This is a genomic window from Meishania litoralis, assembly GCF_042611095.1.
Classification (GTDB): Bacteria; Bacteroidota; Bacteroidia; order Flavobacteriales; family Flavobacteriaceae; genus Meishania; species Meishania litoralis.
The window spans coordinates 980,414-1,095,756 of the sequence record NZ_JBHFPV010000001.1; the positions used below are offsets into that span (position 1 = coordinate 980,414).

At 42.8% G+C, this 115,343-nt stretch carries 111 protein-coding genes and 2 tRNA genes (1 of these 113 cut by a window edge); 65 read left to right on the forward strand and 48 right to left on the reverse strand.

The features are described 5' to 3' along the window. The 6 genes from mgtE to serS form a co-directional block, all read right to left on the reverse strand. Positions 1–1,281: the 5' portion of a magnesium transporter gene (gene mgtE, locus ACEZ3G_RS04385; RefSeq protein ID WP_432424227.1), read on the reverse strand. Its footprint begins 72 nt before the window's first position; only the first 1,281 of its 1,353 coding nucleotides appear in the window; its start codon is at positions 1,279–1,281; its stop codon lies off the left edge, out of view. Continuing rightward, positions 1,268–2,137 (reverse strand): 16S rRNA (adenine(1518)-N(6)/adenine(1519)-N(6))-dimethyltransferase RsmA, encoded by an 870-nt coding sequence (gene rsmA, locus ACEZ3G_RS04390; RefSeq protein WP_432424228.1) that lies wholly within the window; start codon positions 2,135–2,137, stop codon positions 1,268–1,270. Before rsmA ends, mgtE begins: the two co-directional genes overlap by 14 nt. An 8-nt stretch (positions 2,138–2,145) precedes the next feature. Beyond that, on the reverse strand, positions 2,146–2,454 hold the full coding sequence (locus tag ACEZ3G_RS04395) for a gamma-glutamylcyclotransferase family protein (RefSeq protein WP_432424229.1): 309 nt from the start codon (positions 2,452–2,454) through the stop codon (positions 2,146–2,148). Beyond that, entirely contained in the window at positions 2,455–2,766 is a 312-nt protein-coding gene (locus tag ACEZ3G_RS04400; RefSeq protein WP_432424230.1) for a DUF4286 family protein, read from the reverse strand. Positions 2,767–2,867: 101 nt separating this feature from the next. After that, entirely contained in the window at positions 2,868–4,655 is a 1,788-nt protein-coding gene (locus ACEZ3G_RS04405; protein ID WP_432424231.1) for a tetratricopeptide repeat protein, read from the reverse strand. Between the two features lie 46 nt (positions 4,656–4,701). Next, entirely contained in the window at positions 4,702–5,973 is a 1,272-nt protein-coding gene (gene serS / locus ACEZ3G_RS04410; RefSeq protein ID WP_432424232.1) for a serine--tRNA ligase, read from the reverse strand. A gap of 86 nt (positions 5,974–6,059) precedes the next feature. On the opposite strand from serS, the gene ACEZ3G_RS04415 reads away from it, so the two are divergent. Beyond that, positions 6,060–6,440, forward strand: coding sequence for a VOC family protein (locus ACEZ3G_RS04415; RefSeq protein WP_432424233.1), 381 nt, complete (start codon positions 6,060–6,062; stop codon positions 6,438–6,440). A 4-nt stretch (positions 6,441–6,444) separates the two neighbouring features. On the opposite strand, the gene ACEZ3G_RS04420 is transcribed toward ACEZ3G_RS04415, so the two are convergent. Together ACEZ3G_RS04420 and ACEZ3G_RS04425 are read right to left on the reverse strand one after the other, a co-directional pair. Further along, entirely contained in the window at positions 6,445–7,761 is a 1,317-nt protein-coding gene (locus ACEZ3G_RS04420) for an HTTM domain-containing protein (RefSeq protein WP_432424234.1), read from the reverse strand. Further along, positions 7,761–8,690, reverse strand: coding sequence for a bifunctional riboflavin kinase/FAD synthetase (locus tag ACEZ3G_RS04425; protein WP_432424235.1), 930 nt, complete (start codon positions 8,688–8,690; stop codon positions 7,761–7,763). Before ACEZ3G_RS04425 ends, ACEZ3G_RS04420 begins: the two co-directional genes overlap by 1 nt. A 53-nt stretch (positions 8,691–8,743) precedes the next feature. Here ACEZ3G_RS04425 and ACEZ3G_RS04430 point away from each other — a divergent pair, with 53 nt between their 5' ends. Both ACEZ3G_RS04430 and ACEZ3G_RS04435 read left to right on the forward strand, forming a co-directional pair. Next, positions 8,744–12,511, forward strand: a complete 3,768-nt coding sequence (locus ACEZ3G_RS04430; RefSeq protein ID WP_432424236.1) for a reprolysin-like metallopeptidase — start codon at positions 8,744–8,746, stop codon at positions 12,509–12,511. After that, positions 12,508–13,188 carry a hypothetical protein gene (locus tag ACEZ3G_RS04435; protein WP_432424237.1) on the forward strand — a complete coding sequence of 227 codons (681 nt, stop codon included), beginning with the start codon at positions 12,508–12,510 and terminating at the stop codon, positions 13,186–13,188. The genes ACEZ3G_RS04430 and ACEZ3G_RS04435 overlap by 4 nt, the downstream gene beginning before the upstream one ends. Positions 13,189–13,195: 7 nt before the next feature. Here ACEZ3G_RS04435 and pth read toward each other — a convergent pair whose 3' ends face one another. The 3 genes from pth to ACEZ3G_RS04450 all read right to left on the reverse strand — a co-directional run bounded on the left by pth (position 13,196) and on the right by ACEZ3G_RS04450 (position 15,559). Further along, entirely contained in the window at positions 13,196–13,825 is a 630-nt protein-coding gene (gene pth, locus ACEZ3G_RS04440) for an aminoacyl-tRNA hydrolase (protein ID WP_432424238.1), read from the reverse strand. 87 nt (positions 13,826–13,912) lie between these two features. Continuing rightward, a complete protein-coding gene (locus ACEZ3G_RS04445) occupies positions 13,913–14,572 on the reverse strand; it encodes a 50S ribosomal protein L25/general stress protein Ctc (RefSeq protein ID WP_432424239.1) in 660 nt (219 codons plus the stop codon). A gap of 45 nt (positions 14,573–14,617) precedes the next feature. Next, complete coding sequence (locus ACEZ3G_RS04450) at positions 14,618–15,559, reverse strand: ribose-phosphate pyrophosphokinase (RefSeq protein ID WP_432424240.1); 942 nt, start codon at positions 15,557–15,559, stop codon at positions 14,618–14,620. Between the two features lie 151 nt (positions 15,560–15,710). On the opposite strand from ACEZ3G_RS04450, the gene ACEZ3G_RS04455 reads away from it, so the two are divergent. Continuing rightward, positions 15,711–15,791 (forward strand) — tRNA-Leu (locus ACEZ3G_RS04455). Positions 15,792–15,931: 140 nt separating this feature from the next. Here the strand turns inward: ACEZ3G_RS04455 and ACEZ3G_RS04460 are convergent. From ACEZ3G_RS04460 to ACEZ3G_RS04505, 10 genes are all read right to left on the reverse strand, one after another. Continuing rightward, a complete protein-coding gene (locus tag ACEZ3G_RS04460; RefSeq protein ID WP_432424241.1) occupies positions 15,932–16,588 on the reverse strand; it encodes a hypothetical protein in 657 nt (218 codons plus the stop codon). A gap of 11 nt (positions 16,589–16,599) precedes the next feature. Then, complete coding sequence (locus ACEZ3G_RS04465; RefSeq protein ID WP_432424242.1) at positions 16,600–17,043, reverse strand: hypothetical protein; 444 nt, start codon at positions 17,041–17,043, stop codon at positions 16,600–16,602. Between the two features lie 136 nt (positions 17,044–17,179). Then, a complete protein-coding gene (locus ACEZ3G_RS04470) occupies positions 17,180–17,617 on the reverse strand; it encodes an Hsp20/alpha crystallin family protein (RefSeq protein WP_432424243.1) in 438 nt (145 codons plus the stop codon). Positions 17,618–17,721: 104 nt separating this feature from the next. Beyond that, positions 17,722–18,153 carry a hypothetical protein gene (locus ACEZ3G_RS04475; RefSeq protein WP_432424244.1) on the reverse strand — a complete coding sequence of 144 codons (432 nt, stop codon included), beginning with the start codon at positions 18,151–18,153 and terminating at the stop codon, positions 17,722–17,724. Between the two features lie 74 nt (positions 18,154–18,227). Next, entirely contained in the window at positions 18,228–19,604 is a 1,377-nt protein-coding gene (locus ACEZ3G_RS04480) for an MBL fold metallo-hydrolase RNA specificity domain-containing protein (protein WP_432424245.1), read from the reverse strand. A gap of 19 nt (positions 19,605–19,623) precedes the next feature. Beyond that, the gene (locus tag ACEZ3G_RS04485; protein WP_432424246.1) at positions 19,624–20,466 is read right to left on the reverse strand and encodes an ATP cone domain-containing protein; all 843 of its coding nucleotides are present in this window, start codon (positions 20,464–20,466) and stop codon (positions 19,624–19,626) included. A gap of 5 nt (positions 20,467–20,471) precedes the next feature. Further along, complete coding sequence (locus ACEZ3G_RS04490) at positions 20,472–20,861, reverse strand: hypothetical protein (protein WP_432424247.1); 390 nt, start codon at positions 20,859–20,861, stop codon at positions 20,472–20,474. Positions 20,862–20,948: 87 nt separating this feature from the next. Next, positions 20,949–21,785, reverse strand: a complete 837-nt coding sequence (locus ACEZ3G_RS04495; RefSeq protein ID WP_432424248.1) for a universal stress protein — start codon at positions 21,783–21,785, stop codon at positions 20,949–20,951. A gap of 113 nt (positions 21,786–21,898) precedes the next feature. Then, on the reverse strand, positions 21,899–22,738 hold the full coding sequence (locus tag ACEZ3G_RS04500) for a universal stress protein (RefSeq protein ID WP_432424249.1): 840 nt from the start codon (positions 22,736–22,738) through the stop codon (positions 21,899–21,901). Positions 22,739–22,753: 15 nt separating this feature from the next. Continuing rightward, a complete protein-coding gene (locus ACEZ3G_RS04505) occupies positions 22,754–23,599 on the reverse strand; it encodes a universal stress protein (RefSeq protein WP_432424250.1) in 846 nt (281 codons plus the stop codon). 198 nt (positions 23,600–23,797) lie between these two features. On the opposite strand from ACEZ3G_RS04505, the gene ACEZ3G_RS04510 reads away from it, so the two are divergent. Both ACEZ3G_RS04510 and ACEZ3G_RS04515 read left to right on the forward strand, forming a co-directional pair. Continuing rightward, on the forward strand, positions 23,798–25,087 hold the full coding sequence (locus ACEZ3G_RS04510) for a serine hydrolase domain-containing protein (RefSeq protein ID WP_432424251.1): 1,290 nt from the start codon (positions 23,798–23,800) through the stop codon (positions 25,085–25,087). A gap of 85 nt (positions 25,088–25,172) precedes the next feature. Next, the gene (locus tag ACEZ3G_RS04515) at positions 25,173–25,781 is read left to right on the forward strand and encodes a hypothetical protein (RefSeq protein ID WP_432424252.1); all 609 of its coding nucleotides are present in this window, start codon (positions 25,173–25,175) and stop codon (positions 25,779–25,781) included. A gap of 5 nt (positions 25,782–25,786) precedes the next feature. On the opposite strand, the gene ACEZ3G_RS04520 is transcribed toward ACEZ3G_RS04515, so the two are convergent. After that, entirely contained in the window at positions 25,787–27,028 is a 1,242-nt protein-coding gene (locus ACEZ3G_RS04520; RefSeq protein ID WP_432424253.1) for an NAD(P)/FAD-dependent oxidoreductase, read from the reverse strand. 193 nt (positions 27,029–27,221) lie between these two features. On the opposite strand from ACEZ3G_RS04520, the gene ACEZ3G_RS04525 reads away from it, so the two are divergent. The 38 genes from ACEZ3G_RS04525 (at position 27,222) to ACEZ3G_RS04710 (ending at position 66,338) form a co-directional block, all read left to right on the forward strand. Continuing rightward, positions 27,222–28,757 carry an HAL/PAL/TAL family ammonia-lyase gene (locus ACEZ3G_RS04525; protein ID WP_432424254.1) on the forward strand — a complete coding sequence of 512 codons (1,536 nt, stop codon included), beginning with the start codon at positions 27,222–27,224 and terminating at the stop codon, positions 28,755–28,757. 2 nt (positions 28,758–28,759) lie between these two features. Further along, positions 28,760–29,887 (forward strand): WG repeat-containing protein, encoded by a 1,128-nt coding sequence (locus ACEZ3G_RS04530; protein ID WP_432424255.1) that lies wholly within the window; start codon positions 28,760–28,762, stop codon positions 29,885–29,887. A gap of 44 nt (positions 29,888–29,931) precedes the next feature. Next, positions 29,932–30,663 (forward strand): 3-oxoacyl-ACP reductase FabG, encoded by a 732-nt coding sequence (fabG, locus tag ACEZ3G_RS04535; protein ID WP_432425146.1) that lies wholly within the window; start codon positions 29,932–29,934, stop codon positions 30,661–30,663. Positions 30,664–30,707: 44 nt separating this feature from the next. Continuing rightward, positions 30,708–31,934 carry a beta-ketoacyl-[acyl-carrier-protein] synthase family protein gene (locus tag ACEZ3G_RS04540; protein ID WP_432424256.1) on the forward strand — a complete coding sequence of 409 codons (1,227 nt, stop codon included), beginning with the start codon at positions 30,708–30,710 and terminating at the stop codon, positions 31,932–31,934. A 103-nt stretch (positions 31,935–32,037) separates the two neighbouring features. Then, positions 32,038–32,280 carry a phosphopantetheine-binding protein gene (locus tag ACEZ3G_RS04545; RefSeq protein ID WP_432424257.1) on the forward strand — a complete coding sequence of 81 codons (243 nt, stop codon included), beginning with the start codon at positions 32,038–32,040 and terminating at the stop codon, positions 32,278–32,280. A 4-nt stretch (positions 32,281–32,284) separates the two neighbouring features. Next, positions 32,285–33,190, forward strand: a complete 906-nt coding sequence (locus tag ACEZ3G_RS04550) for an LpxL/LpxP family acyltransferase (protein ID WP_432424258.1) — start codon at positions 32,285–32,287, stop codon at positions 33,188–33,190. Continuing rightward, a complete protein-coding gene (locus ACEZ3G_RS04555) occupies positions 33,187–34,113 on the forward strand; it encodes a dialkylrecorsinol condensing enzyme DarA (protein WP_432424259.1) in 927 nt (308 codons plus the stop codon). The genes ACEZ3G_RS04550 and ACEZ3G_RS04555 overlap by 4 nt, the downstream gene beginning before the upstream one ends. Further along, entirely contained in the window at positions 34,113–35,246 is a 1,134-nt protein-coding gene (locus tag ACEZ3G_RS04560; RefSeq protein ID WP_432424260.1) for a beta-ketoacyl-ACP synthase III, read from the forward strand. Before ACEZ3G_RS04555 ends, ACEZ3G_RS04560 begins: the two co-directional genes overlap by 1 nt. After that, on the forward strand, positions 35,246–35,683 hold the full coding sequence (locus tag ACEZ3G_RS04565; protein WP_432424261.1) for a hypothetical protein: 438 nt from the start codon (positions 35,246–35,248) through the stop codon (positions 35,681–35,683). Before ACEZ3G_RS04560 ends, ACEZ3G_RS04565 begins: the two co-directional genes overlap by 1 nt. After that, positions 35,684–36,145, forward strand: a complete 462-nt coding sequence (locus ACEZ3G_RS04570; protein WP_432424262.1) for an ABC transporter permease — start codon at positions 35,684–35,686, stop codon at positions 36,143–36,145. A gap of 82 nt (positions 36,146–36,227) precedes the next feature. Next, a complete protein-coding gene (locus ACEZ3G_RS04575; protein WP_432424263.1) occupies positions 36,228–36,629 on the forward strand; it encodes a hypothetical protein in 402 nt (133 codons plus the stop codon). A gap of 3 nt (positions 36,630–36,632) precedes the next feature. Continuing rightward, complete coding sequence (locus ACEZ3G_RS04580; protein WP_432424264.1) at positions 36,633–37,628, forward strand: BtrH N-terminal domain-containing protein; 996 nt, start codon at positions 36,633–36,635, stop codon at positions 37,626–37,628. A 43-nt stretch (positions 37,629–37,671) separates the two neighbouring features. Then, positions 37,672–38,415 carry an ABC transporter ATP-binding protein gene (locus ACEZ3G_RS04585; RefSeq protein WP_432424265.1) on the forward strand — a complete coding sequence of 248 codons (744 nt, stop codon included), beginning with the start codon at positions 37,672–37,674 and terminating at the stop codon, positions 38,413–38,415. Continuing rightward, positions 38,408–39,676: an ABC transporter permease gene (locus ACEZ3G_RS04590; RefSeq protein ID WP_432424266.1), complete on the forward strand. Its 1,269-nt coding sequence runs from the start codon at positions 38,408–38,410 to the stop codon at positions 39,674–39,676. Before ACEZ3G_RS04585 ends, ACEZ3G_RS04590 begins: the two co-directional genes overlap by 8 nt. Continuing rightward, entirely contained in the window at positions 39,666–40,097 is a 432-nt protein-coding gene (locus ACEZ3G_RS04595) for an acyl-CoA thioesterase (RefSeq protein WP_432424267.1), read from the forward strand. Before ACEZ3G_RS04590 ends, ACEZ3G_RS04595 begins: the two co-directional genes overlap by 11 nt. Beyond that, positions 40,090–41,238: a beta-ketoacyl synthase N-terminal-like domain-containing protein gene (locus ACEZ3G_RS04600; protein WP_432424268.1), complete on the forward strand. Its 1,149-nt coding sequence runs from the start codon at positions 40,090–40,092 to the stop codon at positions 41,236–41,238. The genes ACEZ3G_RS04595 and ACEZ3G_RS04600 overlap by 8 nt, the downstream gene beginning before the upstream one ends. An 89-nt stretch (positions 41,239–41,327) precedes the next feature. Beyond that, complete coding sequence (locus ACEZ3G_RS04605) at positions 41,328–42,389, forward strand: methyltransferase (RefSeq protein ID WP_432424269.1); 1,062 nt, start codon at positions 41,328–41,330, stop codon at positions 42,387–42,389. Positions 42,390–42,443: 54 nt separating this feature from the next. After that, positions 42,444–43,010, forward strand: coding sequence for a 3-oxoacyl-ACP synthase (locus ACEZ3G_RS04610; protein WP_432424270.1), 567 nt, complete (start codon positions 42,444–42,446; stop codon positions 43,008–43,010). Continuing rightward, positions 43,007–43,264, forward strand: coding sequence for a phosphopantetheine-binding protein (locus tag ACEZ3G_RS04615; RefSeq protein WP_432424271.1), 258 nt, complete (start codon positions 43,007–43,009; stop codon positions 43,262–43,264). Before ACEZ3G_RS04610 ends, ACEZ3G_RS04615 begins: the two co-directional genes overlap by 4 nt. A 133-nt stretch (positions 43,265–43,397) precedes the next feature. Then, on the forward strand, positions 43,398–44,597 hold the full coding sequence (locus ACEZ3G_RS04620) for a beta-ketoacyl-[acyl-carrier-protein] synthase family protein (RefSeq protein WP_432424272.1): 1,200 nt from the start codon (positions 43,398–43,400) through the stop codon (positions 44,595–44,597). Further along, the gene (locus ACEZ3G_RS04625; protein ID WP_432424273.1) at positions 44,594–45,667 is read left to right on the forward strand and encodes a beta-ketoacyl synthase N-terminal-like domain-containing protein; all 1,074 of its coding nucleotides are present in this window, start codon (positions 44,594–44,596) and stop codon (positions 45,665–45,667) included. The genes ACEZ3G_RS04620 and ACEZ3G_RS04625 overlap by 4 nt, the downstream gene beginning before the upstream one ends. Next, positions 45,661–46,437 (forward strand): polysaccharide deacetylase family protein, encoded by a 777-nt coding sequence (locus ACEZ3G_RS04630; protein WP_432424274.1) that lies wholly within the window; start codon positions 45,661–45,663, stop codon positions 46,435–46,437. The genes ACEZ3G_RS04625 and ACEZ3G_RS04630 overlap by 7 nt, the downstream gene beginning before the upstream one ends. Beyond that, complete coding sequence (locus tag ACEZ3G_RS04635) at positions 46,430–47,047, forward strand: LolA family protein (RefSeq protein WP_432424275.1); 618 nt, start codon at positions 46,430–46,432, stop codon at positions 47,045–47,047. The genes ACEZ3G_RS04630 and ACEZ3G_RS04635 overlap by 8 nt, the downstream gene beginning before the upstream one ends. Before the next feature lie 58 nt (positions 47,048–47,105). Then, positions 47,106–47,636, forward strand: a complete 531-nt coding sequence (locus ACEZ3G_RS04640; RefSeq protein WP_432424276.1) for a hypothetical protein — start codon at positions 47,106–47,108, stop codon at positions 47,634–47,636. Then, positions 47,637–48,224 carry a porin family protein gene (locus ACEZ3G_RS04645; RefSeq protein WP_432424277.1) on the forward strand — a complete coding sequence of 196 codons (588 nt, stop codon included), beginning with the start codon at positions 47,637–47,639 and terminating at the stop codon, positions 48,222–48,224. A gap of 5 nt (positions 48,225–48,229) precedes the next feature. Further along, positions 48,230–48,598 carry a 3-hydroxyacyl-ACP dehydratase gene (locus ACEZ3G_RS04650; RefSeq protein ID WP_432424278.1) on the forward strand — a complete coding sequence of 123 codons (369 nt, stop codon included), beginning with the start codon at positions 48,230–48,232 and terminating at the stop codon, positions 48,596–48,598. Between the two features lie 4 nt (positions 48,599–48,602). After that, on the forward strand, positions 48,603–49,094 hold the full coding sequence (locus tag ACEZ3G_RS04655; RefSeq protein WP_432424279.1) for a hypothetical protein: 492 nt from the start codon (positions 48,603–48,605) through the stop codon (positions 49,092–49,094). A gap of 100 nt (positions 49,095–49,194) precedes the next feature. After that, complete coding sequence (locus ACEZ3G_RS04660) at positions 49,195–50,364, forward strand: DUF2062 domain-containing protein (RefSeq protein WP_432424280.1); 1,170 nt, start codon at positions 49,195–49,197, stop codon at positions 50,362–50,364. Next, a complete protein-coding gene (locus ACEZ3G_RS04665; RefSeq protein ID WP_432424281.1) occupies positions 50,357–54,049 on the forward strand; it encodes a 1-acyl-sn-glycerol-3-phosphate acyltransferase in 3,693 nt (1,230 codons plus the stop codon). The genes ACEZ3G_RS04660 and ACEZ3G_RS04665 overlap by 8 nt, the downstream gene beginning before the upstream one ends. After that, complete coding sequence (locus ACEZ3G_RS04670) at positions 54,033–55,580, forward strand: phytoene desaturase family protein (protein ID WP_432424282.1); 1,548 nt, start codon at positions 54,033–54,035, stop codon at positions 55,578–55,580. Before ACEZ3G_RS04665 ends, ACEZ3G_RS04670 begins: the two co-directional genes overlap by 17 nt. Positions 55,581–55,741: 161 nt before the next feature. Beyond that, positions 55,742–57,436 (forward strand): C45 family autoproteolytic acyltransferase/hydolase, encoded by a 1,695-nt coding sequence (locus ACEZ3G_RS04675; RefSeq protein ID WP_432425147.1) that lies wholly within the window; start codon positions 55,742–55,744, stop codon positions 57,434–57,436. Beyond that, complete coding sequence (locus ACEZ3G_RS04680; protein ID WP_432424283.1) at positions 57,433–58,725, forward strand: phenylacetate--CoA ligase family protein; 1,293 nt, start codon at positions 57,433–57,435, stop codon at positions 58,723–58,725. Before ACEZ3G_RS04675 ends, ACEZ3G_RS04680 begins: the two co-directional genes overlap by 4 nt. A gap of 90 nt (positions 58,726–58,815) precedes the next feature. Then, positions 58,816–60,369, forward strand: coding sequence for a M20/M25/M40 family metallo-hydrolase (locus tag ACEZ3G_RS04685; protein WP_432424284.1), 1,554 nt, complete (start codon positions 58,816–58,818; stop codon positions 60,367–60,369). Positions 60,370–60,378: 9 nt separating this feature from the next. Further along, positions 60,379–61,665, forward strand: a complete 1,287-nt coding sequence (locus ACEZ3G_RS04690; protein ID WP_432424285.1) for a Zn-dependent hydrolase — start codon at positions 60,379–60,381, stop codon at positions 61,663–61,665. Positions 61,666–61,693: 28 nt separating this feature from the next. After that, a complete protein-coding gene (locus ACEZ3G_RS04695; RefSeq protein ID WP_432424286.1) occupies positions 61,694–64,840 on the forward strand; it encodes a WD40/YVTN/BNR-like repeat-containing protein in 3,147 nt (1,048 codons plus the stop codon). A gap of 1 nt (position 64,841) precedes the next feature. Beyond that, entirely contained in the window at positions 64,842–65,414 is a 573-nt protein-coding gene (locus ACEZ3G_RS04700) for a pentapeptide repeat-containing protein (protein ID WP_432424287.1), read from the forward strand. A gap of 80 nt (positions 65,415–65,494) precedes the next feature. Beyond that, positions 65,495–65,986, forward strand: coding sequence for a DUF6265 family protein (locus ACEZ3G_RS04705; RefSeq protein ID WP_432424288.1), 492 nt, complete (start codon positions 65,495–65,497; stop codon positions 65,984–65,986). Next, positions 65,973–66,338 carry a hypothetical protein gene (locus ACEZ3G_RS04710; RefSeq protein ID WP_432424289.1) on the forward strand — a complete coding sequence of 122 codons (366 nt, stop codon included), beginning with the start codon at positions 65,973–65,975 and terminating at the stop codon, positions 66,336–66,338. The genes ACEZ3G_RS04705 and ACEZ3G_RS04710 overlap by 14 nt, the downstream gene beginning before the upstream one ends. A 127-nt stretch (positions 66,339–66,465) precedes the next feature. Here ACEZ3G_RS04710 and ACEZ3G_RS04715 read toward each other — a convergent pair whose 3' ends face one another. After that, on the reverse strand, positions 66,466–66,930 hold the full coding sequence (locus ACEZ3G_RS04715) for a CBS domain-containing protein (protein ID WP_432424290.1): 465 nt from the start codon (positions 66,928–66,930) through the stop codon (positions 66,466–66,468). A gap of 228 nt (positions 66,931–67,158) precedes the next feature. Between ACEZ3G_RS04715 and ACEZ3G_RS04720 the strand changes: the two genes are divergently transcribed. The 3 genes from ACEZ3G_RS04720 (at position 67,159) to ACEZ3G_RS04730 (ending at position 69,294) form a co-directional block, all read left to right on the forward strand. Continuing rightward, positions 67,159–67,962, forward strand: coding sequence for an NAD(P)H-binding protein (locus tag ACEZ3G_RS04720; protein ID WP_432425148.1), 804 nt, complete (start codon positions 67,159–67,161; stop codon positions 67,960–67,962). 121 nt (positions 67,963–68,083) lie between these two features. Continuing rightward, a complete protein-coding gene (locus tag ACEZ3G_RS04725) occupies positions 68,084–68,458 on the forward strand; it encodes a hypothetical protein (protein ID WP_432424291.1) in 375 nt (124 codons plus the stop codon). A gap of 131 nt (positions 68,459–68,589) precedes the next feature. Then, positions 68,590–69,294, forward strand: coding sequence for a hypothetical protein (locus ACEZ3G_RS04730; protein ID WP_432424292.1), 705 nt, complete (start codon positions 68,590–68,592; stop codon positions 69,292–69,294). Between the two features lie 92 nt (positions 69,295–69,386). Here ACEZ3G_RS04730 and ACEZ3G_RS04735 read toward each other — a convergent pair whose 3' ends face one another. Next, on the reverse strand, positions 69,387–69,881 hold the full coding sequence (locus ACEZ3G_RS04735; RefSeq protein WP_432424293.1) for a hypothetical protein: 495 nt from the start codon (positions 69,879–69,881) through the stop codon (positions 69,387–69,389). A 63-nt stretch (positions 69,882–69,944) separates the two neighbouring features. Here ACEZ3G_RS04735 and ACEZ3G_RS04740 point away from each other — a divergent pair, with 63 nt between their 5' ends. Further along, positions 69,945–70,883 (forward strand): NAD-dependent epimerase/dehydratase family protein, encoded by a 939-nt coding sequence (locus ACEZ3G_RS04740; RefSeq protein ID WP_432424294.1) that lies wholly within the window; start codon positions 69,945–69,947, stop codon positions 70,881–70,883. Between the two features lie 5 nt (positions 70,884–70,888). On the opposite strand, the gene rimK is transcribed toward ACEZ3G_RS04740, so the two are convergent. From rimK to ACEZ3G_RS04770, 6 genes are all read right to left on the reverse strand, one after another. Continuing rightward, positions 70,889–72,277 (reverse strand): 30S ribosomal protein S6--L-glutamate ligase, encoded by a 1,389-nt coding sequence (rimK, locus tag ACEZ3G_RS04745; RefSeq protein WP_432424295.1) that lies wholly within the window; start codon positions 72,275–72,277, stop codon positions 70,889–70,891. A 54-nt stretch (positions 72,278–72,331) separates the two neighbouring features. After that, positions 72,332–72,655, reverse strand: coding sequence for a hypothetical protein (locus ACEZ3G_RS04750; RefSeq protein WP_432424296.1), 324 nt, complete (start codon positions 72,653–72,655; stop codon positions 72,332–72,334). Between the two features lie 2 nt (positions 72,656–72,657). Next, positions 72,658–73,635, reverse strand: coding sequence for a deoxyhypusine synthase family protein (locus tag ACEZ3G_RS04755; RefSeq protein WP_432424297.1), 978 nt, complete (start codon positions 73,633–73,635; stop codon positions 72,658–72,660). Continuing rightward, positions 73,607–74,560: an agmatinase gene (gene speB / locus ACEZ3G_RS04760; RefSeq protein WP_432424298.1), complete on the reverse strand. Its 954-nt coding sequence runs from the start codon at positions 74,558–74,560 to the stop codon at positions 73,607–73,609. The genes ACEZ3G_RS04755 and speB overlap by 29 nt, the downstream gene beginning before the upstream one ends. A 24-nt stretch (positions 74,561–74,584) precedes the next feature. Further along, complete coding sequence (locus ACEZ3G_RS04765; protein ID WP_432424299.1) at positions 74,585–76,030, reverse strand: arginine decarboxylase; 1,446 nt, start codon at positions 76,028–76,030, stop codon at positions 74,585–74,587. Between the two features lie 72 nt (positions 76,031–76,102). Then, a complete protein-coding gene (locus tag ACEZ3G_RS04770) occupies positions 76,103–76,273 on the reverse strand; it encodes a hypothetical protein (protein ID WP_432424300.1) in 171 nt (56 codons plus the stop codon). A gap of 181 nt (positions 76,274–76,454) precedes the next feature. Here ACEZ3G_RS04770 and ACEZ3G_RS04775 point away from each other — a divergent pair, with 181 nt between their 5' ends. The 3 genes from ACEZ3G_RS04775 (at position 76,455) to ACEZ3G_RS04785 (ending at position 82,060) form a co-directional block, all read left to right on the forward strand. Continuing rightward, entirely contained in the window at positions 76,455–77,165 is a 711-nt protein-coding gene (locus tag ACEZ3G_RS04775; RefSeq protein ID WP_432424301.1) for a hypothetical protein, read from the forward strand. A gap of 256 nt (positions 77,166–77,421) precedes the next feature. Then, positions 77,422–81,378 (forward strand): hybrid sensor histidine kinase/response regulator transcription factor, encoded by a 3,957-nt coding sequence (locus ACEZ3G_RS04780; RefSeq protein ID WP_432424302.1) that lies wholly within the window; start codon positions 77,422–77,424, stop codon positions 81,376–81,378. A 145-nt stretch (positions 81,379–81,523) separates the two neighbouring features. Further along, positions 81,524–82,060 (forward strand): hypothetical protein, encoded by a 537-nt coding sequence (locus ACEZ3G_RS04785; protein WP_432424303.1) that lies wholly within the window; start codon positions 81,524–81,526, stop codon positions 82,058–82,060. Between the two features lie 161 nt (positions 82,061–82,221). Here ACEZ3G_RS04785 and ACEZ3G_RS04790 read toward each other — a convergent pair. Next, positions 82,222–82,293: transfer RNA gene (locus tag ACEZ3G_RS04790), tRNA-Arg, on the reverse strand. Positions 82,294–82,423: 130 nt separating this feature from the next. Between ACEZ3G_RS04790 and ACEZ3G_RS04795 the strand changes: the two genes are divergently transcribed. The 6 genes from ACEZ3G_RS04795 (at position 82,424) to ACEZ3G_RS04820 (ending at position 90,034) form a co-directional block, all read left to right on the forward strand. Further along, positions 82,424–84,274, forward strand: coding sequence for an FAD-dependent oxidoreductase (locus tag ACEZ3G_RS04795; RefSeq protein WP_432424304.1), 1,851 nt, complete (start codon positions 82,424–82,426; stop codon positions 84,272–84,274). Between the two features lie 159 nt (positions 84,275–84,433). Beyond that, positions 84,434–85,777 carry a Gfo/Idh/MocA family protein gene (locus tag ACEZ3G_RS04800; protein ID WP_432424305.1) on the forward strand — a complete coding sequence of 448 codons (1,344 nt, stop codon included), beginning with the start codon at positions 84,434–84,436 and terminating at the stop codon, positions 85,775–85,777. Then, complete coding sequence (locus tag ACEZ3G_RS04805) at positions 85,774–86,784, forward strand: Gfo/Idh/MocA family protein (protein WP_432424306.1); 1,011 nt, start codon at positions 85,774–85,776, stop codon at positions 86,782–86,784. Before ACEZ3G_RS04800 ends, ACEZ3G_RS04805 begins: the two co-directional genes overlap by 4 nt. Positions 86,785–86,792: 8 nt before the next feature. After that, on the forward strand, positions 86,793–88,004 hold the full coding sequence (nagA, locus tag ACEZ3G_RS04810) for an N-acetylglucosamine-6-phosphate deacetylase (RefSeq protein WP_432424307.1): 1,212 nt from the start codon (positions 86,793–86,795) through the stop codon (positions 88,002–88,004). After that, a complete protein-coding gene (locus ACEZ3G_RS04815) occupies positions 87,991–89,253 on the forward strand; it encodes an Nramp family divalent metal transporter (RefSeq protein WP_432424308.1) in 1,263 nt (420 codons plus the stop codon). The genes nagA and ACEZ3G_RS04815 overlap by 14 nt, the downstream gene beginning before the upstream one ends. A 16-nt stretch (positions 89,254–89,269) precedes the next feature. Beyond that, a complete protein-coding gene (locus ACEZ3G_RS04820) occupies positions 89,270–90,034 on the forward strand; it encodes a glucosamine-6-phosphate deaminase (RefSeq protein ID WP_432424309.1) in 765 nt (254 codons plus the stop codon). A gap of 27 nt (positions 90,035–90,061) precedes the next feature. On the opposite strand, the gene ACEZ3G_RS04825 is transcribed toward ACEZ3G_RS04820, so the two are convergent. Genes ACEZ3G_RS04825 through ACEZ3G_RS04845 form a run of 5 tightly spaced genes read right to left on the reverse strand, consistent with a single transcriptional unit; the run spans position 90,062 to position 94,256 of the window. Beyond that, complete coding sequence (locus ACEZ3G_RS04825; protein ID WP_432424310.1) at positions 90,062–90,886, reverse strand: alpha/beta hydrolase; 825 nt, start codon at positions 90,884–90,886, stop codon at positions 90,062–90,064. A gap of 55 nt (positions 90,887–90,941) precedes the next feature. Then, entirely contained in the window at positions 90,942–92,216 is a 1,275-nt protein-coding gene (locus ACEZ3G_RS04830) for a TRAP transporter large permease (RefSeq protein ID WP_432424311.1), read from the reverse strand. Then, positions 92,213–92,674 (reverse strand): TRAP transporter small permease, encoded by a 462-nt coding sequence (locus ACEZ3G_RS04835; protein ID WP_432424312.1) that lies wholly within the window; start codon positions 92,672–92,674, stop codon positions 92,213–92,215. Before ACEZ3G_RS04835 ends, ACEZ3G_RS04830 begins: the two co-directional genes overlap by 4 nt. Continuing rightward, the gene (locus ACEZ3G_RS04840) at positions 92,667–93,674 is read right to left on the reverse strand and encodes a TRAP transporter substrate-binding protein (RefSeq protein WP_432424313.1); all 1,008 of its coding nucleotides are present in this window, start codon (positions 93,672–93,674) and stop codon (positions 92,667–92,669) included. Before ACEZ3G_RS04840 ends, ACEZ3G_RS04835 begins: the two co-directional genes overlap by 8 nt. Before the next feature lie 3 nt (positions 93,675–93,677). Next, positions 93,678–94,256 (reverse strand): RidA family protein, encoded by a 579-nt coding sequence (locus ACEZ3G_RS04845; protein ID WP_432424314.1) that lies wholly within the window; start codon positions 94,254–94,256, stop codon positions 93,678–93,680. 486 nt (positions 94,257–94,742) lie between these two features. Between ACEZ3G_RS04845 and ACEZ3G_RS04850 the strand changes: the two genes are divergently transcribed. Beyond that, complete coding sequence (locus ACEZ3G_RS04850) at positions 94,743–95,609, forward strand: alpha/beta fold hydrolase (RefSeq protein ID WP_432424315.1); 867 nt, start codon at positions 94,743–94,745, stop codon at positions 95,607–95,609. Between the two features lie 120 nt (positions 95,610–95,729). Here the strand turns inward: ACEZ3G_RS04850 and ACEZ3G_RS04855 are convergent, their stop codons facing one another. From ACEZ3G_RS04855 to ACEZ3G_RS04880, 6 genes are all read right to left on the reverse strand, one after another. Beyond that, positions 95,730–96,968 carry an aminotransferase class V-fold PLP-dependent enzyme gene (locus ACEZ3G_RS04855; RefSeq protein WP_432424316.1) on the reverse strand — a complete coding sequence of 413 codons (1,239 nt, stop codon included), beginning with the start codon at positions 96,966–96,968 and terminating at the stop codon, positions 95,730–95,732. Between the two features lie 19 nt (positions 96,969–96,987). Continuing rightward, positions 96,988–97,464, reverse strand: a complete 477-nt coding sequence (locus tag ACEZ3G_RS04860; RefSeq protein ID WP_432424317.1) for a RidA family protein — start codon at positions 97,462–97,464, stop codon at positions 96,988–96,990. 22 nt (positions 97,465–97,486) lie between these two features. Further along, positions 97,487–98,404, reverse strand: a complete 918-nt coding sequence (locus ACEZ3G_RS04865) for an RraA family protein (protein ID WP_432424318.1) — start codon at positions 98,402–98,404, stop codon at positions 97,487–97,489. Positions 98,405–98,437: 33 nt separating this feature from the next. Further along, entirely contained in the window at positions 98,438–99,691 is a 1,254-nt protein-coding gene (locus ACEZ3G_RS04870; RefSeq protein WP_432424319.1) for an amidohydrolase/deacetylase family metallohydrolase, read from the reverse strand. Positions 99,692–99,710: 19 nt separating this feature from the next. Continuing rightward, positions 99,711–101,471, reverse strand: a complete 1,761-nt coding sequence (locus ACEZ3G_RS04875; protein ID WP_432424320.1) for a PQQ-dependent sugar dehydrogenase — start codon at positions 101,469–101,471, stop codon at positions 99,711–99,713. A gap of 169 nt (positions 101,472–101,640) precedes the next feature. Further along, entirely contained in the window at positions 101,641–102,303 is a 663-nt protein-coding gene (locus tag ACEZ3G_RS04880; protein WP_432424321.1) for a carbohydrate-binding family 9-like protein, read from the reverse strand. 190 nt (positions 102,304–102,493) lie between these two features. Here ACEZ3G_RS04880 and ACEZ3G_RS04885 point away from each other — a divergent pair, with 190 nt between their 5' ends. Then, positions 102,494–104,008, forward strand: coding sequence for a sulfatase-like hydrolase/transferase (locus tag ACEZ3G_RS04885; RefSeq protein WP_432424322.1), 1,515 nt, complete (start codon positions 102,494–102,496; stop codon positions 104,006–104,008). A gap of 13 nt (positions 104,009–104,021) precedes the next feature. Here ACEZ3G_RS04885 and ACEZ3G_RS04890 read toward each other — a convergent pair whose 3' ends face one another. The 3 genes from ACEZ3G_RS04890 to ACEZ3G_RS04900 all read right to left on the reverse strand — a co-directional run bounded on the left by ACEZ3G_RS04890 (position 104,022) and on the right by ACEZ3G_RS04900 (position 108,144). Continuing rightward, the gene (locus ACEZ3G_RS04890; protein WP_432424323.1) at positions 104,022–104,849 is read right to left on the reverse strand and encodes an amidohydrolase family protein; all 828 of its coding nucleotides are present in this window, start codon (positions 104,847–104,849) and stop codon (positions 104,022–104,024) included. 39 nt (positions 104,850–104,888) lie between these two features. Beyond that, a complete protein-coding gene (locus ACEZ3G_RS04895) occupies positions 104,889–106,541 on the reverse strand; it encodes a UxaA family hydrolase (protein ID WP_432424324.1) in 1,653 nt (550 codons plus the stop codon). Between the two features lie 112 nt (positions 106,542–106,653). Next, positions 106,654–108,144 (reverse strand): Gfo/Idh/MocA family protein, encoded by a 1,491-nt coding sequence (locus ACEZ3G_RS04900; RefSeq protein WP_432424325.1) that lies wholly within the window; start codon positions 108,142–108,144, stop codon positions 106,654–106,656. A 162-nt stretch (positions 108,145–108,306) separates the two neighbouring features. On the opposite strand from ACEZ3G_RS04900, the gene ACEZ3G_RS04905 reads away from it, so the two are divergent. From ACEZ3G_RS04905 to ACEZ3G_RS04920, 4 genes are all read left to right on the forward strand, one after another. Continuing rightward, positions 108,307–108,960: a 3-keto-disaccharide hydrolase gene (locus tag ACEZ3G_RS04905; RefSeq protein WP_432424326.1), complete on the forward strand. Its 654-nt coding sequence runs from the start codon at positions 108,307–108,309 to the stop codon at positions 108,958–108,960. 203 nt (positions 108,961–109,163) lie between these two features. Next, the gene (locus ACEZ3G_RS04910; RefSeq protein ID WP_432424327.1) at positions 109,164–109,688 is read left to right on the forward strand and encodes a hypothetical protein; all 525 of its coding nucleotides are present in this window, start codon (positions 109,164–109,166) and stop codon (positions 109,686–109,688) included. Between the two features lie 96 nt (positions 109,689–109,784). Next, complete coding sequence (mltG, locus tag ACEZ3G_RS04915) at positions 109,785–110,834, forward strand: endolytic transglycosylase MltG (RefSeq protein ID WP_432424328.1); 1,050 nt, start codon at positions 109,785–109,787, stop codon at positions 110,832–110,834. Positions 110,835–110,888: 54 nt separating this feature from the next. After that, the gene (locus ACEZ3G_RS04920; RefSeq protein WP_432424329.1) at positions 110,889–111,467 is read left to right on the forward strand and encodes an AbiV family abortive infection protein; all 579 of its coding nucleotides are present in this window, start codon (positions 110,889–110,891) and stop codon (positions 111,465–111,467) included. 40 nt (positions 111,468–111,507) lie between these two features. Here the strand turns inward: ACEZ3G_RS04920 and ACEZ3G_RS04925 are convergent, their stop codons facing one another. From ACEZ3G_RS04925 to ACEZ3G_RS04935, 3 genes are read right to left on the reverse strand one after another with little or no spacing between them, the layout of a single operon-like run. Beyond that, on the reverse strand, positions 111,508–112,263 hold the full coding sequence (locus tag ACEZ3G_RS04925) for a LytR/AlgR family response regulator transcription factor (protein ID WP_432424330.1): 756 nt from the start codon (positions 112,261–112,263) through the stop codon (positions 111,508–111,510). A 10-nt stretch (positions 112,264–112,273) separates the two neighbouring features. Next, the gene (locus ACEZ3G_RS04930) at positions 112,274–113,284 is read right to left on the reverse strand and encodes a sensor histidine kinase (protein WP_432424331.1); all 1,011 of its coding nucleotides are present in this window, start codon (positions 113,282–113,284) and stop codon (positions 112,274–112,276) included. 33 nt (positions 113,285–113,317) lie between these two features. Beyond that, the gene (locus ACEZ3G_RS04935) at positions 113,318–114,418 is read right to left on the reverse strand and encodes a serine hydrolase domain-containing protein (protein ID WP_432424332.1); all 1,101 of its coding nucleotides are present in this window, start codon (positions 114,416–114,418) and stop codon (positions 113,318–113,320) included. A gap of 277 nt (positions 114,419–114,695) precedes the next feature. On the opposite strand from ACEZ3G_RS04935, the gene ACEZ3G_RS04940 reads away from it, so the two are divergent. Beyond that, entirely contained in the window at positions 114,696–115,007 is a 312-nt protein-coding gene (locus tag ACEZ3G_RS04940; protein WP_432424333.1) for a hypothetical protein, read from the forward strand. Then, positions 115,004–115,309, forward strand: coding sequence for a type II toxin-antitoxin system RelE/ParE family toxin (locus ACEZ3G_RS04945; protein ID WP_432424334.1), 306 nt, complete (start codon positions 115,004–115,006; stop codon positions 115,307–115,309). Before ACEZ3G_RS04940 ends, ACEZ3G_RS04945 begins: the two co-directional genes overlap by 4 nt. Positions 115,310–115,343 lie beyond the last annotated feature (34 nt).

Here is a 115,343-nt window from a genome sequence, read left to right on the forward strand (position 1 = left end):
AAAGGGTCCTGTGGCAATGGCGGGGTCAATGCCTCTTTTATGAAGAAAGAGCGGGGTAAAAGTGCCTATAAATCCCGCTACGACAATTACGGCGATCAACGAAATCGATATGGCCAAAGCGGTCATGAAGCTGCCCTTCCAAATCCACGTGAATAGCAAAAGAAGCGCTGCCAAAATAAGGCCATTCAAAAGTGCCAACAGCATTTCTTTGATCAAGCGATCGCCAATACTGCCCTTTATATCATCGTTCGCCAACCCTTGCACGATAATCGCACTTGATTGCACGCCAACATTACCCGCCATGGCGGCAATCAGCGGGGTGAACAGAAAGAGTACCGTGTACTTTCTGAACATTTCTTCAAACCCGCCCATGATAACAGCTGCCGCGGCCCCTCCGAATAGCCCTAGAATAAGCCAAGGAAGACGAGCTCGGGTAAGGTCCCAAATACTATCATCGGCCTCGACACCTTGTGAAATACCCGCTGCCATTTGATAGTCCCTGTCGGCTTCCTCACGAATGACGTCGACGATGTCGTCTATCGTAATTCGGCCGACAAGCCTGCCAATTTCATCGACTACAGGAATTGCCTCTAAGTCGTACTTGCTCATAATCTTGGCCACCTCTTCAGGCTTCTCGTTCACATTGACCGAATCGACCTTCGGTATATAAACCTCACTGATATGGGTTTTCGTCGAGGTCGTCAAAAGGTCTTTTAATGAAAGTCTCCCTTTCAGCCTATCATCATTGTCCACTACATAAATGGAATGAACCCTTGTAACATCTTCGGCCTGGACACGCATTTCTTTCACGCATTTAAGAACATCCCAATTTTCGTTGACCTTGACCAACTCTTTGGCCATAAGTCCGCCTGCGGAGTTCTCATCGTAACGTAAAAGATCAACAATATCCTTGGCGTGTTCCTTATCCTCGATTTCCGAGATAACCTCTTGAACGATTTCCTTGGGCAACTCGGCGACAATGTCTGCTGCATCATCCGTGTCCAATTCTGCAAGTTCCCCGGCAATCTCCTTGGAGGACAAGTTGGCCAAGATGGCTTCACGAACATCTTCATCGACCTCGGTAAGCACGTCGGAAGTCTTGTCACTATCGAGTAACTTTATCAGATAGGTCGCCTTTTCGGTATTCAGCTCATCGATAATCTCGGCGACATCGGCAAAATGCACCTCATCCATGAGCGTCACCAAACTGGCGTCGCTCTGGTTTTCGATCAGCTGTTCGATTTCAGCCAAAAGCTCGTCTGTGAGTTTAAAGGGTGTCATTTGCTATTTTCTTCGCAAGGTCGATAAAATCTGACACTGGCAATTGTTCTGGGCGAAGGGCAAAGATAGCATCTTCTTTGAGATTTTGTGATAGCCCGAATGTTTTTAGGCTGTTGCGAAGGGTCTTTCGGCGTTGGTTGAACGCGGTTTTGACAACTTTGAAGAACAGGTTTTCGTCACAGTGCAATGTAAAATTTTCCTTTCTGACCAAATGGATAACACCCGATTCCACTTTAGGGGGAGGATCAAAAACGGTAGGCGGTACAGTGAACAAATACTCGGCATCGTAAAATGTTTGGACCAAAACCGAAAGAATGCCGTAAGTCTTGTTTCCCGATGCGGCGCAGATGCGTTGGGCCACTTCTTTTTGGAACATACCTGAAAATTCGGGTATCCGGCCTTTGAATTCCAACATCTTAAAAACGATCTGGGTAGAGATATTATAGGGAAAGTTGCCGGTAATGGCGAATTGGGCATTACCAAAAAGCGTTTTCAAGTCATATTTTAGAAAGTCGGCTTCAACGATCTTAAAACTGCCATTCGACTTTACGGCTTCAGGATGTTCCAGCAGAAAATTGTTTTCGAGGTAAGCAACGGACTCGGAGTCGAGATCCATGGCCACAAGGTCAATGTTTCTCTGCAATAGGTATTTGGTCAAGACACCCGTGCCCGGGCCGATTTCGATGACGCTCTTAAAGTCTTTTAACGAAAGGGTTTCAGAGATCTGTCGTGCAATTGACTCATCTTTCAAAAAGTGCTGGCCAAGGTGTTTTTTGGCCCTTACGGGTTGCTTTGCCCACTTTTCAGAACCCTCACTTGAAAAATTGCCGCTGGCTCGTTTTCGTTTTTTTGCCATACCCAAAGTTAAAGGTGTTTAGCAACATACAACCAAGCTTTTTTACCCGATTTTAATCCGACCCTAATTCTTTTATAAAAATCTCCCTCATAGTCATCCGCATTCGCCAAATCGGTTTCGGTAACCTCATATACCATTCCTGATATACGATGCGACGAATCTTTGGTCTTCAAAAGAGCCGGGTAGATTCCGTATGCCTTATTTGGTGATAGGACAAACCCCGTTACCTCATCAGGACAACCCGATAAGGTTTTTTGAAAAAGTACATTTTGCACGTCATGTTCCTGTAGCGTACCGTAAGAGAAAAGGTACTCCATTTAATGCTCGCTAATGATTTCAAGTTCTGTACGGAACGAAACAAATTTACCAGCGAAAAGACGTTGCGCATCTTCACGAAGTCTTGGTGCATCTTCACTATAATATTTGCCCAAGGTTTCCTTGTCTACCGTGGTGAACTGTACCGAATAGGTTATTCCGCCCATTTCTTCCTCAACCAGTACTTTACTCATTTTTGCACCGAGAAATTTTCCCGTTGCCAAAACATCGGGTATATGGATTTCTTGCATCCATTTCAGCCATTCATCATGGACTGATTCCTCTATGTTGGTAGTTACGTTGTATATGTACATTTTTAAGGTTTAAATTCAATTTCGAACTCAAATGCAAACAACAGGTTCAAATACGATTTTAGAATCCATTTTTGAATTTGTTCTTGAACTTGGGTCTGTCTTTAATTAATGGAATCTCCCCTGAGTATCCTGAAATTCTTACGCGCTTGTGGAAAATAATAACTATCCTGATAATTATAGATTATTTTTTCATAATGCGTTTTGGCCTTTTCGGGTTCGCCCAACACCTTGCGATAAAGTTCGGCCATGGCAAAATGGGCATCGTCGGCCAAAATGCCGTTACCGTAGAATTCCGTTATTTTTTGATAATTGAACAGGGCGGCCTCATAGTCCTTAGTACTTTCCAGCAGTTCGCCCTGCTTCAACAAGGTCTCGTCCTCGATTTTTTCGCCCTTGTGATTCTGCAAAATAACCTCTAGCTCATCGATGGCTTCCTTTGTTTTATTTTGGTAGGCCAATAAGTCTGCACGGGCGTATTTTTTTAAGGCCGTCTGTGTGGAATCTTCCAACGAATTGTCAGAAATCAATAGGCTCAATTGCATGGCGTCGTTGGCGATCAATTGAGAGGTCGAACTTCTCAATACTTTCAACTGGGTCAACGCCCAATCGAAGTCGCCTTTGTAAAAACTGGTCTGCGCCACTTTATAGCGCGCATTCTGGCCAAGTACATCATTTTTCAATTTTTTCTGTATCTGTGAAAAATAGATCAATGCCTCATTGAATTTTTTATCGTATACCAAGATGTCGCCCAAGGCCATTTTAATATAGGCCAACCCTCTTTGGTTTAAGGGCAGTTCCATACTATTCTTCAAAATCTCTATTGCGGGTTCGGGCGTATCTTTTTTAAAGGTCAAAAAATTGGCATAGGCCACTTGCAATTGCAATGTACGGCTCTTGTACCCATGGATCTGGACCAAATCTTCATACTTTTTCTCTATTTTGTCCAGAGAAGCCGCATCGAAATCCATCAAGTCGATATCGATCAAATTCAATTGGGCGTTGAGCTTGGCAACCTCATCTTTGCCATTTTCAACGATGAATTCATAGATTTCGGTCGCCGCCAGCACCTCGTTCTCTTTTAAGGCCAAATCGGCCAGCCCTTCCAGCCTTTGAACAGAATTGCCATCTGTACGTTTGAAAATGGCCTTTTCTTGTCGAAATGCACTTTCATATTGCTTCTGTTGCACAAAAAGCCAACTGAGAATGTCGTTCCATAATATGTTCGGGTTCCGCTGTGCGTTCTGCAGTAAAATACGTTTTAGCTTGACATTGTTCTCGTTTTCAGGGTCTGACGAAATAAAATCATCGATACTTCTGAGAATATTCGATTTTGAGACTTTGCCATCTACGATAAGTTTTAGGTATGCCTCGTACATTCTTGAGATATCGCCCTGTTCACCATAAATTCTGGCAATCTGATAATTATAATCCAACTCCGGATTTAATTCCATAGAACGCTTAAAGGCTTTTAGCGCATAATCGAGAAGGGCATATTTTTGAAATTTAAAGCCAAGCCCGTAACCAAAATTCGGATTCTCTTCAATTTTGGAAAGTGCCTTATCATAAAATTCATTGGCCTTACCTGGGGTATCCTGTAAAGTATAATTATACCCCAGTTCAACGAGCAACGTCGGATATGGATTACCTGTCCGTATTCTATCCATTAAGAAATTCTCGGCGTCCAAATAGCGCTCCAATTGTTGATAGCAGGCAACCAGCCCCTCGGCATAATCGGTACGCCTTGGGTCTTTTTCGACCAATTTTTCATAGAAGACGGCAGCCTTTTCAAACTCACCATCATTGAAATATTGTTTTGCCAAGAAATCATCTTGGGCCAAAGTGGACGATAGAAGTACGAGGTACGAAATAAAAAGTACAATGAACCGCATTGTCCAAAGATAACGTAGAATAGAAGATTTTGGTGTTAAGGTGGTCTTAATCGATCACATCGAATCCGCAATAGGGCACCAAAACCTTTGGAATCTTTATACCGTCGGCCGTCTGGTAATTTTCCAAAATGCCCGCCAATACTCTTGGAAGTGCCAAAGAGCTACCATTGAGCGTATGGGCCAATTGGCTTTTTCCATTTTTGTCTTTGTAGCGCAATTTTAAGCGATTGGCCTGATAGGTCTCGAAATTGGAAACCGAGCTTATTTCCAACCAACGGTCCTGAGCGGTGGAAAAAACTTCGAAGTCATAGGTCAAGGCCGAGGTAAAACCGAGGTCGCCCCCGCAAAGTCTTAGAATTCTATAGGGAAGTTCAAGTTCGCGGAGTATGTTTTTCACATGTTCAACCATACCGTCAAGGGCCTTATATGAGTTTGACGGATGTTCGACACGAACGATCTCGACCTTGTCGAACTGGTGCAGACGGTTGAGTCCGCGTACATGGGCCCCATAACTTCCGGCCTCGCGTCGAAAGCAAGGTGTGTAACCGGTATAACAGATCGGAAAATCTTTTTCGTTCAAAATTTCGTCGCGCAACAAATTGGTGACGGGTACTTCGGCCGTCGGAATCAGATAGAGATTGTCTTCGCCGATATGGTACATTTGGCCTTCCTTATCGGGCAACTGCCCGGTACCAAAGCCTGAAGCTTCGTTCACCAAATGCGGTACCTGCATCTCGGTATATCCGGCCTCAGTATTCCTATCCAAAAAATAAGCGATCAGGGCGCGCTGTAAACGTGCACCTTTGCCCTTGTAGACAGGAAAACCCGCCCCGGTAATTTTTACACCCAGTTCAAAATCGATAAGATCAAATTTTTTGGCCAGTTCCCAATGTGGCAGTGCATCGGTATTCAAGGTAGGTATGTCGCCTTCCCTAAAAACCTCCTCATTGTCTTCTTCCGTGTTTCCCGATGGCACAAGTTCGTGGGGCACATTCGGTATTTGGTACAACACATTTTGCAGGTCTTCGGCCGTGGTGTTCAACGTTTCCCCCAATTGCTTCGATTCTTCCTTTAGGGCACCCGTTTTTTCCTTTAAAATGTTCGCTTCGTCTTTTTTTCCGCTTTTGAACAATCCGCCTATTTCTTTTGACAATTTGTTGCTTTCCGCTAAAACGGTATCAAGACGTGCCTGGGTCGAACGCCTTTTTTCATCAAGCCTCAATACATTGTCCAACAATGGGGCCGCATCAATGTTCCGCTTTCCCAGCGCCTTGATGATTTCATCCTTATTATCACGAATGACCTGTAACTGTAACATTGGTATTTGTTATATGAAGGGCAAATTTAAGGTAATCCGATGATTTAAGGCTTATATTTATCCTTCACGTAGACAAAAAACCTCTTATGATCTTTGAACATTTTGCACTCAACGTAATGAATGTTGACCAAGTCGTTGCATGGTACATCGAAAATCTGGGACTAAAAGTTGCGGTCCGAGAAAATGAACCTCCTTTCATGACATTTTTGGCCGATTCTTCCGATCGCGTTATCATGGAATTATACCACAGGCCCGATGAGTCTATAACGGATTTTGCAAACCAACACCCGCTCACATTTCATGTGGCCTTTATTTCTGAAAATGCACAAGAAGATAGGGTTCGCTTAGAAAAACAAGGTGCTTCGTTTTTTGAGGAAGTCAAAAAAGAGGACGGCAGCCATTTGGTGATGCTTCGAGATCCCTGGGGCATGCCCTTGCAATTATGTCAACGAACGGTCAAGTTTTGAGTCGCTAATCCAATTTTGAGGGTAAAATCCATTCATTATGGCGAACATAACTCCAGGGGGTATTGGCCAAATCGACTTCTGGATCGATAAATTGTTCATAGGGCCTGCCATTGATACTTATCTTTGATTTTACATGAACCGCTATATTCTTGCCCTTTTCGGCATAATCTTTTTTTAACTTTTGGGCGAACTGCCAAATAAAATCAGGATAGGCCTGAAGTCTGCGCTTTTGCTTTTTTGTGACATAGGCATCTAGGTCGATATTGTAGGTTTCGCCGGTTTCGGAATCCGTGACCGTGAACTCGGTCACACCGCTTCTACTTCTCAACATCATTCGCCAGCTCAAACGATGGCCCTCTTCCGTCCATAATACATCGTCTTCAATAAAATGGTGCCTTATCGGTAATATGAACTGGATCAGAAAATAGCTCGCGCCCAACAAGATCGCCATGTTCTTATAGGGCGGAATCTTAACCTCGTTCGATATATAGGCTTCTTTCTTCTTCAAGAAAATCTTTCTTATGGTTTCGGGTTCAAAAAAGAACACCGTAAAGGCCAAGGAGAGATACGGGAATATACCTATTTGAAAGACTATCGAATTGAACAAATGAAAAAAGATAGAAGTGATGAAGGCGATTTTACGGGTCGGCTTCCAAAGGAGTGCGGGAACGATCAGAAGATCAAAGAGAATACCAAATGTACCGATTATCTTGTGTACCCAAGTTTCCTGCAAAAGCGGCCCTATCAGAGGGTAATCGGCCTTGTTCAACATCAGGATCTCTATGATACCGAAGTCGAGCCAGTCGCCATACAGCTTTGCTATCGATGCGAATGTATATACGATGAACAACTGAAGTACGATGATCCATTTGACGTAACTGAACATATAGTTTCGCTTCAACCTAGGTAGCTTTTTCGCATCGCTGGAATATGCCCGGTGGGCAGGAAAAAAACACATGAACAACGAAATCAAGATCAAGAGATAATAATGGTTGTTGTACGATGATTTCTGCATAAGGTATACACCTGTCCATAGTACGGTAAAGGCGATAATGCTGAAACGATATTTATAGCCAAAAGCAATGCAGATACCCAAAGTACCCATTACGAAAAAATAGAAATACATACCCCAACCGGGTAGCGGCTGTAACCATTCAAAACCGATAAAGGTAAAGGTAAATTCGGGCTCTACCAGTGTACGCCTTATCCATCCGGTCATTATCGCACCATAGCATTCAAGTGCGACGAGTACTCCGAAGAACATTCTAAAAATCAATAGGGGAGCGTTGTCGATCTTGGTAAAAAGCAACTGTCTCAACATCACTTTGAGATTAAAGCGATTGCGTTTTCTTTGTCTTTCATCAACTGTTGACGTAGTGCTTCGACCGATTCGAATTTAGTTTCGTTTCTGAGGCGATGCAAAACATTGACCTGAATTTCTTGCCCGTAAAGATCTGCCTCGAAATCGAAAAAATTGACCTCTATGCTTCTTTGTTCATCATCTGCGACAGTGGGGTTGAAACCGATGTTCATCATACCGTGAACCCGTTTTCCGTTCAAAAGTGCTTCAACAGCATATACCCCGTTCTTGGGTATCAACTTATAGGTCTCGGGAATATGTAAATTAGCCGTTGGAAAACCTATCTGTCTGCCGAGCCCCCTGCCCTTGATAATCGTTCCGGTCAGCATATAGGCATATCCCAAATATTGATTGGCGACCAAAACATCACCATTTTCCAAGGCTTTTCTAATTTTTGTGGAACTAACCGAAACATCGTCGATTTCTTGGGCCGATATTTCCTCCACTTCAAAACCCAAAGTGCTGCCAAAAGCCCTTAGGTCGTTAATGTTCGCGGTTCTATTTCTACCAAACCGGTGGTCGTAGCCAATGATGATTTTCTTCATACCCAGCTTGTTTACCAGATTATCGCGAACAAATTGGGTCGCCGTCAATCTTGAAAATTCTATGGTAAACGGGTGGACTATAAGGCAATCGATACCCAACTGGCCCAGAATATTGGCTTTTTCGTTTATAGTGTTCAGTAGTTTGATATCAGAATCTTTTTGCAACACCATTCGTGGGTGGGGAAAAAAGGTAAGAACTGTGGATTTCAACCCAAGTGCTGCAGCACTCTTGGTCAAACGGCGCAAAATTTCACGGTGCCCAACATGTACTCCGTCAAATGTGCCTATAGTGAGCACGGTGGAATGCTGTTCGTCGAATTTGGTTATGCTTTGGACTGTTAGCACGTAATCAGGATAATAAAAAAGGGTTATATTTGATTCTGGCTAAAAACCCCTTAATGGCTACAAAACTACGTCTTGTTTTTACAATTACCATAGTATTTTTTTCCTTTTACGGGTATTCACAACATAGCTATTGGAAAATAGAAAATAGCCATGCAAGTTTCGAAAAAGGGTTCTCAGAACGTTTTGACATCAAAAGGGGAATCGTTTTTACATTTGAGGAACCCCTTTTTAAGAATGAATTGAAATCGATATCATCGACCAAAAAAAGGTCTAAAATCGTCTACTTTCCAAATGGTGAAGGCGAACTAATGGCGTTCGATGTGATTGAAGCTCCCGTAATGAGTCCTGAATTGGCCGCAAAATTCCCGGAAATCAAATCTTATGTGGGTCGCGGACTCGAAAATGACGGTTCAAAGATCCGTTTCAGTGTGTCCCATAAAGGCATACAGGCCATGATGGTCAATACCGACGACAAGGGCGCTGTGTTTTTACAGAAGGTCGGAAATAATAAATATGCGGTATATAAACGTGAAAATAATACTTTAGAAAGTGCTTTTGTATGCAAAACCGAATCCTTGATCGAAAAGACGATTGGGTCTTTGGCATCAAAACCGGCGGTCGATAGAGCGCTCAGAAAATTTCGACTTGCGGTCGCGGCGTCAGGTGAGTACACCGAATACCATGGCGGATCCATAGTTGATGCCATGGCTGCGATCAATGCTACGGTGACGCGCATAAATCAGGTTTACGAGACGGATCTGGGCATATCGCTCGAGTTGGTCGCGAACAATCAAGATATCATCTATACCGATGCTGCAACCGATCCTTTCGGGGGAAATTTAAATACCGAGATACAAAACACGTTAACAGAAGAGATTGGGCCGGCGAATTATGATATAGGGCATTTATTCCATAAGGGAAGCAATGATGGAAATGCTGGTTTTGTGGGTTCGGTGTGCAGCGACAATAAAAAAGGAAGTGCCTACTCTTCTGGAGTGAACCCGGAGGGCGATATTTTTGACATTGACTATGTGTCGCACGAAATGGGCCATCAATTCGGTGCCAATCATACATGGTCGTTCGAATCGGAAGGCACCGTTGTTCAGGCAGAACCCGGTAGCGGAACCACCATTATGGGTTATGCGGGCATTACCGGAGTAAACAATGTCGCACCTAGCGGTGATGATTATTTTCATTACTACAGTATTGTACAGATTTCGGATTATCTCGAAACACATGGTTGTGGTATGAGTGAAAACCTTGTAAATGTTTCGCCAGAGGCCTCCGATATTGGTGACTTTGTCATTCCGAAGTCTACGGCTTTCGTACTCGAAGGATCTGCAACCGATGCCAATGTGGATGATGTTCTTACTTATACTTGGGAGCAGATCGACAATGGAGTGGTTACCCAGGCAACTTTTGGGCCTACCAATCCCGTCGGGGCCAACTTTCGCTCCCAAAAACCAAGTGATTCGCCCATAAGATATTTCCCTAATCTGAACAGTGTGCTTCAAGGTGAGCTTACCCAGACAACTCCATCGATCAATTCGGCCTGGGAAACCGTTTCGGATGTAGAACGTGATTTTAATTTTGCCTTCACGGTTCGAGATAATGCCTTGGGCGGAGGCCAAGTGGACCACGATCTTGTCAAAGTGTCCGTTGTAAACGGTGCCGGACCGTTCAAAGTGCTATCGCAAGCCGAAAATGAAGTTCTTTCGGCCGGTACGACGCAAGACATAATTTGGGATGTTGCGAACACCGAAAGGGCACCTGTAAGTGCCACTCTTGTCGATATTTTTCTATCAACTGATGGCGGATTGACCTTTCCGACTGTTTTGGCCCAGAACACCCCCAATGATGGAAGTCATCGAGTTGTCTTTCCTGGTGTGGCAACCACTCAGGCAAGAATTATGGTCAAGGCCAGTGACAATATCTTCTATGCGGTCAATGAAAGTGATTTTACCATCGAGGCTTCAGAAATCGTGTTGAACTTTTCAGAATTGGAATATGGGGTCTGCCAACCCGACAATCTTGTCGTTCCATTTAACTACCAGACTTATCTAGGCTTCAATGAAGAGGCCACATTTGGCGTTGTTTCAACCCCTCCTGGATTGAATATTACTTTTTCGCCCGAAACGGCCATCGATACCGATACTCCCGTAGAAATGACAATTTCAGATACGCAGAACCTTGCGGAGGGTAATTATATAATTAGGGTTCTGGCCACGAGCGCCACCAAAACGCAACAGGTTGAGCTAGACTTGAACATCTACGATACCGATTTCACCGATATAACCCTGATTTCTCCCATCGATGGCCTTCAAGATTCATCGACCACCCTCGGTTTAGAATGGCAGGGCGATCCCGCCTATACCTCGTACGATGTTCAAATCGCCACAGACGCTGCATTTACGAACATCATTGATCAAAACAATGTTATCACCAGCACTTATCTGCCCAACAACCTTCAACATGAAACTACCTACTATTGGAGGGTGCGACCAAAAAACGCCTGTGGTGAAGGATCTTTCGGAGCCGCCTTTAGCTTTACGACCATTAGTTTCAGTTGTGAAAGTATATCGCCCGATGGCCTACCACTTGAAATACCTGCCGCTGGTACCCCGACCATTACCTCAAAGGTCGCCTTTTTTGAAGACCTGATCTTGTCGGATGTTAACGTGAATCTCGAAATTGAACATACTTTTTTGTCTGATTTGGTCGTCAGTCTGACTTCGCCTGCAGGTACGACCGTTGTTCTAATATCAAGTTCATGTGGGGAATTAAAGAACATCAACGCCACCTTTGATGATAGTGGCGAGAGTTTTGTATGTGGAGGCGACCCTGCGATAAGCGGAACGGTAAAACCATTGGGGTCGTTAAACGTTTTCAAAGGCGAATCGATTTTAGGGGAGTGGATATTAAAGATTGAAGATACCGCGGCCTCTGATGGCGGAGCACTGGTTGATTTTTCCCTTGAAGTTTGCGTCGAAGGTGAGTTCAGACCTGATGCAGATAAGGATGGGGTTTTCGATGATGGTGATGATATTTGTCTTGGAACTCCTGAAGGAGCCGAGGTAAATTCGGAAGGTTGCGAGATATTTAGGTTTCCATCAAATAATTTCTCCGTGGAACTTACAAGCGAATCGTGTCGAAACCAGAATGATGGCGCAATTGATATTTCGGCGACACTACCTGTTGATTATGCCATAACGATAACAGGTCCGGGTACAGATCTGTCCGATGATTTTACAAGTTCGTTTTCCACCTCGAACTTGTCGGCAGGAACGTATAATGTCTGTATCACCGGTACCGAAGGTGCCAAGCAATATGAACCGAACTGCTTTGAGGTCATCATAACCGAACCTCAGCCGATAGGTGTAAGCTCTAAAACCGATCTGAAAAGCGAACAGATTACTTTAACTCTTGAAGGTGCAGAAATCTTCTATATTGAACTGAACGGGGAATCGATTCAGACCCAGGCAAAAGAAATAACCCTGGGCCTGAAAGACGGATATAATAAATTGAAGGTCTCCACGGCCCAAGTATGCCAAGGCATCTATGAAGAAGAGTTTTTCATTTCAAGCAGGCCGTTGATCTACCCGAACCCGTTTACAGAATACACGAATATCTTTGTGCGTTCAGGTCTCAAAAATATAAAAGTTAGCATTTTTACCGCCGATGGCCGATTGGTGAAAAGCACAGTTTACCAAAATAACGATACTGAAACGGCCCTGAACTTTCAAGGATTGCCTTCAGGTATGTATTATGTTAAATTCGAAGGGCCCGAAATAAAAATGGCCACTAAAGTGATAAAGCAATGAGGATTTTTTCAGTCTTTTTGATAGGACTACTTCTTATTGGTTGTAAAAAGAAGGATCCGCCGAAGCCGCCTGAGAGCGCTCAATTGGTTTTTCCGCAGAGCAATTCGGAATGTACCACCGGTGTAAGCTTGAACGAGACAACGAGTCGGGTAAAATTTCAATGGATGGCCGCTAATTATGCTGAAACCTATGAACTAAGGGTGACGAACCGCAAGACGAACATAGCGCAGACCATCAGCACCCATGGGCTAAGTGCCGAACTACCGTTAGAAAAGGGGGTTCCTTTCTCGTGGTTCGTAAATGCAAGAAACTCAGAGGTTACCCAAGCCACTGCGAGCGAAACTTGGCATTTTTATAATGCAGGATTCGAAACGAGCCACGCGCCCTTTCCTCCTGAAATTTTGTCGCCTAAATCGGCCGAGTCTGTCTTTAAAGACATCAATAATGAAATTACACTTGACTGGCAGGGTGCCGATCTGGATAATGATATTATCGGTTACGATGTACATTTCTCAACCGAGAACCCTCCGCAGACTATAGTTACTACCACCAGTCAGAATATCACTGGCTATAAGGCTACCGTAGTCACAAATACGGTTTACTATTGGAAGATTGTGGCCAAGGACCAAGAGGGTAATACAGCGGATTCAGGAGTTTTCAGCTTTAAGGCATTGTAATCGAACACTACGTATTATTGAAGTCGTTCATGGTATTTTTTACCCCTGACAGAACGAATGATTCTATCAATTCAATTGATTTTTTAAAACGCTCCTGGAGAACCGATTTCTCCTCGGCATTCCATTCCCCAAGTACATGATCGACCTGTCTTCCTTTTGCAAAATCGGAACCCACCCCGAATCGGAAACGGTTGTATACTGTCGTTTGAAGCAAGCATTGAACACTTTTAAGTCCGTTATGGCCGCCATCGCTTCCTTTGGTCTTTAATCTAATGGTGCCAAAAGGAAGGTTGATATCGTCTGTGATCACGAGAAGATTTTCCAGTGGAACTTTCTCTTTGTCCAACCAATACTTTACCGCTTTTCCGCTGAGGTTCATATACGTTGACGGTTTTAGGCAAATGACGGTTCTACCCTTGACTTTAAAACTTCCTATATCGCCCAATCGACCCGGTTCAAAATTGAAACCTTCTTTATCGCCAAGCGCATCCAATATCTTGAACCCGATATTATGGCGGGTTTCGACATACTCATTTCCAATATTTCCAAGGCCTACGACCAAATATTTTTTCATAGGATCGATTTCTTCCCCAATGGTTCTGTTTCCAAAAAAAAGAGATTTCAAAAATTCGAGCATACTTGAATTCAGATTTCCTAAAAATACAAAAGCATCCTGAATGCGCTAAATTGCGAAACAGGATGCTTTTCTATTATCTTGGGAAGGTTATTCCTTGCTTTCCTCTCCTTCGGCGGATTCAGCTGCAGGGGCCTCGGCACCATCGGCCGCCGCTCCTTCTTCCAATTCTTCTTCATCTTCATCCTCATCGACCACAACAGCGGTACGCGCCGTCTTCACCTGCACGACGACGGTATTTTCAGGGTGTAGAATGGTGAAATCGTCGTTCAACAACGATTCCACGGAGATATTATCGCCAATCCTCAACTTGGATATATCGACATCAAAGAAATCGGGTAGTTTGTCAGGTAACGCCTTAATGGCAAGTTTTCGTTTTCTGAACAACAACCGCCCACCGTTGCGCACTCCGGGAGAATTGCCCTGTAGGCGTACCGGTATGTTCATGGTTATCGGTTTGTCGGCGAACAATTGATAAAAGTCGACGTGTAAAATATTATCCGTTACCGGGTGGAACTGAATGTCCTGCATTACCGCATCTACCTTGGTACCACCTTCCAAGTCAATCGCTACCGTGTGAGCGTTTGGGGTGTACACTAAGTTTTTGAACGCCAGTTCGTCCGCTGAAAAGTGTAGTGGCTCTTCCCCTCCGTATATCACGCAAGGAACCTTTCCAGCATTACGTAGGGCCTTCGTTGCCTTCTTGCCCACGCTTTCTCTTTCTGATCCTTTAATTGTAATTGACTTCATTATATGGTTTAAAAATTAATACTCTTTTTTATACAGGTTCGACTACTACATCAAGAATTTAGAAGCTATCGAAGTATTGTGGTGTACCCGGTGCATCACATCTGCGAATAAAGGGGCACAGCTCAATACTTTTACCTTGTCACTATCTTTTTTAGAAGGAATCGAATCGGTTATGATCAACTCCAATAATTTCGATTTCTGAATTCTTTCATATGCTTGGCCCGAAAGCAAGCCATGTGTTGTGATCGCCCTGACACTCAATGCACCCCTTTCCATCATCAGGTCGGCAGCCTTTGTCAAAGTACCGGCAGTATCGACCATGTCGTCGACAAGAACCACATTCTTTCCATTGACATCACCGATGAGTTCCATGTGAGAAATAACGTTGGCCTTCGCCCGCTGCTTATAACAGATCACCACATCGGACTCCAATGCCTTTGAATAGGCATACGCCCTTTTTGAACCGCCCATATCAGGCGATGCGATCGTCAGGTTTTCGAGATTGAGTTTCTTCAGGTATGGAAGAAACAGGGTAGAGGCAAAAAGATGGTCAACAGGCTTTTCAAAAAACCCTTGTATTTGATCCGCATGCAGATCCATGGTAATGATTCGCGTTGCCCCGGCCGCCTCTAACATTTTTGCCACCAATTTGGCCGCAATTGGAACCCTTGGTTTATCCTTACGGTCTTGTCGCGCCCAACCGAAATATGGGATCACAGCGGCTATATGTCTTGCCGAAGCACGTTTGGCCGCATCAAGCATCAACAACATTTCCATGAGGTTTTCTGAACTCGGATTTGTGGAACCGATTATAAAGACCCTCGCGCCTCGCACCGATTCTTCGAAAGATGGCTGAAATTCACCATCGCTATATTTCGAGAAGATAACTTTGCCCAACTCGGTACCGTACGCTTCGGCTATTTTTTCTGCCAGTACCGTACTTTGCGTACAGGCGAAAATTTTTGGTTCTGGTACGGTATAAGACATGGTTAACCTGTTGTTCTCTAGTTTATTGCAAACCCTTTTTGCCAGGGAGGTGCAAATTTATAAATTAATTTGTGTTGCTAAAGGAATAATGTGGTTATTTTCGATGGTGAAAAGAAAATATTTTTTAGTTTTGCAATCCCATTTTGGTTTTGCTCGAGTGGCGGAACTGGTAGACGCGCTGGATTCAAAATCCAGTTCCTTTGGAGTGTGGGTTCGATTCCCACCTCGAGTACAAAAAAACCTCATTAGCCTTAACTAATGAGGTTTTGTATTTTAATTTTCTTTCAATCTTAAATTAAAGAGATTCTATAAAAGTAGAGATTCAGTATTTTTCGACTTCAATTCGCGCCAAGATTAAATATTTCGCCACAGTTATATATCGACATCTTCAACATCGATGTTCTTATGAAATATCAAATCTTGTTCCTCCATGGCCACAACGACCAGTTTTACATAATCTTCCACCGTTTTTTCGATATCGTCGGGGTCCATTATATCGATACTACCACGCCAGATCAATGAACGATCCTTACCTTCACAAATACAATAAAGCGATGTCTCCGCATGGTAAACGGTATATCGTTCATAGTATTCTTGATCATAATAGATGTCTTGATGCCGCCTATAATCTTCCTTGAATCCGTCATTATAGTTGTTCAGACCCGCCATGGTCTTGCGAAAAGACTGCCGACTCTCCGAACCGACGATCTTGGTAAGCAGAATCGCGTCAAAATCCTTATCGAGAAGGCTGCGTTCCACATCGTCTAGTTCTTTTTCGGTTCGTTTCGAATTGGTAAATCGTACGTCGAAAAGATCGATGCTACGCATCGATTCTATATCTCTTTCATCGAATTCGGCTTTTAACCGAGTTTCGAAATCGATTCGCGCATTCTCGTTTTGTGTCATTCCGACCAACAAAACTTTAGAGGCGTCAAAAATAACGATATCAGGATTTTTCCAGTTCTCGACAAGTTCGGCCGAAGAACAACCCATTAAGATCAGGATTGGTAAAACGTGTAATTTTTTCATGATATCGCTATTTAGTTCAGCAATCTTTTTTGTTTATCTTTCTTCATCAATCGGCTTATCACTTTGAAAAGGGCGACCTTCAAATTTCTGTAGTCGACCATATAGCGTTCTATCTTGTCGGTCAGTTCCCAATGTGTCTCCAAATAGGCCTTTTCCATTTTAAGCTCATCGACGTCGTTGACCATTATTTCGAGCAGGTTTTCGTGCGACTGTACTCTCTTCATCAACGTAATGACCTCGCTTTCCGCCTTTGATATTCTGTCAATAATCTTTTGGCTTTTATTGAATACCTCACTATCTATTAGTTGTAACGTATATGATTTTACCAAGTCGTTTAGAAAGAGTTGTTCATCTTTGATGAAACTCAATTCAGACATCCATTTTTTACTGGCCCCATGCATTTCTTCGGCACTTAGCCATTCTATATAGCGGTATTTTTGTTTTTTAATTTCCATGATTTCCTGATATTTTTTGTCATTTATAAGTACGGCAATCAACACGTGTATCCACAATGAGCAATAGCAACTTCTTTAATCAAAAAAAAGTGCCGATCACGAAAAAGAAGAAAACAACCGACATCGGTTTGTTGGGTCAAGCAACTTCGATTTTTCTTTTGGCCTTTCGTTCACCTGCTTCTTTTTTCATAAGCTGCAGTTTAAGGATGCCGTTTTCGTAAGTGGCCCTAACCTCTTGCGAATCGTCTACCGTTTTGGGTAGTTGTAGTGCACGCCTGAAAGAGCGATAGTTGAATTCTTTTCGGGTATAGTCATCATCGTTTTCCTTTTTTTCGGCTTTCTTTTCGGCCGCCACCTCTAGAATGTCATCCTTTAAAGTAATCTCGAAATCTTTTTTGTCAAACCCTGGCGAAGCCAGTTCGATTTCAAAATCATCTTCGTGCTCTTTAATGTTCATAGCCGGCAAGGATTTCTCAAGGTTGAAGAAATCGCCGTCGAAATTGGCGTTGCGTTCGAAAAAATCGGTAAGGCCGTAATTCCATGGCCATCTGTTGTTAAATTTTACAAGTGACATAGTGTTCGATTTTAGGAGTTAAACCTTATTTACATTTAGGCTCAATTTATAACGATATATAAGGATCTGAAATGATTTTGGTCAGGTTTGGCCCTTTTATTTTTTTAAGCCCCGGGCTTTCTTTTTTTTAATATGCCCCCTGCATAATTGAAAATTTCTCCTTTTAGGTTTTGGAACCCCTCTACATATTCTACGACTTTCGCTCTGAGTATATTGTGCTTTTCATAAAAAACGAGGTCGCAGGTTTCGTTCTTGCACTCCATCATTCCGCCCAAATTGTTTTCATGTTCCGAAATTTGCCAGGTCACTTCGGTTTTTTTGCTTTTTGCGATTTTCAACCGCTGTTTATAGTCTTGCAATCTTTCGAACAGATTAGGTGTATCGGGTTCAAAGGCATAAGAATTCAACAAACGATCAATGAACAGAATTTCGTCTCTAACAAGTTCTAGGGTCGATTTCCAATGTCGGGTATTTCTAAGAAGTTCATCTATTTTTCTAGCCTGTTCGGTATCAGTAAAGGGTACGGTCTCGTTCATGGCAATGGCATTTCTTATAAATATACATTGCCCTTAAAGTTTGTGAAATGATTCTGGTCAGTATAACCCACGGGTTAGGTCGATATGGGAATTTCAATTAACTCGTACAATTCTGGAATATGCACTTGCCATCCCATTGTGTCCTTGATTTTGACACCAAATGCATCTAAGGCCAAAGGTTCGCCATGTATCAAAAATACCTTTTCGGGATAGTTCTTTATCTCGCCCAACCAGTCTAAAAGTTCAAATTGGTCGGCATGGGCCGATAAGCTCTCCAAGTGCTCGATTTTGGCCTTTACCGAAATATATTTTCCGAACAGCTTGATTTCATGGGCGCCTTCCAATAATTGTCTTCCCCTTGTGCCCTCTGCTTGATAGCCTACCAACAAAACGGTTGTTGTAGGAATATCGATCAATTGTTTCAGATAGGTCAATACCCGACCTCCGGTAACCATGCCGCTTCCAGCGATCACAACTTTGGGCCTTGGGTCGTCTATCGTCTTCCAGGTATCCTTGTAGGAGGTGATGATATTGAAATGTGAACACATTGCGATGCACTCTTCATGTGCCAATTTGTGCCAATCGGGATGGTTTTCAAAAACGGAAAGCACGTTGTTCCCCATCGGACTATCAACGAACAATGCAATATTGGGGATGCGGTTTTTTTTGTATAGTTTCCACAAGGTGTACATCAACGATTGTAGCCGTTCTACGGCAAATGAAGGAATGATCAAACTGCCTCTTTGCCGTATGGTATCTTCGATAAGGTCGACCAATATTCCCTCTACATCTTCCTTTGGGTGCAGTTTATTGCCATAGGTACTCTCCAAAAAAAGATAATCTGCCCATCTAGGTCGTTCGGGCGGGGAGAGCAATGGGTCTTTTTTTCTGCCCACATCTCCTGAAAACACGAACCGTTTTCCAAAGATTTCCAATTCGATAAATGTGGCTCCGAGGATATGGCCATTATAGCGAAACCGAAACTTGATGTTTTCCGAGATATTTATCCAGACATCTTTTTCTTTAGGTACAAACAGGGCGATGGCATGTTCGGCTTCCTCTACCGTATAAAAAGGCAGCGCGGGATTATGCTTACTGTAACCTTCCATATTGGCTCGCTCGGCCTCTTCTTCATGAATTTTTGCGCTATCCCTTAAAATGACCGATGTAATCGATAATGTGGGCGGGGTACCGATAATCTTACCTTTAAAACCTGTTTTGACCAACCTTGGCAAGTAACCAGTATGGTCCAAATGCCCATGGGTCAGCAGTACCAAATCGATTTTTTTCGCGTCGATTGGCAACGGCTTCCAATTCATTTTTCGCAGTTCTTTGAGACCTTGGAACATTCCACAATCGACCAGAATGTTTTGTTCCGGGGTTTCCAAAAAGAATTTAGAACCGGTTACAGTGCCCGAAGCACCAAGAAAATGGATTTTTACTTTGTCCATAGATTAACGCAAGGGGTGCTTATTGTTCGCAGAGCATGCCAATCTCTTTAAGAATTTTTTCTTTTCTGGTTTCCGAAATACCGAGATGGTCCAAAAAGAATCGATCTTCGCTGATTTGTCTACATAGAACGATATCCCTGCTCAACAGAAATTGTTTTTCACGGTTTGTCAGAAGATGCGAAACGGTAATCGGGTAGAGTCTCAATCGGTCGATTCGATCCTTTAATCCATTTTGTTTGGGGTAGTCCCAACTTAACAGATCTAATGCGACACATTTGCCATATGCAATTGCATCTTGGGTAAAACGGGTATTTGTGACGACAACGCCCGGGTTCATTGTTTTTGGGCCATTGTTGCGTTCTTCCCATTTTTTCCTTACATCCTCATATCTGGAATTAATGTACAATGGTACTTTTACATTACAGTTGCGCCCTTCTTCACCGTGAAACTTGCATTCGATAATACTTATGTTTCCATTCTTTTCGGCAAAAACATCGATTTCGTGAAATACGCAGATACCCGGCATTATTTTGCCAACCTCAGTTTTATAACCAGAATATTCTAAAATTGCAGCCACGAACTTTTCAAATGGAAAACCTGTCGGCCCCAGTTCATAAATGGCTTTTTTCAATTTGTACCTGGAAGCCAATACCGATTTCTTGTTCTTTAAAAGTGCAAAGGCACGGTTATAGATCTCTTTTGTCGAAATGCCTTGATAGAGTTCATCGCGAACCGTATCGACGATCTGTTGTGCCAACTTTTCGTCAGCCCCGCTATGTCGTAGTGAAGTACGCAATTTTTCTATGGAGAACCGGGCTTTTTCTCCTGAAGATTTTAAGACTTCAATGGTCTTTTCTTTCAATGCAATCAGGTATTTACTTTGTAAAAATCCCTTACCAATGCTTTGATCTGGTTATCGGTCATGCTGTCCGCCTTGGCTACTGTTTTGAGCTTGCTGGCCAAAAGTAGATGGTTCTTGACCAATTCGGCCTTGAACTTTTCGGCCGTGTCAGCAGGACCGAATAGCGCAAGTTCATCGGTATGCTCCACCATTTCGGCCAAACTGCGGAAATACTCCCGAAATTGGTGCTTTTCACGCTCCAGATATTTACTGTCTTGAACTACGTCTTGTGGCCCCCATTTGGTCTTGGACCTTGAACCTCCTTTTGGGTTATAGGTCTCCACGTTGGAATAAAAAGTGTGCATTTTTTCGGCTCCGTTGGTCAAGACAACGATATGCGCTTTCTCCTTGTCCATCCAAATTCCAGTTTTTTTCATTTTGTATAACGTGATGATCAACACATCAATATTAAAATCAATCGCTGCGATTCGGTATGACGAAGGTCAGTTGGTATACGGAATCACCAGAAATGGTATTTTATTGTCAAAACCTACGCGCTTGATTACAGGTTCCCGGGTCATTCGGTCCAAAAAACTATGTTCGTAATTGACCATGGCCAACATATCGATGTCAAGTTCGTCCAAAAAAGTATCGATGGCGGTCGCCTTGCTTTTGAATAGGGGCATCCAATGAAATGAATGTTCAAAGGGCAAAAGATATTCCAAAAGAACACTTTTATTCATCATTTGGTGCTTGTTCAAAACCTCTTCTTCATTGATATGCATGACCCGTATTTTAGACTTGTGCCTTTTTGCTATGAAGAGTAGCGGCCGCAGAAGACCCGCATCGTATGGTTGCTGATAATCGGTTACGAATGCGATTTCGTTCGGCGATGCAAAATTTATCGCTTTGGGTATCGTCAAAACGGCACATTGTTTGATCTTACTTGTTACATCAAGTGCATTGCTGCCCATAAAAATGGCCTCGATCTCGGTACGCCCGCTATTGCCCATTATTATCAAGTCGATTTTTTCGTGTTCTACGATTTTGGAGATTTCATCGACAAGGTTCCCTCGTTTTGAGATGGTTTTGAAGGTATGCTCCGAATTCGCTTCATCAAGTCTTATACGGTGGCAGAAATTTCGCAGACCTTCAATTGATTCGTCTTCCAATTGTTCCGAAAGCTCTTTTCCTACGTTTTTGGCCTGTAAAGGGGTAAAGCCGTTATATACGTTCAGAATATGAAAAGTGCAGGGCTTACCTTGCATCAACCTTGCTGCATGAAAAAGGGCATTGTACGAGTTATGCGAAAAATCTACCGGTACGAGAATATGTTTCATGTGTAATTTTTATTGTTTTTCAATGGGTCACATGTAACCTTTGATGATTAAACTAATTATTGCCATGTATATTTAAAGACTATTTTAGTCATGTCGGTTTCATTTGCTCCTTTTTATCGATGGGGGATCACCATAAAGGGAATGGTAACATGGAATCCTATTTTTTTGATGATGGGTTCTATGAACAATCGTTCGAAAAAGGTATGTTTATTCTGAACCATGGCCAAGAGGTCCACTGGTTTATTTAGTTGGAAACTATTTATTGCCTCGATGACCCCTTGACTTGGCAAATCGTGCGACCGATGTGCTACTTTCGAAAATATGGACTCCAGTTTTTTTTGGTTTCTCATTTGGTCTTCCGTTAGTTCATACCCTGTGGAAGCATGAATGACCTCAATGCTGCCTCCATTGATCTCGGCGATGTCTAAAAGTTGTTGCAACTGTTGTTTTTTAAAATCGACCTCATAGTCCGTTGGAAACAAAATTTCCCTGATTGGTTCATACTCAAACCCAGAGGGTATGGCCATGACCGGGCAGGTCGCTTTTTTTATCACGTGCACCGTGTGTGTGCCGAACAGTATTTCTTTTGCACCTGTGGCGCCCTGTGTACCCATAATGACCAAATCGGCATTTTCGTTTTCAATGGTCTCCAAGACCTCGTCCAATAGAATATTGAAAGCAGAATGGAGCATATAGGTATGCATCGGATTTTCGAATTCATCTTCGATCTTCTCTTTTACCTGTTGCAGATTTTCCAATGAATTTTCCTGATAGATATCGCCCAACCCGATTTGCGCCGGACTGTGCAAGATATATTCCGATTGATACACGGCCGGGGTATAGGTATTCAACAGATAAAAAGTGGTCTCTATGTCCTTAAACAATTTTGCCGCATATCGAACGGCATTGTAGGCATTATCTGAAAAGTCGGTGGGAAGGATGATTTTTTTCATTTGTCAAACTATAGTTTATCGTGTCACGTTCTGCAGCACCAAAAAAGGTATTTTAACATGTAACCCTATAATGTCGATGGTAGATCGGTGAAGGATGTCTTCCATGTAAGAATGTCTCGAATTCACGATGACGAGCATATCGATACTCTTGTGAACGATATATTTCGTTATTGCGATCGTTTTGTCCTTTTCATCGGTAGTCTCAAAGACCAAATTAGGTTTTTGAAGGCAGTTGGCTAAAAATTGTTTATTGTCCTCTTGTCTATGTGATAGATTTTGCAAGGGATCGATGTACAAAAGATGTATGGTGGATCTGAAAGAACCCGTCATCTCACATAGCAATTTTAATTCGCGGCGCTTATAGGGCAACATATAGTTCGTGGGGAAAAGCACTTCTCTCGGAGCATGATATTCATAACCTTCGGGAATGGCCATGACCGGACAATGTACATATTTAAGCACGTGCAGTGTATTGCTTCCAAACGTAATGGTTCTATCGTTGGTCTTTCCGCGGGTGCCCATCACCACAATGTCCATATTTTCTTCAACGACCATATCGTTCACCGCGTCGGTCAATGAACCAAAGGCAGAAAATGTTTTATAGGTGTGTTTCGGGTTTGGCGAATAGAGCTTAACGGCCAGCAGTATTTTTTCCAATTGTTTCTCGGAGTTTCGGAAAATAGCCTTTTTCGACTCGTCGAAAGAACCGCGGTCTTTTGTTCCGTTTAGATGATACACTTCATCTGCATAAGCGTGCACAATGAAAAACTCGCTCTTTTCATATTTAAAAACCTGACATGCATATTTCAATGCATTGAACGCGTTCTCTGAAAAATCGGTCGGTATTAAAACCTTTCTCATAGTGTTATCCTTTTATCGGGATATTCCAAAGTTACCTTCATTACCTTTTCAATACCATGATATATATCAGTCTTAAAGAGTAAGAAACTAATTTCAATGACAAGAATGCCCATCCACAATAAGGTCATTCTTTACAAAAAGATTCATTATTTTTAAAAGATTCAGAAATCCTAATCCAAGTTATGTAAACCCGACCAAATGAAAACTACTTTGACCATCTTTGCATTTGCATTATATTCTTTTGCAATTACTGCCCAAACGAATTCGATAAAAGCTTCCCCTCCACTTTCTGAAGCATCACCCCAAGAGGTTGGAATGTCACCAGAACGCCTTGGTAAAATCGATGGTATGTTACAGGAAGCTGTGGATCAAAACAAGATTCCCGGTGTGGTCGCATTGATTGCCAGAAACGGTAAAATTGTTTTCCATAACGCGTATGGCAACGCGAATGAAAAAGGTGAAAAACTGGCCAAAAATTCCATTTTCAGAATCGCCAGCCAAACCAAGGCCATTACTTCGACCGCCGTCATGATGCTTTGGGAAGAGGGAAAATTCAGGCTCGACGACCCCATTTCAAAATATATTCCCGAATTCGACGAAGCACAGGTCTTGGACACCTTCAACGAAACCGATTCTACTTATACCACCAAACCTGCCGATAATCAAATTACCATCCGCCATTTGATTACACATACTTCCGGATTGGGGTATGGGGTCATTGATGGTGACGAACGCTTTAAAAAGATTTATGCCAAGGCGGGCATCACCGACTTGTTTACTGCCGAGAACATCTCGATCGAATCAAGTGTCAAGAAGCTGGCAAAACTACCTTTACATCACAATCCCGGCGAAAAATTTACCTATAGCGAAGGGCTGGATGTTCTGGGATATTTTATTGAGGTCGTTTCTGGATTGCCTTTTGACCAATTTTTGAGAAAGCGGATCTTTGACCCATTGGGAATGCACGACACCTGGTTCTATCTTCCCGAGGAAAAACATGACCGCCTAGTGGCCGTTCAGCACCAAATCGATGGAAAATGGAAAAACTATCCCGTTACTTTTTATGATACGGATTATCCTAAAAAAGGGGCGCAACGTTTTTTTTCCGGCGGAGCCGGCCTCTCAAGTACGGCAAATGATTATGCCACTTTCTTACAGATGTACTTGAACAATGGCGAACTCAACGGGGTGCGTATTTTAAGCAGGACTACTGTACAAAGCATTATGGGCGACCAAACAGGTGACATGTTCGGCGAGGGCAAGGAGCATTACGGACTTGCATTCGGGGTCGTGAGCAAAAAGGGCCAAGATGCCGGTGGTCAAGGCAGTGAAGGCACCTTTGATTGGGGCGGTTATTTCAATACCCAATACTTTGCGGATCCCAAGGAAAACGTTATCGGCGTTCTTATGAAACAGACCCAGGGCAAGGTCGATGATCAAACCGGTTGGAAGTTTCGACAAATGGTTTTTGCCGCTATTGATGACTAGAGACTTTTTATACTGCCCAAATAATTTTTGACCTTTGGCGTTAAAACTTTATGATTCTCTAAAAACACCGTTAAACCTATCAAAGATGAACAAATATCTCACACTTACCGTTTTGTTTATATCTACTGTGGCCTTTGCCCAAAAAATGAAAATCAAAGAAGGTGATTTCGATTTCCTAAAAGGCCAAAAAGAAATCAATGTAGAGTTCGTTTATGACAATATGGCCCTGTTCAAGAAAAATATATCAGAAGCGCAATATATACAGGAACATTCGGCCGAACTGGAAAAAAAATCAAAAGGAAAAGGAAAAGTCTGGGAGAAAAAATGGGCGTCGGCCAAAGAACTTATCTGGCAACCCAAATTCTTGGAGCTAATGAACCGATATTTTTACGACGACCATGGCATCGGCTTTGAAGAGGGGCTAAACGATGCGCAATATACCCTTGTAGTCGAAACCGTATGGCTATTCCCCGGGTGGGATGCCGGGGTCATGAAACAACCCGCCAAAGTAACTACCCATCTGAAATTCGTTGAAACGTCGAATCGAGAAAATGTATTGGCCAAGGTTACCAGTGAAAATGCACCCGGCGATCAATGGGGCAGTAGTTTTAGCGATGAAGACCGATTGGGTGAAGGTTATGCCAAGACCGGCAAATCGTTTGCAAAATTGATACTAAAAAAAGCTTTTAGATAAAACCCCTAATTCTTTCCTTCTTTTTCAAGCTCCGCGATACGGGCAACCGTCTTGACCAAGCGATGGTGGTTTTTGACAAAAGGGTTGGTTTTATCCCAAACATAGCCTGCCAAAACCGCACAGATCTGCGCCTTGATAACCGGGTTATCGTTACTGTCGAAAAAGATGGTCTGTAAATTGCCCGTATACCACTCTTTTACATAGGTGGAGAAAACATTTACGCCTTCTTTCATATGATGCACATAATCGGTTTCCCAATCCACTTTTTTACCCTTGAGTTGACGCGCGATCAATTTTGAGGCCTGTAGGGCCGATTCGGTAGCAAAGGTTACCCCAGAAGAAAATACGGGATCGAGAAACTCCGCACTATTACCGGTCAAAACAAAACCCTCGCCATGGAGCTTAGTGACCGATTTAGAAAAATTCTTGATCATCTTAGGCTCGAACTCGTATTCCAGACCCTCAAAACGATCGTGGTAATACTTCGAAAGCCGCATCATTTCCCGCAATTTTTGAGTATTGTCCCCTGCGAAAGATTCAAGATAGTCCGTCGGACCCACATAACCAATGCTGGTATGGCCATTGGAAAATGGAATGACCCATAGCCATGTTTCAAGACTAACGATATCGAAGGTGATAATGGTGCCTTCACGGCCCTTCGGCCGTTTCAAATCTTTGACATGAGTAAAAATAGAAGAATGCTTGGGTATGTCGGAAGGCTTATCAAGATCCAAAAGCCTAGGCAAGACCCTTCCATAACCACTGGAATCAACAATAAACCTGGCCGATATTGTTGAAAGGTTTCCTTCGATGTCTTTTACGGTAGTGACAGAATTGCTCCCATCAAATTCAACAGCGACCACTTCATGTTCAAATGCAATATCCACTCCCCATTCAATCAGGGTATCGGTCAGGGTCTTGTCGAAATCGGCTCGCGGTACCTGCCATGTCCAGTCCCATCCCTCCGTATATTTTTTACTAAAATCAAAATTACAGATCTTGTCACCGCGCATGAATCGAGCTCCTGCCTTGACCTCGAAATGCTGCGCCTTAAGAGCATCCAATAGGCCTACTTCCTCAAAATGATCCATACATCTCGGCAACAGGCTCTCGCCGATCACGAACCGTGGAAATTTGCTCTTTTCGACAACTTTTATGTTCAGGCCCTGACGATACAGATATGCCGCAGAAACCGCTCCCGAAGGGCCCGCACCAATAATCAGTACATCGACATTTTCATTCTTCATTTCGTTTGATTTTCAAAATAATCGGATAGCTTTGGCTACCTAATGGCGCCAAGTTGCGCATGCCGCCTATGTGTTTGGCTCAATTACAGAGTAAAAATAAGGTATTCCTTCCCCATTTATTATAAATTTGCATGTCAAAATCCCTATTTTTACCCCCCGTTTACAGAAATTATTTCGATAGAACCGACCACAAATGCCAAAAATTAAAGGAAAGTTAGGAATTGAGGAATTTTACAGTATAATTTTTGATGGCGAACCTATTTCGATTGATGACGAGGTCATGGCCACGGCACGGAAGAGTTTCGCGTTTTTAAAAGAATTCGCCAGAAATAAAGTCATCTATGGTGTGAATACGGGTTTCGGTCCAATGGCCCAATATAAGATCAAAGACTCAGAAACCGTACAACTGCAGTATAATCTTATACGCAGTCATGCCTCGGGTACCGGCAACCCGATACCCCCAAAATATGTCAAAGCCGCTATGTTGGCTCGACTGAATACCTTGAGCCTTGGCAATTCAGGGGTACATACTTCGGTCATCGAGACCATGACCACTTTGATCAACAAAGATATTATTCCCCTAATCTATGAACACGGTGGCGTAGGTGCTAGTGGAGACCTCGTACAATTGGCCCATTTGGCCCTTGTGCTGATAGGTGAGGGCGAAGTTTTCTATGGGGGAGAAAGGAAACCGACCCAAGAGGTATTCGAAAAAGAAAACATCAACCCCATTCATGTGGAATTGCGCGAAGGCCTTGGGCTCATAAATGGCACCTCGGTAATGACCGGGATCGGTATCGTGAACACCATCTACACCAGAAGATTGTTGGAATGGATGATCGCCTGCTCATCGGCCATCAATGAAATAATGGAAGCCTACGACGACCACCTCTCAGAAGCTCTAAACTTGACCAAAAAGCACAAGGGGCAACGCGAAATCGCACGTTCTATGCGCAGTCATTTAAAAGATAGTACGTTGACCCGCAAGCGCGAACACCATTTATATACCGATACCAACGGCGGGGTGCATGTATTTGAAGAAAAAGTACAGGAGTATTATTCCATTCGGTGCGTTCCTCAAATTCTTGGACCGATCTTGGATACTTTGAACGATGTTGAACGCATACTCATCGAGGAAGTAAATTCGGCCAACGACAACCCCATTGTCGATGTCGAAAAGAAAAATGTCTATCATGGAGGAAATTTCCATGGCGACTATGTTTCCCTCGAAATGGATAAGCTGAAAATCGTCGTAACCAAGATGAGTATGTTGGCCGAAAGACAACTGAACTACCTTCTAAATTCAAAATTGAACGACATACTTCCCCCCTTTGTGAACCTTGGTACACTGGGCCTGAATTTCGGTATGCAGGGCGTGCAGTTCACCGCCACTTCCACTACCGCCGAAAATCAGATGTTGAGCAACCCCATGTATGTACACAGCATTCCCAATAACAATGACAACCAAGACATAGTTAGCATGGGTACCAATGCCGCCTTGATTACCAAAAAGGTTATCGAAAACGCTTTTGAGGTCATGGCAATTGAAATGATAACGGTCGTACAGGCCATCGAATTCCTTCAATTTCAAGATAAGGTCTCTTCAAAGACCAGAAATATGTACGATGCCGTTCGTAAAATAGTTCCCCCGTTCAAAGAGGATCAGGTTATGTATCCTTTTGTCAATGAAGTCAAGAACTATATTATTAACCATCAAAATAAAAAATGACCATGAAAAATATTTCTTTGTTACTAGTGTTTTCTTTTGTTCTATTACAGACCGCTGCCCAAGAATTGGCCTTGGTAGTTGATGATGGCAAGGTTGCCTATATCGATACCTCAGGCAAGCAGGTAATACAGACCGATTTCAAAAAAGCGGCCAGTTTTTCGAACGGACTCGCAGCGGCCCAAGAAGAAAAAAAATGGGGGTTTATAGATTCTTCGGGCAAATGGGCCATCGAACCCCAGTACGATAGGGTAAATGCCTTTGATTCAGGCTTGGCCCTGGTCTCCAAGGATGACCAATGGAGCTATATCAAGACTTCTGGCGAAGTATTGACATTGGCAGAATCACCGGATAAATATTATGATTTCAACGATGGCGTTGCATTGTATCGAAAAGGCGAAAAAATAGGACTTCTTGGTACCGATGGAAAGTTGATTCTCGAACCTACCTATAAAACGATCAAAAATTTTTGGGACGGTCATGCCAAAATCAGCAACGGGGAACTCTGGGGATTGATAAACGCAAAAGGTGAAATCGTAATCCCGGCTGAATATGAAGAGGTGGGAACCTACAATAAAAATGGCATTTGGGGAAGAAAGGGCAACGATTATGGTGTTTTTATCAATTGGAAGTTTACCCCGGTTCCCGATGCGACCAAAATTTGGGATTTCAAGCACACCTCTGATCTGACCTATGCTCAAAAAGGCGAAAAAATTGGCTTCATAAACAATCAGGGCCAGTGGGTAATCGAGGCCTCTTTTGACAAGGCCCGTGCTTTCTCAAACGGATTCGCTCCCGTAATGAAGGATAAAAAATGGGGTTATATCGATGAAAAAGGTGCGCAAATTGTCGATTTTCAATATAAGGATGCCGAAACTTTTTCATCCGATGGCCTGGCTCCCGTAAAAGAAAAGTTATGGGGCTTTGTCGATACTACAGGTAAATTGGTCATCCCCATGGAATATGATATTTCCGTTGGATTTTCCTTCTTTCAAAAAAATGCCGAAAAAGGTTTTATTAACGGACTTGCCCGGGTAAAGACCAAAAAGGGTTGGGGGTATATCAATACAAAAGGTGAAGTTTTGGGTGATAAGTGGTACAAGAATGCCGAACTTTTCACAGACGTTAAATAGTTCATGCCATTATAGATTCAATGAACGAAGAAAAAGCCGAAAAAATTAAATATGCCTTGGTAACAGGTGGATCTAGGGGCATTGGTCGTGCTATCTGTGTGCAACTGGCCAACGACCTCGATTATCGAATACTTATCAATTATAATGGCAATAAAAAAGCCGCAGAAGAAACTTTGGAACAAGTTGAGGCGGCAGGCGGTATGGGCGAGATCATACAGTTCAATGTTACAGAGGCCGCGAATGTTAAATCTGCTATCGAGACTTGGCATGAAACCCATAAGAATGCCGTTATCGAAGTTATTATAAACAATGCGGGCATTACGAAAGACGGACTTTTCATGTGGATGCCCCAAGAAGATTGGGCATCGGTCATCGACACCAGCCTCAACGGGTTCTACAATGTGACGAACGCCCTGATTCAAAAATTGCTGGTCAACAAGTATGGAAGGATTATTAACATGGTATCCGTTTCAGGATTGAAAGGTACACCGGGCCAGACCAATTATTCTGCGGCCAAAGGTGCCGTCATCGGCGCGACAAAGGCACTCGCCCAAGAAGTTGCCAAGAGAAACGTTACTGTAAATGCGGTCGCTCCCGGGTTCATCAAAACGGATATGACCGAAGAACTGAACGAGCAAGAATTGAAAAAAATGATTCCGGCAAATCGTTTTGGTTCGGCCGAAGAGGTTGCTCACGTAGTATCTTTTTTGGCATCGTCAAAATCTTCCTATATTACCGGCGAGGTCATCAATATCAACGGTGGCATTTATTCTTGAAACTTTAGTATCTTAGGTATAGCTGCAAAACCCAAGAAGGAACTATGAATCGAGTCGTAATTACGGGCATGGGTATTTATTCATGTATCGGCAAAAATCTTGACGAGGTCAAAACCTCACTTTACGAAGGAAAATCGGGTATCGTGCATGATCCGGAAAGAGCTGGTTTCGGCTTTCGTTCGCCCTTGACCGGTATGGTCGAAGACCCCGATTTGAAATCGATGCTATCGAGAAGACAGCGCATAAGCTTGGGCCAAGAAGGCGGTTATGCATATGTTGCGACGATCGAAGCCCTACAAAATGCCCATATCGACCAAGCTTTTTTAGATGCCCATGATGTCGGCATTCTATACGGTAACGATAGTACCGCCAAATCTACGATGGAAGCCGTGGATACAATGAGAGAGAAAGGTGACACCACCCTTGTTGGCTCAGGGGCCATTTTCAAGGCCATGAATTCGACGGTCACCATGAACCTCTCGACCATTTTCAAATTAAAGGGTATCAATCTGACCGTTAGTGCCGCATGCGCTAGTGGATCGCACTCCATCGGCCTTGCCTATCACCTTATCAAAAGCGGGTTGCAAGAATGCATCATTGCCGGTGGTGCGCAAGAAATAAATCCTGTAGCCATGGGTAGCTTTGACGGCCTTGGAGTCTTTGCAACGAACATTGAAAATCCTGAAAAAGCTTCAAGACCCTTTGATAAAAACCGAAACGGACTCGTGCCAAGTGGTGGTGCGGCAACCTTGATCATGGAAAGCTACGAATCTGCGGCAGAACGAGGTGCGCCCATTCTTGCCGAAGTTGTTGGATATGGTTTCTCTTCGAACGGTGATCATATTTCGACACCAAATGTCGAAGGACCGGCCAGGGCGATGAAGCTTGCCTTGAAAGATGCAGATCTGCCCCCTTCGGCAATCGATTATGTAAATGCCCATGCCACATCTACCCCGGTCGGCGATGCCAACGAGGCCAAGGCTATTTTTGAGGTTTTTGGAGAAAAAAATCCCTATGTGAGTTCCACGAAATCCATGACCGGCCATGAATGCTGGATGGCGGGAGCCAGTGAGATAATTTACTCCATTTTGATGATGCAGAATTCCTTTATCGCGCCCAATATCAATTTGGAAAATACAGATGAGCACTCCTCAAAATTAAACCTGGTGAACAAAACCCTAAATAAAAAAATTGACGTATTTTTGTCCAATTCATTCGGGTTTGGAGGAACAAACTCTGCTTTGATTTTAAAAAAATTGAATTTGCCCTGAGTTTAATCCACATGTTGATTTTTGGTGATTGCCGCCAATAAATTAACCTAAAATTTGTTATAGAAAAGATTTAACACGTTCGAAAGAAGCGAAAAAAAGGAAGATGACGAAAGAAGTTATTATCGAAAAAGTAGATGCTTTCCTAATCGACGAGTTCGAGGTCGAAGAAGAAGCATTGGTGCCCGAGGCCAATCTAAAAGATGCTCTTGACCTTGACAGCCTTGACTTCGTCGATTTGGTAGTTGCGGTCGAAAGCAGTTTTGGGGTAAAATTAGTCGGCGAAGACTTCGTTAACGTAAATACACTTCAAAATTTCTACGATCTTATCGAAAGAAAAGTCTCCTGATCAATTGCCAGAACAACAACTAATAGAGACCGAATGGAAGGGCAGATCCAAAGGCACCTTATTGGGCTACAAGATTTATATTTTCGTTCTCAAAAATTTTGGTCTTAACGTTGCCTATTTACTACTTCGAACTATTGTTTTCTACTACTTTCTGTTCTCGTACAGAAGTTCAAAGGCCATTTACCCTTATTTTAGAAAGAGGCTTGGCTATTCAAGATTTCGCTCAATTATAAGCATTTACAAGAACTATTTTCTCTTGGGCCAAACATTGTCCGATCGTGTTACGGTCTCCACCGGTTATCGCGATGTCTTCGATTACACCCATGATGGAATAGAAAAAATCGACAGCCTACTGAAAAAGCGACAGGGCGGTATCTTGATCAGTGGCCATTTGGGCAATTTTGAAATCTCCCATTATTTTTTGGAAAACAGATATTCCATTTCAAAGATTAGTATGGTGACAACACAGACCGAACAGGAGAACATTCAAGAATATCTGAGCCAAATGAGCACCGCTACCAGTTTGGAACTGATTTTGGTCAAAGAGGATATGTCACATATTTTTGAGATCCATGCGGCATTGGACAAGGGCGGACTTGTCGTGATAACCGGAGACCGTTTCATGGCCGGAAGCAAATATCTGACCGAAAACCTGTTGGGTGCCCCCGCCAGATTTCCCCTAGGGCCATTTCGCTTGGCGTCACGGCTTAAAGTACCTGTTCTCTTTGTTTATGTCATGAAAGGCAAAAAAAGAAATTATCGTCTGTATGCCAGAACCGCCGATACCCATGCCAATACACCACAATTGTTGTTAAAGGAATACACAAAGAGCATGGAATGGATGTTGACAAAATATCCATTGCAATGGTTCAACTACTTTGATTTTTGGGGTGATAACGTAAAAAAATGAAAGAAGTACTCGTAATACATTATTCGCAAACCGGTCAACTAACGACCATTCTCAACAACGTGGTAGCGAAATTGGATAGTGAGAAAATCAATGTGTCATTCTACGAGATAGTACCCGACCCGCTTTTCGAATTCCCTTGGGAAAAAGAAAAATTTTACGATGCCTTCCCCGAAACATTTTTGCAAATCCCTTCTAAATTCAATCCTCCTAAATCAGAAATACTTGATAAAAAATACGATTTGGTACTCTTTGGATACCAGGTCTGGTTCTTGACACCTTCAATTCCTATCAACTCCTTTTTGAAATCCGATTTTGCCAAACGATTGTTAAAAGACACCCCTGTCGTCACCTTGGTTACCTGTCGAAATATGTGGATCCAGGCACAGGAAAAAATGAAACGGCTACTATCGAACGTAAGTGCCAATCTTGTAGGTCATATCGCTTTGGTCGACAGACATATTAATCATATCAGTGTTATTACGATCGCACATTGGATGTTCTCTGGAAGAAAGGACAGGTATTTGGGTATTTTTCCAAAGCCTGGGATTTCAGACAATGATATCGCCAGCGCTGAAAAATTCGCCCTTCCCATTGAACGGGCTATACTGGCCAATGATTTCACAGACCTTCAGGAAAACCTATTGAGGCTTGATGCCGTACGCATTAATCCTTTTTTAGTGCGAACCGATGAAAGAGGCAATGTCTTATTCTCGAAATGGGCAAACCTTATCATCAAAAAAGGGAAACCGGGCAGTGCCAAACGACTCAAATGGATTGCTTTGTTCAAATATTATTTGTTATTTGCCATCTGGGTCATAGCACCTATAGTTTTTGTTGTATTTTTGCTGACTTATTTGCCCATGACCTCGAAACGGAATAGCGAGCGAAAATACTATTCCTCGGTGTCTTTAAAGGAGAATTGATGAAGGATGTTTATATCACGAGAATAGCCAAATTTCTGCCCAATAATCCCGTTGAAAATGAAGAGATGGAGAAAAAACTGGGTATTATTAATGGTAAGGCGTCAAAAGCACGACGCGTTGTACTTCGCAACAACCGTATTCAAAAACGTTACTATGCCATAGATGAAAATGGCGAAGTGAGCCATAACAATGCGCAACTGACCGCTAAAGCCGTTGAACGACTTTGTGATGGCGATTTTACCGTTCAAGATATCGAGCTGCTTTCAAGCGGAACCTCTAGCCCAGATCAAATATTGCCCTCGCATACGGCGATGGTACATGGTTTTCTAAAAAACCGCACGATGGAGATAAACTCCGCATCAGGGGCCTGTTGTTCTGGCATGAACGCCTTGAAATATGGCTTTATGTCGGTAAAGACCGGTCAGGTGAACAACGCCGTCTGCACCGGATCTGAAAGAACTTCATCATGGATGAGGTCGGATGTCTTTGAAAGTGAGGTCGAACATCTTCAGCAATTGGAAAACAACCCGATTCTAGCTTTTAACAAAGAGTTTTTGCGTTGGATGCTCTCTGACGGCGCGGGTGCATTCTTGCTCGAGAACGAGCCTAAGGGCGATAAACCTTTAAAAATCGAATGGATACAAGGATTTTCGTATGCCCATGAAATGGAAACCTGCATGTACGCCGGCGGGGAAAAACTGGAAAGCGGAAAATTGAAACCTTGGAGCGAATATCCGGCGAATAAATGGAGTGAAATATCGTTGTTCGCGATGAAACAAGATACACGACTACTCGGTGAGAACATTTTGAAAAAAGGGGTGGCGAGCTTAAAACTGGCCTACGAACACCATGGTATTGGTCCAGATGAGGTCGACTACTATCTACCCCATATCTCATCATATTACTTCAAGCAAGGGTTATATGACGAAATGAAATCACAAGGCGTCGAAATGCCCTGGCACAAGTGGTTCTTGAACCTGGACCATGTCGGAAACATCGGTGCGGCCTCGATCTATGTTATGCTTGAGGAGCTAAAAGCATCGGGCAAACTAAAAAAAGGAGACAAAATATTGTTCCATGTTCCAGAAAGTGCACGTTTCTCCTATATGTATGCCTATTTGACCGTTTGTTGATGGCCGATTCGGGAAACATAATCGCAGATGGCGAATTTCTACGAAGCTTGATTCCACAAAAAGATCCATTTGTAATGGTCGATACATTGACCAAGTATACCGAAAGCCGTATTATATCTGAATTTACCATACCAAGCGATAATATTCTGGTCGAAAAAGAACATTTTTCCGCTTCGGGACTTATTGAGAATATGGCCCAAACGGTTGCTCTCCATACCGGCTATAAGTTTTATGTAAAAAAACTACCTGCTCCGGTAGGATATATAGGTGCCATAAAAAAAGCCGAAATCATCACATTGCCCCAAATAGGTCAAAAATTGGTAACTACCGTTGAAATTTTACACGATATAATGGGTGTAACCTTGGTACAGGCCAGGGTAGAATCTGGCGGGTCGCCGTTGGCATCAAGTGAAATGAAAACTATCTTGGCCGGCTGAATGAAAAAACCACGTTACGATATCAATATCAAGAATTTTCTACCGCATAGAGAACCCATGCTATTGGCCACCATAACGCCATATATCGATGAAGTTTCGGTGGTTACGCACTTTAAAATATCCGATGATTGTATTTTTTTGGACAATGAAGGAAGACTTTCCGAGGCAGGCTTGATAGAAAATGCGGCACAGGCCTCTTCGGCAATAGTGGGCCAAAGCTACTTCGATGACGATGATCTCGAGGGAACCGGCAACAAACTGGTCGGATATATCAGCGCCATTAAAAAAGCCGAAGTATTTATACTTCCCGAAATAAACGACCTACTGATAACCAAGGCGAAACTGATTTCAAGATTCGATACGGGAACCATGAGCATTTGTACCATTACTTCTTCCACTTTTAGAAACGATGATTTAATCGTAGATTGTAACTTCAATTTTTTAATCCATGAAGTGCAATAAAAAGCTACCGAATTATTTGGACCATATTTCGATAGTACTTACTGTAAAGATCCAGTAATCGGGCAACCTAAGAAGCAAGTCGATGAAAAAGAAAGAAGTGCCACAAGACCACAGTAATCTGGCCTCGGCCAATATCAAGGATATGGTCTATGCCGTTGATGAAAATGGCGAATACACGACTGAACTAAGTACAGGGTGGGAGCCCAAGACCATTGCCCTTGACAATGCAATCAAAGAAATCGAGGCGCGTGTCGAAGACGCAAGGCAGCGCGTGTTAAAAAATGAAACCAGCCCCATTGAGTATTATATGGAACTTCATAAGATGGACCTCCCTATTTTGGCAAGTTATGTAGGTCTATGGAAATGGCGGGTCAAAAGGCATTTCAAACCATCGGTCTTTAAGGGGCTAAGTGACAGAACACTTCAAAAATATGCCGATGTATTCGAGGTAACCATGGAACAATTAAAGCATTTTGAATCATAATCCATGCAAATAGATTTCACGCACAAACAGGCCGCCCACTGTGAGAACGGGGTAGTATCAAACTTGATGCGCCATAATGGTTTTGAAGTTAGTGAACCTATGGTCTTTGGCATCGGATCGGGGCTGTTATTCAGTTACCTGCCCTTTCTAAAAGTGAATTATGCACCGGTATTTACCTATCGGGCAATGCCAGGACTTATTTTCAACCGTTTTGCAAAACGGGTAGGAATAAAGGTAAAAAGGGAAAAATTCAAAAATCCGGCCGAAGCAAAGGCCAGATTGGATGCCAATTTGGAAAAAGACAACCCGGTCGGGCTACAAGTAGGCGTTTATAGCCTGCCCTACTTTCCGGAAGAATATCGCTTTCATTTCAATGCACACAATATGGTGGTTTATGGTAGGGAAGGCGACACGTACCTGATAAGTGACCCCGTTATGGAAAGTGTCACTACCTTGACCGCCAAAGAATTGGAAAAAGTCCGTTTTGCCAAGGGAGCTTTTGCACCAAAGGGGCACATGTACTATCCTATTTCTTTTCCTGAGACATTAGAGCTTGACAAGGCGATCATGAAGGGAATCAAGCAGACAAGCCGAGACATGATGGCCCCAGTGCCCATCGTCGGTGTCAAGGCAATGCGTTGGGTCGCCAGCAACATTCGCAAGTGGCCAAACAAAATAGGGCCCAAGAAAGCGAACCATTATTTAGGCCAGATTGTTCGTATGCAAGAGGAAATAGGTACGGGCGGGGGTGGTTTTCGCTATATCTATGCCGCGTTCCTGCAAGAATCGAGTCGGGTTTTGAACAATGAAAGTCTCTCTGAACTATCGCAAGAAATGACCGAAATAGGCGACCTTTGGCGTGATTTTGCGTTGGATGCATCCCGTATTTATAAAAATAGAAGTGCCCAATCAGACGGATATAATCATATCGCAGAACAATTGGAGGCTATTGCAGATAGGGAGGCAACTTTTTTTAAGGCCCTTAAAAAGTCGGTCTAATCAATGGTAGAACATTTTATGACCCTCTGGATGATTTTATGATATGATCCAAATCAACAATCTTTCCAAAAAATATAAAAATGCCGATGCCTATTCGGTACATAATATCGATCTGGTCATCGAAGAAGGAGAGATTTTTGGCCTTTTGGGTCCCAACGGTGCAGGCAAAACAACATTGATATCGATGTTGAGTTCATTACTGAAACCCTCTTCGGGAAGTTTTTCGATAAATGGTCTTGATTATAGATCGAACAGGAACGGACTTAAGCAGCACATAGGTATCGTACCCCAAGAATATGCGCTATATCCGACACTTACCGCTTTTGAAAACCTAAGTTATTTCGGCGGCATGTACGGGCTAAAAGGCAAATCGTTGACTGATGGCATCGAAAATAACCTGGAGATTCTCGGACTGTCAGATTTTGCCAATAAAAAGATAAAAACATTCTCGGGCGGAATGAAAAGGCGTATCAATCTGATAGCCGGCATTCTGCATAACCCAAAAGTGTTGTTTCTAGACGAACCCACCGTAGGCGTCGATGTACAGTCGAAGAACGCCATCATCGAACATTTGCTCACGCTCAACACTGGTGGCACGACCATATTTTACACGTCGCACCATTTGAACGAAGCCGAGCATTTTTGTACTCGCGTCGCGATTATCGATAACGGTGAATTGATCGTTATCGGAAGACCTAAAAGCTTGATAAATGATCAAAAGGGAGCCACAAATCTCGAAGACGTGTTCTTGAACCACACCGGAAAAGCATTACGCGACCATGCATAAGCTCTTGGCCTCGACATACAAAGAATTTTTGCTTTTGATCCGTGATATCGGTGGAATTGCAGTTCTTTTTTTGATGCCGCTTCTTTTGGTCATTACCATAACCATTGTTCAAGATGGCACTTTTAAGACCTTGAAAGAAACAAAGATTCCGATATTGCTCGTTGATAATGACAATGGGCAGGTTTCAGAGAACATTCGCGAAACATTGAAAAACTCGGATCAGTTCACGGTCGTAATCAGTTCTGACGAAAGAAAAGTGCAAGAATCGGTACAGAATGGAGAATACCAATTGGCCATCGTGATACCTGAAGACCTATCGAAGGACCTTGACTTAAAGGTTTCGGAGAATGTGGCAACCATTTTGGCAAAATTCAGCGGGGAAGAGGAAATTTCAGGGAGAAAATCGAAAACGAACACCAAAGAGGTCAAACTCTATTTTGACCCGGCCACCCAATTTTCATTCCGTAACTCAGTTAAAAGCGGTATAGACCAAATGGTTTCCAAAATAGAATCCCAGACCATTTACAAAGCTTTTCAAGAAGAACTTACCGATGACCCATCCGAAGAAATTTTTGACACAGAACCCTTTATTCGATTCACCGAAATCGTTCCGAGCAAAGCAGGGCGGTCGGCCGTGATTCCGAATTCTACCCAGCACAATATTCCGGCATGGTCACTTTTTGCCATTTTCTTCATCATATTGCCCCTTGCTATAAATATGGTCAAAGAAAAAAACCAAGGAACATTTGTCCGTTTACGAACACAGCCCGTTTCGTATGCCACGGTTTTGGGCGGAAAGACCATGGTCTTTCTGTCGGTGGCACTGATCCAGTTTACCCTGATGATTTTGGTGGGCCTCTATTTATTCCCATTGATCGGTCTGCCAAAACTAGATGTTGACGGAAGGTTGCCCCTTTTGTTCGTAGTGGCCTTTTTTGCAGGTTTGGCGGCAATCGGTTTGGGTTTGCTTCTGGGATCCATAGCCAAGACCCAAGAGCAGTCCGCACCTTTTGGTGCGACCTTAGTAGTTATATTGGCAGCTATCGGCGGGGTCTGGGTACCTGTTTTTGCCATGCCCGGTTTTATGCAGACGTTATCACAACTATCACCAATGAATTGGGGACTAAGTGCCTTTTATGACGTATTTTTGCGCAATGTCGGATTGGGCGAGATTCTTCCTGAAATTTCACTCTTATTCGGGTTTTTCATACTGACCGTCATTATTGCAGTAATCTATAACGAACGTAGGAATGCCGTCTAAAAAAGAAATCAGTTTTACCAGCGAAGTGCGTATTCGATTCGCGGAAGTCGACCCCCTTGGCATTGTATGGCACGGTAATTACATTCAATATTTCGAAGATGGTCGTGAAGCCTTCGGGCGTCATCACGGCATTTCTTATCTCGACCAAAAGGCAAATAATTTTTCCACCCCGATCGTAGAATCACATTGCGAACACAAACTGCCCTTGACCTATGGCGACGTAGCTACCATCAAGACCACGTATGTCGATTCGGAAGCGGCCAAAATGGTCTTCAAATACGAAGTGATGAACCCCAAGGGACAAGTAGTTTGCACAGGCAGAACGGTACAGGTCTTCGTAGAGTTGCAAGGTGAACTTTCATTGACAATACCCGAGTTCTTTAGAAAATGGAAGCAAAAAGTAGGCCTGTTGAATGGATAGGACCTACCTCTCATACAATTCCATTATTTCCTCTTACGGATTCGACTCCCCATCCGCAATCGAAAGCATAAAAAAGGAAGTGTCCGGTCTTCAGGTATTCGAAGACAAAGCAATTCTTCCTGATCGTTTTTGTGCTTCCCGAATTTCAAATGACAAACTTGATAAAGCATTTGACCGTATGAGGCCCAAGGAACCCCATACCAAACTTGAAAAAGTGCTCATCTTGGCATTGGAGAATATCATTTCAGCTTCCGGAATCGAACTAAACGAAAGGGTCGGTTTGATACTTTCGACCACAAAGGGCAATATCGATGTATTGCAAGAAAATAGTCCTTTTGACGAAAATCGGGTTTATTTGAGTGAAATGGGCCGAAAAATCAAGAATTTTCTTGGTTTTCAAAATGACGCCATTGTACTTTCCAATGCCTGTGTTTCTGGTATTTTGGCGATTGCCATGGCAAAGCGATTTATTCGGCAAGGTAGATTTGACCACGTTTTCGTTGCCGGAGGCGACCTGGTCACCAAATTCATTCTTTCGGGTTTCAACGCCTTTCAGGCTTTGAGCGACCAACCATGTCGCCCCTATTGCAAGACCCGTTCGGGCATTAACATCGGCGAAGTCGGGGCCAGTGCACTTGTGACCAAAGACATCGCAAAACTTGATGATACCTCCGTTGAAATATTGGGCGAATCTTCCTGCAACGATGCCAATCATATCTCGGGTCCGTCTCGAACTGGAGAAGGGCTCTATAGAAGTGTAATTTCCGCGATGGGGCAAGCCCAAATCTCGCCTATGGACATCGATTTTATTTCCGCCCATGGCACGGCCACTCCGTTCAATGATGAAATGGAAGCTATTGCCTTCAACCGCGCCGGATTACAAAATGCGCCGCTCAATAGTCTTAAAGGTTATTTCGGCCACACACTTGGGGCATCTGGACTTCTTGAAACGATCGTAGGCATGCACTCCTTACATTCAAATACACTTTACGCTTCGAAAGGATTTCGCGAGATGGGTGTATCCAAACCTTTGAACATTATCGAAAAGACAAAATCCGCAGCTTTGAATACCTTTATAAAAACCGCCTCGGGGTTTGGAGGGTGCAATACCGCTGTAGTTTTTCGAAAAGCAGCCGTGTAAACATAACGAAGTGCAGAAAGCATATTTTCTACCGTTACGCCAAAATTGCAGGCTAATCCCTAAATTTGTCCTCCATTAATTTACCGAGAATGCCAAAAAAAACAATCAAAGCCATTCATGCTCTAGAAGAAGCCCAAAAGATAGCATTTGCACCCTTTGTTTTTCAGACGACTATCACCTTAAAAAGAATGGGGGTATTGGACTACATCTTTGAAAACGGCAATCAAGGCGGTGTCGATTTTTCTACAATAGCGGAAGCATTGTCCATCGGCGATTATGGTTTAGGTGTGCTGATGGAAATCGCTGAAAGTTCAAATATTGTACAAAAGAACAAGGACAATAAATTTGAATTGACCAAAACCGGGTATTTCTTAACTTGCAATAAGATGACGGAAATCAATCTGAATTTTACGCAAGATGTCTGTTATCAGGGCCTTTTCCATTTGCAAGAGGCGGTCGAAAACAATAAACCGGAAGGACTGAAAGAATTAGGGCCTTGGCCCACCATTTACGAAGGTTTGTCCAAATTAGAACCCAATGCTCAGAAATCATGGTTCGAGTTCGACCACTTTTATTCAGATGGTGTTTTTGACGAAGCTTTAAAAGTGGTCTTCGAACACAAGCCCAAAGTACTTTTCGATATCGGTGGCAACACGGGCAAGTTTGCCATTCAATGCTGTGCCTACGACCCGACTGTAAATGTGTTGATCTTTGACCTGCCGGGTCAATTGTCAAAAGCTTTGATAAACGCCAAAAACAAAGGCCTTGAAAATCGTATCTCGGGTCAAGAAATCGATTGGTTGTCCGAAGACCCTCAAATTCCAAATGGAGCGGATACCATTTGGATGAGCCAATTTTTGGACTGCTTCTCAAAAGAAGAAATCTTAAAAATATTGACTGCCTGTGTGGCTTCTATGCGCGATGATACCCAGCTGTTGATCATGGAAACCTTCACAGATCGTCAAAAATTTGACAACGCACGCTTTACTTTAGAAGCCACCTCGCTCTACTTCACCGTAATGGCAAATGGCAACAGCAAAATGTACAAGGCCACCGAATTTATCGATCTCATTCAACAAGCAGGATTGGAAATCAAATCTGACATTGGTGTCGGGGAATTCCATACCTTGCTGGTCTGTAAAAAGCAATAATCGACATTGACCCAAGAACTATTCATAGCAAGTCATTGCCACATAAGTAATAATATGGTTTCATTGAACGGCACCACCGTTCATGAACAAAAAGGAACGGACTTTGTTTCATTTGCAAAATCGGCTTACAAGAAGTTCGACATCGATTATTCGAAGTTCTTTAAAATGGACAATCTCAGCAAGTTGGCCTTTTTGGCCGCCGACCTGCTTCTAAAGGATGACAATATCAAGGAAAAACAAAATATTGCATTGGTCTTTTCGAACCGGGCCGCAAGCTTGGATACGGATCGTAGACATCAAGAATCGATTTCCAAAAATGACTCATATTTTCCAAGCCCTGCCGTTTTTGTTTATACGTTGCCCAATATCTGTATGGGCGAAATAAGCATTAAACACAAGCTCCATTCAGAAAATGCTTTTTTTATCTTTGAAAAATTCAATGCCCAGTATCTGCACACCTATACGGAAAGCCTGATTCTTGAAAAAAAAGCTGAGAAAGTATTATGCGGATGGACCGAACTTGACGGTGAAAAATACAAGGCGTTTTTGTACGTTGTGGGCAAGAGTGGTATTTTTACACATTCTACACATCAAATAACAAGATTATATCAGAACAAATGACCGAATTGAAATTAGAATTGAAGGAAAAAATAATCGAGCAACTCAACCTTGAAGACGTATCGGCTGATGACATTGCGGACCAAGACCCTCTTTTTGGTGAAGGTTTGGGTCTAGATTCGATTGATGCCTTGGAACTTATAGTTATGCTCGATAAAGACTACGGTATCAAATTGGCCGACCCTAAAGAAGGTCGTAAAATTTTTGAATCGGTAGAAACAATGGCTGCCTATATTACAGCGAATAGAAGTGCTTAAAGCCTTCATATACCGTATAGGTTTCTTACCATTTCTCTTGAAATCATATGCAATTGTCGGTGCGAGCAAAAAAACCTTTTAAATCGTGATATTCGTACTTTTTAAATGATGCGATAACAACATTGAATTCGATATGGGCGCAGGTGTGGCAATAACAGGTATTGGAATAATCTCGGCCATTGGCGGCAATGTCTCGGAGAACTACAGATCGCTGATATCGGGCAAGATCGGTATCGATAAGATAACACAGATCGAAACCGTACACAAAGATGAGATAATGGTCGGCGAAATCAAGGACGACAACCCGACCTTGGAGAAGCGGCTTAAATTTCTTGAAAACCAAAACTCACGTACCGTTCTTATAGGTTGTATCGCCGCTCAGGAAGCCGTCGAACAAGCAGGTATTTTAGATATCAATGACGTTCGCACAGGGTTCATTTCAGGAACGACCGTTGGGGGAATGGACAAATCGGAACAGTATTTCTACGACTATTTTGACCGGCCCGAGGTTCGACAGCACATCACAGGGTTACATGCAGGCGATTCCACCAAAAAAATCGCAGATCATATCGGTCTTAAAGAAGGTTTTGTAACCACGATTAGCACGGCCTGTTCATCAGCGGCCAATGCCATTATGCTAGGTGCCCGCATGATAAAATCAAGACAATTGGATCGGGTCATCGTAGGGGGCACCGATAGTCTTTCAAAATTCACGATCAATGGCTTCAAAACACTAATGATACTATCGGACACGTACAATACACCTTTCGATGATAACCGTAAAGGGTTGAATTTAGGGGAGGCGGCGGCTTACCTCGTACTTGAATCCGATGCCATTGTAAACAAAGAAAATAAAACAGTACTCGGTTACTTGAAGGGATATGGCAATGCCAATGATGCCTATCATCAAACGGCTTCTTCAGAACATGGCGACGGGGCCGTTTTGGCCATGCAAAAGGCACTGGAAGTTGCGGGTATGGACCCTTCTGAAATCGACTATGTCAACGCGCATGGTACTGCTACCCCGAATAATGATCTTTCTGAAGGTAGGGCTCTCATTCGCTTGTTCAACGGCAAAGTTCCCGAATTCAGTTCTACAAAAGCTTTTACCGGTCACACATTGGCGGCCGCTGGCGGTGTGGAAGCCGTATATTCGATATTGGGGCTTCAAAACGATGTTATTTTTCCGAATCTGAATTACAAGACCCAAATGAAGGAGTTTGATATCAGCCCGGTCACCAAGGTCAAGAACAAACCATTGAATACGGTACTTTCGAACTCATTTGGCTTTGGAGGCAATTGCTCAACACTTATTTTTTCGAAGGCCAAATGACAAGACCCGTATATATAAATGGTATTGGGTCTGTTTCTGCCCAAAAGACGTTCGACAATTCGGTCTTCTTAGAAGATGTCACGTATCGCAGCGATACGATAATAAATGTGATATCGCCCGACTATAAAAGCTATATCCCGCCTGCTGCGGCTCGAAGAATGGCCAAGGGAATCAAAATGAGTACGGTAAGTGCCAAAACCGCGATTCAAGAGGCCGATTTGGAGGAAAATAAAATCGATGCCATAATCGTCGGTACCGGATTGGGCTGTATCGGAGATTCCGAAAAATTTGTGAGAGATATTATCGATAACAATGAACAGTATTTGACCCCCACACGTTTTATACAATCATCCCATAATACCGTAGCGGGTCAATTGGCCTTGGGCATGGGTTGTAAGGGTCATAATTTTACCTATGTACACTCGGCCATTTCTTTTGAGTCTGCCTTGCTCGATGCAAAATTGCAACTTGAAAATAAAGAGGCAGACAATATCTTGGTGGGCGGGGTAGATGAATTGGTGGATCATCATATTGACACCCACCGCCTGATAGAACATATCAAGCAAGAGCCGGTAGCGACAATGGCCGTATTAAAATCGGGCACCAAAGGAGCCATTTTTTCAGAGGGTGCACATTTTTTTGTGCTTTCGGGTGAAAAAAGCCATTCTTGCCATGCCGAATTGGTGGGGGTCTCCACATTTAACAATTTGTCCAAAAACCAAGTTTCGGAAAAAGCACGATCCTTTTTGGAAGAAAACAACCTGACTTCCGATTCGATCGACCTCATTATTTTGGGATACAACGGTGACGTTGAATTCGACGGCTATTATGATGGTCTGGCGAATGGCCTTTTTTCAAATACCTGCCAAATCTATTACAAACATCTGGTCGGAGAATTCGATACCGCATCCGGATTTGCATTTTGGTTGGGGAACAAAATAATAAGACATCATAACATTCCCCCGGTATTACGTCTGAATTCCGTCGAGGTTTCAGAACCTAAGCTTATCTTGTGCTATAATCAATATCGAGGTGAAAACCATAGTTTCACCCTGCTCCGTAAATGTTGAAAAGAAAATCGGTCAATACCGTTGCAATCGTTCTACTGTTGGCATTAGCGGGACTGAATTTTGTTATTACCGTTCCATATTCGACCTATGCAGCGGTTTTATTCATATGGTTATCACTTACCGTTCTTGGTTCATTTTTTGTTCAGTGGAACTATCATTTAAAATCGTATCATTCCAATAAAGCCATCAACGAAAATTGGGTTTCGATAACTTTCGACGATGGCCCGAATAGGGAAATCACCCCGAAAATTCTTGAAATCTTGAAAAAGAATGGGGCGAAAGCAACTTTTTTTTGTGTTGGCAAGTACATGGAAAAATATCCAGACCTGACCAATCGGATCATTGAAGAAGGGCATACCTTGGGCAACCACACCTATTCACACCCGGAGGCCTTTGGTTTTTTTGGCACATCGAAAGTTGTGGAAGAACTAAGGAAAACAAAATCGCTGATAAAAGAACTGACCGACAGCGATACGAATCTTTATCGACCGGCATTTGGGGTGACAAACCCCAACATTGAAAAGGCGGTAAAACAGTTGGAGTTAAAACCCATTGGGTGGAACGTCAGATCTTTGGATACCACCTCGCGCCCTGTAAAAACCGTTTTGAGGCGTATCACCTCAAAAGTCTCCAAAGGCGATATTATACTCTTGCACGACACCAGCGAAAAGACGATAAAGGTTTTGGAACGGTTATTGGTATTTTTGCAAGAGAAAAATTTACGGTCCGTTACCGTAGAACAATTGTTGGATATCGATTCACATGCATAAACTTTTTTATTTATTCGTTTTCATGGTTGTTGCCTTGAATGCCCAGACCAAGTTGACCTCGAGCGAAGCCGAGAAGCTGAGAGCAATAGTCAAAGAACAGGCCGAAAAGACCCGAACCATTACCAGCGACTTCACACAATACAAACATCTTGACTTTCTGGCCAACGATATTGAGTCGAAGGGCAAGATGGCGTTCAAAGCCCCTGATATGGTTAAATGGGAGTACGCGGAGCCTTTTGCCTATTCCATAATATTCAAAGATCAGGCACTCTACATCAACGATGATGGAAACAAGAGCAATATGGATGTTGGCGGAAATAAAATCTTTGAACAACTTAACCATTTGATCACGGCGAGCATTCAAGGCGATATGTTTGATGATGACCAATTTGATATTTCATATTTCGCAAAAGATGAAAGAAGCATCGTGCATTTTTCACCTAAAAATTCGCAGCTTAGAGATTTTATCAAGGCATTTCATCTTACCTTCAATAAAAGCGGGGAGGTCGAATCGGTTAAAATGATAGAACCCTCTGGAGATTATACCCGAATCGTACTTGGCAACCGACAAACGAACCAACCTCTTTCCGATGCGGATTTTGTTCATTAGCCTTTGTATTTTTCTGGTAACGGGATGCGCATCCTATCCGAGTAAAAATGGATTTGTTTTGCAGACACCGGTGCCATTCGAATTGCTTAATCCCTATTTTTCACAAATTTCAAAAGATTATGTTTACAAAGCCAGAATAAAGGCTTTTGACAAATCGTTCGGAGGCATTTTCATTGTAAAAAAGCTTGGGGAAGACCATCATCGAATCGTTTTCACCACGGAAATGGGCAATACGATCTTTGATTTTGAGTTTATCGATGAAGAATTCAAAATCAACCGCATTTTGCCCGAAATGGACAAAAAAGCACTCAAAAATATACTAAAAAGCGATTTTTTAGCCCTGATCAGCGCCAAACCCGAGATTTTTGAAATGTTTGCCAAAACCGAAAACACAATTGTTGCGGCCGAAATCCTATCTAAAAAACATTATTATTGGTTCACAGGTGAACAACTGACAAAAATCTCGCGTACCGCCCGAGAAAAAGAGAAAGTTACTTTTTCGTTCTCGCGAATTAATAATAACATTGCAGAAGAAATACGGATTATCCATCAAAATGTCAAACTCGAAATCATTTTAACCCTATTGTAAATGTGCAAGACAAAGATCTTCTTTTTGATTTTGGCATTGTCTTTTTTAAGCTTTGTTCAGGCACAGGTAAGGCCGGGTGTCAAGTTGGGCCTGAACAGTTCGAATGTCAGTAATACTAGGCTCGATTCAAAATCAGGGCTCTATATCGGTGCCTTTGTGAAAATCCCCGTTTCCGATTATTATGCCTTGCAGCCCGAACTGCTTTATTCCAGTCAGGGCGGCAAGTCGAATTCCGATGAATATGGCGATTTGAACATCAATTATTTTTCGATCGGCATTCCGAACAAATTTTATGTCAGCCCGAAAAATGGGTTCCATTTCATACTGGGGCTCGGTCTTGATGTCAATCTAAAAAATAATTTTGTCGGCTTGACCAATTTCGACTTTGACGACGAAATATCACCGGTCGATGTGGTTGCATTGGGCGGAATAGGTTTTGAATTCGATTTTGGACTGACCTTGGAAGCGCGTTACAAGCAAGGCACCATAAGTATTGATTTCTTGGGTGAAAACAATCTTTACGAAGAACCGGGCAGCAACCTCAACGGTGTTTTTCAATTTGGCGCATCGTATAAATTCAAACTCTAAAATCCATGCTGATCAAAGGCCTTTATACTATTCAACATTTCAGGTTCGAAGACCAGAGCGTTAAGGCAACCTTACAATTGAACAAAGACCATAGGGTATTCGAAGGTCATTTTCCGGGCAATCCGGTCATGCCAGGTGTTTGCATGATCCAGATAATCAAAGAGCTTACCGAAAAGGCCCTCGAAAAAAAATTGTTTTTATCCGTAGCCTCGAACGTAAAATTCATGGCGATTATCAATCCTGAAAAGAACGGTATTATACAGCTGGTTTTGGACATTACCGAAGAGGATGCAATCGTTAAAGTCAAAAATACAACTTCCTTCGAGGATACTGTGGCATTAAAATTGAACGCTACTTTCAAAACTTTATCGTAATAGGATGCGCTTAAAACTCGTGTTTCTTTTTATAGGATTGCTATTGACAGATGTTTTGCCCGACTTGGCATCAGTACGCAATCAATATCGCGAGGCTTCGAACAATGAAGAGGTGGCAAAAAAACTGCACGACGAGTTAATTTCGGTGACCAAAAACGATGTTCCGGTACTATTGGCGTACAAGGGGGCGGTTACTACGATAATGGCCGATTACGCCCAACGTATTAAAGACAAAAAGCTTTTTTTCAAAGAAGGCAAAGAGTTATTGGAACATGCCGTGCAAAGTGACCCGAACAATGTTGAGATTCGATGTATTCGCCTGAGCGTTCAAGAAAACGCCCCAAAAATTACCGGCTATCACAAAAATATGGCTGAGGACAAGAAATTCATACTAGCCAACTACACTACCATGACCGACAATGGGGCGAGGCTCTTCGTCAAAGGTTACGTGACCGGATCAAGCTTCTTCACCGATAGTGAAAAGCAATTGTTTTAGGCATTTGAATCGCTATCTTTGCTATAAAATACAGCTCCTTGTTATAAGGATCATTAATTGATTCATAGTGTCGGTCCCTACCCCGTTTGTTCAAGAAACCATGCAAAGGCTAAAATGCTGTGTATTGGTACCTACCTACAACAACGCGGGCACTTTGCAAAAGGTGTTGGACGGAATTCTGAAACAGACCTTCAATATCATCGTTATCGATGACGGCGCTACCGATGGCACGAAAGAGATCTTGGATGCCTACCCCCAAATAAAAAGAATACATATTCCGGACAACAAAGGAAAGGGAAATGCACTACGGACAGGTTTCGATGAGGCCATAAAGCAAGGTTATGAATTTGCGATTTCAATTGATTCGGATGGACAGCATTTTCCCGAGGACATTCCTGTCTTTTTGGATGCCCTTGAAAAAGAGGAGACCAAAAACGTACTCTATATCGGTGCACGTAACATGGAACAGTCAGATGTCCCCGGAGGCAGCAGTTTCGGCAATAGATTCTCGAATTTTTGGTTCTGGTTCGAGACGGGCACTTGGTTAAGCGACACACAATGTGGTTTTCGACTGTACCCATTAAAGCAAATCGCCGACCTAAAGCTCTACACGCCTAAATTCGAGTTTGAAATCGAAGTAATCGTAAAAGCATCATGGCACGGTACACGCGTGAAAAACGTTCCCGTGCAGATTTCGTACGATGCGGACGAACGTGTCTCACATTTTAGAAAAGTATCCGATTTTGCACGTATCAGTGTGCTCAATACTTGGTTCGTGATCGTGGCCATCTTTTATATCAAGCCGCGAAATTTCTTTCGTCGCCTGAAAAGAAAGGGAATCAAAAAGTTTTTGACCGAAGATGTGCTCGGCAGCCATGATTCGCCGCAAAAAAAAGCGTTTTCGATCGCACTGGGCCTTTTTGTCGGGTTGAGCCCTTTTTGGGGCCTGCACACGGTTCTCGTTTTGGGATCTGCATTTATTTTCCGGTTGAACAAGGCAATCGCCTTTGCTTTTTCAAATATTAGCCTGCCCCCTTTCATTCCCTTTGTCGTATATGCCGGTCTACAAACCGGTGTTTGGCTCACCGGGGAAGAGCACTTCTTTTCTTTGGAAAATATTACGGACAACCTTGTAACCCTGAAAGGCCTAAAAACCTATTTAGTAGGAAGTCTGGTTTTTGCTTCCTTGGTTTCCATGATATCCGGATTGTTAGGATATATGGTTCTGACACATCTCGCAAAACGCAAAATGGCCGTTGAAAATGGCTGATTTTCTTGTAGGTGCATATCGAATCATAGCTAAAAACAGGTGGTGGGCACTTCTAACACTATCTTTACTGGTCTCAGTGCTGTTCTTCACTGCCCGACAAATCGAGTTCGACGATGACATTACCTCGCTGATCCCCGCCACTGAGGATAGCGAACGGATACAAAAAATACTTGAATCGATCGCTTTTACTGACAAGATCGTGGTCAACATAAGAAAGGACTCGATAGGTTCGGTAGATGACCTTATTGCCTACGCCAATGAATTTCTCGATAGTATCGAAACAAGCCAGGGGGAATTTATCAAGAAAATACAAGGAAGGGTCGACCCCGGTGATGTGCCCAGAACATTGGACCTTGTCTACGAAAACCTACCCATATTTCTAGATGCTTCCGATTATAACATAATTCAGAATAAGTTATCAAAAGATAGTATCGACCAAATTACTTTGGCGAATTACAGAACGTTATTGTCACCAACGGGGATCGTCTCCAAAAAAAACATCTTAAAAGATCCGTTGGGGCTTTCGTTCATTGCCTTGAAAAAACTAGAACAATTAAGTTTCGGCGACGGTTTTAAAATAAAACAGGGCTTCTTGATGAATGATAAGGAGGAGAATATCTTGCTATTTATCACCCCGAAATTCGGCTCTAACGAAACAAATCGAAATTTACCGTTCACAGACGCACTGTATGAAATTCAAGATAATCTCGATGCCAAATATGTTTCTCGGGTCAAAGGTGAATATTTTGGGGCGGCATTGAGCGCAGTATCCAATGCAAATCAGATAAAGCATGACATTCAATTTACGGTGGGTATCGCCCTGACCCTACTACTTTTTGTACTCATTCTTTTTTATCGAAAATTATTGTTGCCGATAATTCTATTTGCACCGACCCTTTTCGGGGGAGTGTTGGCAGTCGCCTTTCTATGTCTGATCCGAACCAAGGTTTCAGCACTTTCCTTGGGCATTGGATCTATTCTACTTGGCGTAACTTTAGATTATGGTCTTCATATATTGACACACATTCGTAACGGAAAATCGATTGAAAGTCTCTATCAAGAGGTCGCACCTTCAGTTTTTATAAGCAGTCTGACCACTGCATCGGCCTTTTTATGTCTTCTCTTTATCGATTCACAGGCCCTTCAAGACTTGGGTATTTTTGCAGCTATCAGTGTTTTAGGGGCTTCTGTTTTTGCCTTAATACTTATTCCACATGCCTATAAAAATACAAGTGTTAGCAACAAGCACACTCTTTTGGATCGCTTGGCAAGCTACGACCTACACAAGAATAGATTCGCGATTTCAGCACTTGCCGTCCTTTTTGTTATCAGTCTCATTACATATAACAGAGTCGTTTTTGACCAAGATATCGCCAAACTCAACTATGAGACCCAAACATTGCTCGATGCCCGTGAACGCCTTGAAAAACTGACTGATATTGGTTCGAAATCCATTTATGTATCTACATATGGCGATGACCTCGAACAGGTATTGCAACAGAACGACAGCCTGTTCCAAAAACTTGAACGATTAAAGAAGAACAATAAGATCGTTAGTTATTCATCAATCGGCGCCCTAATAAAATCGAGGCATTTGCAAGAGCAAAAAATCGATGCATGGAAACAATTTTGGAATCCCGAAAAAATAAACACCCTTAAGCAAAATTTAAACGATAGTGGAACAGAACTTGGATTTAAAAAGAATGCTTTTTCGGAATTCCAAGACCATCTGGAAAACAAGTTCCGAATATTAAGAATTGATGATTTAAAACCGATCAAATCATTTTCGATTGACGATTATCTCGTTCAAGATCCAAATGGAGTGACCATAACGTCGTTGATCAAGGTCGATGATACAAAAACAGACCTCATATATAGACAGTTCGAGGAATCTGCCAACACACTGCTTGTTGATCGCCAACATGTCAATGAAACGTTTTTGGGCAATCTAAAAAATGATTTTAATCGCTTGTTGGGCTATTCATTGGTCGTGGTTCTTTTGATCCTGTTCGTCTATTATAGAAGTCTCACCTTGACCTTGATCACCGCCGTGCCGATTTTTATGACCTGGTTCATCACGGTAGGCATTATGGGGCTTTTGCACATTGAATTCAATATTTTCAATATTATTATATGTAGCTTCATTTTTGGCCTGGGCGTCGATTACAGCATTTTTATCACAAACGGATTGTTGATACGATATCGAACGGGCGAAAAGACATTGCCCACCCACAAAACCTCGATACTACTTTCTGTAATCACCACAATAGCTGGAGTCGGTGTTCTGGTATTTGCCAAACATCCGGTGCTGTTTACCATTTCAACGGTATCATTGGTAGGTATTCTATGTGCCGTACTTGTTGCATTTATTATTCAGCCGTTGCTTTTTAGATTGTTCTTGGGTGATACCGATAAAAGACCGATTCAACCAAGAATTCTATTGCACTCTTTGCTTTCATTCGGGTATTTTGACCTTGGGGGCATCTTGTTCGGCATTTATTCTTGGTTTCACCTCAAAATCGATCCGGGCGCAAGGTTGAAACCGCAATCAGGTCTGCATTATGTAGTTTCAAAATTTATGAAATCGGTGCTTTATACAAATCCGTTTTTATCGAAGCATGTAATAAATCATGACAATGAAACCTTTGACAAGCCAGCCATGTTGATCGCCAATCATACTTCTTTTCTTGACATTTTGGTCATGGGTATGTTGCACCCTAAATCCATTTATCTTGTTAAGGACCATGTTTATAACTCCAAGACCGTAGGCTACGCCGCGAGATTGCACGGATCCTATCCGGTATCCGGGGGAGTAGAAAATGGCGAGGCCTATCTTAAGCAAAAAATCGCACAAGGATTTTCATTGATAGCCTTTCCCGAAGGCACCCGCTCAACGAACAACAAGATAAAGCGTTTTCATAAGGGAGCATTTTATTTGGCCGAACAATTGCAACTCGATATTGTTCCAATAATGATCCATGGATGTTCAGAGGTCTCGCCCAAAGACAGTTTTATTATTCGCGACGGGGCGATAACGGCTGAACTTATGGAAAGAATTCCATATGACGACACCCGTTTTGGGGCGAGTTATTCGCAACGTGCCAAGCATATTGGGGCTTATTTCAGGGCTGAATTCAGAAAAAGGCGCAACAATCTCGAAGGCCCTACCTACTGGCATAAATTGATTTTGGAGAATTACCGGCATAAAGGTGAAGCGATCTACAGATCGGTCAAATCAGATTTGAAGAACAATCAAGATACCTACAAGAATATTTTGGGCTACGTCAATGAAAAAAGCACCATTGTTCATCTCTCTGAAGATTTCGGTCAATTGGATCTGCTCTTGGCATTGGATTCGATTGATCGAAAAATAACCTCTTTTATAGCTGATCTTGAAGCCCGGGCCATACTCAAAAATAATTATCTGACCCATAGATATAGTAAGATTACCACAGTCGATTCTATTGATGAGGCACTAGGCCGACCGGCAAGTGTTCTCATTTTAAACCTGAAATCCCTTAGTATCGCATCAATTGCTGATCTAATAATGGATGAAATCAGTATCTTGATACTATTGAAAGGTAGTCTTGGTGAATCACCTCCCCCAAATTTCACCACAGTCCACCAAAATGATAACTTTATAGTCTTAAAAAGAGGTTTGCAACAGAATGAAGGAGTACTATGATGTAGTGATCATTGGTAGTGGAATGGGCGGATTGGTCGCGGCCAATATCTTGGCACGAGAGGGTAAGTCGGTCTGCGTACTCGAAAAGAACAATCAATTTGGCGGCAACTTACAGACTTTTGTGCGTGACAAAACTATTTTTGATACCGGCGTACATTATTTGGGTGGCCTATCGGAAGGACAAAATCTTTACCGTTATTTCGATTACTTGGGTATTCTTGAAGGACTTCAACTACGAAAGCTTGATAAAGACGGTTTCGACCTGATCACTTTTGACGATGACCATATAGCTTACCCCCATGCCCAAGGTTATGAAAACTTCATAAACAATCTTGTCAAAAAATTTCCTGAAGAAAAAAAAGCCATACGTACCTATTGCGATAAGTTGAAGGAAGTGTGCAAAAAATTTCCCCTGTACAATCTTGAAACGGGAAAACCTTATCATGATGATGCCGCCCTGTTCAATCTAAGGGCAAAGGCTTATATCGATTCACTGACCACAAACGAAAAATTGAGGGCGGTACTTGCAGGCTCGAATATGTTGTATGCCGGTGACCCTGAAAAAACTCCTTTTTATGTACACGCCCTTTCTGTCAATTCGTTCATTGAAAGTGCCTATCGCTGTGCCGATGGCGGTAGCCAAATAACAAAATTGCTCGTTAGACGGCTGAAAAATTTTGGAGGGGATACCGTGAAACATCAAGAAGTAACGCGTATAAATGTTTCAGACAACCGAGTAAATTCAGTAACCACCAAAAAGGGTAAAACGGTTCACGGTGGGCTTTTTATATCGAACATAGAACCCAAGCGCACATTAAAACTTGCTGATGAAGGGCATTTTCGCAAATCGTTCGCGCGACGCATCGAAAAAATGGAAAGCACCATTTCGGCATTTAGTATCCATATCACTTTGAAGCCGAAATCGTTCAAGTACCTTAATCATAACTATTATCATTACAAGAACGAAGAGGCCGTGTGGAATTCTCCGAAATACACCCAGCAAAATTGGCCCCTTAGCTATATGGTCTCTATGGGTACAAGAAAAAATCAAGGCCACTGGGGTGATCAATTAACTGCTATAACGTATATGCGCTTTGAAGAAGTCGAGCCCTGGGTCGACACCTTCAATACTGTTGCCCATAAAAATGATCGGGGCAAATCGTATGAGGAATTTAAATTGAAGAAGACCGAAATCTTCCTTACAGAACTCGAGAAGAAATTTCCTGATATTCGTAATTGTATCCATTCGATATATACCTCGACACCCCTGTCGTATCGCGACTATATTGGCAGCGTGCAAGGTTCCATGTATGGTCATATAAAAGATGCGAACAACCCTCTTAAATCGTTCATTTCGCCGCGCACGAAAATCGAAAACCTATTTTTTACAGGCCAAAGCCTCAACATGCACGGTATTTTGGGGGTTACCATTAGCGGTGTCGTTACCTGCTCGGAGATACTCGGCGGAAAATATTTATTGGATAAAATCGTAAATTCGAAGAACAAGACATCGCAAAAAACAAAGGTGTAATGGAAAATTTCAATACCATTGCCATAACGCAAGTAGCGAATATTTCAAAAGAAGATTTAGTCTTTAATTATCTCCGCAGGCAAAAACCCATTGTGATGACCGGTTTGACCACGAATTGGCTCCCAACAAAAGAAAAGACAACTTAAACGATATGTAAATTGATATTCACGACGGTATTAAGACCTGTAGCAGTCAGATCGACCATTGCAATCGCCTTGTTCGTTCTTTTCACTTCATGTGGTGTAAAAAAATCGCTTCGTGATATGATGCCCAATGTCGGGCAATACCGTACTGAAATTCCCGATAGGGTAAAGATCAATGACTCGACCTTTGTGTTGGATGATAATTTTCTCACAAAGAACAAACAGGGCCAATGGGAGCTTTTTGTAGAAGGCAACCCTTTGGAACTTGGCCTAAAAACCGGAAAACTCACCCAAGAACTTTTTAACCAACAGGAACATATTTTTGTTAAGAAAATAGATGAATTGGTTCCTTCGGAAGGAAAACAAAATTTATTACGTAAGTTCTTGGCTTGGTTCAATCGCAAGATGTACCTCAATATCGATGAGCAATACAAGGCCGAAATTTACGGTATGGCCCAATACGCCTCGAAAGATTTCGACCACATCGCCGAGGCCTACCCCAGGGTCATGTATTTTCACGGGGCGCACGATATCGGGCATGCGCTACAAGATCTGGCCCTGGTCGGCTGTTCATCTTTTGCGGCCTGGGGCGATCATACCGACGACGGGCAACTGATCATTGGCCGTAATTTCGATTTTTATGCAGGCGACGAATTCGCCAAAAATAAGATCATCGCCTTTGTAAAACCCGATGAAGGCCACAATTTTATGTCGGTTACCTGGGGCGGATTTATCGGTGTGCTTTCTGGCATGAACGATCAAGGATTGACCGTGACCATCAATGCGGGCAAATCGAATTTTCCGTTGGTCGCCAAAACACCCATTTCACTGGTTACCCGTGAAATACTGCAATATGCATCAACAATCGAAGAAGCCATTGCCATCGCCAAAAAACGCGAAGTTTTTGTTTCTGAATCCATTTTTGTAGGAAGCGCAAAAGACAAACGAGCGGCGATCATAGAAGTCTCTCCAAATAATTTTGGGGTGTACGAAGTTCAGAATTCGGATCACTTGATCTGTTCGAACCATTTTCAAAGCGCCGCTTATGCCAACGATAAAAAAAACCAAAAGCACATCTTCGAGAGCCACTCAATGTATCGTTATGAAAAGATGGAGGAACTTTTAGAGGAAAATCCAAAAATTACGCCCAAAACCGCTGTCGATATGCTAAGAAATAAAGAAGGATTAGGTGATACTGAAATCGGTTATGGTAACGAAAAGGCGTTGAACCAGCTTTTGGCCCACCATGGAATCGTTTTTAAACCGGAAGACTTGAAGGTCTGGGTTTCATCCAATCCCTATCAATTGGGAGAATTCGTCGCCTATGACCTGAAAAAAATATTCGGTGAAAAGCAAAGACTTACCTCTTATGAATCTTTGGCAGTCGAAACCCTGAATATCCCAGAAGACCCTTTTTTAGGTTCTGAAGCCTACCGTGATTATGAGAAATACAGGATCCTGAGCAGCAGAATAAACGATGCTTTGGCTTCCGGAGCGCACTTGGACCAAAACCTGCTCAGAGCGTTCGAGCGGAGCAATCCTGAATTTTGGGAAGTTCATTATTTAATAGGGTTGTACAACTATAGAAAGGGATATGATACCATTGCGCTCGAAGCCTTTTTGAAAGCGGAAGCCAAAGAAATTACGACGGTGCCCGATCGAGAAAAAGTAGAACGTTATATTCGCAGATTAAAACGCAGATTGAATAAATGAAGATTCCGGAAATAGAAAGGGCATCGGCTACTGAGATAAAATCCTTCCAAGAAAAGAGACTTCGAGAACTCTTTGAATATCTCAATTCAAATTCGCCTTATTACCGCCGTTTGTTCAGAAGATATAAAATTAGTGCAGATGCCGTCCAAACCATGGATGACCTCAAACGAATACCCACAACCTCAAAGGAGCAGCTGCAACAATATAATGACGATTTTTTGTGCGTTCCCAAAAATAAGATCGTCGATTTTGTAACCACTTCGGGTACTTTGGGCGAACCTGTCACCATTGGCCTTACGGATGCCGACCTAGATCGCCTGGCCTATAATGAGGCGGTTTCTTTTGCTTGCGCCGGAGTCAATGAAAATGACATCCTTCAACTGACCACAACGATCGACCGTCGCTTCATGGCCGGACTCGCTTATTTTTTGGGAGCCAGAAAACTAGGCGCGGGAATTATCCGAGTCGGGGCCGGAATTCCCGAACTGCAATGGGACACTATCCTGAAATTCAAACCTACGTATTTGATCGTCGTGCCTTCCTTTCTATTGATATTGATAGAATATGCCGAACATCACGGCATCGACGTGAACGCTTCGGGTATCAAAGGGGCCATCTGCATCGGGGAATCGTTGCGCGAGCAGGATTTTTCATTGAACACCTTGGGAAAGAAAATCAAATCGGCCTGGAATATCGAACTCTTTTCGACCTACGCCTCTACCGAAATGAGCACCGCTTTTACCGAATGTTCCGAACAACTAGGCGGGCACGAACACCCCGAGCTTATCATTACCGAAATATTGGATGAAAATGAAAATCCCGTTCCTTCCGGCAGCGAAGGTGAACTGGTGATAACGACCCTGGGGGTCGAGGCCATGCCTTTATTGCGCTTTAAGACCGGTGATATGGTCGTTGCCCATGATACCGCTTGTAACTGTGGCAGAAACACAAGGCGTTTAGGCCCGGTCGTAGGGCGTAAAAAGCAAATGGTGAAATACAAGGGCACTACCCTATACCCGCCCGCCATGCACAATGCCCTGAACGATTTTGCCCAAGTGGACAGCTTCGTCATCGAAATCTACCATAACGCCATCGGTACTGATGAGATACGGATCAAAATCGCCTCGCAATCATCTTCACAAGAGCTTTTACAGCAAATCAAAGATCATTTTCGTTCAAAACTAAGGGTAACTCCTACCATTGAATTCTGCCCTAAAGAAGAAATACAGAAACTGCGTACATCCAAATTGGGAAGAAAACCGGTGAGCGTCATCGATAAAAGAAGTTGAACATATTCTTTTGCTTAGCACGCTTCAGCTTACCACATCCTCTCCTTTTATCCTTATATTAGTTACCGCTATTCAATTAACACTTAAAAAATGAAAAAACTATTACTTCCAGGTTTCCTGTTGTTCATCTACATAAGCTTCGTATCGGCACAGACCACCGAAGAAATCGTGGCCGCAATTGAAAAAGAAGCCAATGAAAACTCGCAATTGGAACAGCTGGCCCACGAACTTATGGATGTCATCGGTCCGCGATTGGTCGGAACACCACAAATGAAAACAGCTCATGAATGGGCCGTAAATACTTATAAAAAATGGGGCATCGAAGCCAAAAATGAGGCATGGGGCAAATGGCGCGGTTGGCAAAGGGGCATTACCCATATCGATATGCTCGAACCACGTGTCGTGACCTTAAGCGGTATCCAATTGGCTTGGAGCCCGAGTACGGGGCCCAAGGGTATATCGGCCAACCTTGTAACCTTGCCCACGGTACCCGATTCATTGGCATTTGCAAAATGGCTGCCCAATGTGAAGGGGAAACTGGTCATGGTTTCCATGGAACAACCTACCGGGAGGCCCGAATACAATTGGGAAGAATTCGCTACTGAAGAATCTTTGGAAAAGATGAAAAAGGATCGCGATGCCAAAGAGGAAGCTTGGCGCCAAAATTTCAAGAATACGGGCTACACAAGTCGTACCATTAACGAGGCACTTGAAAAAGCAGGTGCTGTTGGCATTGTTCAATCGCGATGGTCAAACGGTTTCGGCGCCAACAAAATTTTTAGTGCGGGCACGAAAAAGATTCCCGTGGTCGACCTTTCATTGGAAGATTACGGCATGCTCTACCGAATGGTCGAGCACGCAGTCAATCCGAAAATCAAGATAGTTGCCGAATCCAAGGAATTGGGAACCGTTCCCACTTTTAATACGATCGCCACCATTCCGGGCAAAGAATTGCCCAATGAATATATCATTCTTTCGGCACATTTCGACTCTTGGGACGGGGCCACCGGCGCCACCGACAACGGTACGGGCACCATCACCATGCTCGAGGCGGCACGAATCCTTAAAAAGGTTTATCCCAATCCGAAACGAACGATCATTGTCGGGCACTGGGGCAGTGAGGAACAGGGATTGAACGGTTCACGGGCTTTTGTGGAGGACCATCCCGATATTGTCTCCGGCCTTCAGGCACTTTTCAATCAGGACAATGGCACCGGACGCGTCGTCAACATATCCGGCCAAGGTTTTTTGCATTCCTATGACTATATCGGTAAATGGCTTGAGGCTGTTCCGAAAGAAATCACCCAACATATCGAGACTAACTTTCCGGGGAATCCGGGTGGCGGAGGTTCTGATTACGCTTCTTTTGTAGCGGCCGGCGCCCCAGGTTTCTCTTTAAGTTCGTTAAGTTGGAGTTATTGGAACTATACTTGGCATACCAACCTCGACACCTATGACAAAATTGTTTTCGACGATGTACGCAACAATGCAATTTTAACCGCAATCTTGGCCTACATGGCCAGCGAGGACCCCAATAAAACTTCTCGCGAAAAAGCAGCTTTAGGCATCAACCCAAGAACAGGGGAACGACGAACCTGGCCCGAACCACGCACTCCGAATCGAGCAGGCGGATTGGACAATTAAATCGATATCATGAAAAACCTTTTTATATCTCTTGCGCTGTCGGTTATATGCCCGGCAATTCATTCACAAATTACTGTCGACCAAAACCGTTTAGAAAATCGAATTTTCGATCTGGCCAAATTCGGACTGCAGGAAAATGGCACCACAGAAAGGGTCGCCTTTAGCGATGCGGATATCGAGGCCCGAAAATGGGTGATTTCCCAATTACAGGAAATGGGTTTGAAAACATCTATAGACTTTGCGGGAAACATTATCGGTATTCGCGAAGGCAAGAAATCGGGTTTGAAACCTATTTCCTTCGGAAGCCATATAGATCGTGTTCCCAATGGCGGCAACTATGATGGCTGTGTCGGGGCAATGGCTGCCTTGGAGGTCATTCAAACCTTGAACGAAAATAAGATCAAAACGAAACACCCGCTCGAGGTCATCATTTTTCCCAATGAGGAAGGTGGTGTTATGGGAAGTAGGGCCCTATCGGGAAATTTGGGCAAAGAAGCCTTTCAAGTGGTCAATTCGACCGGTTATTCCATGGGCGAGGGAATTATGCGCCTGGGTGGTGATACCACAAGAATTTCCGAAGTGCAACGCAAAAAAGGCGATATGGCCGCTTTCTTGGAACTTCATATCGAACAAGGGGGCATTCTTGACAAGGAAAATCTGGATATCGGTATCGTAGAGGGCATCGTAGGCCTTAAATGGTGGGATGTAGATTTTACCGGTTTTGCCAATCATGCCGGTACCACCCCAATGAATGCGCGGCAAGATGCACTTTTGGCCGCCGCCAAGTTTATTGTTGCCGTCAATGAAACGGTAAATAGTATTGAAGGTGCTCAAGTGGCTACGGTAGGGAGAATCAAGGCCGAACCCGGTGCCCCAAATGTAATTCCCGGTAAGGTGACCGCAAGTCTCGAGATACGTGACCTTTCTTCCGAGGTAATCGAAAAAGTCTTTCGAGCAATTAAGGAAAAAAGCGCAAAGATCGCGGAAGATTCCAATGTGCAAATCGAATTCCATCCCCTTGATACGACCGCTGATCCCGCACTCACCGATCCGATTATTCAGAAAGAAATCGAAAATTCGGCCAAAAAACTCGGTCTTTCCATCAATTATATGCCCAGTGGGGCAGGTCATGATGCTCAGGATATGGCCACCATTGCCCCTACGGGGATGATTTTTGTGCCCAGTAAAGACGGTATCAGTCATTCCCCCAAAGAATTTACCGCTGCCAAGGATCTGGCCAATGGGACCAATGTTTTATTGAAGACCATCTTGGCCTTGGACAAAAAATTGGATTAAGCCTGAAAAATTTAAATACCACCATCTCATGAAAAATCTGAACATAGTGCTCGTCATCATACTTATCATACCCTTGACGATCAATGCACAGCGTCGAAAAAAGAAAGCCCCCCTACCAGTAACCACGATCCAAGATTCAATGTTCAATGGCTTGAAATGGCGAAATATAGGGCCTTTCCGCGGGGGTCGAAGTGTGGCCTCCACGGGGGTGGTAGGCCAGCCCATGACCTATTATATGGGAACCGTAGGCGGAGGTATTTGGAAAACCGTAGATGATGGCATTACTTGGAAGAACATTTCTGACGGACAATTGAAAACCGGCACGGTCGGTGCAATCGCCGTTTCAGAAAGCAATCCGAATATCATTTTCGCGGGTATGGGCGAACATGCGGCGCGCGGGGTGATGACCTCTATGGGCGATGGGATCTATAAATCTACAGATGCCGGAAAAACCTGGAAACATATCGGGTTGGACCACACACGTCATATTTCTGACGTTATTATCGACCCGATGAATCCCGATATCATTTTTGTCGCGGCGCAAGGAGCCCAATACGGCCCATCGGAAGACCGCGGAATATATCGTTCTACGAATGGCGGTTCAAACTGGGAAAAAGTGCTTTACGTGAACGATGTAACCGGTGCTTCCTCGCTTTCAATGGATATGAAAAATCCCTTGATCCTTTATGCGGCCATGTGGGAACATCGACGTTATCCTTGGACGATGGAATCGGGAGGGCCCGGATCGGCACTCTACAAATCTACCGATGGCGGTACGTCTTGGAAAAAGATGAAGGAAGGCCTTCCCAAAGAATTCGGAAAAGCTGGCATATCGGTCTCAAGGGCCAATCCTGATCTCGTTTTTGCAGTTATAGAGGCCGAAGGTGAGAAAGGTGGTGTCTATCGTTCTGACGATGCCGGCAAAAAATGGAAGCAAGTCAACAAAGAACGTATCAATATTGCCCGTTCGTGGTATTATATGGAAATATTTGCAGACCCACAAAACGAGAATATCGTTTACGTACTGAACGCCCCGGTTACCAAATCGATAGATGGTGGTAAAACTTTTAGTCCACTACCCACCCCCCATGGCGATAACCATCATCTTTGGATCGATCCGAACGATAACCAAAAAATGATAAATTCAAATGATGGGGGTGCCAACGTTTCGAACAATGGCGGCAAAAGTTGGAGTACCCAGCAAAACCAGCCGACATCGCAATTCTATCGCGTAATTACCGATAATCTAGTACCGTACAATGTTTATGGGGGCCAACAGGATAACTCGGCCATCGCCATTGCCAGTCGCACCAACGATCAAGGTATCGATTGGAAGGATTGGTACTCCGTAGCAGGTTGCGAAAGTGCTTTCTTAGCCTTTGACCCCGATAATCCCGAAAATATATATGGAGGTTGTTACCAGGGAATCATCGAAAAATGGGTCAAAGCCTCCCGTTCGGGAAAACCCATCAAAGAATATCCTGAACTGGCATTGGGCAATGTGCCAAAAGATTTTAAATACCGCTATAATTGGAATGCCCCCATCATCAGTTCGCCACATGACCGTAATACGATATACCATGCCGGAAATGTCGTTTTCAAAACCTCGGATGGCGGAGCCAGTTGGCAGGTCGTGAGTCCTGACCTGACGCGAAACGATAAAAGCAAACAAGGCCCGGGAGGTGGCCCGTACACGAACGAGGCAGCAGGTGGGGAAAACTACAATACCTTGGCCTACCTTGTCGAATCGCCGCACGAGAAGGGCGTGCTATGGGCCGGGTCTGACGATGGTCTGATTCATATTACAAAAGACGGAGGTCAAAATTGGAAAAACGTGACGCCACCAAACCTTGGTGAAGGTATCGTCAATAGCATCGAAGTTTCGCCCCATGATGCCGCAACGGCATATATAGCACTAATGCGGTACAAACAAATGGATTTGAGACCTTATATTTTCAAAACCACCGATTATGGCCAGACCTGGTCGAAAATAGTAAATGGCATTACCGACGAGCACACTTTTGTACGTGTAGTACGCGAAGACCCCAAACGCAAAGGGCTGTTGTATGCGGGTACCGAAACCGGACTCTATATTTCATTGGACGATGGTCAAAATTGGCAACCCTTTCAATTGAATTTACCCATTGTACCCATCAACGATTTGGTATTTCAGACCAATGACCTTGTGGCCGCAACTGCGGGGCGATCGTTTTGGATATTGGATGACGTAGGTGCGATTCAAAATTTGGGCAATCCCAGAAAACCTTTGGAAATATTAAAGCCCAAAAACACCTATCTGTTTTTTGGAGGCAGTAACGACAAGCCTGTTCCCGGTTTGGGACAAAATCCAAAAAGTGGGGTTACGATGGACTATTACCTGGACAAAAACGCGGATAGTCTCGACCTGAAATTGGAGATTTTGAGAAGCGGACAGGTAATAAGAAGTTATTCCAACAAAAAGGACAAGGACTTCAAATCGTGGCCGGGAGGCCCGCCCCGACCCGAGATCATACCATCAAAAAAAGGTTATAATCGCTTTACGTGGAATTTCAGGCGTGAAACATTACCGGCAGTTGAAAAAGTATTCGCCTATGGTAGCTATGCAGGCCCAAGAATTGGCCCCGGCACCTATACATTGCGCCTTACTCTTGATGATTTGACTTCTGAAACCGAAGTAACAGTGCTTCCCAACCCAAATGTAGTTGGTTCCGCGGCAGATTATTCCGAACAGCAAAAGCTCTTGAATCAGGTGACAGGCGCCATTACCGATATCCATGAATCGGTAAGCCGGATGCGGTCCGCCAGAAAACAATTAAAAACTTATGAAAGCCTACTCAAAGACAATGATAGTGCAAAAGATTTATTGGAAAAGGGTAAAGCTTTAATAGAACGGATTGACACCTGGGAGGCCAACCTGATACAACCCGAACAAAAAACCTTTCAAGACGTAATCAATTATCATAACCAATTGAACGCCGAGTTCATGGAACTAAAAGATTATATTGATGCGGTCGAACCCAAGGTAACCCAAGGAGCCAATGAACGATTGGCCGACCTTTTATCGCAATGGAAGATATTCGAAACCGAACGTGATGCAATCGTGAATACCGAGATGGACGCCTATAATAAACTGTATCAAGAACTTTCGATTCCGGCGCTAATCTTAGAAGACTGATATGGGTTTGAATTTCGTAGGTGACAAGACCTTTAGAGGCCAGAACTTTACAAAAGTTCGACTACCCAAGGCCGAATATGAGAATTGTATTTTCGAGGGTTGTGATTTTTCAAATTCGTATTTGGACAATCAAAATTTTTTGGAGTGCGAATTCATCGACTGCAATCTAAGCAATGCCAATATCGCAAATACAACGTTCAACGAGGTACTATTTTCCAGTTGTAAGATGATTGGGTTAAAATTTGAAACCCTGAATGATTTTTTGATCGCTTTCAGGTTCAAAGACTGTACCATGAACCTGAGCTCTTTTTACCAAATGGAGTTAAAAAACCAACGTTTTGAACATTGTAAGCTAATACAGACCGATTTTGTCGAGAGCGACCTTACCGCTTCCGTTTTTGACGCATGCGATTTGCAAAATGCCAGGTTCGAAGATTCCAATTTGGAAAAAGTCGATTTCAGAACCTCTTTGAACATTGGTCTTAATCCGAATAAAAACCACATCAAAAAAGCCAAGTTTTCAAAAGATAATGTACTGGGACTACTCAATGATTTTGACATCATAGTCGAATAGCCCCTTCATTGAGGTTCTCTTTGGGCCAATCGGTTGTAAACGGATAATTCGTATCTTGTTTCATGGATTTAGGCATATTTATGAAAAATATAATTCTACTATTACTATCGGTTTCTTTGGGTTGCAAGGCACAAAATACCATTTCTTACAAGGAAGGAAGCGCTTCACCGAAGGCCCAGCTATCGCAAATTGCTTGGATGGAAGGCCATTGGAAAGGTGAGGCTTTCGGAGGAATTACCGAAGAAATATGGAGCCCTCCGCTCGGTGACTCCATGATGTTCTCCTTTAAACTAGTTTCGGAAGGCAAGGTACAGTTCTACGAACTAGGCCATATTCAACAAGTCGGCGAAACCTTGCTGTTGCAACTCAAACATTTTCATGGTAATCTTAAGGGTTGGGAGGAAAAGGATGAAACGGTGGATTTTAAATTGGTCAGATTAGAAGGCAATAGGGCCTATTTCGATGATTTTACCTTTGAGCAGATCAATGCCGACGAAATCAATATATATGTGGTCATCGCACAAGAGGATGGTTCGCGGGAAGAAGTAAAATTTCATTATGGGCGACAATAATGCCGAAAGAAAATGTTTGGAATGTGGTGCCCGTATCGTCGGCCGGGCCGACAAAAAATTCTGCTCCGATGGTTGCCGAAATTCCTATAACAACAATGTCAATAAGGATAGCAAAAATCTCATACGCAATATCAACAATCGCCTGCGCAAAAATTATAGGGTTTTGGACAGCTTCACACTGAAAGAAGGAAAAACGCGTACCTCCAAGACCCGATTGATCGACAAAGGTTTCGATTTTGACTTCATAACCAATCTGTATACTACGAAAAAGGGAACAGTCTACTATTTCGTTTACGACCTGGGATATTTGCCTTTGGAGAACGACTACTATATGATCGTCAAGAGGGAGTGAGGCTTAGGTAAAAAAATATCTAACAAACCGCTATTCGCCCTTATCGACATAAATCGAAACTACGCACCGAAAGGGGCATTGAAACAAACCTTGGGACAGCTTTTTTAGACCAATCAAAACCGAAATGCTATTTCCAATTTTGTCCGCTAAGTTTCAAAGCGGCCACTACGACATCCTTTCGGCTTATTTGGCCTACCAACAGGCCATCTTTCATGACCGGAAGCCTTCTCCTATTATGCTTGTCGAACACCCCCGCGGCATCAAAAATACTGATATCGTGTGGAATGGTCTCCACATTCTTGCTCATGTATTTCTCAACGCTCCTGTCGAGGATCGGTTGATTGAAATAGCGACTTTCCGAAATCTGTTTCATACAGTCGGCCTCAGATATAATACCGACCAAAAAACCGTCGTCATTAAGAACGGGGCCACCCGAAATATTGTATTTCGTAAACTGCTCCATGACCTCTAAAATTGACTGGTCAGGTGAAAAAGTGACCAATTTCTTTGTCATGTAATCTGATACCAAAATCGGGGCATCAAATTCCTTTTTAGAAGACTTTCGTATGCCTTGAAAACTCTTGATTCCCATAAAATTTCAGTTTAAGCCTGCCCGTTACGGCAGTTAAGGTTAATCTTAAATATAACGATTTCCAACGAATTATTCAAACTTTTCCGATAAAAGACCGTAATGGTCTTGGCCTTATATCTAAAAAATAGATCTGGTTTTCATTCTTTATCTCGTTATTTGATACTATTTTACCTTCCACTTTGATGGTTATTTATCAATAATGGAATTCTAAAAGCGGAGATTTTGAATATGGTCATAGGTGTTCTAGGATGTGGTTGGCTAGGTTGGCCCCTGGCCAAATCCTTCATTTTCGATGAATACCAAGTACACGGAAGTACAACTTCTGTCGAAAAATTGCAAAGTCTTGAAAAAGACGGAATCAAGGCATTTAATGTTCAACTTAAAGAAGATGAAAACGACAACGGTATTACCCCATTTCTTAAAGGTGTTGACATTCTTATTATCAATATCCCGCCCAAACTACGAGGAAACAATGAAGAAAGCTATGTCAATAAGATGCACCGATTGCATAGCGCAATGAAAACTTCACATGTTAAAAAAATGATTTTTGTGAGCAGCACTTCGATCTATGGCGACATAGAAGGGGAAGTTACCGAAAAAACAAAACCCAGACCATCAACCGAATCGGGCAGACAACTTTTGGCAACCGAAAAGATATTCTGGACTGACCCCGACCTAGAGGTTACCATTATTCGATTTGGCGGACTTATAGGGCCTAATAGGCATCCTGTTTCTATATTGTCGGGCAAAACCAATCTTTCAGGTGGTAACCTACCCATAAATCTAATTCATCTAAATGACTGTATAGCAATTATTAAGTCCGTTGTATTTAATAAGTGGTGGGGTGAAATTTTTAACGGTGTATATCCTCACCATCCGAAGAAAAAAGAATATTATTCCGCTGAAGCAATTAAGAAAGGGCTTCCAAAGCCCCATTATACCGTAGAAAAAGACAAGAAAGGCAAGATTATCGCCTCTTTTAACCTTATAAATGTTAAAAAATATCGGTTTATGACCCCAATTGTAGGGTAATACACCACATTAAATGCGGTTTTCACAACAAAAACGACCTTATTCTGTTAATTACATCGTTGATTTTAAGCTATTTATCGATGAAATGCATAACTTTAAGTAAACATTTAAATCGATTGCCATGGAAAATTCAACAGTAAAAAGGAAAATCGCCAAGGAAATTGAAAACTTGATTTCCGAGAGTTGTAACAACCAAAAATCGACCGACCAATTTAAAAACCTACACGAGGCAATACTTAAAAAATACTATAATGCCGCCGATGTATCAATTGATTACCACAGAAAAAGAGTTGCGATGGACATTGTAATGGATGATACTTATTACAATCCGAAAGAGGTCAATACCTATTTGCCTACATTGCACGCCAACCTGATTTTCAAGAATTTGAAAGATTTTTTGAAATCGTGTATTGACAAGGATCCTAAAAGTATCGGTTTTTATGCCAGCCTTTTACGGTCTTTTACTAAAAAAGATGTGCCATTGACCGTTGTTTGAGAGGTTCGGTCATAGTCAATATTTAAGAAGGGTGTTTATGGCATCCTTTTTTTTATGCTTTGATTTTAAGGCTTTCATTAACAGCTTGTCAACAATATTTTTTTTAGTTTAGCGCACCAAAATTGAACACAATGAAAAATTTCGTTTTAGTATCGATGTGCGCTTTAGGTTTTATGGGGGCTGCGCAAACGAATACCGAACTTCAAAAACATTACGAAGCCTTCTATAAGCAAATGCGGCTACAAGGCGATGTCGATGGTGTAATAAACGCCATGACGCATTTGAACGTACTATCGCCATCAATAGAACGACGCGATACCCTGGCATTCATTTATGCGAACGACGGACAACATTTACAAGCATTGAATACGGTAGGCATCGAAAAAGACGCAAATGATTCCGATCTGGCCGTGCAGGTCAAGGCAATTTCATTGAAGGCCCTAAACCAGCCCAAAAGGGCCTTGGAACAATTTGATCTACTGAATTCTCGAACGCCCAACCCATACTTGGCCTATGAATTGGCAGACCTGAAAATACAGACAGGTGACAATGACGGCGCGGTCGCCCATATCGAATATGGCATCGCAAATGCCAAAGATGATATGAAATATGCCTTTTATGAACGCCAACAACCCTATGAAGTGCCTCTGAAGGCTGCTTTCATACACCTTAAGGCACTTGTGCAATACAATAAGGACAAGGAAAATATCGACGCAGCGGTCGCCCTTATTGATGAGGCCTTGGCAATCGATCCAAATTTCAATTTGGCCAGTTTAAGCAAACAGGCCCTTGAAGCTCGTAAAAACCCGCCGGCTACCACCGAAACGAAGGAATAGCATAAATTTTCATGGGGTTTGCGCAACAAATCGAAGCAGCCCTATTTTGAAAAGTGTAAGAAACTTTAGGGGCAAGAACGTTTCGGCACTGCCTATTCGTCCAATATAAGTTTTGTATCCAAAGTATTGTTCACGACCACATTGAACTGATTTCTAAGGGCGTTGTAAGCTTCGATCGTTTCGAGTACCGGTTCTTCTATATCTAATCGATATTCAAGGTTTCCCTTGATCTTCAAAAAAAAGGTCTTGAAAACTTTCATACGGCTTTTTATTTGAGGCCTGTCAAATACCTCAGGGTGTTCAGAGGCCTCTAAAAGTTTCTGTTTCTCGATCAGGTCTTCGACGATCAAAATCAAATCCTCTCGATTTTCGACCGTGTAAAGGGCGTCAAAGCTGGCATCTAAGGCCTTATACTCGGCCCACTCGTTCAAAACAAGTTGCGCCTTGGTGTTCACGCTTGATTTTTTAGGCCATTCCCCAGCTGTTATCAAAAATGTCGAAGAATCGTCGATTGGATCTGCATCTTTGTTTTGATTGCATCCCGAGAACAGAAAAACAAGTACTGGAATAAACAATAATTTGTTCATGGAGCGAATGTACAAATTTTAATTAGGGCTATATTTGCAGTCGATTTCTTTAACTTCATTTTAATGCAAAAATCCATTCTTATTTTGGGCGCCTGTGGTCAAATCGGCACCGAACTGACATATGCGCTACGCGAAAAATATGGGAACGAAAATGTAGTGGCCAGCGATATTCGTGAAGGAAACGAAGATATCATGGCATCAGGACCTTTCGAGATTTTGGATGCCACTAATTATGGAGCCATTGAAGATGTGGTCATGCATTACGAAATCGAAGAAGTATATTTGATGGCGGCCATGTTGAGCGCCACGGCAGAGAAATTCCCGATGCGGGCATGGAACCTGAACATGAGTTCACTTTTCAATGTCTTGAACCTTTGCAAGGAGAAAAAGATAAGCAGAATATTCTGGCCTTCGAGCATTGCGGTCTTTGGTCCGAATACCCCGAAGAAGAACACCCCCCAAAATACCATAATGGAGCCCAGCACTGTCTACGGTATCAGCAAACAATCGGGCGAAAGATGGTGTGAATATTATTTTAAAAAATATGGGGTGGATGTACGTAGCGTTCGTTACCCGGGTTTGATTAGCTGGAAAACCCTGCCAGGTGGCGGCACCACGGACTATGCCGTTGAAATCTATCACAAAGCACTCTCGGACGGCTCATATGACTGTTTTCTTCAAAGAGATAGTAGGCTGCCAATGATGTATATGGAAGATGCCATTCGTGCTACTTTGAGTTTAATGGATAAACCGTCGGAAAGTATAACGGTTAGGTCATCGTACAACTTGGCGGCAATGAACTTCACACCCGAGGAAATAGCCAAAAACATTCAAAAGCATATTCCAAATTTTACCATTTCATATGCCCCTGATTTTCGGCAGGCCATAGCCGATTCATGGCCGAACAGCATCGATGATTCGCAAGCACGACAAGACTGGGGCTGGAAAGCGGAATACGATCTTGAAAAGACTACGGAGGAGATGTTGAAAAATTTACGATAGCTTTCTCAAATACTGAACTTCAATTTCTTCTCGATCGCCATGATCATCGTATTGGCGATATCTTTGCCCGTAGCATTTTCAATACCCTCTAGGCCCGGGGAAGAATTAACTTCGAGCAAAAGGGGCCCTTTGTTGGAACGAATTATGTCGACACCGGCCACCGCCAAGTTCAATACCCTTGCGGCCTTTAGTGCCAATTTTTTTTCCTCGCCCGTTATTTTGATCATCGAAGCGGTACCCCCTTGATGGATGTTCGCCCTGAACTCTCCTTTTTCAGCCTGGCGCTGCATAGATGCAACCACCTTATTGTTGACGACAAAACAGCGAATGTCCTGACCGTTTGCCTCTTTGATAAATTCTTGCACCAAAATATTGGTATTGACACTTTTAAAAGCATTGATCACGCTTTCGGCAGCTTTGTTGGTCTCGGCCAAGACCACACCTTTGCCTTGGGTACTTTCTAAAAGTTTGATTATCAAAGGGGCTCCATTGACCATTCTGATAAGGTCTTTGGTATCCATGGGTGATTTGGCAAAACCGGTAATAGGAATATGGATATCGTTTTTCGAAAATAGTTGCGATGCGAATAATTTGTCCCTCGATTGTGATATGGCCTCCGCCGAATTGAGACAATATACGCCTAGATTGTCAAATTGGCGGATCAGCGCACAACCATAAAAAGTGACGGAAGGTTTTATTCTAGGGATAACCGCATCGAATTCATTCAAAATATTGCCACCTCGATACCTGATTTCCGGTGAGTGAGCATCGAGTTTCATATAGGCCAATTCAACGTTCAGAAAAACGATTTCGTGCCCCCTGGCCTCGGCCGCTTCCATAATTCTTTTGTTGCTATACAATTCTGGGTTACTGGCGAGAAGTGCGATTTTAAGTCCTGTTTTTTCCTTGAAAAAAGGCACGTATTTCTTGTTGATATCATCATCTGAAAATCCTTGAACCTGATAGTTTAAGGCCGGGTTCACGATATACCGTCCGTTGATGGCTTCCCTTCCCAAGAGCATACGAAATTCCATTGTATCGCGATTGGCCAGGGTCAGCTCGATATCAAAACTGTCTTTACCCAAGGTAACGGGAGTTCTGACCACAAGTCGTTCTTCTGAAATGCCCGAAGAGCTTTTGACCATTCGCCTATCGATCAAACGGGCGTCGCAGCCAATGGCAATGCTACGGTTTTCTTGTAAGGGATTGACCTCGAACTTTACCCATTCTTGCGCACCTTTATTATAAACCTTGATGTTCGATGCCTGAATCGAAGATGTTTTCGCGCCAGAATCTACCCTTGCCTTTATTGCGGGAATACCCAGTGATTCAAATACACACCATTCCTCGCTCCCGATAATATGGAGGTTGTTCAATTTTATTTCTTTTTTCAATATAAAAGGTAAGTTGGCTTGTTGATAAGAGTGGTGAGAAATAAATATAGTGCCCTAGTCTGAATCATTGTCATCGTCCAAATCTTCAGGATTTGGTTCTACTACCGCTTCTGGATCGTCATCGTCAAAGTCTTCATAATCGTCTTCGTCATAGTTCTCCATAGTATATTCGAGCTTGGCACTGATCTTTACAAGATATTTGGTGTCTTCGGTCAATACCTCTACCGCCTCGATACGTTCACCCTGGGCATTTTTGAAGGAAATGATGTTGCGATCATCATACCCATCGGGATAACGCTCGACCAAAAGCTTGAGCACCTCGGGGGTCAATTTCTTAAAATCTACGATAACTCTTTTTAAATGCGCGTGTTTATCCATAATTACAGGTTCAAAAGATAAGCAAAAATTAATGGCGCAACAATGGTGGCATCACTTTCTATGATATATTTTGGGGTATCGATATCGAGCTTCCCCCAGGTAATCTTCTCATTGGGCACCGCCCCCGAATACGATCCATAACTAGTAGTACTATCGCTGATCTGACAAAAATAGCTCCAAAAAGGTGTATCTGTGCGTTCCATATCTTGATAGAGCATCGGTACGACACATATCGGGAAATCACCAGCGATACCGCCACCTATTTGAAAGAAACCTATTCCGTTCTTTGAATTATCGGTATACCAATCGGCCAAAAAGGTCATGTACTCAATGCCCGATTTCATGGTACTGGCCTTTAACTCACCTTTCAGAACATAAGAAGCGAAGATATTGCCCATGGTACTATCTTCCCAACCGGGACAAATTATCGGCAGGTTTTTTTCGGCTGCGGCATACATCCAAGAATCTTTTATATCGATTTCGTAGAATTCTTGCAAGACCCCTGAAAGCAATAATTTGTACATAAATTCATGAGGAAAGTAACGCTCGCCATTGGCTTCGGCATCTTTCCAGATTTTTACGATATGGCGTTGTATCCTTCTAAACGCTTCCTCTTCGGGAATACAGGTGTCGGTTACCCGGTTTAATCCCTTTTCCAATAGGTTCCATTCATCTTGGGGCGTAAGGTCCCTATAGTTGGGCACCCTTTTATAATGCGAATGTGCAACCAGGTTCATAATGTCTTCCTCAAGGTTTGCTCCGGTGCAGGAGACGATATGAACCTTGTCTTGACGGATTATTTCGGCGAAAATCTTTCCCAATTCGGCCGTACTCATGGCCCCGGCCAATGACACCAACATTTTGGCACCGCCATTAAGCTGCGCCTCATAGCCTTTTGCGGCGTCAACAACGGCCGCGGCATTAAAGTGCAGGTAATATTTCTCGATAAATTTAGAGATCTCCCCCTTCGTACTGGTCATCTTTAAGTTTTAAAATATTGTTATTCGATTTGTATCCTTTTTGATACGTATTGTCATAATCATCCTTGGCATCTTCGTTCTTGAACTTGTAGCTCAACATCTTATAATACAATTTGGCGGCAAGAAAATCGGATGAGGGGTCGCTGTCATTCGAACATAGTTCGACGATATCGAATCCTACAACATTTCTTTCTTCAAAGACCTGCTTCAAAAATTCAAGGGTCTCGTACCAAAAAAGTCCACCAGGTTCAGGTGTTCCGGTAGATGGCATTATCGAAGGATCCAAAGCGTCAAGATCAAAGGTAATCAAGACATTGTTGGTCAAAAGCTCGATGACTTTCTCCATCCAAAATTCATCGTTGACCATATCGTGGGCAAAGAATACTTTTTCCTCGTCCATAAAGGTCTTTTCTATTGCATCCATCGAACGAATACCGACCTGCACCAGATTTGTGGTCTGACTTGCCTCGTGAACGGCACAGGCATGATTGAATTTACTACCATTATATGAGGCCCGCAAATCGGCATGTGCATCAATATGCAATACGGTCAGATTGTCGAAACATTCGTTGAAGGCGCGAATGGTACCTATCGAAATTGAATGTTCGCCACCAAAAAGGGTAACGAATTTATTGCGCTTGATATATTCTTTGGAAATCTTATGTACGGCGTTCACCATGGCCTCCGGAGAATCGTTTTCGGTTATGGGATCAGCAAGATATATTCCATGCTCATAGACTTCGCTATCGGTCTCTATATCGTAGAGTTCCATGTTTTCGGAAGCTCTTAGAAAAGCCTGAGGCCCTTTATCGGCCCCTTTTCCCCAGGTACTCGTTCCATCATAGGGTACGGGAATCAGCACTACTTTTGCTGTTTCCAATTGTGCATATTCGTCGGGTATACCCGCATAATTCTTCGTGCTCATCTTAAATTTCTTATCTTGTTTTTATCATAAAATCAGGGGCTTCTCCTGCCCTGACGATTCCAGGCCCGTTTCCTTTTTATCATAACCCAGAACCCTTAGAAAATCTTCTACTTTTTGCTGAGGACTGAAAAGGGTGGTTACTATGTTTCCATCAGGATCCTTGTCGATCAATATGTGCTTGGGCTGCGGGATCAGGCAATGCTGCAGGCCACCGTAGCCCCCGATCGTCTCTTGATATGCCCCTATATTGAAAAAACCGATATATAATGGTTTGTCACGTTTGTACTTGGGCAGGTAAATGGCGTTCATATTTTGCTCACTATTGTAATAATCGTCGCTATCGCATGTCAATCCGCCCAACAGCACCCGTTCATATTCATCGTTCCATCGATTGATCGGCAACATGATAAAACGCTTATTGATGGCCCAGGTATCGGGCAAGGTAGTAATAAACGATGAATCGATCATGTTCCATTTTTCACGGTCATTTTGTTGTTTCTGGTACAGGATCTCATAAATGGCCCCGCCACTTTCACCGACCGTAAAACTTCCGAACTCGGTAAAAATATTAGGCACAGGTACGTCTGCCTCTTGACAGGCAATATTGATTTGATTGATAATTTCATCGACCATATACTGATAATCATATTCAAAGGCCAATGAATTCTTAATGGGGAAACCTCCGCCGATGTTCAAACTATTGAGTGTCGGACAAAGCTTTTTCAATCGAACATAGACCTTAAGGCACTTTATCAGTTCATTCCAGTAATAGGCATTGTCGCGAATACCGGTATTGATGAAAAAATGGAGCATTTTCAGCTCGACCTTATCATTGTCCTTTATTTGGTTTTCATAAAACGGAACAATATTCTTGTAACCAATGCCCAACCGTGAGGTGTAGAACTCGAACTTGGGCTCTTCTTCGGATGCGATTCGTATGCCTACTTGAAAATCACCTTTGATCGCATCGGAAAGCAAATCGATTTCTTCGTAATTATCAATAATAGGGATGCAATTGCGATGCCCCCGATTGATCAACCGACCGATGTTCTCAATGTATTGATCACGTTTGAAACCATTGCATATTATATAGGTATCATCTTTTATCTTGCCCGATACCTTGAGGCTTTCGACGATATCGATATCAAAGGCCGATGAAGTCTCTATATGGATATCGTTCTTAAGTGCTTCGTGCAAGACATGTTGAAAATGCGAACTTTTTGTGCAGTAACAATATTTATAATCGCCCTTATATTCATGCTTTTCGATCGCATTGGCGAACCAAGCCTTGGCGTTGGCTATATTTTCGGATATTTTTGGAAGATAGGTAAATTTCAAAGGGCTTCCATACCTGGCCACCAAACCCCGTAGATCAATGTTATGAAATCGCAGGTTCTCGCCATCAAGTGTAAATTCTTCCTGAGGAAAAAAGTAGGTTTGATCTATTAGATCAATATATTTCGTATTCATTATTTTAAGTGAGTGTATTGAAAATTTAATCGCAAGGGTTATACGTAAAAAGTTGTTGAAACGATTATCTTTTCAAATTAGATATTGCCGTTCGGTCGTAGGAATGAAGTAATAGTCATGCTGACTGCTGACTATGGCGAAAGTTCCAGAAGCTAGCTTTAAAATCCGGTCGCCCATCTGATGGGCCGCCATGAGACCTGACTTCTTGATTCCCCATGGCCCGAACATAGAAACACGGTTCAAAATGTTCAGCTAAATACGTTGTAAAAAAAACATTTTTTTTCTTAAAAAAAGTCTTTTTTAAAAAAAATTGTTGAAACGCCACTGTTGACGTTGAACCAAAAAACAAAATGTGTTTTATAAATTTCAAGACATTGATTTTAAACATTTTAATGACTACTTTAGAAAAGTAAAATACCTTATCATGACTTCGAAAAAATACTTTACAACTTTAACTTTATGTTCGTTGATCGTTTTTTGCCTTTCTCTCAATGCGCAAATCGACCCAGGAGTCTATATTTCAGATGTAGATAATGTACGCCACGAATTGAAAATAACAGATGGCTATATGACCCATTCGGTCTATGAAACCTCTCCGGCAAAATTCATCAAGACCACTGGCGGATTCTATACCGTGCAGAATGGCAGTTTAGATATCAAACTTGAATTCAATTCGAACTTTGAGAACGATGGTCAAAAAGAATTATCGATTCCCTTCGCGATGGAAAAGGGCCAACTTACCCTGAAAGGCGACTCACCATTGGTGTTTACTCAAAGTAAACACGTGAAACAGGAACTGGACGGACAATGGCTTTTCGCCACTCGCGGGCCGGACACAGGGCAAGAAAGACGGGGAGACGAAAACGCGCGCAAAACGCTGAAATATTTGCAAGACGGTCGTTTTCAATGGATCGCCTACAACACCGAAACCTTTAAATTTCACGGTACCGGGGGTGGTTCTTTTTCCTCTCAGGATGGGGCCTATATCGAGAAAATCGAATATTTTTCAAGGGATGACTCCCGTGTAGGGGCCGAATTGAAGTTCGATTACGAATTAAAGGATGGCGACTGGCACCATCGGGGCAAGAACAGTAAAGGCGAACCGATGTACGAGATTTGGGCCTTAAGAAAATGAACGGCAATACGAAAGCTGTCGTACGGATTACTTGGATAAATCGTAGCCTCGGCAGGGATCGATTTTTTTTCTTGGGGTTTTCTTCTCGTTTTTTAAAATATTGTGGATTGATCAACTTAGAATTATTCTGTTTGGCCCGATAAGTTTAAAAGGGAGAATAAGGTTTAACTAAACATACCTCCTCATTTATTTTTGAGTACTTAGGGTCATTGAACAAGTCTTCTTTAACTAGAGACTTATTCGTACCTTAATGCACATGAGATGTGCGCTTCTCATACTACTCTTATTTTTTCAGGTCGATGTCAGATCGCAGATAAAATGGTCTGATTTCGACAATTACACCCGTTATACCGTAAATGATGGTTTACCTACCAATACGGTACATAATCTCGTTGAGGACGAAGACGGATTTCTATGGCTTGGCTCAAAAAAAGGGGTTTCTAGGTTTGATGGCAGCACCTTTGTTAATTTTCCAAACTATTACGAAAATGATGAACCCAAATCTATAGGTGATGTATTGAAATTGGCCATAGATAATGAAGGGAAGCATATATATATTACCTCAAGATCCGGCATTCTTGTGTCTTCCATAAAAACTCCAAAATTCAAACCGATCAGTGAATATTACCCCAACATTGATTTTAAAATAGGTAACTGTAGAAGCTTATATATTGATTTAGACGACCATTTATGGGCAGGTATTTCAGGAAAAGGTCTATTGAAGATAAACCTCAAATCTGGCGACAATGAACTAATCCACATTAGAGAGATTGACCCTAATAATAAACCGTTTGAGGAATTTTATCAAATTGATGCCATCGTTCCAGACGACGTAAATCCGGAAATATTGTGGCTTGGTACAACAGAGGGTTTGATAATCTATGACAAATCTGATAATTCTTACCAAATCAAACAATATCAGAACAATAAGGCGTCGTTTCACAGGTATATAAATGATGTGCTGCCTCTCAGGGACAAAGTTTTTGTGGGCACCAATGGTGCCGACTGGTACGTCTTGGAAAAATCCAATAAAGCCACTTATCAAATTATTGAAAGAGATTCTGATTTTTTTCACTTCGAAATCACAAAACTTTTTAAAGATGCCGATGGCACTCTGTGGATATCATCATATTTCCGTGGTTTGGTTCAATATGACCCAGATAAAAAAAGACTTATCCGAGGAGTCAACAATAATTACGACAAGGGTAGAGTCTTGGGGATAACCCTTAGGGACTCACGGGGAATTATATGGTTTTGTGATGGTAACGGTCTGTATAAGTACAATCCAAATTCATCGAGCAAATCCATAGACCTAATCAAAAACAACGAATTTGATTATCCTTTCGCCATGAAAAGGATCGTTCAAATTGGAGACCATTACTACATCTGCCCAACGGATGGTGCTGAATTATACAGAATCAGCGCATCAGATTTAAACCCAACCATTATTCCCATACCCCCACTTATCGAAAAAAGCGGGGTAACCGTACGGGATATAGTTGCCATGAAGAACGATCATCTTCTTGTTCTTGGAAACAAAAGTGTTCATTTTCTAAACACAAAGAACAACGTAGTAACTGAGCCACCCTTAAAAACACCTGACATTCAGCCCATATTTTTTCGCAGTGTCGCCAAGGATAAAAATGAAAACTTTTGGATCGCTACAAATAGGGATGGTTTATACAGATATAATTATGACAGTTTAACTTTTAGGAGGTACAAAAAGGAGTTCAAGGGCAAAACAAGTCGTGACTATGATTATTTTAAAAGTCTTTATGTGGATTCCGATAATAATCTCTGGATCGGCCAGGCATCTACAAGTGTCATGAATCTTCAAAACGATTCTATTTTTTGCCTTAATCCTGATTATAACTATGAAAACACCTTGCCCTTCGGGGGTTTCTATGAAGATAAAAGTAATCGAATTTGGGTGGCAAATTTGTTTGATGGTATCAGTTATGTCGACAAGTCGAACTTAAAATCCGGCCTTAACAGAGTTCTGGAAGGATCCTTTGATGGAATCTACCGTTATAGTGACTCCATAGTATGGACAGTGGGCGAAGGAAAACTAGGGCTGCTCAATACCAATATGCTTTCGCATCAAAAAATAAACCTCAAGCCCAGCACCCATTTCACCGGCCCAATAGTAGAAATGGAAAATGGCGAATATTTAATAGGTTATAACAACGGTGTTTTGGTCTATGATTCTGAAAAATACCAATCTGACAAAGAACTGCCCCAGACTTATATTTATCAGTTAAAGGCCAATAACGACCTATGGTATAGTGGTGCCGATCTTGACCAACAGAACTTCAACTTACCTAGTGGCACCAAAAGTTTAAGCCTCACGATTAGTGCTATGGTCTTTCAGCATCCAGAACAAGTTTCCTTTCAATATAAATTGGATGATGACATTTGGATCGATATGGGCAATAATAGGGAAATCAATCTGTCCAACTTACGCCAAGGAAATTATCTGCTAGACGTAAAAGCCTTTAATGCAATGGGCAACAGTACCACAACACGTAGTTTTAATTTCGTTGTACAACCGTTTTGGTACACTTCAGATGTAGCGATCATATTTTATTTACTGCTTCTCACAGGTCTTGTTTATGCCTTCTACAAATTCAATCTGAATCGCAAATTGGCTTTGGTAGAACGTAATAGGATAAAGGAAATCGATGAACTGAAATCCAAAATGTTCGCTAACATTTCACACGAACTCAGAACCCCATTGACACTGATAAAGGGGTTTACGGCCATGCTGCTTAAAAATGACAAGCCCACCCAAATAAAGAACCTTTCCAAAGCTATTGAATCCAATAATGATCAATTATTGAACTTGGTCGACCAAATGCTGGACCTTTCAGCATTGGATTCCAATAAAATGGAAATCAAATACAAGAATGGTGATGTGGTGAAATTCATCAAAAAATGCGTGGAACTCTATAAATCATACTCCAAGTCCAAATTGCAGCATCTTGGGTTTCATTCAAAGTTAAATGAACTCCGCATGGACTTTGATGATGACAAGCTTCAGAAAATATTGAACAACCTATTGTCCAATGCCATTAAACACACCCCTGAAAATGGAAGAATAGACCTTAATTTAAGTCAAAAAGACCAATGGCTTTATATATCGGTAACGGATACCGGTAGAGGTATTGCCCAAAAAGACCTCGACCAAGTTTTTGATCGGTATTACAAGACCCATGATCTTTACGGAAAAGAAGGAAGCGGAATAGGTCTGGCCCTTACGAAAGAATTGGTGAATTTGTTGGGAGGCTCCATTCAAGTACAAAGCAAAAAGGGCCAAGGAAGCAGATTTACCGTTACCCTTCCTATTAAAAATGAAGCTCAGGAAACACCAACAAACCACTTTCTCCCTTTTGTTGAAAAAGATTCATGGCCTGAAACCCCAATTGAACCTAAAAATACTCCAGTAGGAAAACCAACCATCCTACTGGTCGAGGATAACAAGGACATTCAACATTTCATCACTGCATTACTCGCCAATAAGTACAACATTGTATTGGCCAATGATGGCTCCGAAGGCATTAAGCAGGCTCAAAAGAAAGACATTGACTTTATTATCAGTGATGTGATGATGCCGCATACCGACGGTTTTGAATTCTGCGTACGCATTAAGTCCAATGTGGCCACATCGCACATCCCCTTTTTAATGTTGAGTGCCCGTACTGATACCAAGGATAAACAAAAGGCCTACAGTCTGGGGGTGGATGCGTACTTGACCAAACCCTTTGCCCCAGATGAATTGATTTCAATCATTAATAACCTTTTGCTCAAGCAAAAAGCACGACAGAATTACTTATTGGAACTCCTGGCTATTAAAAAGCCACAAGTTGAACAACCCGATATCAATAAACTTGACGAAGAACTGGTGGCCAAACTTCAAAAAATTATTCTTGGCAACCCAACTAAGCTGTCAGCCAATGACATTGCCAAAGAACTTTTGGTGAGCAGAACACAGTTGCACCGAAAAATAAAATCGCTCACGGGTAAATCACTTACGCAATATGCCAACCATATTCGAATTGAAAAGGCAAAGCACCTGCTGCAAACCACTGATCTGCAAATCAAGGAAATAGCGTATACCACGGGATTTGAATCTCCCTCCTATTTTATTCGCCTCTTTAAAAAAGAAGTGGGCGACACTCCCGAAAACTTCAAAAACAAGGTAGCTCCCAATTAGGTTTCATGCTTTTGGAACAATAGTTCAACGCGACGGAACAATTTTATCATTCTTCTCCTAAAATACTTCTAATCTTTGGTACACATAGTATTGTAATTCAAGTGATTACAAATAAAAAAATTTAATATAACCTAAAACAAGTATTATGAAAACAAAAAAAAGTATCTATCTGCTTGCAGGTTTGGCGCTAACTTTAATGGCCTGCACCAATGAAAACGATGCCCTAGAAGAAAGCCCGCTCAAAACAGCCACGCTCAAGGCCGGTGCCACACAGATCGATGGTGTCGGTTTTTATGCCGAAGAGGCAGACTGCGATTATGTTTCCGAGGGAGCCGATTTCGCCTTGGCCTTGACCGGAGACCTTGAAGGTTGTCTGTACGTATTCGTCGAAGATTATGCGTGTTCTCCTAGCGGCACCTACCGTGAGGCCGGAAAGGAATATTTTGTCGGTACTTATAATGGCGAATTCGGTACCTTTTGGACCACCTACAAGTTTGAAGCGAAATATGAGGGTTGTTCGGAAGATGGATTTTTCTTAGGAGCCGAAATATTCGGACGTTGTCAACACCCCATTATTAAAGACAGTGGAACCGGTACTTTTGAAGGGGTTTCAGGACGGGTAAACTTCAAGGATGATGTAGTAAACTTTGAGTTTCCTTACAAGGGGCATCTGAGGTATTAAGATCACATCGGGTTAGCTAAGTAATCTTAATATTATGCCAATAGGGGAACATCTTCTTTAGGTGTCTCGATAAAGCTGAACAAATTTTGTTCAGCTTTTTAAATTTATTCCAACGGAAAGTTTGACCGCAAAAATGAACTATATTGGTTTTCCTTAAAAAGTAGCCCCGGCAAGAATCGAACTTGCATCTAAAGTTTAGGAAACTTCTATTCTATCCATTGAACTACGGGGCCAATGTAAGGTGCGCAAAAATAAAGTTTTTTCGTCGAGTCTTGAAAGCACATCGCAACTTATTTAGGTGTCAGGTTCAAAATGATGAAATCTTGATTATCTTGATAACAGAAATATATATGACACTCTAGAATGCGTATAAATTCATTTCTTCTACTTTCCTGTATCCTATTTTTCCTGATTGAGGGTCGCTCGCAGCACCAAGTTGATGTGCTGATCATTGGTGCAGGTGCAGGAGGAACATCTGCGGCTATTCAAGCTGCCAGAATGGGCGCCAAAGTGCAGATCATCGAATCGACAACATGGCTCGGTGGCATGTTGACCTCGGCCGGCGTATCGGCCATTGACGGCAATCATGAAATGCCTTCGGGTATCTGGGGCGAGTTCAGGCAAAAATTGCGCGATCACTATGGCGGACCTAAAGCTTTGGCCACAGGATGGGTCAGCCATACCCTTTTTGAACCTTCGGTCGGGAATAAAATTCTTCAGGAAATGGCCAAACTCCCCGATCTCGATATTGCTTTCAATGCAGTTTACACGAAAATCGAAAAAGACATAGAGGGTTGGAAAGTAGTGTATAAACAAAATGAAAAAACATATTCCGTCATGGCCAAAATTCTTATCGATGCCACTGAAATAGGTGAGCTTTTACCGATTGTCGGAGCAGATTTTCGATTGGGCATGGACTCAAAAAAAGATTCCGGTGAAAAAGAAGCCCCAGAGATGCCCAATGGTAGTGTACAAGACTTGACCTACGTTCTCATTCTGAAAGATGTCGGCACCAAAAATGCTAGAAAAGGCTTGGTCAAACGTCCTAAAAACTACGACCCAAAAGTCTACGAATGCGCTTGCAAACGTGAAGATGGAGAAATGTTCGGGGGTGTTTCCAATTGTGAGCAAATGCTCAACTATGGGAAACTGCCCAACAATAAATATATGATCAACTGGCCCAATTGCGGCAACGATTTTTATATCGATTGGCCCAATATGACCGCGGCAGAGCGACAAGAAAAACTGAAGGAGGCCAAAGCATTTACCCAAGGTTTCGTCTATTATATTCAAAACGAATTGGGGTTTAAAAATCTACGTGTGGCCGATGAATTCCCGACCAAGGACAACTTTCCGATGATTCCTTATGACCGAGAGGCCCGAAGGGTAAAGGGCAAAGCTTTTCTGACCGTAAACCACATTGAACGGCCCTATGATCACAACCTTTACAGAACGGGCATTGCGGTCGGCGATTACCCCATCGACCATCATAGGGATAAGAATCCAGATGGAACTCCTGAAATCGACTTTATTAACATTCGGGTACCGAGCTACAATGTGCCTTTGGGGAGTTTGATTCCCAATGAATTGGAGAACTTTATCGTCTCGGAAAAGAACATAAGTGTTTCGAACATAGCCAATGGCGCAACGCGGCTTCAGCCGGTAGTTTTGGGTATTGGTCAAGCGGCCGGTGCACTGGCGGCAACTTCTATCAGGGAAAATCAAAAACCTTCTGAGGTTTCCATCAGAAAAGTGCAAAATGCCCTTTTGAAGAACAATGCCTACTTGATGCCCTTTATTGACGTAAAAATTGAAGATCCCGCATTTGCCTTGATGCAGCGAATTGGGGCTACAGGTATTTTGAAAGGATATGGTATACCTTACAAATGGGCGAACCAGACTTGGTTCTACCCTGAAAATATGGTTTCGGAACACGAATGGAAACAGGGTCTTCTTCCCTATTATCCAGAAATCGAAAAAATTCATGCTTCCGGTACCGGAGTTACTTTGCCATTTATCACCTCCGTGGTTCAAATCATCGATCCTGATTATCCCATTTCCTCTATACAAGAATCATGGACGAGTTGGAATATCGCTCAGCCTTTTGACGAAAAAACAAGTTTAAATCGAAGAACGGTCAGCATTCTGACCGATAGGATCTTAAATCCTTTTGAAAGGGAAATCGATTTTTATGGAAACCTTCGAGATGAATAGGTATGGCCGGTTTTTACTTTCCCTTCCTTAAGAACCGAAAACGAGAAAACAAGTTATATTGACCCTATCATGCTTGGTCAATTTTACTCGCCCCGTACTTCGCACTGGCCTTTTTAGTATCTTGTGGCTACGCCCGTTGCAAGAACAAAATGTATGAGCATGGAGAATCAAAAGAACTCAAGAAGAACTTTTATTAAAAAGTCTTCCATGGCCTTTGTGGCCGGCAGCTTTTTGCCGCAATTTAGCGCGAAGAGTTATGCAAACATCATTGGTGCCAATGAAAGGCTGAACGTCTCGGTAATGGGCGTTAACAGCCGTGGAAAAGCCCTGGCACAAAACTTTGCCATTCAAGATGATTGTGCGGTCATGCACATTTGTGATGTTGACAGTAGGGCAATTACCAATTGCCTTACCGTTTTGAAAGACCGGCAGACCACAACACCAAAGACTTTTACCGATGTTCGAAAATCATTGGAAAGCAAAGATGTCGATGCCTTGGTTATCGCCGCACCCGACCATTGGCATGCCCCCGCCTCGCTTATGGCAATGCAGGCAGGCAAGCACGTTTATGTCGAAAAGCCCTGTGGCCATAATCCGAACGAAGGCGAAATTCTCGTCAAGGCGGCAAAGAAATATAACAAAGTAGTACAAATGGGCAACCAACGCCGTTCATGGCCGAATGTTATCGAAGGCATAAATGCCATTAAAGATGGAGCAATCGGTCGTGTGTATTACGGTAAGGGCTGGTACACCAATAATCGCCCCTCCATCGGAATCGGCAAAAACGTTCCCGTACCCGATTGGTTGAATTGGGAGCTTTGGCAAGGGCCCGCCCCTAGAAAAAAGTTCAAAGACAATCTTGTGCACTACAATTGGCACTGGCATTGGCATTGGGGTACTGGCGAAGCCCTGAACAACGGCACCCATATGATAGACCTGCTGCGCTGGGGCATGGAGGTCGATTTTCCGACAAAAGTAAGTTCGAATGGCGGCAGGTACCGTTACAACGACGATTGGGAAACTCCCGATACCCAGATTATCAATCTCGATTTCAACACGGGCCAGACCATGACCTGGGAAGGTAGAAGCTGTAACGGAAAAAGTGTCGAGGGAAGCTCCGTAGGCGTGGTATTTTACGGTGAGAACGGTAGTTTATTGATTCCTTCGGGAAATAGCTACACCCTGTTCGACCTGAACGGAAAAATAGTAAGGGAAGTCAAAAATGAGCAGCAAATAGACGCAAGGGACCTAAGTAATCCCGCTGAGAAACTCGATGCACTGCATATTCAGAATATGTTCGAGGCCATCAAAAATGGTGGCAGTTTGAATTCTGATATCGATTCGGGCCACAAAAGCACCTTATTGGTACAATTGGGAAATATAGCGCAGCGGGTCGGCCGTTCATTGGAAATCGACTCAAGTAACGGCCATATTTTGAAGGACAGGGAAGCCAATAAACTTTGGAGTCGCACCTACGAAAAAGGATGGGAAATGAAATTATGAATGATACGCTTGTGGACACTCGAAGAACATTTTTAAAAAAGCTTGGCCAGGGCACCGCTTTTTCGGCGGTAACGTTTTCAATACCGTTCCATAGTGCTGCCCGATCGTCAAAAAAAGAAAAGCCGACCGATGAAATATTCAAGATAGGTATCATCGGTGCCGAAAACTCACATACCGCGGCATTCGGCAAGCTCTTCAATATCGAAAAACAGTTTCCCGGTATGGAAGTGAAATATGTTTGGGGAGAAACCAACGAATTCGCAAAAAAAGCCATGGAAGACGGCCAAATACCCTTTCAGGTCAAAAATCCAAATGATATGTTGGGTAAAATCGACGGATTGATCGTTGACCACCGCCATGGAAAATTCCATCTAGAGCCGGCTATTCCCTTTATCAAGGCGGGAATACCTACGTTTATCGACAAACCTTTTTGTTATCGGGCCAAAGAAGGCAAGGCTTTTCTTGACTTGGCCAAAAAACACGGAACCCCAGTGACCTCATTCAGCTCGATTGCCCATAGCTACGAGACATTCGCTATAAGAGAGCGGTTAGCATCCATGGGCGAAATCAACCAGGTGGTCCGTTACGGGCCGGTGGACCTTGAATCGAAGTATGGCGGTATCTTCTTTTACGGGGCACATATCGTTCAACCCCTTTTATATCTTTTTGGCGACAACGTTGAAAAAGTGCAGGTTCACCATAATGGGCAAAATAGTAGTGCCAGTTTGGTTTTCAACAATGGAATGCTGGCCACGCTGGTCTTTACCACGAAGAAATACGGTTGGCAGACCTTTGTTGAAACCGACGAAGGCATTGTCGCATTAAAATCGGATATCGAGGAAAAAAGACCGGGTAAAAACGATGTTGATATGGTGCAAATGTTAAGAACGGGAGAAGAACCTAGAAGTCATGAAAGCATCCTTCACGGTGTGGCGGTACTCGAAGCCTTGGAGAAGTCCGTCTCAAGTGGAAAATGGGAAAATGTCGTTCCGAACGATCAAATTTAAGAACCGATATGAAGACATCCATCCTTTGCTGTACCCTGATAATTATGTTTGTTTTACCCTTTCCATTTGATGAAGAAACGAAAATATCCGGATTGCTGTATACCGATGATCAACCTGTTGAGCTCATCCTTAAAAATGGAAAAATCGTTAAAGTAAATCCGTTAGGCGCATCCGTTAAAAAACCAATAACATACATTGCCCCGGGATTGATCGATGTACAGATCAATGGTTATATGGGCGTCGATTTTTCTGGCCCCGATTTAACCGTTGAAGGTGTTCGAAAAGCCACAAAGGCCTTATGGAAAGCTGGGGTGACCTCATATTTTCCAACGGTAATTACCAGCGATATCGAATTGATCAAAAAGAATTTTAGAATTTTGGCCGAGGCCAAAAAGGACCCTGAAATCGGTTCTTCAATTGCCGGATTCCATTTGGAAGGCCCATACATTTCCCCCATAGCGGGCTTTAGGGGAGCACACCTCGAAAAATATATCAAAACCCCGAATTGGGAAGAATTTCAAGAAATTCAAAAAGCGGCCGAAGGTCATATCAAATTGATTACTCTGGCACCGGAGTTGGAAGGCGCGATCTCATTTATTAAAATATGTGTGGCAAGTGGCGTAACGGTATCGTTGGGCCATCACAATGGTTCCGCCGAACAAGTAGAACTGGCCGTGGCCGCCGGAGCCAAAATGGCCACTCATTTGGGCAATGGGTGTGCCAATGAGATCAACCGCCATTACAATCCCCTTTGGCCACAATTATCCAATGACGCGATCACGGCCAGTATTATCGCTGACGGTTTTCACCTGACCAAAGAAGAGGTACGTACTTTTTACAAGGCCAAGGGTTTAGAAAAAACAATTTTGGTATCCGATGCGCTGGATCTTGCAGGACTCCCTCCCGGGGAGTATGTCAGAGGTGAACGCACCCTATTGTTGACCCCCAACGTGGTCAAACTTCCAAAGGAAAACGTATTGGCAGGCGCGGCCTCACCTATCAGCAAATGTATCGAGGTGGTGATGGATTTCACCGAATGTTCATTGAAAGATGCCGTTCAAATGGCCAGTACGAATCCTGCGGAAATGTTCGATCTTCATCAGCTTGGCAAAGTCGAAGAAGGAAAACGCGCCGATCTCATATGCTTTACCTTTGAGGATAATAAGATTGTGATCGAACGGACTATTATCAGCGGAAAATTGGTCTATGACAAAGAATAATACCTTGGAAAACACCTCTTTTCGAAAAAAACTGATCTTGGCTCTTTCAGCTGTTGGGCCGGGATTGTTCCTCATCGGTTACAATATTGGTACCGGCAGTGTTACCACCATGGCGAAAACAGGTGCCGAGCATGGCATGGGTCTCTTTTGGGCCTTGGTACTCTCATGTATTTTTACCTATATCCTAATGGTAGCCTATGGCAAGGTAACATTGGTTACGGGTAAAACCGCGCTGTACAATTTCAAGTCCGAATTCAAAGGTGGGTGGGTGCTTTCACTTTACATCATCATTGCCCTGATAATTGGGGAACTCTTGGCATTGATGGGGGTAATGGGCATCGTGGCCGACCTTGTACAAGAAGGGTTACGCCTTGCTCTCGACGGGCAGGTCATCGACAGGTTTTGGATCATCCTTTTTTTCAATATTGTCCTTTTCTTTTTGTTGTGGTACGGTAGGTACCAAATGTTCGAAAAAGTTTTGACGGTGTTGGTCATTCTAATGGGGCTATCTTTCGTATTGGTCTTTTTTATGGTCAAACCCGATTTCTCTGCACTCGCGGAAGGATTATTACCTAGTATTCCTGATACCCCAGGTGCCCTCGGCCTTATAGCCGCCATAACGGGAACTACCTGCTCGGCGGCGGTATTTATCATGCGCAGCACGGTCGTAGCCGAAAAGGGATGGGGCATCGGCGATCTCGGTACGGAAAAACGCGATGCATTCGTTTCGGCGGCCATGATGCTTCTTTTGAGCGGCGTCATAATGGCCGTCGCCGCGGGAACACTCTATGTGTCGGGACTCAAACTGGAGAACACGGTTGAAATGATCGAGCTCTTCAGGCCTTTAGGAGGAAAATGGGCCGCTTTTATTCTTATCATCGGTATAACCGGAGCAGGGCTTTCGACCATTTTTCCAATTGTATTGATTGCCCCTTGGTTGATAGCGGACTATACCGGAAAGCCAAGAAATATCCATTCAAAGCAATCGCGTCTTTTAATCTTCGCCGCATTGCTTTTTAGTTTCGGAACGGTTTTCTTGGAAGAACGTCCACCCGCTCTCATGGTTTTTTCACAAGCATTTCAGGCTTGCATTTTACCTGCCGTAGCCATCCCTATTTTTATACTGATCAACAAATCAAAATTGATGCAGCAATACAAAGCCGATCGAAAATTCAATATTGCCATTATCGCTGTCATTCTATTTTCATTGATCACGACTTGGTTCGCATTGGCCGAATTCTTTGAATGATTTTAAAACCTAACTTATGACAACGACCTTAGCAATCGATAAACTTCAGGTATCGATTTATAAAGACCCCGTAATCATGGGGCATGGAGCCGCCGATTTTGTGGAAGAAAAACTTAAGGAAGCCATCCATAGAAAAGGGTTCGCCAACCTCATTTTGGCAACGGGCACTTCCCAGTTCCCGTTTCTTGAAGCTTTGAAAGAAAGGGATATCGACTGGAAAAAAATCACTGTATTCCATTTAGACGAATACAAGGATATTTGCGATCGGCATCCGGCGAGTTTTCGCAAGTATTTAAAAGATCGGATTCTTGATGCCGTTTCCCCGAAAGAGATTTACTTTTTGAACGGCGATGCGGAAAATATCGAAAAGGAAATGAGTCGATACACTTCCGCCCTGAAAGAACATGAAATCGATATCGCTTGCATCGGCATTGGCGAAAATGGCCATATCGCCTTCAACGACCCCCCGGTTGCCGATTTTGATGACCCTAAATTGGTAAAACTGGTTACCCTTGACGATGATTGTAGAAACCAGCAATTGGGTGAAGGTTGGTTCCCTACCTTGGCCGATGTTCCCGAGCAGGCACTTACATTGACCATTCCGGCAATTATGGCATGCAAGGCAATAAGTTGTGTAGTGCCCGATGAACGTAAGGCAAAAGCGGTCTATGATACCTTGTACAATGTCATTGGCACGGACTGCCCCGCATCCATTTTGCGCACGCACCCGAACGTCAGACTTTTTCTGGACCAAGGTTCGGCCATCCGAATCGACCATTGATCTTATAACAAAATCAATCGAAAAAACTTACTCTGTTTTTTTCGTCTGCTCCTTTACAAAATTCAACAATAAGGGAACTGCCGGGTAAACCATATCGTGTCCATAACCATCCAATTCCATCAATTCGATGTCGGGATGTTCAACAACCTTCATCATGCGATAGAAATAGGCCGTCTCTTCGTACCTACCCAAAAGTTCTTTTTCACGATTTCCGGTTATGAGCAACATTGGCGGGGCATCATTCCTTACATGGTATAAAGGCGCATATTTGTCGATGATAGGCCGCGTACCCTCAATGCCCATTTCCTTTCTTATCGTAAAGTGGGTTATGGTATGTCCGCTAAACGGAATCAACCCAGCTATTCTATCGGCATCGATATCGTGTTTGTTCAAATAGCTTTTGTCCAACCCGACCATACTCGCCAAATAGCCTCCTGCCGAATGACCCGTAACAAAAATCTTCTTCGGGCTACCATTATATTTTGCGATGTTGTTAAAGGCCCACGCTACAGCCGCGGCGGCATCTTCGATATATACGGGATTTTTTACTTTAGGATGCATCCGGTAATTGACCGCAACCACGATTACCCCTTTATTCAATAACCCTTCGGGAATGTGTTTTTCTCCATTTTCCAAACCGCCGCCGTGAAACCAAACCACCGTTGGGGCTTCAGAACCATTCTTTGGAAAGTAAACATCCAATTTACACCGTTCCTTGATATAGGCATCCGCATTCAGGATAGCTTCTTCGTAATAAGGAAGGTTTTCCACCAACTCATAAGTGGTCTCCTGGGCAATAACAAAAAAGTTCGCCAAAAGAAAAATGATAGCTCCGATTCTAAGTTTCAACATTTTAACCCGATTTTATTTTAATAGTTCCTTTTTGATGGTTGACGAAAAATAACGATTAATCCATAAACAATCCGGGAAGCCACAAAGAAAGGCTTGGAAACAACGTTACGAGTACCAACACGACAAGGCTTACCAACAAGAATGGAAAACCGGCCTTACTGACCGCCCCAATGGATATTTTTCCAATGCTCGATGCTACAAAAAGGCAGACACCGACCGGTGGTGTCGTCAACCCAATGATAAGGTTCAAAACTGCGATTACCGCAAAATGAATCGGGTCGACATCAACGGCCAAGGCCACTTTCAATAAAATCGGGAACAGGATCAATAGTGCCGCTATGGTTTCCATAAAAGTGCCTACCAGGATCAACAAAAGATTGATCAATAGAAGCACTACATATTTGTTCGTGGTGAAGCCGAGAATTTCGTTGGAGATGGTCTGCGGAATCTGCTCGGTAATCAAAATATAGCCGAAAAGATTGGCAAAACCGACCAAGACCATCAACGAGGCAGAGGTTTTCATACTATCCAACAGCACGACCTGAATGTTCTTGAAGTTCAACTTTTTATAGACGAACAAGCCGATGACCAGCGCATAGGCGACCGCTACTATCGAAGCTTCGGTAGGGGTAAATATTCCTCCGATAATCCCGTAAAGAATAATAAAGGTCATCAACAATGCCCAAAAAGTATCCACAAAACCATGAAAAACTTCATTTAAGCTGCTACGCTTATGCTTGGGATATTTTTTTCTTTTGGATATGACATAGGCCGCAACCAATAATCCGACGCCCAATAATAGGCCTGGCAACGCTCCGGCCAAAAACAACTTACCCACTGACAAGCCACTTAAAGTGGCGGCAATTATCATAGGTACACTTGGCGGAATAATCGGCCCCACCGTAGATGAGGCGGCAGTCACTGCACACGAGAAATCGGTATCATAACCCTCTTTTTTCATGGCCGGAATCATTATGGATCCCATACTTGCAGTATCAGAAATCGCGGTGCCCGAAATTCCTGCAAAAAGCATGGAAGCACCGATGTTCACTAGTGATAGTCCCCCTCGAATATGGCCCAATACATGGTTGCAGAAAGCAATGATCTTATCGGTCAGACCACCGTGGTTCATAAGGTTTCCGGCCATTATGAATCCCGGCACACTTAGTAGAACGAACACGTCGATACCAGAATACATTTTAATAGGCATGATAATCAACGGAATGCCCTTGACCACCAAGTAGGACAGACAGGCCAAGCCCAAGGCAAAAGCGATCGGAAATCGAAGTATAAGACCTAGCACGAATACGAGGATTAAAATCCAGATCATCGGCCCTGTCTTTTAAAATTTCGAATAATCCTTAACCCAAGATAATAGCCTATCGAGACCGACATCACGAACATGCTTAAAAAAGCCAAGCCCATATTAAGGCCCATACTGGGTGATCTTTCGGTCAACCCAAGCAATATGAATTCTATGGAATAAATGCCCATCACGGCAAACAACAAAAACGTAATCATGGGAATCGTTTTTGCCAACAACTTCTGTAATCTTGCCGGCATACGTTCGTAGAACATATCCAAATGAACGAAAAAGTCATTTTTCATCGCCAGACCGGCCGCAAAGGATATGGCATAGATAAAGCATATGCGCGATGCTTCCTCGGTCCACGATGGTGTGGGAATCGGCGTGAACCGACAAATAATCTGGATCAAAACCGTACCGATCAAACCCCAAGTGGTCAAAAGGGTCCCTATCTTTAATATACGCCCGACCAGCTTACGCATCTTTTTCGTCTTTTAATCGATTGTATATCTTTTTCATTTCAGAAGATAGGCTTTCGTAAATAGCTTTCTCACATTTCTCCTTAAAGGCCTTTTTATCGACTTCAATAAACTCCATACCCTTTGCCTTCAATTCGTCTTGAACTTTCTTTTCATTTTCCATGAACAATTGGCGCTCGTACGCCTGCATGTCTTTGCCTGCCTGTAAAAAAATCTCCTGAAGGTCAGGTGGCATTTTTTGAAACTGTTTTTCCCCCATTACGGCATACACCCAGCTTACAACATGGCCCGTAAGGTTTACGTACTGCTGTACTTCGGCAAAGCCTGCGTTGTTTATCATCGCAAACGGATTTTCTTGCGCTTCAATGGTACCCGATTGCAAAGAGGTAAAGACTTCTGAAAAAGCCATGGGGGTTGGTTTGGCACCCAAGGCCTCCCATGTCGTGACAAACGATGGTACATTGGGCACACGTATGATGAGTCCGTTTAGATCATCCGGATGCTTGATCGGCCGATTGGACGTCAAATGCCGTGGTCCTCTCTGAAAATGTGCTACGGCCCTCAAACCCGCCTTTTCAATCATTTCCTCCTCGATTTGCCTACCTAAAGGCCCATCGATATATTGCTCCATATTCGAAGGGTCTTCAATAAGAAATGGCAATTCACAAAAAGTGGCCACCTCGAACCAATTGGTCAAAGTAGAACCCGTTGTGGTCATGTCGATGACTTCTGCCTTGATCATTCGCAGTGCCTCGATTTCCTTGGCCAATTGTTCAGAAGGATAAAGCTGCATCTTGATCCTTCCCTTTGAACGCTCCTCTAAAATTTCCTTGAAATAGGCAAAGGCCTTGTACCAGGTATGGTCTTCTTTGACCAAAAGTGCCGTACGCAAAAGAAACTCAGGTTCCGGAGCTTTTGATTTGCAATTAAGTAAAAGAGCAAAAGTCGATAATAGCAAAAATGTTTTTGCCGTTAATCTTGCCCTTTGCCCCCTTTTGCCCATTGGTCAGTCTTGCACCTCGACGATCATTTCAATTTCAACGGCAATATTGCTTGGCAATGAACCCATGCCGACAGCGGCGCGGGCATGCTTGCCACGTTCTCCGAACACCTCGACCATCAAATCGGAAAAACCGTTGATGACTTTCGGGTGATCTGTAAATTCGGGCATCGCATTGACCATACCCAAAACTTTGACACACCTTTTCACTTTGTTGAGATTACCCAGCTCGGCCTTCAACACTGAAAGTTGGTTAATACCGGTAATACGTGCGGCCTCGTAACCTTCTTCTATGGTCAAATCGGCACCGACCTTACCCGTTATATTCTCACCATCGGCCTTAAGCGGGCCTTTGCCTGACAAAAAAATCATGTTTCCAACACGAACGGCATTCACATAATTGGCAACGGGAGCCGAAGGTGTACTCAGTTCAATGCCCAGTTCCTTTAGTTTGGCCTCGGGGTCATATTCTGGGTCAATCGATTCTTTTGCATCAGGTTCTGAAGCGGTATCATGCTTTTGCTCAAGCGGCTGATTACATGCAAAAAATGTAAATAAAATCAATGCGAATGCTAGTTTGTTCATTTCTGAGAGGTATTTGTGTAAAAACTTAGAGATAAATATAATGAACTCATTTAAACTATTTCAATTATAACAAGATTTCGGAAACGGTGAAAAAATCAATTACGGACTATCGGAGCAGGGGAAATTATTTTGGCATAAACAGGTGTTTGTGGAATTAAAAATCTTGGCTTAAAATCCATACTTTTCTTTGACCAATATCTAATTAACTGATTCTCAAACAGCCGTAAAATCACCGTTTTTAAATTTTATTGTTTATAGAAACCCTTCGAAACCTAAATTAGGGGTATAGGTGACCGGAAATGCGTCTCGAAACAGCTTGGCTGCAATCATAGAGAAGTTAACAAAACTACATTCCTTTGCTGGAATGTTGTATCTATTAAAAGTTATCTTTAGACATATAAATCCAATTCTATGAGGCTATGTTCATTGCTTACTTCTTTTATCATATTAATTAGTTGTACCGACAAATATGAAAAATTTAAAAAAGTGCCCGACTATATTACCAATGCATCTACTTTAGATGCAACTTACTTTAAGGCATATGACGAAACCTTAAATTTATGGAACATTCCTTTTGAAGAATTATATATTCCTACCACCTACGGTATTGCACATGTTATTGTAAGTGGCCCTAAAAATGAGGAACCTATTGTATTACTTCATGGAATGAACGCCAGTTCTACCATGTGGTACCCGAATATAGAATCACTTAGCAAAAACCACCGTGTGTTTGCCATCGATTTTATTCTAGAACCAGGAAAATCTTATCTGTTTAATGATATTGAAAATGTAGAAGAGGTCACCGATTGGTATGAGGAGGTCTTATATGTTTTGGAGTTGGAGAGCTTCCATTTAATTGGCGCTTCCCGGGGAGGATGGTTAGCCGTTAATCTAGCATTGCACAATCAAGAAAAAATTAAAAGCCTATTGCTATTAAGTCCTGCTCAGACTTTTATATGGATTAGACCAAGCCTGGATCTTTTCAAGAATATTGTCACATTACTTTCTTCGAAAGACAAACAAATTGATCAAAGTTTGGAAAGCATGTCAACCGATGTTGAAAATATCAGTGATACATACCTCAAACAATATAAAATAGGTTTGGAAAGGAAATCAGAAAACAAATTTGTGACCAGCATGAAACCCTTTTCCAATGAAGAATTGAAATCTTTACAAATGCCAGTTTTGGTTCTAATTGGCGATGATGATATGATCAATGAGAAAAGAACAATTGAAATCGCCCGTTTGCTGCCAAAAGGTAAAGGTGAAGTTATACCTAATGCAGGGCACTTTCTATCTATTGATCAAGCCAAGTTGGTAAATGAAAAAATGGTGACATTTTTAAACCAATAATGCATCGAAGCGTAAAATGGGCATCAAGGCAACCTATACCATAATCCCAAAGATTATTATCCTTTCAAGGAGTTCGAACAACATTCATGATAAAATTTCCAATTAAGTTGCCAAGTGCGTCTATGCACTTTCCAAAACTTCCTTGACTCTTTGCGCTACGATCCGCTCTTGACCGGGTTCCATCATCCAAGTTGTGATACCCACCTGTTCTTTGTTTCCGACGGTTTCAATCGATGGATGCCCGTCACGCAATCTTTTTCGCATTTCGTCGGTAGAGATTCCCACGACTTTTTCATCCCATCGGATATAAAGACTGGGCACGTGATTGGCATGTGGCGGCACATGAATTTCTGTTTCGACCCCTTTGACCGAGGCAGCGCTATCACTGATCAATTTAATTTGGTCTTCCCAGAGTTCCCATTCTTTTTTGTGATCCCTTGCCAAATATAGTTCCAAGGCTACCATCATACCCAATACTTCCTCTTTGTTCACTTTCATCCCGCGGGCAATCGTAGCCCCTCTAGGAGGCGTATGCAGCCTTGCTGCCTCAATATACTTTCGTTTCCCCAATAGTAGTCCGGCACTCTGGGGACCTCGGATTCCTTTTCCTCCTGAAAAACAGACAAGGTCAAAACCTAATTTGGTAAACTTAAAGAGATTTTCCACTGGGGGCACATCAGCGGCACAGTCGATAAATGTCGGAACGTTGTGCTTCTTGCCCAAGGCAACGAATTCTTCATATTTGATTTGACCTTGATCCGTATTGGCGTTCAAAAACCAGAGCATGGCCGTGTTATCATTTATGGCCTTTTCAAGTTCTTTGGCGGTCTCGATCTCCACGATCTTGGCCCCTGTGTTGATCAAGGCATGGGTATAGCCGATAGCATGTGCCTTTTGAACGATTACTTCGTTCTTCAGCCCCTTGGTATCAGGAAGCTGGGCGACTTTCTTTTCATCCATGCCGCACATTACACCGGCCAAACCTATGGTCATCGCGCCAAAGGCCCCTGAAGAGACCGTAGCGTATTCACAGTCCAACAATTCAGCTATCCGCTCCCCTACTTTATCATGGAGCTCATCTAAATTCACATATTCGGTGGCGCCGTAACTTATGGCATCGGTAACTTCTTTGTGCATCAGCGACCCGGTCATCGATGTATAGGTGCCCGCGGCATTGATGAACGTACGCAAGCCCAGTTCTTTAAAAAAATCGCGAGCAACCGCGCCGCTTACCGGAAGTGCGGATTTGGCAACGGTCTCCTCCGCAGCCTTTGCGGCCAATATACTCGGGCCAAAAATTCCGCCTACGAACGGAATCGCCGTTAATGTTTTCAGTGCTTTTCTTCTTGTACTCATCATTCAAAATTTAATGGTTTCTCTAGTCAACTGCCGCTATACAGTCCATCTCGACCAACGAATTTCCCGGAACGCCCCCATAAGTGGCTACTGTGGTCCTTACCGGAGGATTCTTTCCAAAACGTCCACGGAAAACTTCATTCATGGCTTTGTAATCGCCCAAATCGGCCAGATATACATTCACTTTCAAAACTTGCTCCATGGAAGAACCGTTTCGTTCGAGCTCTTTTTGCAGTTCTTGCAAGACGATTTCAGTATGGGCCTTTATTTCAAAAGGTTCGGTATGGGCCCCTTTACCCGCTATATACAAGGTGTTGCCATGTCTAACGGCCCCCGAAAAAAGCGGAATGTCTTGATCGGTAACGATATCGCCCACGACCTCTTTCTTCGCCTGTTTCTCTTTTTTGGTCATTGCATTGGCCGAACCTATGCCAAAAAGTGCTGCAAGTGCCACTCCTATTTTTTTGAAGGAAGCCCTTCGTGTTGTTTTTTCTTCCATGTTTCCTATTTTTAATTTACTATTACCAAGTTCGTTTTTTTAATAATTGACGTATCTGTTCTTTCGGTACGGGAAGTTCGTCAATATGATCGTTGAGCCATTTCGAAAAATCCTTTTCGATTTCGTCGGTCCATTTGTTATCGATCTGACCCGGGGTATATTTTCCTTCCTTCAATCTTGAAATTCCGAACAAATCGCGCAAGCGGATTATCTCTGAAGTTACGACAACTTTTTCGGCCAGATGGGCAGGGATAAAGACCACACCCTCTTTCTTGCCCAGAACCACATCACCGGGAAGTACCGTTGCTGCACCGATACGAATGGGCGAATTAATGCCCAGCAACATCACTTCGGTAAGAAAAGATGGATGCCATCCTCGTACGAAGGCATTGAAACCTTCAATTTCAGAAAGCCCTTCTTGATCTCTACTGGAAGCATCGAAAACCACCCCGGTCTTCGATTTTGCAAAGATGGAGTTTCCAAGGTTATCACCTATCAACGTACCGTCGACTATTTTTCCAAAACCATCGGCGACATACACGTCGCCGACCTGCAGCATATCTATTGGCCATGAATTCGTATTGCCAATGTAGCCCTCTGACTTGCCTTGTTTTTCAATCTGATCGGAGACATCGGGTCGGTTCGGCATATACTGGACCGTCAGTGCCCTACCTACTACTGGCACATCATCATGTAATAGTTCCCATCCGCCCTCGAACTGGTTATGATAACCCTCATTTCGCAATACGCCCCAAGCCTCTTCGATGGCCACTTCTTTAAGCCGTTCAAGAATATCATCGGCAACCTTGGGCCGACCATCTTCAAATCGTTCGCCCTGCCAATGTGGAGTCAAGAAAATGATACGATCTTTTGAAGTAGTCTGGGCAAGTGCAAAATTGCACATCAAAATTCCAATAATTAAAAGCTTTATATTTCGCATGTCTTCTTAATTCGGTGTAACTATTTTACTATTTTATTCTTTGTTCCAAACTTCGGCGGCCAACCCATTAAGGTCATAGACCACCTTACCTTCCCTGATCGTCAATTCACACTCCAACTTTTTGGTGCCTTTCATCTTTTTGCCCTTGGTGTCGATAAATCCAAAATCGCCTTCACGCAGATTCAAAATGGCCATATCGGCCACCGCCCCGACCGACAGGTGCCCCAAGTCTTCTCGCTTGATCGCTTTCGCAGAACTCCATGTTGTCGCCTCAATGACCTCGCTGACCGGCATGTTCAGGTTTAAAAACTTGGACATTACATTGATGATATCCTTCATGCCCCCGTTCATACTGCCCGTATGCAAATCGGTACTTATGGTATTCGGCTTAAAACCCTGTTGCAAGGCTGGTACGGCCTGCTCGAACAAAAAGCTACCACCGCCATGGCCAACATCGAAAACAATACCTCTTTTTTGTGCCTCAAAGGCAAAATCTTCGACCTTGCCATTTTCGTTTACCAAAGGTGTTCGGCCATTGACATGCGCATAGGCATGCGTGAAAATATCCCCGGGCCGTAATTTTTCCATGAACAAGGTTTTCAGCGAAAGTTCTGGGTCACTACCGCCAAAATCTATCATTACCGGAATGTTAGCCAATCTACCGGCTTCGACCGCACGCTCGGTCGGTGTCCAGTCAAACCCTGAATAATGTGCCAATTTTACGCCGACCACATAATCAGGGTATCGCTTAGCGACCATGGCCGTTAATTTGGGATCCATATCGGCCTGATTTTGTTCAATGGCACCTCCTTTCATTCCAGAGCCCACAATGTTCAGAAAAGAGAGTACCCTAGTTTTCGAACGGTCTATGACCTGTTCTTTGAACAGTCTAAAATTTCTCCAGCCCGCACCGCCTACATCAACTATTGTCGTAACCCCTATTCTTAGGCTAAAACCATCTGGTGGAAGTGCCGTAAAACTGTTACTTAGGTAGGCATCGGGCTCGGTTCCGTGAAAGTTATGGCTGTGGATATCGATTAGTCCCGGAGCAACAATAAACCCTTCGGCGTCGATTGTCTTTGCCGCTTTCGTTTCTGAAATCTTCGCGGAAACCTCGGCTATTTTCCCTTCTTTTATAGCAATGTCCAGAACTTTGTCAATTCCGTTCTTGGCATCTATTACATGGCCATTTTTTACAAGAATATCATACTCTTGCCCGCTGCAAAACAAAACACAGCATAGCAAAATAAGGATGGTGGTCCTAAACTTTTCAATTGGTATTTTCATGATCATCAATTAAATATTATCAATCAGTGGTCACTTTTATCGGTTCTACGGGCAAACCACTTTCGTTTTGCACTTTTCGTAATTGGCCTACCTCAGTTTCCGATATTTCTGAGGCCTCATTGCCAAAGCTTGATCGTATGAAGGTCAGTACTTGTGCAATTTCTTCGTCTTTCAAGAAACTATGCTGTGGCATTACACCGTTATACACCTCGTCTTCAATTTTCAAGCTACCTTCCATTCCCTGTAGCATGACGCGTATCAGACGATCTTTGTCACCGGTTACCCAATCTGTATTTATCAGCGGCGGAAATCTTCCGGAGGCGCCCATACCGTTCATTTGATGGCAAGTACTGCAATATTGCTGATAAATCTTTGCGCCACCGACCAGGTTTTCAGGAAGTAAGTTGTCTTTGACTTCATCAGGACTTCTAATATGTGACAACTGCTTTCTATCTTCCATTGCCAACAGTTGTTCTTCCTTGAACTCCGATCTATCACCATCATAGGTAATCTTCCAAATCTTGCCCTTCACCGAATCGGATATATATAGCTCACCCTCAGGTCCAACGGCAAGGCCCATAGGTCTATAATGGGCATCTTTGACACTTTCTATTGGGTCAACGACGGCAAAACCATCGGCGAAAACCTCGTACTCACCACTAGGTTCGCCATCTTTAAACGGAACAAAGCCAACAAAATAACCGGACTGTGGATAAGGCGCCCTGTTCGTAGATCCGTGAAATGCAATAAAAGCACCATTTCTGTATCGCTCAGGAAATTGGTCTCCTTGGTAGAACAATAGGTCGTTGGGCGCCCAATGCCCCGGAAAACCCATAATCGGATCTTCAAAATCAGCACATCGACCGACTATTTCACCATCGCCACCATATTCGGGCGCAAGTACCTTTTTACCTTTTATCTGGTCGTAGTAGCAGTAGGGCCACCCAAAATTAGAGCCTTCGGTAATTCTAATAAATTCTTCGGATGGAAGCAATGCGCTTTGACGCGGCGTATATCGATCGGGCCAAAGTCTTAATAGGTCGTCTCGTCCATGCACTACAGCATATAATTCGCCATCTACGGGATTCCAGTTCATCGCTACAAGACTTCTTATGCCAGAGGCATATTTGTAACCATCTTTTTGCGTTTGGTTCAATTTATCGGCATCAAAGCGCCAGACGCCACCGTGATGTTCCAATTGAGGGCAGGGGTCCATTCCAGGGACGCCCGGCGTACGTTTGGGATCTTGACAGGCATTCGAGGGCGCCCCAAAAGGAACGAATATATGACCCTCATCATCGAACGCTATCGGTTTGCCGATGTGCTCATGCTTGCCATGTTCGTGATCATCGACCACAACCACTTCGACCTCCCCTTCTGGAATTAAAGATCCTGGTCTTAGTTTTTGCCGGTATACCACCAAATCGGAACTATAATAGATATAGCCGTTATAGATTCTCATGGCCGTTGCATAACTCCACTTTTCGACCTCGCTGGCACCGAACCTTTTGATATCATCTGCCCTACTATCGCCATCGGCATCCTTAAGTGCCACGGCAACCCCTTTCTGGGTTGCATTTCTCAACTTCGCATATATGATATTATCATCGGTCACCGCCATATGGCGTACTGTTTCCTCAATACTATCGATGACCACCGCCGAGCTGAAACTTTCAGGAAGATAGAGACCTCCATCCGTAGGGGCGTTTTTACATTGTACGAACAATATGGCCAACAAGTAATACTTCAGAAAATTCTTTACGCCGGGCAATGACTTCATACTATAGGGTGGCTTTTTTTGAATCGGCATCGTGCAACCTTGTCAAGGTAAAGTTCTTTTGAGTAATAAACAAGCGAAAAAAAACAAATGTGCTCGAACACATTTTTATGCTTATCATCAAATTTCACACTGAACTCTAACAAGAAATAGGGTTCAAAAATTTAGGTTATCATTCGAAAATAACCTGGCCAAAAAACTCAGGGCGATGGAAGTCGGGGCTATCGGTGCCAACGGGATTCCAGCTAATGTAGTGTGCCTCGGCAGTTTTGTTCCCGCATTTATAGAAATTGGCCTTTGCCGAGAGCCCTTTCAATCGAATATGCTTGTCACGCACCAAACTTGTGGCCGGAATAATGATCGTCATTTCCCAGGTGTGGTTACCCGATTTTTCAATAAAGGGCCGGTTTCCCAAAGTAGAGTTTACCTTTATTTCTTTTTCAATGATGCCAGGATCCACAAAGGTACGCCCGGCGCGCCCGGGACCATAGGCCAAATGTGTCACCCCTACACAATTGAACTCGAAGTTATAATAATTGCCGTTCGCTTGAGGGTCGAAGAAAAATTCCACACAACTGTCATTAGACACCCCTCCATTGGTCTCGGTGACCTCGGCCAGAATGCTTTTTTCATTCACATAATACTTCAGCCAAATTTGATTATCGTGATGCGCAATTCTAAACTGTACTTCGGGCAAGTATTGAAATTCGGACCAATTGAGCAGGTCGATCGAATGAAGCTCTGTTCGTTCTTCCAATAATTCTGAAACAACGGCCAAGTCGATCTCTTTATCCGTTTTGATTTCCTGTACATGTAGGGTTTTGGATTTTTCCATTTGGGCCGGGCAACTTGTAAAGGACAAACATAGAAACAATGTCAATATGAATCCTTTAATTTTTAAACCAAAATCGTGAAAAGATTCCATCTGAATAGATAAACTGTGCATTCGCCACTAATTTACCTTATTTTTATTTGACTTGGATACCACCCTTAAAATTGGCCTTATATTTTGATACCTTTACGAAATGAACAAACTAACGGCACTTATTGCAATCGCATTTTTTTGTATCTCATGCGCCAATAAAAAAGAACCGATCAGTGAAAAGCCGAATATCGTTTTCATCTTTGCGGATGACCTTACCTATACCGCCATCAATGCCTTGGGCAATAATGAGGTTCAGACCCCTAACCTCGATCGATTAGTACAAAACGGAACGACGTTTACCCATGCGTACAATATGGGCGGCTGGAACGGTGCCATATGTGCGGCCTCACGAGCGATGATAATCTCGGGTAGAAGTGTATGGGATGCCAATGCCTTTCGTCAACGGTGGATAAAAGGTAAGAATATGGACAAGACCTGGGGCAGGCTCATGGCAAGTGCCGGATACGAAACCTATATGACCGGCAAATGGCATGTCGATGCCCTAGCCGATAGTGTTTTTCAAAATGTCGTACACGTCAGGCCCGGTATGCCAAGGGATTCTTGGAGCCATCAAGGCACCATACCCATTGTAAACGAGATGTTGGCGAAGGGAGCGACCAATGAGGAAATCAGGGCGATCGGCTATAATCGCCCGCTAAGTGAAAATGACACGACCTGGTCGCCGACCGATAAAAAATATGGCGGTTTTTGGCAGGGTGGCAAACACTGGAGCGAAGTACTGAAAGACGATGCGCTAGGTTTTATCGATAAGGCCAAAAAAAGTGACAAGCCTTTTTTTATGTACCTCGCCTTCAATGCGCCACATGACCCAAGGCAGGCTCCAAAAGAATATTTGGACAAGTACCCTTTGGAGAATCTTAGTGTTCCTGAAAGTTTTCTCCCCATGTACCCTTATAAGGACAGTATGGGAAATGGCCCTGATTTAAGGGACGAGGCCCTGGCACCTTTTCCCAGAACGGAATACGCGGTCAAAAAACACAAACAGGAGTATTATGCGCTGATATCCCATCTTGATGATCAAGTAGGTGAAATTCTGGAAGCCCTAAAAGCTTCGGGAAAGATGGACAATACCTACGTCATTTTCACTTCCGACCATGGACTGGCCGTAGGCCGGCACGGGCTGTTGGGGAAGCAATCACAATTTGACCATAGCATTCGACCTCCATTTATGATCGTCGGGCCCGATATTCCTGAAGGAAAAAAAATCGATGCGGATATTTATCTGCAGGATGCCATGGCAACAAGTCTTGAATTGGCGGGCATTGAAAAACCCGATTATGTATTCTTCAATAGTATTCTCGATTTGGTCGATGGAAGCCGAACAGAAAGTCATTATGACGCCATTTATAACGGATATATCGACCTGCAACGTATGATCCGCAAAGATGGCTTTAAACTGATCGTCTATCCCAAATTGAAGAAGGTACTGCTGTTCGATATGGAAAAAGACCCCGAAGAGATGAACGATCTTGCCGAATTGCCCGAGTATCAAGAAAAAGTGGATATGTTATTTTCTGACCTTTTGGTGCTACAAAATGAAATGAAGGACCACTTGGATATTAGTCACATAAGGCCCGTCACAATCCTTGATTGAAGGTAAACGAAGATTACAGATCATAAAATTCAATCGCATTCCCGCCCATAATTGCCATCCTTTCACCGTCGCTCAGGGGGGCAATGAAATCAACTACCAATTGCTTGACCTGCCCATAATTTCCTGCCACAAGACAAACCGGCCAGTCGGATCCGTACATAATGCGGTCGGGGCCAAAAACATTTAGCACCCAGTCCATATAAGGTATGATCTGTTGTGGGGTCCAAGTTTTGTAATCGGCCTCGGTAATCATTCCCGATAGTTTGCAATAGACATTTTCGTATCGGGCGATTTCCTTTATCAAAATGGCCCAGCCCTCAAAAAATCCATCTTTGATGTAGGGCTTGGCTATATGATCAATAACGAATTTTTGGTTCGGAAACTGTTTTACGAACTCCAAGGCAGCACCCAATTGATGGGGAAAAATGAGAATGTCATAAACGTGGCCATATTTCTCCAATAATGAAATGCCCTTTAAAAAACTAGGCCTCATCAAGAAATTATGGTCGGCTTCACCCTGTACGATATGGCGCCAACCTTTCAGCTTCTTCTCGGCGCTATATTTTTCCATTACCGCGTCAATGGCGTTCGATCGTAGGTCGGCCCATCCGACCACTCCTTTTATAAAATCATTTTGGTCGGCAAGGTCGAGCAGAAAATCGGTTTCGGCCAAGGTTTGATCCGCCTGAACGGCCACAGAGCCATCAATATCGTTTTCTTGATAGACTTTCTTTAAATCTTCCGGTAGAAAGTCGCGCCGAATTACTGCCATGTCCTCATCGATCCATGCGTGTTTTACAGGTTCATATTTCCAGAAATGCTGATGTGAATCAATGTTCATCTTGTCGGTTCTTTAACTATATAATCTTGAAAAGATATTCTACAATGAAATACCCCTTTTCCAAGGGATAAAATCTTCTTGCCCTAGACGTACCGCAGCCGTAACGACTTCGCCACTTGCGACTTTTATGATATAATCAAGTAATTCGGCCCCTTTCGTCTCGATCGTATCCTCACCGGTAATAATACTTCCGGTACTGAAATCAATGATGTCAGGCATGCGATCCGTCAAGGTATTATTACTTGACATTTTGATTACGGGGGCGATGGGGTTACCTGTTGGGGTACCCAATCCGGTGGTAAAGGCGATTACATTGCATCCTGAGCCGGCGAGTCCGGTAGTACTTTCCACGTCATTGCCGGGGGTACACAATAGGTTGAGTCCTTTACGGGTCGATTTCTCGGTATAGTCAAGCACTTGGGTCACAGGTGATGTTCCACCTTTTTTTGCCGCTCCAGCCGATTTGATGGCATCGGTAATCAGTCCGTCCTTGATATTGCCGGGCGAAGGGTTATTGGCAAAGGCAGACCCCAATGCCACCGCCCTAGCGGAATACGAATCCATAAGATCTGCAAATTTCTTCGCCTCGTTTTCGGTTGCGCAACGATTTATCAATTCTTGCTCGACCCCATTCAGTTCGGGAAATTCGGATAGTATCGTAGTTCCGCCAAGCGCAACCAATAAATCGGATGCATAGCCCAATGCAGGATTTGCCGAGATTCCTGAAAACCCGTCAGAAGCACCACATTCGAGTCCCAAGGTCAGATGGCCCAGCGAAGCCGGTGCACGTTCGATCTTGTTCGCCTCGATCAGCCCTATAAAGGTTTTCTTTACGGCCTCTTCGATAAAGTGACGTTCGCTTTCACTTTTCTGTTGCTCTAAAATATAAAGCGGCTTTGAAAAGTTTGGGTCGCGCGCCTCGATTCCTTTCAATACATTCTTGACTTCAGCGTTTTGGCAGCCCAAACTTAAAATCGTTGCCCCTGCGACATTCGGATTGGTAATATACCCGGCAAAAAGGTTACATAGGGTTTCAGAGTCTAAACGGAAGCCCCCACACCCTCCTTCATGGGTCAGAAATTTGATGCCATCAACATTCGGGAACAACCTGTTCTGTATGATTTCATCAGGACCTTGAATTATTTTGGCTTCCATCAATTCATCTTCGCTTGCACCTTTTTTATATCGACTTACCAAGGTCTCGGTGTCAACGATAAAATCACTGGTCGTATAATACCCCAATGATTTTAGCAAGGCCGATTTCATTACTTCGACATTTCTGTTCTCACAAAAGACCATGGGAATGACCAACCAATAATTGGCCGTTCCTACGCTACCGTCGGCCCTATGATAGCCGTTAAAAGTCTTGTCTTTCCATCGGGTAACATCCGGTGCCGACCAAAGCAATTTTTCCTTGCCCACCGCATATTCCGAAGAGGCATGTACCACATTTTCGGTCGTTATGGCCGCACCTTGGGCAATCGGTTGTGTCGCCTTGCCCACCAAGGCCCCGTACATGATTATTTCATCATTGACCGATAATTCGGAAATGGTGAACTTATGCTTGGCCGATACGTTCGTTGCCAATTCAAAATGTTCGCCGTTATGATCGATCAACGCGCCTTTCGATAGATCTTGAAGAGCGGCCAGTACATTGTCTTTGGGGTGTATCTGTAAAAAGCTTTTGGACATATCTTAATTAAATAGCCTTATTCGGTAGATGGGATTCCCCTTTGAAAAGGAAACAACTAAAATAACCATCTTTTTAGAATAGTTGATTCTTGAATTTCAATAATATTGCGCTTTAAGAAGGCATTTCAGGGAGGCTCCATCCATTTTGATAGGTATGGCAGATAAACTCGGTCGCCGATTCGAGTGCATTGAATTCTTTCCGTTCTACATTCCAGGTGGGCGACCCGTTCACCATTTCGAAGCCGAATTTTTCAACGACCTGCATGGTTTCGTTGGCACCGATATTGGTAAACTTCATATTTTCCCCGTCCCATTTCAACGTTTTGTTCAATCCTTGAAGGCGAATCGCCAGAACCCCTAACAGTACCATTTCGTTGAAAGGCCCCGAATAATCGAAACTCGCAGACCCATTTGTTCTATTTTCAGGAGATTCCTTGCACGCCCGTATCCAATCTTGCTCATGTGGCCCATCGATATAGCCCACTGCGCCCGGTATCCTTTTTAAATAGGGGGCAACCTCTGGAAGCCTACCCGAAAGCAATCTTGGGTTGAACCCTCCGCAGTCGCATATCAACGTATCTTTAGTGCCAACAAGCAAACATCCTCCTAACCCATCTCTTATCATGGGAACGCCGTCATCAAGGAGATCGGGCCTGTCGGGGAGGAATCCTCCATCATACCAGTGCACTTTTACCGGTGGCATTTTTACTTTTTCCAAGGCCTCCCTCTCAGGGAAATCGAAACGAACTTTTTCCGCGTTCGGGGCACTTTCGGTATTCACTGTGGTGGAACTGCCCGAAATTGCCTCCGGATATTTCAATTTCAACGCCCTATAGATAGGATCCATCACATGACAAGCCATATCACCAAAGGCCCCCGTGCCGAAATCCCAAAACCCGCGCCAGTTCCATGGCGTATATATTTCATGATACGGACACATGGGCGCCGGACCAATAAACAAGTCCCAATCAAAATTCTTCGGTATTTCCATCGCCGTTTTCGGGCGTTCCAGACCTTGTGGCCAAATGGGTCGGTCGGTCCATGCATGGGCTTCGACGACCTCACCGATCTCACCATTCCAGACCCATTCACAGAGTTGCCGCACCCCATCACCTGAATTTCCCTGATTGCCCATTTGGGTCGCGCCGTTGTATCGTTCGGCCAATTTTGTCAACAACCGCGATTCGTAGACCGAATGTGTCAGGGGTTTTTGGCAGTACACATGTTTGTCCATAGTTAAGGCCGTGGCCGAAATAGCGGCATGGGTATGATCGGCCGTCGCTACCATGACGGCATCCATCGAATCTCCTAGTTCATCGAACATTTTTCGCCAATCATAATATTTCTTGGCCTTCGGAAAGGCATCGAAACACTTTTGGCCATAATTCCAGTCGATATCACAGAGTCCGATTATGTTCTCGGTATCCATGGCGTTAAGATTGTTGAACCCTTTACCACCAACCCCGACCCCTACTATGTTCAGGGTATCGCTGGGCGGTTTATGGCCCAATCCGCTGATTACATGACTCGGCACGATCGAAATACAAATTCCGGCAGCGGTCGTTTTTTTAATAAATTTTCGACGGGAATTCAGTTTCATCATATCGCTAAGGTTATTTGACGTGACAAGGAGAAGAAAGGTAATGAAAAAACAGCCTTGAAAGTACTATTTAAAGGCCCTTTTATTGTATGGCGTATTTGAATATTCCTGCCCTTGGCACAAATTTATTTTTCTTACATTGTATTCCATATCAATTCAAATCCCATGAAACCTAGAATCATTGCCCCACTTTTCATGTTCATATTCTTTTTGATGTCCATTGGTTTTGGCCAAGACTCAAACGAAAAAGATGAAAGCGGTTGGATTTCTTTATTCAACGGTGAAAATTTTGACGGATGGAAGGTGGGCAATAACGCCCAAAGCTTTTCCATTGAAAATGGCTCGATAAAGGTCAACGGTCCCGTAGCCCACTTGTTCTATATGGGTGAAGTGGGCAATCATTCCTTTACAAATTTCGAATTCAAGGCGTCGGTCATGACCAAACCGGGGTCGAATTCAGGAATTTATATGCATACCCAGTATCAGGAAAGTGGATGGCCCAAATACGGCTATGAGGTACAGGTCAACAATTCACAGGGGGATTGGAAACGTACAGGAAGCCTGTATAACATTGTCAACGTTAGGGAAACCTATGTCGATGACAATGAATGGTATACTGAATATATCAAGGTAGAAGGCAAACGAATAATCGTGAAAATAAACGATATCGTGGTCGTTGACTATACCGAACCTGATGACCCCGTTCGGGACGAAGGCGAAGTCAACAGGGTCTTAAGCCAGGGAACCTTCGCACTTCAAGGCCATGATCCGGGCAGTACTGTTTACTATAAAGATATTATGGTGAGAATTCTTCCTTGATCTATCGATGATTCGCTAGTTCGAAAATGCCGTCATTACGAATAAAAAATGCCGCACAGCAGGTCGGCATTTGCTTGGATTCTTAGGTTGGGCTCCCTTCGGCTTCGCTCATGGCAAACTTCTCGCCCGAACTATGGCAACAAAAAAAGAGCTGCATTTTGAAGGCATTGTTATAAGTGATTAACGAGAAGTTTAAATAAAGAATGATGAAATATTCTAGAAAGCCTAAGCAGGTAAGTTCAACAGAGGAACATTCAAAATCAGCCAAGAGAGGATTCTATTTCGCGAGCGCCCTATTTCAATCTCTAACCCAAGGTGTCAAAACTTATGCTTCGGAAACTGGAGCCCGCAAAGATTTTCTAGATGAAAACCAATATTTGTTTTCAGGTTTAATGTTAGTTGGAATGTTCGCATATCTTGATAGTACCTTGGGCAAAGGATGGGTTGATAGGCATGGTGGCAATCATATACGGGATTTAAATTGCCTCAGGATAGTTAGAAATGCGTATATACATACTAATTCAAATATAGAAGCACTTGAATCAACTAATGAGGATGATATTAATGTAGTTCGGTTATATATTGACGATTTAAGCAAAGGAATTGTAAATGATGATAAAGGGAACCCATTTCCTCAATATCTAAGTATTTCTGATGATAATGTTGTCGTTTTAAATGAGAAGGCATTTCATATTCTTAAGGTACTTATCACAACAATAAGTCATTAGCTATTTTTAAATTGGCAAAGAAGAACTAGTTAGTTTTTAAGATAAAAGTTCAATAATAAGATTATTTCAATTTTGAGATCTAAAGCATTGTTGTAAATGAAATTTGTTCGCTCCTTAAAGGTGATTTTTATAATGGTCATCCTGATTGCGGGCGGATTCGCTTTTTGGTTGTATAATGATTTGCATAGCCCTGTAAGGCATAATAACGCCAAGAAATATATTGTGATTGAACAAGGTTCTACTTCAAATAGTATTCTCGGAGTATTGCGAGATCATGATGTACTACAGGCACCCTTGGCAACCAAAATTTATTTGCGATTCTTTAATAGAGACGTTAAAATGGAAGCAGGTGATTACAAATTTCCTTCTCCCATCAGCCCCATCGAGGTTATAAACCAGCTTAAACACGGGAAGAGAAGAACCAGGACGCTAACTATTCCAGAGGGTTGGACCCGTTTTGAGATTGCCAAACGCATTTCAAAAGCGTTTCCGGTAGAGCCATTGATGAGTGAAAAAGAGGTATTGGCATTGATGGATGATACTAGCCTAATCCAAGAGATAGATTCCGAAACAAAAAGCCTTGAAGGATATCTTTACCCTACAACTTACGAGTTTGAATTTGGCACCCACCCAAAGGAGATAATCGCGAAAATGGTAAAACAATTTAAATTAGTTTGGCAACCGGAATGGGATGGGTTGGCACTGGAACTAGGTAGAACGAAGCGAGAAATTGTCATCATTGCCAGTCTCATTGAAAATGAATCAAAAATAGATTCGGAACGTAATTTGGTAGCCTCCGTAATTTACAATCGCCTTGAGAAAGGAATCCCATTGGGAATTGATGCTACCAATGTATACATTGCTAGATTACTTGGCCGATGGGATGGTATCATTCACAAGAGTGATGTTGAAGTAGACCATCCATACAATACTCGAAGAGTAGTTGGATTGCCCCCTGGTCCAATCAGTTCGCCAAGCAGGACGGCTATTGAAGCGGCGCTACATCCGGCTCAGACGGATAATCTTTATTATGTTCTAAATATACAGGCCCAAGATGGTTCACACCACTTTTATTCAAGCGCCATTGAGTTTGCTAAGGGCAAAGCTGATTATCAAAGATGGTTGGCTGGCCAACGGGCCAACTGATTTTATTTAAAGTGAAGTTCAAATAAACGATCTATCTTAACTCTAGTATTGATTATGAACAAAAAATTGCCATCAAGAGCTTCTGTAAACGAGATTGTTTTAGAAACATTGAAGAACGCTCATGACCTCCTAGATGAAGCAACAATCTTGTTTAAATATTCGAAATTTCCTCGAAGTTTTGCATTAAGTCAATTTTGTCTAGAAGAACTTGGTAAGGCTTGTCTGTATGTTGATGTTCTGAACAGTAGAGATGAAGATTGGTATGAAGACCGGTGGAACACTGCAATGGCAATGATGTATGACCACAAACTTAAATTAGTTCAATCATCATTTCTTCATTATGAAATGAGGTTATCCAAACTGAAATCGGTCGGAGATTCGAAAAAAAAATTTGATTTGCTTAATACCATTCTCCCCAGTAAGGAAGAAATTGAAGCGTTTAATAAACTCAAAAACAACAGCCTCTACGTAGGATACAAGAAGGGTAAATTAATCACTCTTTCGAAAGAAATTGACTTACAGTTAGCAAAAAAAAGGCTGAATTTAGCTAAGAAAATCAATGAATGGTGTCAGAGAGTATTCAAAGAGGATGTGCGCCGTAATTTAAAAGAGAACCACTTACTTAAAGCTTGATAAACAGTTCTTGTCTTTAGAAAAGTTCAATTAAACTATACTATTGTTCGAGCCAATTTCTAAATCCCTTTGTAATTGAAGAGCTAGTTATGGCGTGTTCCTCGAATCCTCGAATTTTGAGTGCAAGCCGATTCTTTGCGTAAGATTCGATATTTTCAATGTGTCCGATATTCACGATTTGACTTCGGTTGATTTTATAAAAATGTTTGGGGTTCAACTCTTTGATTACTGAACCAATGTTTTGCGTAATACTATGGAGTTGGCCATCTGAACCAATAACCTTGCAAAAATCCCCGTTGGCCTGAATCAACGAAATATCAGTAGTGTTCAATAATTTTATTCCTTCCCGTTTCTTGATAGCAAATCGTTTCTTGTAATTTTCATTGCGATGCTCAAGTACGTTGTTGAGTTTTTTGAAAATATCTTTTTCTAGCGTTTTTGGCTCAAAAAGGTCAAGGAACTTTTTTAGGGCTTTGTCGAAGTCTTCCTTCAAATAAGGTTTAAGGATGTAGGCGATACCGTTCGTTTGAAAGGCTTGCAGTAAATGTTCATCATAAGCCGTGCAAAAGATTATTGGAGTCGCGGTTTCTGCCTTTTCAAAAACTTCAAAAGAACTACCGTCCAATAGTTTGATGTCCGACAGTATTAAATCATAAGCATTTCGTTTTAACAATGCGGTGCCTTCTTTCACGGTTCTTGAACTATCCATGGTAAAAGACTCGTCGAAGAAATCGGATAGGTAGGAAACCAATTTCTTATGTGCAGGAGTTTCGTCTTCTAAAATAAGAACATTCATAAATATCGGTTTAATCCAAAACCTTTAACAAAGGTAATTTGATTGTGAAAATAGCCTCGGTTTCTTCCACCTCGATTGTTTGGTCGCTCAATAATTCGTATCGCTTAGACAGGTTTTTAAGACCCGTGCCCAATGATTCATTCTTAGTTAGACCATTGGTTTTTGAGTTCGTAATCGAAACGATTTCCTCTTCGATTAAGATTACTGTACTGATAATTTTTTCATCCAAAGCTTTGTTGTGCTTGACCACATTTTCCAAAACTGTCAGCAGGGCTCCATTAGGTAAGTAAATAGTCTTAGGAACTGTCTTGTTTATTATTTCAAAACTATAATCGTTTTCAAACCGGGTTTCAATCAAGTAAAAATAATTTCTGGCCAATTCAAGTTCATCTTCCAAGGTTACGATATCCTCATCCTTGGTATGGATCAAATGCCGATAAAGAGCTGCTAAATGAGAAATGTACTTCTTGACCTTCTCTTTCGGGGAATAGTCAATTAGGGCATCTATTGTATTTAGGCTGTTATACAGAAAATGTGGATTGTATTGTGAACGCAACACTTTCAGTTCCAACTCTTTTTGGGCATTTTGCAACTGAACATAATCCAACTTATTCTCATAGAATTTTTTACCTAAAATGAGCCCTAAGGGCAATGCAACATCGGGTGTAGAATTATAAAAACTATTGACCAGGATAATAGCCAAAGAGGGATTCCATTGCCAAGGAGGGTCGGCGGTAAAATAATCTCGAAGCAGATCTAAAAACCCAACAAGTCCTAAAGCCGTAAATGTGAGCAGGAAGAAAACAAAGTATTTTTTTTGAGATACGATATATTTTTGGATGAGCCATGTGATGATCGCTATTAATACGAGTGTCTTTAGTATAAATCCTAACAATCCGGTAACAATTTCGAAATTGGTGTATTTTTCAACTGTATATCGAAAAGCCAGCCAAGAAGTAGCGATAATAAAGTACATTATCGTAAGATGATAATCCGATTTATTGAATCTAAAGCTGTTCATATTCTATTTCTGACACTATAATTTTTTTAATACCTACGGCACCATAAGATATTGCAATAATGTCAATGGCAAGGTTGATTGATTGGCATTTGTGAAAATGACAAAACCCCATTTTGTGTCCGGTGAAATTACGAATAAGCTACTATATCCAGGGTTGTTACCACCATGACCATAAGCCGATCCGTACGGGAGAGTAGCTTTTGCAAATCCCAATGTCCAATCCGTTATGCCTTCTTGTCTTTGGGGGTGGTCTTCTGGTAATTCAACTTGGGTTTCAAAAAGCTGTTTGTAGCTTTCTTTGGATAGACCTTGTTCATCCATTAGGGCAATTACCCATCTTGAAAAATCCAAGGCTTCGGAATGTATTGAAAACGCGGCCCCGAAAATGAAAGGATCATCGTCTTCTTCTACAGCCACTCCTTCAAAATAACCTTTTGCCTTATTCTTCATGTTCTTCTTGTCTTGAAGATATTTGGTTATGTCCATCTTCAAAGGACGAGCAATCCGTTCTTGATAGATAGCTTCCAATCCGGCATCATCTGTTTTTAATATGTGCATCAAAACCTTGGCCAAATATTGGTATCCTTCCCCGGAGTACTCAAAGGCACTACCTGGTTCGAATTTGATGAACAGTTTACCCTCTTCGAAGTCAGACCTCCAATTCGGGAATCCTGTTGTATGGGAAAGTACCATTCTGGCCGTAATCTTTTTATAGCGCATATCATCGGCAATATCCTCATAGGGTAAATACTCAAAAAGTGGCTTGTCCAAATCCAACTTGCCTTCTTCAACGAAGCCCATTATAAAATAGGCGAACAAAGGTTTTGAAAGCGAAGCTCCTTCAAAAATGGTATTCTCCGTTACTTTCTTTTTGGTTTCAATATCGGAATATCCCTTAACCGTATGATAAACTATTTTTCCATGGTTTATAATGGCCACAGAGACCCCCGGGACATCCAATGCCTTCATTTGGCTTAGCAAAAAAATGTCGAGGGAGTCCGTTGAAATTTCTTTGCCCGCTAAATTGACCAAAGTTCTACTTTGCTTTACGACCTGTCCTTTAGTCGTTTTACAGGATATGCAGATTGAAATGAAGACGATAATTAGAATGGTTTTTCTTGTGATGAGTAGCATGCTGTTCGTTTTTTGATTGATACCAACGAAGATGTCCAAATCAAAATCATTCTAAAACCGGAAAACGAAGAGAAAGGTTAATTTGGGGATGAATAAGTATAAAAAGGGGATAAAGGATTTGGAGTTTGAAATATTTGACTGCTAAAAATAAGTCCTATTATTCTTAACTTACCGTTCTAAAAGTTCAAAAAAAGGATAGTTATTAATACTCAAATTCTTGCTGAAGTCTAATATAATAAGTACATTAGTCTAGTTATTTTAGAATAAAACAATAATTATGTTAGACATTGTATACGGCTATCAAAGTTTACTCGATAACATCGACATATATATAGAGGGTAGCAAGTTCAAGAAAGAGTATTTAATCGAAGAGCTAGGTGTGTCACGGGCTACCTTCTACAACAAGGTCAAAAAAAAGAATTTCACGATCGATGAAATGGTAATTTTGAGCAAAATACTCTTTCCTGAGGAGGCAAAGGTTTTTGAAATAAAAGAGGCGCTTAGGGCCAGTCGAAACGATAGTGAGAAAGGAAGGGTTCGAAGTCACGAATCCGTTATTTCGGATGCTCGTAAAAAGTTGCTTACATGACCGTAGTTTGGACTAGAACCGCAGAAACCTCCTTTAATGGAATAGTCGACTACCTGCTGGAGCTATGGACGGTTGAAATAGCAACTAATTTTGTGGACATAGTTGAACATACCGTTGAGCAAATAATTGAACATCCAGAAATGTTTAAAGTATCAGAGTATGACAACCAAAGTAGGGCGGCTTTGATTACTAAGCATACTACCATGTTCTATAGGGTTCTTGATGACCAAATTGAAATTGAATACTTCTGGGGGAACTTTGATAATCCTGACAAAATAAAAGATTTGCTAAAGTCAAAATAAACGATGAGTATAATGCCTAATTACAAATCAAATG

What these genes read in the sequence shown, in the direction of transcription:
- ACEZ3G_RS04905 (WP_432424326.1), top strand. Translation starts at nt 108,307, where the DNA reads ATGAAACCTAGAATCATTGCCCCACTTTTCATGTTCATATTCTTTTTG.
- ACEZ3G_RS04930 (WP_432424331.1), bottom strand. Translation starts at nt 113,284, where the DNA reads ATGAACAGCTTTAGATTCAATAAATCGGATTATCATCTTACGATAATG.
- ACEZ3G_RS04825 (WP_432424310.1), bottom strand. Translation starts at nt 90,886, where the DNA reads ATGTTGAAACTTAGAATCGGAGCTATCATTTTTCTTTTGGCGAACTTT.
- ACEZ3G_RS04540 (WP_432424256.1), top strand. Translation starts at nt 30,708, where the DNA reads ATGAATCGAGTCGTAATTACGGGCATGGGTATTTATTCATGTATCGGC.
- ACEZ3G_RS04685 (WP_432424284.1), top strand. Translation starts at nt 58,816, where the DNA reads ATGAAAAAACTATTACTTCCAGGTTTCCTGTTGTTCATCTACATAAGC.
- ACEZ3G_RS04705 (WP_432424288.1), top strand. Translation starts at nt 65,495, where the DNA reads ATGAAAAATATAATTCTACTATTACTATCGGTTTCTTTGGGTTGCAAG.
- ACEZ3G_RS04395 (WP_432424229.1), bottom strand. Translation starts at nt 2,454, where the DNA reads ATGGAGTACCTTTTCTCTTACGGTACGCTACAGGAACATGACGTGCAA.
- ACEZ3G_RS04460 (WP_432424241.1), bottom strand. Translation starts at nt 16,588, where the DNA reads ATGAAAAAATTACACGTTTTACCAATCCTGATCTTAATGGGTTGTTCT.
- ACEZ3G_RS04740 (WP_432424294.1), top strand. Translation starts at nt 69,945, where the DNA reads ATGCAAAAATCCATTCTTATTTTGGGCGCCTGTGGTCAAATCGGCACC.
- ACEZ3G_RS04860 (WP_432424317.1), bottom strand. Translation starts at nt 97,464, where the DNA reads ATGGAAGAAAAAACAACACGAAGGGCTTCCTTCAAAAAAATAGGAGTG.
- ACEZ3G_RS04555 (WP_432424259.1), top strand. Translation starts at nt 33,187, where the DNA reads ATGAAAGAAGTACTCGTAATACATTATTCGCAAACCGGTCAACTAACG.
- ACEZ3G_RS04645 (WP_432424277.1), top strand. Translation starts at nt 47,637, where the DNA reads ATGTGCAAGACAAAGATCTTCTTTTTGATTTTGGCATTGTCTTTTTTA.
- ACEZ3G_RS04820 (WP_432424309.1), top strand. Translation starts at nt 89,270, where the DNA reads ATGACAACGACCTTAGCAATCGATAAACTTCAGGTATCGATTTATAAA.
- ACEZ3G_RS04890 (WP_432424323.1), bottom strand. Translation starts at nt 104,849, where the DNA reads ATGAACATTGATTCACATCAGCATTTCTGGAAATATGAACCTGTAAAA.
- ACEZ3G_RS04940 (WP_432424333.1), top strand. Translation starts at nt 114,696, where the DNA reads ATGTTAGACATTGTATACGGCTATCAAAGTTTACTCGATAACATCGAC.
- ACEZ3G_RS04620 (WP_432424272.1), top strand. Translation starts at nt 43,398, where the DNA reads ATGGGCGCAGGTGTGGCAATAACAGGTATTGGAATAATCTCGGCCATT.
- ACEZ3G_RS04450 (WP_432424240.1), bottom strand. Translation starts at nt 15,559, where the DNA reads ATGTCTTATACCGTACCAGAACCAAAAATTTTCGCCTGTACGCAAAGT.
- ACEZ3G_RS04720 (WP_432425148.1), top strand. Translation starts at nt 67,159, where the DNA reads ATGGTCATAGGTGTTCTAGGATGTGGTTGGCTAGGTTGGCCCCTGGCC.
- ACEZ3G_RS04750 (WP_432424296.1), bottom strand. Translation starts at nt 72,655, where the DNA reads ATGGATAAACACGCGCATTTAAAAAGAGTTATCGTAGATTTTAAGAAA.
- serS (WP_432424232.1), bottom strand. Translation starts at nt 5,973, where the DNA reads ATGTTACAGTTACAGGTCATTCGTGATAATAAGGATGAAATCATCAAG.
- ACEZ3G_RS04710 (WP_432424289.1), top strand. Translation starts at nt 65,973, where the DNA reads ATGGGCGACAATAATGCCGAAAGAAAATGTTTGGAATGTGGTGCCCGT.
- ACEZ3G_RS04805 (WP_432424306.1), top strand. Translation starts at nt 85,774, where the DNA reads ATGAATGATACGCTTGTGGACACTCGAAGAACATTTTTAAAAAAGCTT.
- ACEZ3G_RS04565 (WP_432424261.1), top strand. Translation starts at nt 35,246, where the DNA reads ATGGCCGATTCGGGAAACATAATCGCAGATGGCGAATTTCTACGAAGC.
- ACEZ3G_RS04635 (WP_432424275.1), top strand. Translation starts at nt 46,430, where the DNA reads ATGCATAAACTTTTTTATTTATTCGTTTTCATGGTTGTTGCCTTGAAT.
- ACEZ3G_RS04585 (WP_432424265.1), top strand. Translation starts at nt 37,672, where the DNA reads ATGATCCAAATCAACAATCTTTCCAAAAAATATAAAAATGCCGATGCC.
- ACEZ3G_RS04405 (WP_432424231.1), bottom strand. Translation starts at nt 4,655, where the DNA reads ATGCGGTTCATTGTACTTTTTATTTCGTACCTCGTACTTCTATCGTCC.
- ACEZ3G_RS04885 (WP_432424322.1), top strand. Translation starts at nt 102,494, where the DNA reads ATGAACAAACTAACGGCACTTATTGCAATCGCATTTTTTTGTATCTCA.
- ACEZ3G_RS04580 (WP_432424264.1), top strand. Translation starts at nt 36,633, where the DNA reads ATGCAAATAGATTTCACGCACAAACAGGCCGCCCACTGTGAGAACGGG.
- ACEZ3G_RS04430 (WP_432424236.1), top strand. Translation starts at nt 8,744, where the DNA reads ATGGCTACAAAACTACGTCTTGTTTTTACAATTACCATAGTATTTTTT.
- ACEZ3G_RS04895 (WP_432424324.1), bottom strand. Translation starts at nt 106,541, where the DNA reads ATGTCCAAAAGCTTTTTACAGATACACCCCAAAGACAATGTACTGGCC.
- ACEZ3G_RS04600 (WP_432424268.1), top strand. Translation starts at nt 40,090, where the DNA reads ATGGATAGGACCTACCTCTCATACAATTCCATTATTTCCTCTTACGGA.
- ACEZ3G_RS04515 (WP_432424252.1), top strand. Translation starts at nt 25,173, where the DNA reads ATGAACAAATATCTCACACTTACCGTTTTGTTTATATCTACTGTGGCC.
- nagA (WP_432424307.1), top strand. Translation starts at nt 86,793, where the DNA reads ATGAAGACATCCATCCTTTGCTGTACCCTGATAATTATGTTTGTTTTA.
- ACEZ3G_RS04715 (WP_432424290.1), bottom strand. Translation starts at nt 66,930, where the DNA reads ATGGGAATCAAGAGTTTTCAAGGCATACGAAAGTCTTCTAAAAAGGAA.
- ACEZ3G_RS04655 (WP_432424279.1), top strand. Translation starts at nt 48,603, where the DNA reads ATGCGCTTAAAACTCGTGTTTCTTTTTATAGGATTGCTATTGACAGAT.
- ACEZ3G_RS04475 (WP_432424244.1), bottom strand. Translation starts at nt 18,153, where the DNA reads ATGAACGAGACCGTACCCTTTACTGATACCGAACAGGCTAGAAAAATA.
- ACEZ3G_RS04845 (WP_432424314.1), bottom strand. Translation starts at nt 94,256, where the DNA reads ATGAACAAACTAGCATTCGCATTGATTTTATTTACATTTTTTGCATGT.
- ACEZ3G_RS04935 (WP_432424332.1), bottom strand. Translation starts at nt 114,418, where the DNA reads ATGCTACTCATCACAAGAAAAACCATTCTAATTATCGTCTTCATTTCA.
- ACEZ3G_RS04880 (WP_432424321.1), bottom strand. Translation starts at nt 102,303, where the DNA reads ATGGAAAAATCCAAAACCCTACATGTACAGGAAATCAAAACGGATAAA.
- ACEZ3G_RS04700 (WP_432424287.1), top strand. Translation starts at nt 64,842, where the DNA reads ATGGGTTTGAATTTCGTAGGTGACAAGACCTTTAGAGGCCAGAACTTT.
- ACEZ3G_RS04570 (WP_432424262.1), top strand. Translation starts at nt 35,684, where the DNA reads ATGAAAAAACCACGTTACGATATCAATATCAAGAATTTTCTACCGCAT.
- ACEZ3G_RS04495 (WP_432424248.1), bottom strand. Translation starts at nt 21,785, where the DNA reads ATGAAACATATTCTCGTACCGGTAGATTTTTCGCATAACTCGTACAAT.
- ACEZ3G_RS04785 (WP_432424303.1), top strand. Translation starts at nt 81,524, where the DNA reads ATGAAAACAAAAAAAAGTATCTATCTGCTTGCAGGTTTGGCGCTAACT.
- rsmA (WP_432424228.1), bottom strand. Translation starts at nt 2,137, where the DNA reads ATGGCAAAAAAACGAAAACGAGCCAGCGGCAATTTTTCAAGTGAGGGT.
- ACEZ3G_RS04680 (WP_432424283.1), top strand. Translation starts at nt 57,433, where the DNA reads ATGAAGATTCCGGAAATAGAAAGGGCATCGGCTACTGAGATAAAATCC.
- ACEZ3G_RS04400 (WP_432424230.1), bottom strand. Translation starts at nt 2,766, where the DNA reads ATGTACATATACAACGTAACTACCAACATAGAGGAATCAGTCCATGAT.
- ACEZ3G_RS04480 (WP_432424245.1), bottom strand. Translation starts at nt 19,604, where the DNA reads ATGGACAAAGTAAAAATCCATTTTCTTGGTGCTTCGGGCACTGTAACC.
- ACEZ3G_RS04650 (WP_432424278.1), top strand. Translation starts at nt 48,230, where the DNA reads ATGCTGATCAAAGGCCTTTATACTATTCAACATTTCAGGTTCGAAGAC.
- speB (WP_432424298.1), bottom strand. Translation starts at nt 74,560, where the DNA reads ATGAGCACGAAGAATTATGCGGGTATACCCGACGAATATGCACAATTG.
- ACEZ3G_RS04575 (WP_432424263.1), top strand. Translation starts at nt 36,228, where the DNA reads ATGAAAAAGAAAGAAGTGCCACAAGACCACAGTAATCTGGCCTCGGCC.
- mltG (WP_432424328.1), top strand. Translation starts at nt 109,785, where the DNA reads ATGAAATTTGTTCGCTCCTTAAAGGTGATTTTTATAATGGTCATCCTG.
- ACEZ3G_RS04945 (WP_432424334.1), top strand. Translation starts at nt 115,004, where the DNA reads ATGACCGTAGTTTGGACTAGAACCGCAGAAACCTCCTTTAATGGAATA.
- pth (WP_432424238.1), bottom strand. Translation starts at nt 13,825, where the DNA reads ATGCTCGAATTTTTGAAATCTCTTTTTTTTGGAAACAGAACCATTGGG.
- ACEZ3G_RS04840 (WP_432424313.1), bottom strand. Translation starts at nt 93,674, where the DNA reads ATGGGCAAAAGGGGGCAAAGGGCAAGATTAACGGCAAAAACATTTTTG.
- ACEZ3G_RS04690 (WP_432424285.1), top strand. Translation starts at nt 60,379, where the DNA reads ATGAAAAACCTTTTTATATCTCTTGCGCTGTCGGTTATATGCCCGGCA.
- ACEZ3G_RS04435 (WP_432424237.1), top strand. Translation starts at nt 12,508, where the DNA reads ATGAGGATTTTTTCAGTCTTTTTGATAGGACTACTTCTTATTGGTTGT.
- ACEZ3G_RS04735 (WP_432424293.1), bottom strand. Translation starts at nt 69,881, where the DNA reads ATGAACAAATTATTGTTTATTCCAGTACTTGTTTTTCTGTTCTCGGGA.
- ACEZ3G_RS04615 (WP_432424271.1), top strand. Translation starts at nt 43,007, where the DNA reads ATGACCGAATTGAAATTAGAATTGAAGGAAAAAATAATCGAGCAACTC.
- ACEZ3G_RS04900 (WP_432424325.1), bottom strand. Translation starts at nt 108,144, where the DNA reads ATGATGAAACTGAATTCCCGTCGAAAATTTATTAAAAAAACGACCGCT.
- ACEZ3G_RS04670 (WP_432424282.1), top strand. Translation starts at nt 54,033, where the DNA reads ATGAAGGAGTACTATGATGTAGTGATCATTGGTAGTGGAATGGGCGGA.
- ACEZ3G_RS04500 (WP_432424249.1), bottom strand. Translation starts at nt 22,738, where the DNA reads ATGAAAAAAATCATCCTTCCCACCGACTTTTCAGATAATGCCTACAAT.
- ACEZ3G_RS04835 (WP_432424312.1), bottom strand. Translation starts at nt 92,674, where the DNA reads ATGCGTAAGCTGGTCGGGCGTATATTAAAGATAGGGACCCTTTTGACC.
- ACEZ3G_RS04465 (WP_432424242.1), bottom strand. Translation starts at nt 17,043, where the DNA reads ATGGAAATTAAAAAACAAAAATACCGCTATATAGAATGGCTAAGTGCC.
- ACEZ3G_RS04725 (WP_432424291.1), top strand. Translation starts at nt 68,084, where the DNA reads ATGGAAAATTCAACAGTAAAAAGGAAAATCGCCAAGGAAATTGAAAAC.
- ACEZ3G_RS04910 (WP_432424327.1), top strand. Translation starts at nt 109,164, where the DNA reads ATGATGAAATATTCTAGAAAGCCTAAGCAGGTAAGTTCAACAGAGGAA.
- ACEZ3G_RS04610 (WP_432424270.1), top strand. Translation starts at nt 42,444, where the DNA reads ATGGTTTCATTGAACGGCACCACCGTTCATGAACAAAAAGGAACGGAC.
- ACEZ3G_RS04590 (WP_432424266.1), top strand. Translation starts at nt 38,408, where the DNA reads ATGCATAAGCTCTTGGCCTCGACATACAAAGAATTTTTGCTTTTGATC.
- ACEZ3G_RS04445 (WP_432424239.1), bottom strand. Translation starts at nt 14,572, where the DNA reads ATGAAGTCAATTACAATTAAAGGATCAGAAAGAGAAAGCGTGGGCAAG.
- ACEZ3G_RS04625 (WP_432424273.1), top strand. Translation starts at nt 44,594, where the DNA reads ATGACAAGACCCGTATATATAAATGGTATTGGGTCTGTTTCTGCCCAA.
- ACEZ3G_RS04470 (WP_432424243.1), bottom strand. Translation starts at nt 17,617, where the DNA reads ATGTCACTTGTAAAATTTAACAACAGATGGCCATGGAATTACGGCCTT.
- ACEZ3G_RS04630 (WP_432424274.1), top strand. Translation starts at nt 45,661, where the DNA reads ATGTTGAAAAGAAAATCGGTCAATACCGTTGCAATCGTTCTACTGTTG.
- ACEZ3G_RS04530 (WP_432424255.1), top strand. Translation starts at nt 28,760, where the DNA reads ATGAAAAATATTTCTTTGTTACTAGTGTTTTCTTTTGTTCTATTACAG.
- ACEZ3G_RS04855 (WP_432424316.1), bottom strand. Translation starts at nt 96,968, where the DNA reads ATGATGAGTACAAGAAGAAAAGCACTGAAAACATTAACGGCGATTCCG.
- ACEZ3G_RS04490 (WP_432424247.1), bottom strand. Translation starts at nt 20,861, where the DNA reads ATGGACAAGGAGAAAGCGCATATCGTTGTCTTGACCAACGGAGCCGAA.
- ACEZ3G_RS04920 (WP_432424329.1), top strand. Translation starts at nt 110,889, where the DNA reads ATGAACAAAAAATTGCCATCAAGAGCTTCTGTAAACGAGATTGTTTTA.
- ACEZ3G_RS04755 (WP_432424297.1), bottom strand. Translation starts at nt 73,635, where the DNA reads ATGACCAGTACGAAGGGGGAGATCTCTAAATTTATCGAGAAATATTAC.
- ACEZ3G_RS04605 (WP_432424269.1), top strand. Translation starts at nt 41,328, where the DNA reads ATGCCAAAAAAAACAATCAAAGCCATTCATGCTCTAGAAGAAGCCCAA.
- ACEZ3G_RS04730 (WP_432424292.1), top strand. Translation starts at nt 68,590, where the DNA reads ATGAAAAATTTCGTTTTAGTATCGATGTGCGCTTTAGGTTTTATGGGG.
- ACEZ3G_RS04520 (WP_432424253.1), bottom strand. Translation starts at nt 27,028, where the DNA reads ATGAAGAATGAAAATGTCGATGTACTGATTATTGGTGCGGGCCCTTCG.
- ACEZ3G_RS04510 (WP_432424251.1), top strand. Translation starts at nt 23,798, where the DNA reads ATGAAAACTACTTTGACCATCTTTGCATTTGCATTATATTCTTTTGCA.
- ACEZ3G_RS04830 (WP_432424311.1), bottom strand. Translation starts at nt 92,216, where the DNA reads ATGATCTGGATTTTAATCCTCGTATTCGTGCTAGGTCTTATACTTCGA.
- ACEZ3G_RS04560 (WP_432424260.1), top strand. Translation starts at nt 34,113, where the DNA reads ATGAAGGATGTTTATATCACGAGAATAGCCAAATTTCTGCCCAATAAT.
- ACEZ3G_RS04420 (WP_432424234.1), bottom strand. Translation starts at nt 7,761, where the DNA reads ATGTTGAGACAGTTGCTTTTTACCAAGATCGACAACGCTCCCCTATTG.
- ACEZ3G_RS04815 (WP_432424308.1), top strand. Translation starts at nt 87,991, where the DNA reads ATGACAAAGAATAATACCTTGGAAAACACCTCTTTTCGAAAAAAACTG.
- ACEZ3G_RS04545 (WP_432424257.1), top strand. Translation starts at nt 32,038, where the DNA reads ATGACGAAAGAAGTTATTATCGAAAAAGTAGATGCTTTCCTAATCGAC.
- ACEZ3G_RS04660 (WP_432424280.1), top strand. Translation starts at nt 49,195, where the DNA reads ATGCAAAGGCTAAAATGCTGTGTATTGGTACCTACCTACAACAACGCG.
- ACEZ3G_RS04505 (WP_432424250.1), bottom strand. Translation starts at nt 23,599, where the DNA reads ATGAGAAAGGTTTTAATACCGACCGATTTTTCAGAGAACGCGTTCAAT.
- ACEZ3G_RS04865 (WP_432424318.1), bottom strand. Translation starts at nt 98,404, where the DNA reads ATGCGAAATATAAAGCTTTTAATTATTGGAATTTTGATGTGCAATTTT.
- ACEZ3G_RS04780 (WP_432424302.1), top strand. Translation starts at nt 77,422, where the DNA reads ATGAGATGTGCGCTTCTCATACTACTCTTATTTTTTCAGGTCGATGTC.
- ACEZ3G_RS04525 (WP_432424254.1), top strand. Translation starts at nt 27,222, where the DNA reads ATGCCAAAAATTAAAGGAAAGTTAGGAATTGAGGAATTTTACAGTATA.
- ACEZ3G_RS04775 (WP_432424301.1), top strand. Translation starts at nt 76,455, where the DNA reads ATGACTTCGAAAAAATACTTTACAACTTTAACTTTATGTTCGTTGATC.
- ACEZ3G_RS04795 (WP_432424304.1), top strand. Translation starts at nt 82,424, where the DNA reads ATGCGTATAAATTCATTTCTTCTACTTTCCTGTATCCTATTTTTCCTG.
- ACEZ3G_RS04665 (WP_432424281.1), top strand. Translation starts at nt 50,357, where the DNA reads ATGGCTGATTTTCTTGTAGGTGCATATCGAATCATAGCTAAAAACAGG.
- ACEZ3G_RS04415 (WP_432424233.1), top strand. Translation starts at nt 6,060, where the DNA reads ATGATCTTTGAACATTTTGCACTCAACGTAATGAATGTTGACCAAGTC.
- ACEZ3G_RS04875 (WP_432424320.1), bottom strand. Translation starts at nt 101,471, where the DNA reads ATGAAGTCATTGCCCGGCGTAAAGAATTTTCTGAAGTATTACTTGTTG.
- ACEZ3G_RS04765 (WP_432424299.1), bottom strand. Translation starts at nt 76,030, where the DNA reads ATGAATACGAAATATATTGATCTAATAGATCAAACCTACTTTTTTCCT.
- ACEZ3G_RS04695 (WP_432424286.1), top strand. Translation starts at nt 61,694, where the DNA reads ATGAAAAATCTGAACATAGTGCTCGTCATCATACTTATCATACCCTTG.
- ACEZ3G_RS04800 (WP_432424305.1), top strand. Translation starts at nt 84,434, where the DNA reads ATGGAGAATCAAAAGAACTCAAGAAGAACTTTTATTAAAAAGTCTTCC.
- ACEZ3G_RS04595 (WP_432424267.1), top strand. Translation starts at nt 39,666, where the DNA reads ATGCCGTCTAAAAAAGAAATCAGTTTTACCAGCGAAGTGCGTATTCGA.
- ACEZ3G_RS04925 (WP_432424330.1), bottom strand. Translation starts at nt 112,263, where the DNA reads ATGAATGTTCTTATTTTAGAAGACGAAACTCCTGCACATAAGAAATTG.
- ACEZ3G_RS04870 (WP_432424319.1), bottom strand. Translation starts at nt 99,691, where the DNA reads ATGAAAATACCAATTGAAAAGTTTAGGACCACCATCCTTATTTTGCTA.